General features: G+C 39.6%; 108 protein-coding genes, 6 tRNA genes and 1 pseudogene. 26 read left to right on the forward strand and 89 right to left on the reverse strand.

Translation table 11 applies throughout. The annotated features are described in order from the left end of the window. Nucleotides 1-74, forward strand: a tRNA-Arg gene (locus HMPREF9010_RS18815). A gap of 530 nt (nt 75-604) precedes the next feature. Here HMPREF9010_RS18815 and dapA read toward each other — a convergent pair. Together dapA and ligA are read right to left on the reverse strand one after the other, a co-directional pair. After that, nucleotides 605-1,498, reverse strand: a complete 894-nt coding sequence (dapA, locus tag HMPREF9010_RS18810; protein WP_004303039.1) for a 4-hydroxy-tetrahydrodipicolinate synthase — start codon at nt 1,496-1,498, stop codon at nt 605-607. Nucleotides 1,499-1,557: 59 nt separating this feature from the next. After that, on the reverse strand, nt 1,558-3,558 hold the full coding sequence (gene ligA, locus HMPREF9010_RS18805; protein ID WP_004303042.1) for an NAD-dependent DNA ligase LigA: 2,001 nt from the start codon (nt 3,556-3,558) through the stop codon (nt 1,558-1,560). A gap of 75 nt (nt 3,559-3,633) precedes the next feature. Here ligA and trmD point away from each other — a divergent pair, with 75 nt between their 5' ends. Next, nucleotides 3,634-4,311 carry a tRNA (guanosine(37)-N1)-methyltransferase TrmD gene (gene trmD / locus HMPREF9010_RS18800; RefSeq protein ID WP_004295953.1) on the forward strand — a complete coding sequence of 226 codons (678 nt, stop codon included), beginning with the start codon at nt 3,634-3,636 and terminating at the stop codon, nt 4,309-4,311. Between the two features lie 216 nt (nt 4,312-4,527). Here the strand turns inward: trmD and HMPREF9010_RS18795 are convergent, their stop codons facing one another. From HMPREF9010_RS18795 to HMPREF9010_RS18775, 5 genes are all read right to left on the reverse strand, one after another. Beyond that, nucleotides 4,528-5,439, reverse strand: a complete 912-nt coding sequence (locus tag HMPREF9010_RS18795; protein WP_008647551.1) for a dihydroorotate dehydrogenase — start codon at nt 5,437-5,439, stop codon at nt 4,528-4,530. After that, entirely contained in the window at nt 5,427-6,203 is a 777-nt protein-coding gene (locus HMPREF9010_RS18790) for a dihydroorotate dehydrogenase electron transfer subunit (protein WP_008647552.1), read from the reverse strand. The genes HMPREF9010_RS18795 and HMPREF9010_RS18790 overlap by 13 nt, the downstream gene beginning before the upstream one ends. A gap of 76 nt (nt 6,204-6,279) precedes the next feature. Next, the gene (locus tag HMPREF9010_RS18785) at nt 6,280-6,750 is read right to left on the reverse strand and encodes a helix-turn-helix domain-containing protein (RefSeq protein WP_008647553.1); all 471 of its coding nucleotides are present in this window, start codon (nt 6,748-6,750) and stop codon (nt 6,280-6,282) included. A gap of 1,210 nt (nt 6,751-7,960) precedes the next feature. Beyond that, the gene (gene holA, locus HMPREF9010_RS18780) at nt 7,961-8,980 is read right to left on the reverse strand and encodes a DNA polymerase III subunit delta (RefSeq protein WP_004303045.1); all 1,020 of its coding nucleotides are present in this window, start codon (nt 8,978-8,980) and stop codon (nt 7,961-7,963) included. A gap of 23 nt (nt 8,981-9,003) precedes the next feature. Beyond that, a complete protein-coding gene (locus HMPREF9010_RS18775) occupies nt 9,004-9,780 on the reverse strand; it encodes an AMP nucleosidase (RefSeq protein WP_004303046.1) in 777 nt (258 codons plus the stop codon). A gap of 63 nt (nt 9,781-9,843) precedes the next feature. Between HMPREF9010_RS18775 and HMPREF9010_RS18770 the strand changes: the two genes are divergently transcribed. Then, entirely contained in the window at nt 9,844-10,293 is a 450-nt protein-coding gene (locus tag HMPREF9010_RS18770) for a type I restriction enzyme HsdR N-terminal domain-containing protein (protein ID WP_008647554.1), read from the forward strand. Between the two features lie 172 nt (nt 10,294-10,465). On the opposite strand, the gene HMPREF9010_RS18765 is transcribed toward HMPREF9010_RS18770, so the two are convergent. From HMPREF9010_RS18765 to HMPREF9010_RS18745, 5 genes are all read right to left on the reverse strand, one after another. Then, entirely contained in the window at nt 10,466-13,615 is a 3,150-nt protein-coding gene (locus HMPREF9010_RS18765) for an efflux RND transporter permease subunit (RefSeq protein WP_008647555.1), read from the reverse strand. Between the two features lie 54 nt (nt 13,616-13,669). After that, entirely contained in the window at nt 13,670-14,803 is a 1,134-nt protein-coding gene (locus HMPREF9010_RS18760; protein ID WP_004310407.1) for an efflux RND transporter periplasmic adaptor subunit, read from the reverse strand. A gap of 33 nt (nt 14,804-14,836) precedes the next feature. Next, nucleotides 14,837-16,234 (reverse strand): efflux transporter outer membrane subunit, encoded by a 1,398-nt coding sequence (locus HMPREF9010_RS18755; protein ID WP_008647556.1) that lies wholly within the window; start codon nt 16,232-16,234, stop codon nt 14,837-14,839. A gap of 159 nt (nt 16,235-16,393) precedes the next feature. After that, complete coding sequence (locus tag HMPREF9010_RS18750) at nt 16,394-17,224, reverse strand: zinc ribbon domain-containing protein (protein ID WP_004295942.1); 831 nt, start codon at nt 17,222-17,224, stop codon at nt 16,394-16,396. Nucleotides 17,225-17,229: 5 nt separating this feature from the next. Continuing rightward, on the reverse strand, nt 17,230-18,324 hold the full coding sequence (locus tag HMPREF9010_RS18745; RefSeq protein ID WP_008647557.1) for a Nif3-like dinuclear metal center hexameric protein: 1,095 nt from the start codon (nt 18,322-18,324) through the stop codon (nt 17,230-17,232). A gap of 278 nt (nt 18,325-18,602) precedes the next feature. On the opposite strand from HMPREF9010_RS18745, the gene HMPREF9010_RS18740 reads away from it, so the two are divergent. Then, nucleotides 18,603-19,106, forward strand: coding sequence for an RNA polymerase sigma factor (locus tag HMPREF9010_RS18740; protein WP_004303051.1), 504 nt, complete (start codon nt 18,603-18,605; stop codon nt 19,104-19,106). 232 nt (nt 19,107-19,338) lie between these two features. Next, a pseudogene (locus tag HMPREF9010_RS18735) lies at nt 19,339-19,751 on the forward strand (DUF4891 domain-containing protein). A 19-nt stretch (nt 19,752-19,770) separates the two neighbouring features. Here the strand turns inward: HMPREF9010_RS18735 and HMPREF9010_RS18730 are convergent. From HMPREF9010_RS18730 to HMPREF9010_RS18715, 4 genes are read right to left on the reverse strand one after another with little or no spacing between them, the layout of a single operon-like run. After that, entirely contained in the window at nt 19,771-20,067 is a 297-nt protein-coding gene (locus HMPREF9010_RS18730; RefSeq protein WP_004308920.1) for a hypothetical protein, read from the reverse strand. Then, complete coding sequence (locus HMPREF9010_RS18725) at nt 20,064-20,858, reverse strand: ABC transporter permease (RefSeq protein WP_004308919.1); 795 nt, start codon at nt 20,856-20,858, stop codon at nt 20,064-20,066. Before HMPREF9010_RS18725 ends, HMPREF9010_RS18730 begins: the two co-directional genes overlap by 4 nt. A 47-nt stretch (nt 20,859-20,905) precedes the next feature. Further along, nucleotides 20,906-21,526: an ATP-binding cassette domain-containing protein gene (locus HMPREF9010_RS18720; RefSeq protein ID WP_004308918.1), complete on the reverse strand. Its 621-nt coding sequence runs from the start codon at nt 21,524-21,526 to the stop codon at nt 20,906-20,908. Between the two features lie 36 nt (nt 21,527-21,562). Beyond that, on the reverse strand, nt 21,563-23,119 hold the full coding sequence (locus tag HMPREF9010_RS18715) for an ATP-binding protein (protein WP_008647560.1): 1,557 nt from the start codon (nt 23,117-23,119) through the stop codon (nt 21,563-21,565). Nucleotides 23,120-23,299: 180 nt separating this feature from the next. Between HMPREF9010_RS18715 and HMPREF9010_RS18710 the strand changes: the two genes are divergently transcribed. From HMPREF9010_RS18710 to HMPREF9010_RS18700, 3 genes are all read left to right on the forward strand, one after another. After that, nucleotides 23,300-23,842, forward strand: a complete 543-nt coding sequence (locus HMPREF9010_RS18710) for a ferredoxin domain-containing protein (RefSeq protein ID WP_004303057.1) — start codon at nt 23,300-23,302, stop codon at nt 23,840-23,842. Nucleotides 23,843-23,925: 83 nt separating this feature from the next. After that, nucleotides 23,926-25,047, forward strand: a complete 1,122-nt coding sequence (locus HMPREF9010_RS18705; RefSeq protein WP_008647563.1) for an agmatine deiminase family protein — start codon at nt 23,926-23,928, stop codon at nt 25,045-25,047. A gap of 68 nt (nt 25,048-25,115) precedes the next feature. Then, complete coding sequence (locus HMPREF9010_RS18700; protein ID WP_008647565.1) at nt 25,116-26,000, forward strand: carbon-nitrogen hydrolase; 885 nt, start codon at nt 25,116-25,118, stop codon at nt 25,998-26,000. Between the two features lie 121 nt (nt 26,001-26,121). On the opposite strand, the gene HMPREF9010_RS18695 is transcribed toward HMPREF9010_RS18700, so the two are convergent. The 3 genes from HMPREF9010_RS18695 to HMPREF9010_RS18685 all read right to left on the reverse strand — a co-directional run bounded on the left by HMPREF9010_RS18695 (nt 26,122) and on the right by HMPREF9010_RS18685 (nt 29,405). Further along, nucleotides 26,122-26,511: a GtrA family protein gene (locus tag HMPREF9010_RS18695; protein ID WP_004295929.1), complete on the reverse strand. Its 390-nt coding sequence runs from the start codon at nt 26,509-26,511 to the stop codon at nt 26,122-26,124. After that, nucleotides 26,508-28,271, reverse strand: a complete 1,764-nt coding sequence (gene aspS, locus HMPREF9010_RS18690; protein WP_008647566.1) for an aspartate--tRNA ligase — start codon at nt 28,269-28,271, stop codon at nt 26,508-26,510. Before aspS ends, HMPREF9010_RS18695 begins: the two co-directional genes overlap by 4 nt. Nucleotides 28,272-28,379: 108 nt before the next feature. After that, complete coding sequence (locus HMPREF9010_RS18685) at nt 28,380-29,405, reverse strand: diacylglycerol/lipid kinase family protein (protein ID WP_004303062.1); 1,026 nt, start codon at nt 29,403-29,405, stop codon at nt 28,380-28,382. 220 nt (nt 29,406-29,625) lie between these two features. Between HMPREF9010_RS18685 and spt the strand changes: the two genes are divergently transcribed. Next, nucleotides 29,626-30,810, forward strand: coding sequence for a serine palmitoyltransferase (gene spt / locus HMPREF9010_RS18680; RefSeq protein ID WP_004311645.1), 1,185 nt, complete (start codon nt 29,626-29,628; stop codon nt 30,808-30,810). Nucleotides 30,811-30,986: 176 nt separating this feature from the next. Here spt and HMPREF9010_RS18675 read toward each other — a convergent pair whose 3' ends face one another. The 6 genes from HMPREF9010_RS18675 to HMPREF9010_RS18650 form a co-directional block, all read right to left on the reverse strand. After that, on the reverse strand, nt 30,987-33,329 hold the full coding sequence (locus tag HMPREF9010_RS18675) for an ABC transporter permease (RefSeq protein ID WP_008647568.1): 2,343 nt from the start codon (nt 33,327-33,329) through the stop codon (nt 30,987-30,989). Between the two features lie 27 nt (nt 33,330-33,356). After that, entirely contained in the window at nt 33,357-34,031 is a 675-nt protein-coding gene (locus HMPREF9010_RS18670) for an ABC transporter ATP-binding protein (protein ID WP_008647569.1), read from the reverse strand. Nucleotides 34,032-34,059: 28 nt separating this feature from the next. Next, on the reverse strand, nt 34,060-36,456 hold the full coding sequence (locus HMPREF9010_RS18665) for an ABC transporter permease (RefSeq protein WP_008647571.1): 2,397 nt from the start codon (nt 36,454-36,456) through the stop codon (nt 34,060-34,062). A gap of 12 nt (nt 36,457-36,468) precedes the next feature. After that, the gene (locus tag HMPREF9010_RS18660) at nt 36,469-38,847 is read right to left on the reverse strand and encodes an ABC transporter permease (RefSeq protein ID WP_008647573.1); all 2,379 of its coding nucleotides are present in this window, start codon (nt 38,845-38,847) and stop codon (nt 36,469-36,471) included. Between the two features lie 25 nt (nt 38,848-38,872). Continuing rightward, nucleotides 38,873-40,123, reverse strand: coding sequence for an efflux RND transporter periplasmic adaptor subunit (locus tag HMPREF9010_RS18655; RefSeq protein ID WP_008647578.1), 1,251 nt, complete (start codon nt 40,121-40,123; stop codon nt 38,873-38,875). Between the two features lie 75 nt (nt 40,124-40,198). Then, nucleotides 40,199-41,671 (reverse strand): TolC family protein, encoded by a 1,473-nt coding sequence (locus HMPREF9010_RS18650; protein ID WP_004318226.1) that lies wholly within the window; start codon nt 41,669-41,671, stop codon nt 40,199-40,201. Between the two features lie 191 nt (nt 41,672-41,862). On the opposite strand from HMPREF9010_RS18650, the gene HMPREF9010_RS18645 reads away from it, so the two are divergent. Both HMPREF9010_RS18645 and HMPREF9010_RS18640 read left to right on the forward strand, forming a co-directional pair. Beyond that, the gene (locus HMPREF9010_RS18645; protein ID WP_004318225.1) at nt 41,863-43,239 is read left to right on the forward strand and encodes a sigma-54-dependent transcriptional regulator; all 1,377 of its coding nucleotides are present in this window, start codon (nt 41,863-41,865) and stop codon (nt 43,237-43,239) included. Further along, nucleotides 43,236-44,507, forward strand: coding sequence for a sensor histidine kinase (locus HMPREF9010_RS18640; RefSeq protein ID WP_008647579.1), 1,272 nt, complete (start codon nt 43,236-43,238; stop codon nt 44,505-44,507). Before HMPREF9010_RS18645 ends, HMPREF9010_RS18640 begins: the two co-directional genes overlap by 4 nt. Nucleotides 44,508-44,570: 63 nt before the next feature. Here HMPREF9010_RS18640 and HMPREF9010_RS18635 read toward each other — a convergent pair whose 3' ends face one another. After that, the gene (locus tag HMPREF9010_RS18635; protein ID WP_004303066.1) at nt 44,571-44,765 is read right to left on the reverse strand and encodes a hypothetical protein; all 195 of its coding nucleotides are present in this window, start codon (nt 44,763-44,765) and stop codon (nt 44,571-44,573) included. Between the two features lie 712 nt (nt 44,766-45,477). On the opposite strand from HMPREF9010_RS18635, the gene HMPREF9010_RS18630 reads away from it, so the two are divergent. From HMPREF9010_RS18630 to HMPREF9010_RS18620, 3 genes are all read left to right on the forward strand, one after another. Beyond that, a tRNA-Pro gene (locus tag HMPREF9010_RS18630) sits at nt 45,478-45,552 on the forward strand. 37 nt (nt 45,553-45,589) lie between these two features. Beyond that, nucleotides 45,590-45,664 (forward strand) — tRNA-Pro (locus HMPREF9010_RS18625). 122 nt (nt 45,665-45,786) lie between these two features. Continuing rightward, nucleotides 45,787-46,998: a tyrosine-type recombinase/integrase gene (locus tag HMPREF9010_RS18620; RefSeq protein ID WP_008647583.1), complete on the forward strand. Its 1,212-nt coding sequence runs from the start codon at nt 45,787-45,789 to the stop codon at nt 46,996-46,998. 48 nt (nt 46,999-47,046) lie between these two features. Here HMPREF9010_RS18620 and HMPREF9010_RS18615 read toward each other — a convergent pair whose 3' ends face one another. The 19 genes from HMPREF9010_RS18615 to HMPREF9010_RS18520 all read right to left on the reverse strand — a co-directional run bounded on the left by HMPREF9010_RS18615 (nt 47,047) and on the right by HMPREF9010_RS18520 (nt 68,559). Beyond that, a complete protein-coding gene (locus tag HMPREF9010_RS18615) occupies nt 47,047-47,553 on the reverse strand; it encodes a hypothetical protein (protein WP_008647588.1) in 507 nt (168 codons plus the stop codon). Continuing rightward, the gene (locus tag HMPREF9010_RS18610) at nt 47,550-48,044 is read right to left on the reverse strand and encodes an N-acetylmuramoyl-L-alanine amidase (RefSeq protein ID WP_008647590.1); all 495 of its coding nucleotides are present in this window, start codon (nt 48,042-48,044) and stop codon (nt 47,550-47,552) included. Before HMPREF9010_RS18610 ends, HMPREF9010_RS18615 begins: the two co-directional genes overlap by 4 nt. Continuing rightward, the gene (locus HMPREF9010_RS18605; protein WP_004303222.1) at nt 48,041-48,427 is read right to left on the reverse strand and encodes a hypothetical protein; all 387 of its coding nucleotides are present in this window, start codon (nt 48,425-48,427) and stop codon (nt 48,041-48,043) included. Before HMPREF9010_RS18605 ends, HMPREF9010_RS18610 begins: the two co-directional genes overlap by 4 nt. 27 nt (nt 48,428-48,454) lie before the next feature. Beyond that, the gene (locus HMPREF9010_RS18600) at nt 48,455-50,821 is read right to left on the reverse strand and encodes a collagen-like protein (RefSeq protein ID WP_004303223.1); all 2,367 of its coding nucleotides are present in this window, start codon (nt 50,819-50,821) and stop codon (nt 48,455-48,457) included. A gap of 14 nt (nt 50,822-50,835) precedes the next feature. Beyond that, the gene (locus HMPREF9010_RS18595; protein ID WP_008647592.1) at nt 50,836-54,666 is read right to left on the reverse strand and encodes a hypothetical protein; all 3,831 of its coding nucleotides are present in this window, start codon (nt 54,664-54,666) and stop codon (nt 50,836-50,838) included. Further along, the gene (locus HMPREF9010_RS18590) at nt 54,659-55,345 is read right to left on the reverse strand and encodes a hypothetical protein (RefSeq protein WP_032852476.1); all 687 of its coding nucleotides are present in this window, start codon (nt 55,343-55,345) and stop codon (nt 54,659-54,661) included. Before HMPREF9010_RS18590 ends, HMPREF9010_RS18595 begins: the two co-directional genes overlap by 8 nt. Nucleotides 55,346-55,351: 6 nt before the next feature. Further along, nucleotides 55,352-55,624: a hypothetical protein gene (locus HMPREF9010_RS18585; RefSeq protein ID WP_008647594.1), complete on the reverse strand. Its 273-nt coding sequence runs from the start codon at nt 55,622-55,624 to the stop codon at nt 55,352-55,354. Between the two features lie 190 nt (nt 55,625-55,814). Further along, the gene (locus HMPREF9010_RS18580) at nt 55,815-59,918 is read right to left on the reverse strand and encodes a phage tail tape measure protein (protein WP_008647595.1); all 4,104 of its coding nucleotides are present in this window, start codon (nt 59,916-59,918) and stop codon (nt 55,815-55,817) included. 100 nt (nt 59,919-60,018) lie between these two features. Continuing rightward, nucleotides 60,019-61,884 carry a hypothetical protein gene (locus HMPREF9010_RS18575; protein WP_008647596.1) on the reverse strand — a complete coding sequence of 622 codons (1,866 nt, stop codon included), beginning with the start codon at nt 61,882-61,884 and terminating at the stop codon, nt 60,019-60,021. After that, a complete protein-coding gene (locus tag HMPREF9010_RS18570; RefSeq protein WP_008647597.1) occupies nt 61,877-62,326 on the reverse strand; it encodes a hypothetical protein in 450 nt (149 codons plus the stop codon). The genes HMPREF9010_RS18575 and HMPREF9010_RS18570 overlap by 8 nt, the downstream gene beginning before the upstream one ends. Nucleotides 62,327-62,328: 2 nt before the next feature. Next, nucleotides 62,329-63,318 carry a hypothetical protein gene (locus HMPREF9010_RS18565; protein WP_008647598.1) on the reverse strand — a complete coding sequence of 330 codons (990 nt, stop codon included), beginning with the start codon at nt 63,316-63,318 and terminating at the stop codon, nt 62,329-62,331. Continuing rightward, a complete protein-coding gene (locus HMPREF9010_RS18560; protein WP_008647599.1) occupies nt 63,315-64,235 on the reverse strand; it encodes a DUF6712 family protein in 921 nt (306 codons plus the stop codon). The genes HMPREF9010_RS18565 and HMPREF9010_RS18560 overlap by 4 nt, the downstream gene beginning before the upstream one ends. Before the next feature lie 10 nt (nt 64,236-64,245). Continuing rightward, the gene (locus tag HMPREF9010_RS18555) at nt 64,246-65,091 is read right to left on the reverse strand and encodes a hypothetical protein (RefSeq protein WP_008647600.1); all 846 of its coding nucleotides are present in this window, start codon (nt 65,089-65,091) and stop codon (nt 64,246-64,248) included. 2 nt (nt 65,092-65,093) lie between these two features. Beyond that, a complete protein-coding gene (locus HMPREF9010_RS18550) occupies nt 65,094-66,452 on the reverse strand; it encodes a hypothetical protein (protein WP_008647602.1) in 1,359 nt (452 codons plus the stop codon). Next, on the reverse strand, nt 66,445-66,888 hold the full coding sequence (locus tag HMPREF9010_RS18545; RefSeq protein ID WP_008647603.1) for a hypothetical protein: 444 nt from the start codon (nt 66,886-66,888) through the stop codon (nt 66,445-66,447). The genes HMPREF9010_RS18550 and HMPREF9010_RS18545 overlap by 8 nt, the downstream gene beginning before the upstream one ends. A gap of 132 nt (nt 66,889-67,020) precedes the next feature. Next, a complete protein-coding gene (locus HMPREF9010_RS18540; RefSeq protein WP_008647604.1) occupies nt 67,021-67,242 on the reverse strand; it encodes a hypothetical protein in 222 nt (73 codons plus the stop codon). A gap of 192 nt (nt 67,243-67,434) precedes the next feature. Next, nucleotides 67,435-67,644 carry a hypothetical protein gene (locus tag HMPREF9010_RS18530; RefSeq protein ID WP_008647606.1) on the reverse strand — a complete coding sequence of 70 codons (210 nt, stop codon included), beginning with the start codon at nt 67,642-67,644 and terminating at the stop codon, nt 67,435-67,437. Beyond that, nucleotides 67,641-67,847: a hypothetical protein gene (locus tag HMPREF9010_RS18525; protein WP_232284319.1), complete on the reverse strand. Its 207-nt coding sequence runs from the start codon at nt 67,845-67,847 to the stop codon at nt 67,641-67,643. The genes HMPREF9010_RS18530 and HMPREF9010_RS18525 overlap by 4 nt, the downstream gene beginning before the upstream one ends. Before the next feature lie 298 nt (nt 67,848-68,145). Further along, complete coding sequence (locus HMPREF9010_RS18520; protein WP_008647610.1) at nt 68,146-68,559, reverse strand: hypothetical protein; 414 nt, start codon at nt 68,557-68,559, stop codon at nt 68,146-68,148. A gap of 302 nt (nt 68,560-68,861) precedes the next feature. On the opposite strand from HMPREF9010_RS18520, the gene HMPREF9010_RS18515 reads away from it, so the two are divergent. Continuing rightward, the gene (locus HMPREF9010_RS18515) at nt 68,862-69,104 is read left to right on the forward strand and encodes a hypothetical protein (protein ID WP_008647612.1); all 243 of its coding nucleotides are present in this window, start codon (nt 68,862-68,864) and stop codon (nt 69,102-69,104) included. Between the two features lie 90 nt (nt 69,105-69,194). Here the strand turns inward: HMPREF9010_RS18515 and HMPREF9010_RS18510 are convergent, their stop codons facing one another. The 29 genes from HMPREF9010_RS18510 to HMPREF9010_RS0124115 all read right to left on the reverse strand — a co-directional run bounded on the left by HMPREF9010_RS18510 (nt 69,195) and on the right by HMPREF9010_RS0124115 (nt 90,108). Continuing rightward, nucleotides 69,195-69,590, reverse strand: a complete 396-nt coding sequence (locus HMPREF9010_RS18510) for a hypothetical protein (RefSeq protein WP_032852477.1) — start codon at nt 69,588-69,590, stop codon at nt 69,195-69,197. 291 nt (nt 69,591-69,881) lie between these two features. After that, complete coding sequence (locus HMPREF9010_RS18505) at nt 69,882-70,550, reverse strand: hypothetical protein (RefSeq protein WP_008647615.1); 669 nt, start codon at nt 70,548-70,550, stop codon at nt 69,882-69,884. Beyond that, complete coding sequence (locus tag HMPREF9010_RS18500) at nt 70,551-71,507, reverse strand: hypothetical protein (protein WP_032852478.1); 957 nt, start codon at nt 71,505-71,507, stop codon at nt 70,551-70,553. It lies immediately after the preceding gene. Between the two features lie 293 nt (nt 71,508-71,800). Then, nucleotides 71,801-72,841 carry a hypothetical protein gene (locus HMPREF9010_RS18495; RefSeq protein ID WP_008647619.1) on the reverse strand — a complete coding sequence of 347 codons (1,041 nt, stop codon included), beginning with the start codon at nt 72,839-72,841 and terminating at the stop codon, nt 71,801-71,803. A gap of 615 nt (nt 72,842-73,456) precedes the next feature. Beyond that, a complete protein-coding gene (locus tag HMPREF9010_RS18490) occupies nt 73,457-75,211 on the reverse strand; it encodes a hypothetical protein (RefSeq protein WP_008647621.1) in 1,755 nt (584 codons plus the stop codon). After that, the gene (locus HMPREF9010_RS18485; protein WP_008647622.1) at nt 75,177-75,800 is read right to left on the reverse strand and encodes a hypothetical protein; all 624 of its coding nucleotides are present in this window, start codon (nt 75,798-75,800) and stop codon (nt 75,177-75,179) included. The genes HMPREF9010_RS18490 and HMPREF9010_RS18485 overlap by 35 nt, the downstream gene beginning before the upstream one ends. After that, a complete protein-coding gene (locus tag HMPREF9010_RS18480) occupies nt 75,793-76,155 on the reverse strand; it encodes a hypothetical protein (protein WP_008647625.1) in 363 nt (120 codons plus the stop codon). Before HMPREF9010_RS18480 ends, HMPREF9010_RS18485 begins: the two co-directional genes overlap by 8 nt. Then, the gene (locus HMPREF9010_RS18475) at nt 76,127-76,687 is read right to left on the reverse strand and encodes a hypothetical protein (RefSeq protein ID WP_008647626.1); all 561 of its coding nucleotides are present in this window, start codon (nt 76,685-76,687) and stop codon (nt 76,127-76,129) included. Before HMPREF9010_RS18475 ends, HMPREF9010_RS18480 begins: the two co-directional genes overlap by 29 nt. After that, complete coding sequence (locus tag HMPREF9010_RS26465; RefSeq protein WP_232284320.1) at nt 76,684-77,367, reverse strand: hypothetical protein; 684 nt, start codon at nt 77,365-77,367, stop codon at nt 76,684-76,686. Before HMPREF9010_RS26465 ends, HMPREF9010_RS18475 begins: the two co-directional genes overlap by 4 nt. After that, nucleotides 77,364-78,239: a hypothetical protein gene (locus HMPREF9010_RS18465; protein ID WP_008647629.1), complete on the reverse strand. Its 876-nt coding sequence runs from the start codon at nt 78,237-78,239 to the stop codon at nt 77,364-77,366. The genes HMPREF9010_RS26465 and HMPREF9010_RS18465 overlap by 4 nt, the downstream gene beginning before the upstream one ends. Nucleotides 78,240-78,358: 119 nt before the next feature. Beyond that, nucleotides 78,359-78,946 (reverse strand): hypothetical protein, encoded by a 588-nt coding sequence (locus HMPREF9010_RS18460; protein WP_008647630.1) that lies wholly within the window; start codon nt 78,944-78,946, stop codon nt 78,359-78,361. A 21-nt stretch (nt 78,947-78,967) separates the two neighbouring features. After that, complete coding sequence (locus HMPREF9010_RS18455; protein WP_008647631.1) at nt 78,968-80,440, reverse strand: hypothetical protein; 1,473 nt, start codon at nt 80,438-80,440, stop codon at nt 78,968-78,970. 2 nt (nt 80,441-80,442) lie between these two features. Beyond that, the gene (locus tag HMPREF9010_RS18450; RefSeq protein WP_008647633.1) at nt 80,443-81,357 is read right to left on the reverse strand and encodes a S49 family peptidase; all 915 of its coding nucleotides are present in this window, start codon (nt 81,355-81,357) and stop codon (nt 80,443-80,445) included. Nucleotides 81,358-81,409: 52 nt separating this feature from the next. Continuing rightward, a complete protein-coding gene (locus tag HMPREF9010_RS18445; protein WP_008647637.1) occupies nt 81,410-81,826 on the reverse strand; it encodes a hypothetical protein in 417 nt (138 codons plus the stop codon). A gap of 104 nt (nt 81,827-81,930) precedes the next feature. Next, nucleotides 81,931-82,425 (reverse strand): hypothetical protein, encoded by a 495-nt coding sequence (locus HMPREF9010_RS18440; RefSeq protein WP_008647641.1) that lies wholly within the window; start codon nt 82,423-82,425, stop codon nt 81,931-81,933. Nucleotides 82,426-82,738: 313 nt separating this feature from the next. Continuing rightward, nucleotides 82,739-83,977 (reverse strand): VapE domain-containing protein, encoded by a 1,239-nt coding sequence (locus HMPREF9010_RS18435; protein ID WP_008647642.1) that lies wholly within the window; start codon nt 83,975-83,977, stop codon nt 82,739-82,741. Further along, entirely contained in the window at nt 83,970-84,680 is a 711-nt protein-coding gene (locus tag HMPREF9010_RS18430; protein ID WP_008647645.1) for a hypothetical protein, read from the reverse strand. Before HMPREF9010_RS18430 ends, HMPREF9010_RS18435 begins: the two co-directional genes overlap by 8 nt. Then, complete coding sequence (locus HMPREF9010_RS18425) at nt 84,664-85,122, reverse strand: hypothetical protein (RefSeq protein ID WP_008647646.1); 459 nt, start codon at nt 85,120-85,122, stop codon at nt 84,664-84,666. The genes HMPREF9010_RS18430 and HMPREF9010_RS18425 overlap by 17 nt, the downstream gene beginning before the upstream one ends. A gap of 200 nt (nt 85,123-85,322) precedes the next feature. Further along, nucleotides 85,323-85,502, reverse strand: coding sequence for a hypothetical protein (locus HMPREF9010_RS18420; RefSeq protein WP_008647647.1), 180 nt, complete (start codon nt 85,500-85,502; stop codon nt 85,323-85,325). A 2-nt stretch (nt 85,503-85,504) separates the two neighbouring features. Beyond that, nucleotides 85,505-85,732, reverse strand: coding sequence for a hypothetical protein (locus tag HMPREF9010_RS18415; protein WP_229107698.1), 228 nt, complete (start codon nt 85,730-85,732; stop codon nt 85,505-85,507). Between the two features lie 51 nt (nt 85,733-85,783). Next, complete coding sequence (locus tag HMPREF9010_RS18410; protein ID WP_008647650.1) at nt 85,784-86,005, reverse strand: hypothetical protein; 222 nt, start codon at nt 86,003-86,005, stop codon at nt 85,784-85,786. A 12-nt stretch (nt 86,006-86,017) separates the two neighbouring features. Next, nucleotides 86,018-86,230 carry a hypothetical protein gene (locus HMPREF9010_RS18405; RefSeq protein WP_008647651.1) on the reverse strand — a complete coding sequence of 71 codons (213 nt, stop codon included), beginning with the start codon at nt 86,228-86,230 and terminating at the stop codon, nt 86,018-86,020. 17 nt (nt 86,231-86,247) lie between these two features. After that, entirely contained in the window at nt 86,248-86,478 is a 231-nt protein-coding gene (locus HMPREF9010_RS18400; protein ID WP_008647652.1) for a hypothetical protein, read from the reverse strand. Between the two features lie 47 nt (nt 86,479-86,525). Next, a complete protein-coding gene (locus HMPREF9010_RS18395) occupies nt 86,526-86,696 on the reverse strand; it encodes a hypothetical protein (RefSeq protein WP_008647653.1) in 171 nt (56 codons plus the stop codon). A gap of 22 nt (nt 86,697-86,718) precedes the next feature. Next, entirely contained in the window at nt 86,719-88,401 is a 1,683-nt protein-coding gene (locus tag HMPREF9010_RS18390) for a DNA cytosine methyltransferase (RefSeq protein ID WP_229107699.1), read from the reverse strand. 149 nt (nt 88,402-88,550) lie between these two features. Further along, complete coding sequence (locus HMPREF9010_RS18385; protein WP_008647655.1) at nt 88,551-88,934, reverse strand: hypothetical protein; 384 nt, start codon at nt 88,932-88,934, stop codon at nt 88,551-88,553. A 2-nt stretch (nt 88,935-88,936) separates the two neighbouring features. Continuing rightward, the gene (locus tag HMPREF9010_RS18380; protein WP_008647656.1) at nt 88,937-89,269 is read right to left on the reverse strand and encodes a hypothetical protein; all 333 of its coding nucleotides are present in this window, start codon (nt 89,267-89,269) and stop codon (nt 88,937-88,939) included. A gap of 66 nt (nt 89,270-89,335) precedes the next feature. After that, nucleotides 89,336-89,896: a response regulator transcription factor gene (locus HMPREF9010_RS18375; protein WP_008647657.1), complete on the reverse strand. Its 561-nt coding sequence runs from the start codon at nt 89,894-89,896 to the stop codon at nt 89,336-89,338. After that, complete coding sequence (locus HMPREF9010_RS0124115; protein ID WP_032852479.1) at nt 89,893-90,108, reverse strand: hypothetical protein; 216 nt, start codon at nt 90,106-90,108, stop codon at nt 89,893-89,895. Before HMPREF9010_RS0124115 ends, HMPREF9010_RS18375 begins: the two co-directional genes overlap by 4 nt. Before the next feature lie 126 nt (nt 90,109-90,234). Here HMPREF9010_RS0124115 and HMPREF9010_RS26070 point away from each other — a divergent pair, with 126 nt between their 5' ends. From HMPREF9010_RS26070 to HMPREF9010_RS18365, 3 genes are all read left to right on the forward strand, one after another. Then, nucleotides 90,235-90,588 (forward strand): helix-turn-helix domain-containing protein, encoded by a 354-nt coding sequence (locus HMPREF9010_RS26070; RefSeq protein ID WP_032852607.1) that lies wholly within the window; start codon nt 90,235-90,237, stop codon nt 90,586-90,588. 8 nt (nt 90,589-90,596) lie between these two features. Then, a complete protein-coding gene (locus tag HMPREF9010_RS24960) occupies nt 90,597-91,481 on the forward strand; it encodes a hypothetical protein (protein WP_008647659.1) in 885 nt (294 codons plus the stop codon). Nucleotides 91,482-92,127: 646 nt separating this feature from the next. Beyond that, the gene (locus HMPREF9010_RS18365; RefSeq protein ID WP_004311658.1) at nt 92,128-92,637 is read left to right on the forward strand and encodes a hypothetical protein; all 510 of its coding nucleotides are present in this window, start codon (nt 92,128-92,130) and stop codon (nt 92,635-92,637) included. 282 nt (nt 92,638-92,919) lie between these two features. Here HMPREF9010_RS18365 and HMPREF9010_RS18360 read toward each other — a convergent pair whose 3' ends face one another. Continuing rightward, nucleotides 92,920-93,630, reverse strand: coding sequence for a tRNA1(Val) (adenine(37)-N6)-methyltransferase (locus tag HMPREF9010_RS18360; RefSeq protein WP_008647660.1), 711 nt, complete (start codon nt 93,628-93,630; stop codon nt 92,920-92,922). A gap of 215 nt (nt 93,631-93,845) precedes the next feature. On the opposite strand from HMPREF9010_RS18360, the gene lon reads away from it, so the two are divergent. Genes lon through HMPREF9010_RS18345 form a run of 3 tightly spaced genes read left to right on the forward strand, consistent with a single transcriptional unit; the run spans nt 93,846 to nt 98,539 of the window. After that, entirely contained in the window at nt 93,846-96,311 is a 2,466-nt protein-coding gene (gene lon / locus HMPREF9010_RS18355) for an endopeptidase La (protein ID WP_008647662.1), read from the forward strand. Beyond that, entirely contained in the window at nt 96,308-97,438 is a 1,131-nt protein-coding gene (tgt, locus tag HMPREF9010_RS18350) for a tRNA guanosine(34) transglycosylase Tgt (RefSeq protein WP_008647663.1), read from the forward strand. The genes lon and tgt overlap by 4 nt, the downstream gene beginning before the upstream one ends. A 3-nt stretch (nt 97,439-97,441) precedes the next feature. Continuing rightward, complete coding sequence (locus tag HMPREF9010_RS18345; protein ID WP_004311664.1) at nt 97,442-98,539, forward strand: LptF/LptG family permease; 1,098 nt, start codon at nt 97,442-97,444, stop codon at nt 98,537-98,539. A 232-nt stretch (nt 98,540-98,771) separates the two neighbouring features. On the opposite strand, the gene HMPREF9010_RS18340 is transcribed toward HMPREF9010_RS18345, so the two are convergent. Beyond that, on the reverse strand, nt 98,772-99,275 hold the full coding sequence (locus HMPREF9010_RS18340; protein ID WP_004295908.1) for a thioredoxin-like domain-containing protein: 504 nt from the start codon (nt 99,273-99,275) through the stop codon (nt 98,772-98,774). 267 nt (nt 99,276-99,542) lie between these two features. On the opposite strand from HMPREF9010_RS18340, the gene serB reads away from it, so the two are divergent. Then, nucleotides 99,543-100,772, forward strand: a complete 1,230-nt coding sequence (gene serB / locus HMPREF9010_RS18335; RefSeq protein WP_004311666.1) for a phosphoserine phosphatase SerB — start codon at nt 99,543-99,545, stop codon at nt 100,770-100,772. Nucleotides 100,773-100,818: 46 nt separating this feature from the next. Next, nucleotides 100,819-102,087 (forward strand): DEAD/DEAH box helicase, encoded by a 1,269-nt coding sequence (locus HMPREF9010_RS18330; protein WP_004295906.1) that lies wholly within the window; start codon nt 100,819-100,821, stop codon nt 102,085-102,087. 51 nt (nt 102,088-102,138) lie between these two features. Here HMPREF9010_RS18330 and HMPREF9010_RS18325 read toward each other — a convergent pair whose 3' ends face one another. From HMPREF9010_RS18325 to rfbC, 3 genes are read right to left on the reverse strand one after another with little or no spacing between them, the layout of a single operon-like run. After that, complete coding sequence (locus HMPREF9010_RS18325) at nt 102,139-102,936, reverse strand: DUF4738 domain-containing protein (protein WP_008647664.1); 798 nt, start codon at nt 102,934-102,936, stop codon at nt 102,139-102,141. 36 nt (nt 102,937-102,972) lie between these two features. Continuing rightward, nucleotides 102,973-104,286, reverse strand: coding sequence for a UDP-glucose dehydrogenase family protein (locus tag HMPREF9010_RS18320; RefSeq protein ID WP_008647671.1), 1,314 nt, complete (start codon nt 104,284-104,286; stop codon nt 102,973-102,975). Between the two features lie 26 nt (nt 104,287-104,312). Then, nucleotides 104,313-104,861, reverse strand: coding sequence for a dTDP-4-dehydrorhamnose 3,5-epimerase (gene rfbC / locus HMPREF9010_RS18315; protein ID WP_004315343.1), 549 nt, complete (start codon nt 104,859-104,861; stop codon nt 104,313-104,315). A gap of 90 nt (nt 104,862-104,951) precedes the next feature. Between rfbC and HMPREF9010_RS18310 the strand changes: the two genes are divergently transcribed. Then, nucleotides 104,952-106,037 (forward strand): SPOR domain-containing protein, encoded by a 1,086-nt coding sequence (locus HMPREF9010_RS18310; RefSeq protein ID WP_008647674.1) that lies wholly within the window; start codon nt 104,952-104,954, stop codon nt 106,035-106,037. Nucleotides 106,038-106,055: 18 nt separating this feature from the next. Beyond that, nucleotides 106,056-106,589 carry an FHA domain-containing protein gene (locus tag HMPREF9010_RS18305; protein WP_004295901.1) on the forward strand — a complete coding sequence of 178 codons (534 nt, stop codon included), beginning with the start codon at nt 106,056-106,058 and terminating at the stop codon, nt 106,587-106,589. Between the two features lie 75 nt (nt 106,590-106,664). Here the strand turns inward: HMPREF9010_RS18305 and HMPREF9010_RS18300 are convergent, their stop codons facing one another. After that, nucleotides 106,665-108,104, reverse strand: a complete 1,440-nt coding sequence (locus HMPREF9010_RS18300; RefSeq protein ID WP_004295900.1) for a tagaturonate reductase — start codon at nt 108,102-108,104, stop codon at nt 106,665-106,667. 26 nt (nt 108,105-108,130) lie between these two features. After that, nucleotides 108,131-109,198, reverse strand: a complete 1,068-nt coding sequence (locus HMPREF9010_RS18295) for a substrate-binding domain-containing protein (protein ID WP_004303151.1) — start codon at nt 109,196-109,198, stop codon at nt 108,131-108,133. Nucleotides 109,199-109,396: 198 nt separating this feature from the next. Between HMPREF9010_RS18295 and uxaC the strand changes: the two genes are divergently transcribed. After that, nucleotides 109,397-110,803, forward strand: coding sequence for a glucuronate isomerase (gene uxaC, locus HMPREF9010_RS18290; RefSeq protein ID WP_004295898.1), 1,407 nt, complete (start codon nt 109,397-109,399; stop codon nt 110,801-110,803). 356 nt (nt 110,804-111,159) lie between these two features. Here the strand turns inward: uxaC and HMPREF9010_RS26075 are convergent, their stop codons facing one another. From HMPREF9010_RS26075 to HMPREF9010_RS18260, 8 genes are all read right to left on the reverse strand, one after another. Then, a complete protein-coding gene (locus tag HMPREF9010_RS26075; RefSeq protein ID WP_008647680.1) occupies nt 111,160-111,501 on the reverse strand; it encodes a hypothetical protein in 342 nt (113 codons plus the stop codon). A 145-nt stretch (nt 111,502-111,646) separates the two neighbouring features. Then, nucleotides 111,647-112,171 (reverse strand): hypothetical protein, encoded by a 525-nt coding sequence (locus HMPREF9010_RS18280; protein WP_008647681.1) that lies wholly within the window; start codon nt 112,169-112,171, stop codon nt 111,647-111,649. 142 nt (nt 112,172-112,313) lie between these two features. After that, nucleotides 112,314-113,030, reverse strand: coding sequence for a DUF2829 domain-containing protein (locus tag HMPREF9010_RS26290; RefSeq protein WP_008647682.1), 717 nt, complete (start codon nt 113,028-113,030; stop codon nt 112,314-112,316). Beyond that, the gene (locus HMPREF9010_RS26080; protein WP_008647683.1) at nt 113,027-113,221 is read right to left on the reverse strand and encodes a hypothetical protein; all 195 of its coding nucleotides are present in this window, start codon (nt 113,219-113,221) and stop codon (nt 113,027-113,029) included. The genes HMPREF9010_RS26290 and HMPREF9010_RS26080 overlap by 4 nt, the downstream gene beginning before the upstream one ends. Before the next feature lie 287 nt (nt 113,222-113,508). Continuing rightward, nucleotides 113,509-114,054, reverse strand: a complete 546-nt coding sequence (locus tag HMPREF9010_RS24965; RefSeq protein WP_008647684.1) for an adenylyltransferase/cytidyltransferase family protein — start codon at nt 114,052-114,054, stop codon at nt 113,509-113,511. Between the two features lie 428 nt (nt 114,055-114,482). Then, a tRNA-Cys gene (locus HMPREF9010_RS18270) sits at nt 114,483-114,553 on the reverse strand. A gap of 83 nt (nt 114,554-114,636) precedes the next feature. Continuing rightward, nucleotides 114,637-114,708: transfer RNA gene (locus HMPREF9010_RS18265), tRNA-Asn, on the reverse strand. 213 nt (nt 114,709-114,921) lie between these two features. Then, nucleotides 114,922-114,993 (reverse strand) — tRNA-Glu (locus HMPREF9010_RS18260). Nucleotides 114,994-115,343 lie beyond the last annotated feature (350 nt).

A 115,343-nucleotide genomic window follows, 5' to 3' on the forward strand; every position in this document is an offset into this window, starting at 1 on the left:
GGTCGCGTAGCTCAACTGAATAGAGTAGCTGACTACGGATCAGCCGGTTACAGGTTTGAATCCTGTCGCGATCACAAAATCCTCTGCATTTGATGCGGAGGATTTTTATTTTCTCCCATTTCATCGAAGAAATTAGCTATAACTAAACTAAAAAGATTCAAAAGTCAGTCATTATAAACAAGCGATACATCCCCTCATATCTTTTATTTTCAATTCCCTCTTCACCTTCACCTTTCTTCCGGGCTCCCTATAAATAAGTCGTTTACGGGTGAAGGGCAACTCTTACACAGCCTTTTTCACCTGTTTGGAAATGAAATATGTCACAATGGCTATTAGAATTTCTTATCAAGCCCTCAAATAGCTATGCTTTAGATAGGCTAAAGCGTAGCTATCCGTTCCCTAAAGCTATGCTTTAGGAAGGTGAAAAACCTGTATCGAAAAACGTAATTAATAAGAAATATAACCCTTTCACAATAGACAGCGGCTGTCTTAAAATAAATCATTGGCTGGTTTAAAATAAATATCCCAATGACTGAATTCAATCATTGGGATATTTATTTTAAACACTTAGATGTTTATTATGAATTCCTCGCTGAAGAAGGCATCAACATTTAATATTCAACTCATTCAAAACCTTGCGTATTGCCTCAAATGTGGTAATGCGAGTAGGAACTAGTGGCAACCGAAGTTTATTCTCGATCATACCCATGGCATTCAACATTGATTTTACTCCTGCCGGATTTCCATCAACAAACAATAAATTGAATAATTCCGTGAATCGATGGTGAATGGTTAATGCATTGGCAAAGTCTCCTTGAAGCGCCAGGCGCGTCATACGGCTAAATTCACGAGGAAAAGCATTACCGATTACTGAAATCACACCAACGGCTCCCAATGTAATAAGCGGAAAGGTTATACCATCATCTCCGGAGATTACATTGAAATTTTCCGGTTTATTTTTAATAATATCATCCATTTGCGTAATATTGCCGGATGCTTCTTTAATAGCAACTACATTCTTAAAATCGCGGGCAATCCGCAAAGTAGTTTCAGCAGTCATATTTACCCCCGTACGTCCCGGAACATTATACAATACGATGGGGAGCTCCGTAGCTTCCGCAATCGCTTTATAATGCTGATAAATACCTTCTTGAGAAGGTTTATTATAATACGGCACAACAGACAATATGGCATCAACTCCTGTGAAATCATCATTTTTCAATGTTTCTACAATAGCACGAGTATTATTACCACCTACACCCAACAGAATAGGAATTCTTCCGTTAACGCGGTCAATTACCATCTTTTTTATAGTTTTCTTTTCTTCCTCGGTCAGAGTCGGTGTTTCAGCTGTAGTCCCCAGCACACACAAGAAATCCGCATTATTCTGTAATAGATAGTCCACCATACGCATCAACGCGTCATAGTCAACGCTCTCATCCTCTTTGAAAGGAGTAATCAGTGCTACCCCCATTCCTTTCAATTTAGTCTGTATCATGAGTTTTAATTATAATCTCTAATTTATTTAGCCGCAAAAGTACGAATATTTTTCTTATCTTACGATATAAGTTTCAGAAATTCGTCTTCGCTTAATATGGTTATTCCAAGTTTTTTTGCTTTTTCAAGCTTTGCAGGTCCCATATTGTCCCCAGCCAGTATAAAACTTGTTTTCGCAGAAATGCTTCCTACATTTTTCCCTCCGTTTTTCTCGATAAGCTCTTTATATTCGTCACGTGAATGATGAACAAACACACCGCTGATAACGATAGACTGGCCCGCTAACTTATCCGTATATCCGCTTAAATCTTCTTCGGTGCGATAAAGCTGCAGTCCGGCCTCTTTTAGCTTGGCAACTAACTCACGATTAGACTCATTCGCAAAATATGCAAGTATACTCTGGGCTATTTTTTCTCCGATTTCATCGATACTTACCAATTTTTCAAGATCTGCCTGTTGCAGATCATCTATATTCTCAAACGATTTTGCTATCTTTTTGGCCACAGTCTCACCAACAAAACGAATTCCCAAAGCAAAAATAACACGTTCGAAAGGAACGGTTTTACTTTGTGCAATCCCCGTTACAATGTTCTCCGCCGATTTTTCTCCCATACGATCCAAACCTTTGATATCATCAGCTGTGAGTTTATATAAGTCGGCCGTATTTCTAATTAACCCCAAGCGATAAAACATATCCACGGTTTCCGGTCCCAATCCATCAATATTCATAGCCTTTCGACTAATAAAATGCTCGATTTTGCCTTTGATTTGAGGAGGACACGCTGTTTCATTAGGGCAATAATGAGCGGCTTCCCCTTCATACCTGACTAATTTACTACCACATTCGGGACAATTGACGATGAATCGAACCTTCTCCCCAAGCATAAAACTACGTGCATCTTTATCTACTCCCGTAATCTTAGGAATAATTTCACCACCTTTTTCCACATAAACCATGTCTCCGATATGCAAATCAAGTCCTTCGATGATATCCGCATTATGTAAGGATGCACGTTTTACGACAGTTCCCGAAAGCTGTACAGGGTCCAGATTAGCTACCGGAGTGACTGCTCCGGTTCTTCCTACCTGATAGGTCACCTTATTCAATCGGGTCAATGCACGTTCTGCCTGGAATTTATAGGCAATAGCCCATCGAGGAGACTTAGCCGTAAAACCCAAATTTTTCTGTTGTCTCAAACTGTTCACCTTCAAAACAATCCCATCAGTGGCAACCGGTAGATTTTTACGTTCTACATCCCAATAGTTGATAAATTCAAAGACCTCCTCCAATGTCTGGCACTTACGCGTCAAATCAGAGATTTTAAAGCCCCATTTTGCCGCTTCCTGAAGATTTTCATAATGTCCGTCACAAGGCAGATTATCTCCCAATAAATAATATAAATAAGCATCCAGCTTGCGAGAAGCTACAATAGAAGAATTTTGCAACTTCAATGTACCGGACGCCGCATTTCTTGGATTGGCAAAAAGCGGTTCTTCACGTGCCTCTTTTTCCCGATTCAACTCTTCAAACACTTCCCATGGCATAAGAATTTCCCCACGTATCTCAAAAGAAGCGGGATAATTATCACCATGTAATACAAGCGGGATAGAACGGATTGTTTTCACATTATCCGTCACATCATCGCCTTTTTCTCCATCTCCACGGGTGACGGCACGAACCAACTTCCCATTTTCATAGGTCAACGAAATAGAAGTACCGTCATATTTCATTTCACAACAAATCTCGAAATCCTCATTTAGCGCTTTACGGACACGATCGTAGAAGTCCGTCACTTCCGCTTCCGAATATGTATTTGCCAATGACAGCATAGGATATTTATGAGCCACTTGCGTAAAATTCTTGTTCAAGTCGCTCCCCACGCGCATAGTGGGTGAATTTTCATCTTTATATTCCGGATGTGCTTGTTCCAGATCCTGAAGTTCACGCATCTTATCGTCAAACTCTTTATCCGAGATTTCAGGAGCATTCAACACATAATAATTATAATTATGCCGATGAAGTTCGGCACGCAATTCCTCTATTTTTTCTTTTATATCCATATTTCTTCGATTGTTTAAGGCAAAAATACATGTTTATCTTTGAATATTTGTACTTTTGCGAAAAATTAAAAGATTATGCGCATTGATATTATAACAGTTTTACCCGAAATGATTGAAGGTTTCTTCAATTGTTCTATCATGAAACGAGCTCAAGATAAAGGACTTGCAGAAATACACATTCACAATTTACGTGATTACACCGAAGATAAATATCGTCGTGTCGATGATTATCCTTTTGGAGGATTTGCCGGAATGGTGATGAAAATAGAACCTATCGAACGCTGCATCAATGCTCTAAAGGCAGAACGTGACTACGATGAAGTTATCTTCACGACCCCTGACGGAGAACAATTCAACCAACCGATGGCCAACACTCTCTCTCTGGCACAGAATCTCATTATTCTTTGCGGACACTTTAAAGGCATCGATTACCGTATTCGCGAACATCTGATTACTAAAGAAATCAGTATCGGCGATTATGTATTAACAGGAGGAGAACTAGCGGCAGCAGTGATGGCAGATGCTATCGTACGTATCATTCCCGGAGTCATTTCCGATGAACAATCCGCACTTTCCGATTCTTTCCAGGATAATTTGCTGGCAGCGCCTGTATATACACGACCTGCTGATTATAAAGGCTGGAAAGTTCCCGATATTCTATTATCCGGGCATGAAGCAAAGATCAAAGAGTGGGAACTGCAACAGTCCCTGGAACGCACCAGAAAACTTCGTCCCGACCTATTAGGAGAATAAAATAAAGTGTAAATAAAAACGACGGTGAGGATTTACGCAATCTTCACCGTCGTTTTTATTTTGTCTTCAATCTAAAGATTTTGCTCATAGACAATTCCTCTAAACACGAACTTCTTTTTCATCTGCTATTACCTGCCTGTTTATCCTTTCTTTATTTAAAAGAGAAATAGCATTTTTCTTGCAGACTTAATGCGAAGGGTTATTTTATGTTTTCAATTATACCTCAAGCGCACCAATTATTTCCTTTACAGACTTACATCCGTGTCTTTTCAGGTAATTATTTATACCATCTTCCACTTTAATAGTAACAGCAGGATCTATGAAATTTGCCGTACCAATTTGGATGGCCGTCGCACCTGCAAGCATGAATTCGACAGCATCCTTCCAGTCCATAATCCCCCCCAATCCAATGACAGGAATATTTACCGCCTTGGCAACTTGCCATACCATACGTAATGCGATAGGTTTTACGGCTGCTCCCGACATTCCGCCTGTTATAGTTGACAAAATAGGGCGTTTACGTTCCGCATCAATCGCCATACCCAGCAATGTGTTGATTAATGACACGCTATCCGCACCACTTTCTTCTGCTGCACGAGCTATTTCAGTGATGTCCGTAACGTTCGGGGAGAGTTTTACGATAAGTGTCTTTTTGTAAGCTGAACGCACTGCTTTTACTACTTCTGATGCCCCTTTTGCTGACACACCAAAAGCCATACCACCTTGCTTTACATTAGGGCAAGAGATGTTTAGTTCTATAGCAGGAATTTTGTCAAGTTCATTAATGATTTCAGCTGTTTTTACATAATCTTCGATGGCAGATCCCGAAACGTTTACAATCATATTCGTTTGGATGTCTTTTATACGGGGATATATATGCTCCACAAAGTAATCAACACCCTTATTTTGCAGTCCCACAGCGTTTAACATCCCAGAAGGAGTCTCTGCCATACGCGGATAAGGGTTTCCTTCACGTTTGTGAAGAGTAGTTCCTTTTACAATAATACCACCTATTCGCGCTATATCAATGAAGTCGGAGAACTCTTCACCATATCCAAATGTACCGGATGCCGTCATCACCGGGTTTTTCATTTGTAATTCACCAATGTTTACACTTAAATCTGCCATAGTAGTTTATTTATATTAAAAACAGGACCTTCTTTACATACACACAAATGACCTTCTGTCGTATTTTCCACACAACATAAGCATGCTCCGATACCACAAGCCATTGTATTTTCCAAAGATACTTCACATTCTATCTGATTACTTTTGGCATATTTTGCCACAGCCACCATCATCGGTTTAGGACCACAAGTGTAAATCTGCTCAAATCGTACCTTATTCAATATAGAATGTTGGGTAACATATCCTTTTTCTCCATGGCTACCATCTTCCGTAGTAGTATATACCTCTCCATATTTGGCAAACTCTTCCAGTTGCAACAGATCTTTATCGCTACGGGCACCTAACAGAAATGTAGGTTTATGACCTTTTTTAGCCAACTGCTCACCCAAATAAAGCATAGGGGCTGTTCCGACACCTCCACCAACTAATAAGAGCTTATCAGAAGCCTCCAGAGGCATTGTATATGCATTTCCCAGTGGAAGCACTACATTTATTGCTTCACCGGGATTAACCTCTGCCAAACGTCTTGTTCCATCACCAACCAGCTGGATCAGAAACCAGACCTCATTTCGCTGTTTATCTACAAAATTAATAGAAATGGGACGCCGTAAGAATGTAGTAGGCGAACCGTCCACCCGGAGTTCGGCAAACTGCCCAGGTAACATTTCGGGCAGTAATGACTGAGATGTCAATTTTAGCAATACATAGTTTGCATTCAATCTGATATTCTCGGTCACTGTCAGATCTAAAATAAATTTCTTCATGTATGGATATAAAAGTATAAATTCGTATTCCGGGTGCAAAGATACAGGAAATTGCTCAAACCACCGATTTTACTCTTCATTTTTCAGGTCGAAACGTCTCATAGGTGTTATCATCGAAAAATATTCTTATTTCCGTGATTTTCCTGGCAGGCTTTTCTATATACCTAATCTCTTGTTTTACAATCTCTTTGGGGGCATTTTCGGCATTTCTTAACGGCATTTCCTTGCGATTTTCCGGAAGAGTCGGCTCTTTGGACGAATTTACGGGATTCTCGTCGAATAAAGAAGGCAGATAATCGTGGTTAGAAGAAGAAAAGGAAGTTCCTTCTTCAGAGACCATCATTTCGCCCTTACCATAAAGCAACCATTCAAGATTTATATAGTCATACTTTTGATGAACCTTCATAACGACCTCTAAGCTGGGTTTATTCCGATCATTTAAAATATGAGAGAGAGTAGATTGTTGCACTCCAATTGTTTCAGCAAAAACTCTAGGAGGAACTTTTTCTCTTTCCATTATCATTCTGATTCTGTCTTTTATTTCCATACTACCTTCTTTTTATTACAATTGTATGTGTTATGTACCTATTTCACAAAAATACGCACTATCTCATCGATTATACAAAGGTAAATAATTAGATTCACAAAAGCAAATTACAAATATAAAAATATTAATATTACAAAAGTGTATTATATTATACAAATCGAATATTACGCTTGTATATAGAATAAAACGAGTTATTATAAACATATAGCTTTAGTTTAATTATATATCATAAAACACAGATATACAACCATATATATAACACAAATGAAACTCAAATAGAGACATTCACAAATATACATACCACATATAGAAGGCTCTTATAGCACTAATTGATATAATAAACTATATAATATTGATTTATAATAAGATAATAGATATAAAAGTATTTGTTAATGCCTGAAAAACTACATTTGTATATAGGGTATTATTTTTGTAAATGCATAAATATATTATTGTAAACACCATCTTTTGATTACATTTGGAATTCACTCACATAAGTATACGACACATTTGTAACCACATAAATACACAAAAGTAAATATTGATAGTTGCAAAAGCAATAAAAGGAAGGGATCAACTCATACTTTACCAATGTATATTGCTATTTTTTTCTAATCATCCTTTACAATCTTCTCTAAAAAGAGAATCCTTGCAATATTTCCGTACCGATCCCCACTTATTTATTTTTTTTCAATTCTAGGAAGCTCATTTTTAGCATAAAAAAAATGAAATACAAACACTTACCCCTATAATTCAGATTCTATTTTTCTATTAAACTAGAAAAAATAGGCTTATAGTAATCAAAAATACTCTGGATTATCAAAATGACACTAATGGATGATTTTAGAGAAAAGAAAAAATCTCCATTCTCACTATAAAACGATACCTTTAAAATCCAAAATGCTTTTTTGATAAACTCAAGAATAAGTAAACTTTTCTCGTTTAAAAATTAAAGCTCCTATTTAAAAGAAAAAGTTTCCTTGAAGATAGATCAATACAAAATTCTAAAAATATACTTTGTGTAGTTCGTTAAATGGGTAACTCTATAAAACTACAAAAGGAGTAAATCTATTTGTAAATAATCACTGGCATTGTGAAAGTCTTTTTTATAATGGAAGTAATTGCGGGAATACAAAAAAAGACATATACTTCCCGTTTCTATCTACGGTAAAAGTATATGTCTGATTATATAGGTAATTCTTAATCCTACTTAATGCAAAATTTTGAACACTAATTCACGAAGAATATCTCCATCTGTCATAGAACTATTTTGGACTCCTTTGGATTTTGCATCAGCATATCGTATTTCTCCAACAATCTGCATCGTCTTTACTCCGCTATATTTTCGCATTGCTGCCATATAATCCCGGGCCTGCCAAGGAGTTCTTAGTCCTAGCATATTTGCGATCCCTTGCTCTGATTTATCCGGCGCATAATAAGCCAACATTAGATTGGAGTAAAAGCTGAATAATAAAGACAGCGTCATTTGGATTGGGTTAGTTTTCGGATTTTCCTCAAAATATTTTATTATCTTATTTGCTTTTAATATATCCTTTTCCACTAAAGCACTGCGCAATTCAAAGTTATTATAATCTTTGCTTATGCCTATGTTTTTTTCTATCTGTTCAGGAGTTACGCGTTTTTGCCCGGCAGGTAAAGTGATAATCAACTTTTCAAGTTCTCCGGTCAGACGACTCAAATCTGAACCTACAAAATCAGCAAGCATAACAGTTGCTTTAGGTTCCATATCAACTCCTTTCCGTTTCATATATGAAGCTATAAAACCGGGAAGTTGTGCATCCTTTATTTTTTTAGATTCAAACAGTACACCAACTTTGTCCACCTCGGCAGCCAGCTTCTTTCTACGATCCAACGTTCCATGCTTATGGCATATCACTAAAATGGTGGAAAGCAAAGGCTTTTGAAGATAATACGACAACTCTTCCATATTACGTACCGCCTGCGCTTCCTTAACTACTACTACTTGGTGTTCCGACATCATGGGATAACGCTTTGCAGCATTTATAATCGTTGCCACATCCACATCAGCCCCATACACAACAGTCAGGTTGAATTCTTTTTCCGTCTCACTCAACACATTATCCGTTATGTAATCTGCAATCAAGTCGATATAATACGACTCTTCTCCCATCAGGTAATAGATAGGGCGATACTGCTTTGCTCTCAATTCCTTGAGGATGTCATCACAGGTCAGTTCTTGTTTTGCCATATATAATTTTCAGAAAGACCGGATTACCAGTCGAATTTCAAGTGTTTAACAGTTTTCTTTTCATCAATAATCATGCGCAAAGAAGCAATACCAATTTCAACATGCTCTTCTACATAATTTCTGGTAACCAAATTATCACTTCTATCTGTTTTTACTCCGTCGGGGGTCATTGGCTGATCGGACACTAATAATAATGCGCCGGTAGGAATATGATTGGCAAAGCCACAACTGAACAAAGTTGCAGTTTCCATATCAACTGCCATAGCCCGGGTCTTTTTCAGATATTCTTTGAATACATCATCATGTTCCCAGATACGGCGGTTGGTGGTATATACGGTACCAGTCCAATAGTCACGGCCTTTGTCACGGATGGATGAAGAAACGGCACGCTGCAACATAAATGCAGGTAATGCAGGAACTTCGGGAGGAAAATAATCGTTAGAAGTTCCCTCTCCACGGATAGCTGCAATAGGGAGAATCAAATCGCCAAGCTGATTTTTCTTGTCGATGCCACCACATTTTCCCAAAAACAAACAAGCCTTGGGTTGAATAGCTCCCAGCAAGTCCATGATGATGGCAGCGTTGGGACTTCCCATACCAAAGTTAATCATAGTGATGCCTTCGGCAGAAGCAGAAATCATATTTGCATCCCTTCCTAAGATGGGAACATTAAACTGATTTGCGAAAATCTCGACGTACTTGTTGAAGTTAGTCAACAGAATATACTCTCCAAAATCCTCCAGGTTACGTTTTGTGTAACGGGGCAGCCAATTAGCTACGATTTCTTCTTTTGTTTTCATAATTATCTATTAAATTTGTGCTCCCAATAATGGGAACCATTATTTAACTTACAAAAATAATAAATGTTATCGTTAAATCTACCAGTATTCGACACTAAAATAAACGTACGAAACGGAAAAAATGTAATTTTCGACGTAATTCGTAAACGATATGTCGCCCTTACCCCTGAAGAATGGGTACGGCAACACTTTGTTCACTTTCTTATTGCACACAAAGGATATCCGACTGCCCTTCTGGCCAATGAAGTAATGGTAAAGTTGAACGGTACTACCAAACGATGCGACACCGTACTTTATCGGAGAGATTTATCAGCCCGGATGATTGTGGAATATAAAGCACCACATATCGAAATCACACAGGCTGTTTTCGATCAGATCACCCGGTATAATATGGTATTGAAAGTAGATTATCTGATTGTCAGCAACGGAATGCAACATTATTGTTGCCAGATGGATTATGAGAATCAGAGTTATACGTTCCTCCAGGATATTCCAGATTACAAATCTTTATAAAAATGATCCGCTTCATTCGCCTTAAAAAACATACTTACCTGCAAGAATAAAATAGCGTCACTATCCGTTCAAGATAGTGACGCTATTTGCTTACTATGGTGACACCATCCCAAACAGATGGCGTCACTATACCAACTCCCCTTTCAGGTAGTCTTCAAACAGCCTTTTACTTCTATACGGCAACATCTTTCCCACTATCCTCATTTCCTTTCTTTTTGCTGAATCGCTCTTGCAATTTCTGCATGAATTCGTAGAAATTAGGAATATAAATGGTAGCCAATAAAGTGTTCATGGCCATACCAAATACTACAGCGGCACCCAATGCTATACGACTTTGTGCACCTGCACCGGTGGCGAATAACAAGGGCATCACTCCTAATACAAAAGCAAAAGAAGTCATCAGGATCGGACGCAAGCGGACATGCCCCGCTTCAAAGGCAGCTTCCCTAATTGAATTACCCTCGGCACGGAAATCACGGGCAAATTCCACAATCAAAATTCCGTTCTTTGCAGAAAGTGCAACCAACAGGATTATACCGATTTGCGTATAAATACTGACTGGAGTTCCCATAATCAGACAGCCAATCATGGCACCTAATAAGGCTACCGGCAATCCGATGACGGCTGCTACCGGGCTGGTCCAACTTTCATACTGTGCAGCAAGTACCAGGAAAGCAACAATTAACGCCATAATCAGAACAATGGTAGTCGTATTCCCAGCCTGGGTTTCCTGATAGGCAACGGAAGTCCATTCATACCCAAACTCATCTCCCAGCTGTTCCTTAAACAATGCTTCCACTTCTTGAATAGCCTGCCCGGTACTACTTCCCGGAGCAACATTGCAAGTCAGAGAAGCAGTCGAGTACATATTATAGCGGTTAATCTGGTCTTGGCCTAACTGTTCCTCCACTTTGGTGAAAGAAGAAAAAGGCACCATCTCTCCTGCCGAATTCGGCACGCTTAGCTTCAAGACATCATCAATTACCCGCTGTGCCTGATCGCGTGCCTCAATCTTCACCTGGTAAATACGGCCGAATTCAACAAAATCATTCACATAAGCCGCTCCCATATAATAGCCCAATGTAGAGAAAACATCGTTCAAGGCAATTCCCATGAACTGGACTTTGTCACGGTCGATATTCAAGAAATATTGCGGAACATTTGCCTGATACTGGCTGGATACAGATGCTAAAGCCGGTTTTGAATGATAAGAAGCAAGCAAGGCATTGATGGCCTGCTGCATTTCCGTCGGTCCCAGATTACGCCGGTCTTCCAACTGAAGCTGTAAACCACCGGATGCACCCAATCCCGGAATAGCCGGAGGAACCATGGCAAATACTTCCGCAGCCTGAATAGTCATATACGCTTCACCATTAAAACGGTTGACTATGGCAGCAGCCGTATGCTCCTTCCCTTTCCTCTCACTCCAGTTTTTCAGCACCACAAAATAAGTTGCCGAGTTACTCTGTTCGCCACCACCCATGATAGAAAAGCCGGAAATACCAATATAATTCTTTACTTCCGGATAAGAATCCAGAATACCATTTATCTTTTCTCCCACTGCTTGCGTACGCTCAAGGCTGGCGGCAGGCGGAAGTTGAACAACAGCAATAAAATATCCGTCATCCTCGTCCGGGATAAAAGTTGACGGCCAATGCATAAAGAGCAATAGAGCAATAACGGTCAAAGTGCCATAAGAAGCGAGAGCCATTCCCGGACGTTGAAGCAACCATTTGACAATTTTGTCATATACCCCTTGCGTCTTGTCATAAGCCTTATTGAAACCTTTGTATATAAAGAAGTTAGAAGGTTTACTCTTTTCAAGAAACAGTGCGCAAAGTGCAGGAGTCAATGTCAACGAATTGAAACCGCTCAATACGGTAGAAGCGGCAATAGTCAGCGCAAACTGCTTATACAGCTGACCTGAAATTCCACTAATCATCATTGTTGGAATGAACACGGCAAGCAATACGAGAACCACCCCGACAATCGGGCCCGTGATCTCTCCCATCGCTTTTGTCACGGCTTCACGAGGTGAGTACTGCCCGGTTTCCAATAACCTCGAAGCGTTCTCCACCACCACTATCGCATCATCCACCACAATAGCAACTGCCAAAATCAGTCCGAACAATGTTAATGTGTTGATAGAGAAACCAAATGCCGCCATTACGGCAAATGTACCGATCAGCGATACCGGGATAGTGATACAAGGAATAATCACTGCCCGCCAATTCTGCAGGAACAAGAAAATAACGAGTATCACCAGCAAAGTCGTTTCAAAAAAGGTGACCATCACTTCATCAATGGAAGCATGGATGACATCAGTCGTATCCAAAGTGACATTATAGGCCACTCCTGACGGGAAACTTTCTGCCAGTTCCTCCATCTTAGCTTTCACTCCTTTTGAAACATCCAGCGAATTGGAACCCGGTTGCTGGTAAATAGCAATAGCAGCCGTAGGTTTTCCATTCAATCGCGACACTACACTGTATGAAGCAGACCCCAAATCAATGCGCGCAATATCTTTCAGACGAAGCATCGCTCCGTCCTGCTCACGGCGAATAATAATATCTCCAAACTGTTCAGGAGAATTCAATCGTCCCTGAACATTCAAAGTATACTGAAAAGCATTATTATTATCCTGTCCGATAGGCTGACCGATATATCCGGCGGATACTTCCACATTCTGTGACTGGATCGATTGATAGACTTGCTGCGGTGAAATATTCCGTATACGCATAGCCTCCGGATCGAGCCAGATGCGCATCGAATAGTCCCCTGCTCCCATCACATTCACAGCACCCACTCCGGGCACACGTGTCAGCTGGTCCACTAAATTCAATTTGGCATAATTAGTCAGATACAGGCTGTTGTACACAGAGTCCTGCGAAGTCATTGTCAAAAACATCACAATGTTTGAAGATTGTTTCTGCACAGTGACCCCTTGCACCACCACCGGTTCCGGCAGCGATGATTGTGCGATACTTACCCTGTTTTGTACCTGCACAGTTGCCATATCGATATCCGTACCAACAGCGAATGTAATAGTCAGAGAATATGCTCCCGAAGATGAAGAATTGGAAGACATATAAAGCATGCCGTCTACACCATTCACCTGCTGTTCGATAGGAATACCCACTGTTTGAGCAACAGTTTCAGCATTTGCCCCGGGATAAACGGCAGAGACCTGCACCGTTGGCGGTGTGATCCCCGGAAATTGCGCCACAGGCAATATATTGAGTGTGACCAGACCGGCTACTACAATAAGCAGGGCAAGGACAGTAGCAAATATCGGTCGGTTGATAAAAAACTTAGAAAACATAATGTATAGGTTTAAAAGATTTCATTTGTTAATCAATCAGTTATCCAAAAGACCTTATTTCCCTCTTTTAGGGAGGGAATCAGGAAGTGGCTTTACTTTCATTCCGTCTCTGACTTTCATCAAAGCCTCCGTGACATACTGTTCCTGCGGGGAAAGTCCCCCCAATACCTGCCGTAAAGTGCCGTCGACCAACTGCCCTATTTCAATATGCCGGTAATGAACTATATTCGAATCATTTACAATATATAAGTATTTGCCTAACTGGTCGGTTCCGATAGAGCCCTCTTTCACCAACATGGCATTTTTAGCTTCTCCATAAGGTAAAGTTATGCTTACATATAATCCGCTCTTCAATATCCCTTTCGGGTTATCAAAATTGGCACGAACCATCAGTGTTCCTGTATTCACATCTACATTTGGTGAAAGATAATCGAGCGTAGCCGGATAACTTTCAGTTCCCCCCTTTCCCAGTTGAACCATTATTTTTTTAGGAAGATCAGTCGGTAACTGCTGGGTATCCATCGTCATTGCCAACCATTGATTATCAGCAACATTAAAGTAAGCATACATCTGATTATCTTTATAAATAGTAGCCAATGTGACTGGTTGCAACGAACCGCCTACATAACTTCCTATATCTACAGTCGCCTTACTGATGGTGCCGTCAAACGGTGCACGGACATAACAATATCCCAAGTTTGTACGGGCGGTGCTCAAAGCTGCTTCCGCGTTGCTGACAGCTGCAACACCCTCTTTCACAGAAGATTCAGCCTGAAGTACCTGTATCTGACTGACCGCATCACTCTTTACAGCCTCTTTCATACGGCTATAATTATTACGAGCATATTCCAATTGCGCTTGGGCAGTTTTCAGTTCTGCTTCTGCTTGCTCCACCTGATCTTTATATAAGGTTGGTTCAATGACAAACAACAGTTGCCCCTGTTTCACCCGTCCACCTGCGACATAAGAGGTAGACTGCAAGGTTCCGTTCACCCTGGCTACAAGATTCACCGTCTTTTCTGTTGTCAGATAACCCGGATAATCTTTCGTCAAAGTAATATCCTCCACTATGGGTTTGGTCACACTAATTTCCGGAGTTGGCATACCTCCCATCGCTCCTGTACTTTTCTTCTCCTTGCAACCCGTCAATATAGGCAGTGCAAGAAAGATATACATCAGTTTTTTCATATCTGTTAGGTTATATATTTTATAGATTGATTTTTATTCTCTCCAACCACCCCCTAAAGCCTTGTAGAGGGCTATCAGTTGCAAAAGCGAACTACCTTGTGCCTGTACCAGCTGATTCTCATAAGATAACAGAGAACGTTGTGCATCAAGTACGTTTTGGAAAGGCGAAAGTCCCTGTTTATAAAGTTCCAGTGAAAGTTTCAATGTCTCAATTCCTTGATTGCGTACTTCCCGCAGGGCTACAATCTGTTTGATTGAATTCCGGTAGGAATTCATAGCATTGTCCGTTTCCTGTACGGCAGTTAAAACCGTCTGATTAAACTGGTTGATCGCTTCATCCAGTTGCGCTTTTGCCAGCCGGGTTACATTCACCAGCTGTCCTCCATTGAAAATAGTCCAGTTCAATGACGGAGCAATTTCATAAGTCATACTTTTACTTTTGGTGAGATCCTTCAGGTCACGGGCGGCATATCCAAATGAACCTTTCAAGAAAACTTTCGGCAACCAATCCGCTTTCGAAGCTCCAAGCAATGCTGCCTGCGCATTTACGCTCAATTCCGCACTTCGTACATCAGGCCGTCGCAGTAATAAATCGACAGGCATTCCCACTCCGATAGGTTCCATATAATCGGGCAATGTACCACTAGATTCAAGAACAGGACGAATGTCCTGGGGATACATTCCCAATAAGACAGCCAATGTTGTGATATACTGATTGATACCCGCTTCCAACTGGGGAATGGAGGCTTTTGTGCTATATAATACAGACTTGGCCTGTGCCACATCGAGTTTAGCAACCAGCCCGGTGTTATAGCGTACTTCCGTGATTTTCAGGACTTCTTCCTGCGAAGCACTGTTTTTCTTCACCACTTCAAGCTCTTGTTGCAACTCCCTTAGATTGATATAAGCCGAGGCTACTTCTGCAGCTAATGAGACCATGACTCCAGTGTATTCTTCCTTGCTGGCGGCAAAATTCTCTTTCTGCGCTTTTACCCGTTTCCGGATACTGCCGAAAATATCAAGCTCCCAGCTCATGCTTAGCGAAGCATCATAATAATGATCGGTTGTTTGGGGCAGTGAACTTGTATTTCCACTGGTTTCCTGACGGGTCCATCCTGCATTCAATCCGATGGAAGGAAAAAAGTTACTGCGTTCTATCCAAAGATTGGCACGAGCGGCAGCTATACGGTTGATTGCCATGGCAACGGAGTAATTACGATCTACTGCCAGAGCTATCAAAGAGTCCAGTTTGGTGTCTTGGAATGACTTCCACCAATGGTCATCTACCGGAAGTATCTGTTGAAACACTTCCCCGCTCTCTTCCCAATCTTGAGGAAGCGGAGCTTTCAAATAACGGTTTGCGGTCTGTCCAACCGCGGTCACAGTTGAAAGAAACATAAGGAGCGATGTGCCCCACACTCGTATATTCATATCAGTTCAGGTTTTTATGAAATGAAAAGATAACAACTAAAGGGTAAGTTTGTTTATCGATTCCTTTTATACGAGCACTTGTTAAAACAAAAAAGCCCAGCATTGCTGCAGGGCTTATTATATATCAAAAAAGTAACTTTACTTACTTCACTGCTCTTCTTATTCAGCAGTTTTTCTTCTGATAGCTCTTTTGGTAGTAGCTACCGGAGCTTCTTCCACCTTGTGTTCGATTTGTACGCCAGCCAATTCCGGGTCAATCATAATACGTCCGCAATATTCACAAACGATTACTTTCTTACGAGAACGGATATCCAGTTGTCTCTGGGGCGGAATCTTGTTAAAGCAACCACCACAAGCGTCACGCTGTACGTATACAATACCCAATCCGTTGCGAGAGTTCTTACGGATACGTTTGAAAGACTGCAACAGACGCGGTTCGATCTTAGTTTCCAAATCTTTAGCTTTGTCTCTCAATTTCTCTTCTTCCTGTTTGGTTTCAGAGATAATTTCGTCCAGTTCGCTCTTCTTCTGCTCAAGGTCTTTCAGTCTTTCGTTAAGAATCTGATCGTTCTTCGTTACTTCAGCCTCTTTTTCTTCTTTATCAGCAGAATATTCCTTAATTCTCTTTTCGCAAAGTTCGATTTCCAATGTCTGGAATTCGATTTCTTTCGTCAAGAAATCATATTCACGGTTATTGCGAACATTGTCTTGTTGTGACTTATATTTTTCTACTGAAGCCTTTGCTGTTTCAATTTCTACTCTCTTGCCGGCAATAGCAGATTTCAGTTCATCCACTTCAGCTTTGATCTTGTCGATACGGGTACTCAAACCAGCAATTTCATCTTCAAGGTCTTGCACTTCCAACGGAAGTTCACCTCTCAATGTCTTGATTTCATCAATCTTAGACAACATCGTTTGCAGTTGGAACAGTGTCTTCAGTTTCTGTTCTACCGTCAACTCATTCGGATCTTTTTTTGCTTCTCTAGCCATTTTACTTATAAATATTTTATGGGATTCGTATTTATTTTACTCAATTGGAGTGCAAAATTAGGAAATAAATCCCGGATTATGGAATAAAAAATTTCTTTTGTATATTGTTCGCTTTCGTAATGACCAATCTCTGCCATCAGAATATCACCCTCGTGGCCGAAATAATCATGATATTTGATTTCTCCCGTAATAAAGACATCCGCACCCGTCCGAATTGCCTGTGGAAGCAGGAAAGCTCCGGCACCACCACATAAGGCAACCTTCTGTATTTCTCTCCCCGTCAGTTTGTTATGACGTACACAACCCACTTCAAAGATTTTCTTGATGCGTTTCAGAAACTCGAGTTCCGTTTCCGATTCATCCAATTCACCTACAATTCCCGAACCTGCCTGCAACCAGTCATTCTGCAACGGATACAAGTCAAATGCCGGTTCCTCATAAGGATGTACAGACAATAAAGCCTTTATAACTTCCGCTTTTTTATATATAGGAAGAATGGTTTCAATCCTCACTTCATTTTCATGATGCAGTTCACCGATTGTTCCACAGAAAGGATGCGTTCCCTCTTTTGCCCGGAAGGTTCCCTCTCCTTTCAGATTGTAACTGCATGAATCATAGTTACCTATATTTCCGCATCCGGCTGCAAACAACACTTCGCGCACACTATCGGCTTGTGCATCCGGCACGAAAGTCACCAGCTTAATCAGACAGTTCTCTTTCGGTTCGAGCACTTTCAGATTCTTCAACCCTATTTTCTCTGCTATCTTATAATTAACTCCACCTTGTGCATTATCAAGATTAGTATGTGCTGAATAGATCACAATATCATTCTTTATTGCTTTCAGTATGCAGCGTTCCACGTAATCTTTGCCCGTGATAGATTTATAGCCCTTGAAAATGAGCGGATGGTGCGATATAACGAGATTGTACCCCAGCGCGATAGCTTCATCCAACACAGCTTCGGTAACGTCAAGACACAACAAAGCCCCTGTTGCTTCCGCTTCTGTCAATCCGATTTGCAGGCCGGCATTATCAAATCCGTCTTGCAATGGCAGAGGCGCGAATCGTTCAAGGGCGCTTACTATTTCCTTAATTTTCATTATTGGTAGAAAATTTGGTTGCAAAGATAATAAATAAAATAGGAATTAACATACTAAGTGATCGTTTTTTAGAGAATTTATCGTTATCCATTTTTTGAGATCCCCGTAAAAGATATAAAATACCACCCAGAAACTATCAAAAAGGACCTAAAAACTATCTGTTGATAGAAATTCCCCTAAATTACGTCTGATTCTCCCCTACCAAGGTCGACAAAATATCTTAAACTTGCATCATCAAAATTTTTACAACGAATACTCACATTTTAAAAACAACACATATGAAAAGTTTAAGCTTCAGAAAAGATTTGGTAGGAGTTCAGGAAGAATTACTACGTTTCGCATACAAACTGACAACAGACCGCGAAGAAGCAAACGATTTGCTGCAGGAAACCTCATTGAAAGCATTAGATAATGAAGATAAATATACACCCGATACAAATTTCAAAGGATGGATGTACACCATCATGCGCAATATCTTTATCAATAATTATCGTAAGGTAGTTCGCGACCAGACATTTGTTGACAAGACCGATAACCTTTATCATCTTAATTTGCCGCAAGATGCAGGGTTTGAAAGTACTGAAAGGACATACGACCTGAAAGAGATGCACCGTGTAGTCAATGCTCTTCCGAAAGAATACAGGGTTCCGTTCGCCATGCACGTTTCCGGATTCAAATACCGTGAAATTGCAGAAAAACTGAATCTTCCGTTAGGTACCGTAAAAAGTCGGATCTTCTTTACCCGTCAGAAATTACAGGAAGAACTAAAAGACTTCCGCTAAACCATAACTATATCCATATAAATTTTAGATTAAACAGTTAATTTCATTTTTCAGTTTTATCAATAGGCAAAAGGCAAAAAGAGTTTATATTCTTTTTGCCTTTTGCCTGTTTTCATCGGATAAATTCGGATAAAAACCGGTTCCGGAATAAAAACTAATTATAAATTTTCGCCTAAAGCTTCCGTTATTTATTGAAATTCTGTACTTTTACTTCATCTAAATAATGAATACGATGAAAACAAATTTGACTTTACTGCTCCTGCTAGTTATGATGGTTTCTTGCCAGCCCAAGAAAAGTGATAGTATCGAAATGTCCGTAGCCGAGGCTGCAAAGATTGACAATATCGAAGATTGTGCGGCAGATACGGTCAAAGCTACCGCTATCTTCTGGATTGATAAAGTAGAAACCAAACACTGCAAAGAGTACGGTTTTCGCACAATCAAAGCTAGGGTGCTCATTCGCGAAGACGGGAAGGTTGATTTGCTGTCTTCGTCAAGAAACAATCGCCTGATGTAGAGAAGTATATACGCCATCACCTCTCTAAATTTCAAGTAACGGAAAAGATGTTTGAAGGCGGTTATGTGCAACCCGGAGAACAATTCGTGCAGCTTCGCTGCTTATGGGGAATGTTGAAAGGCAAATAATAAACACGCTAATAACCGGTTAGCTTTTGCTTTTCATTTGCACCTTATTTATCATTTGTACCTTGTTTTTCAGTGCATACCGTTCGTCTACGACTCTGTCCGTAGGGAAGAAAGTGAAAATAAGCCGCCACTCTCCTTCCTTATAGATAAATTTACGTCCACTGGCTCCACGAAGAATTGCTTCGTATTTTTCCTGCAGGAAAGCCTCGATATGTTCCGGCATTTCTGTGCCGGATGCTGAAAACTCCACTGTTATAAAGAAGTGTGGAATAGCTATTTCAGCTACTTTATGGAATATCTGGTCAATAACAGTCATTTTCTGGGTTCTTTTGTTACCTCCAGCAGTTTTCCGTATGCATCAAAAGATCGACGCGAAGCCAATGAAATAGTAATCATTAGCGATAGCATAGATGCTGTGAAAGTAATCACCATAATCATCATCTGATACTTGATAGCGACATTCGGGCTGCTTCCTCCCAGAATTTGTCCGATCATCGTGCCCGGAAGAGCCACCAATCCCATCACGGCAATGTTCGCAATCAGGGGACTAAACGATTTAATGATGGCCTGCCGGATAAATGGAGCCTGCGCTTCCTGCCTTGTTGCTCCGTTTCCCAATAAATACCGATATAGTTGCTGTTCACGTTTCAATCCACTATAATAAGTATTCAAAGCTATTACATTGCTCGACAGCATATTACCCATCAGAATTCCAAATATTGGAATAAAGTATTGGGCGCTAAATATATTATCCAGTTGGAGAACAATACCGATAAAATAGATGCCTACCAATACAACACTACAAAGAAATCCTACCGTAATAGGGATTAATAAAACACTACGTTTCAACTGAGTACGTACCAATGCGGTCTGCCCGGCCACGAATACCATAATTATCACCCAAAGAAAATTAATCCAGGGATTGTTCCATAAAAAGAGATATTTCAGATACATGCCGATAAAGAACAGCTGGATAATCATCCGTAATGTACCAATCACGGCAGGTTTCAGCAATCCCGTTTTAAATTTCCAAAGGTAAAAAAACGGAATGGCAAGCAATAGTAGCCCTATAAAGAGATTATAATATGATATATCAATCGTTCCCACAATATATTCTTAACAATTCTATCCGATTTGCGTTACAGTTCAATTAATTACAGTTCTATTAAATAATGACAGCCCGAAGCAAAGTCCTTATCATGTGATACGGCTAACACAGCCGTTCCTCTTTCCGCCTGTCGCCGGAAAAAAGACAGGACTTTACCGGTTGATCCGGCATCCAAAGCAGAAGTCGGTTCATCTATGATAATGAGAGGTTTGTTGAGCATTGCAGCCACAGCCAACATAATACGTTGGCGTTGACCACCCGATACTTCATTCACCCTCTTTGTATATAATTCGTGTTCCAGCCCCAATTCATCGAAACAAGTGAAAAGTCTTTCTTCCGAAAAAGGAACAGAACGATTCACTTTCAGTCCGAACGGGAGAGCCACCATCTCTTTGACCCATTCAAAAGGTAGTGCCAATTCTTGAGGAATCCATGCAATCTGTCTGCGGACACTATCGATAGTCGATATATCAAGCAATGTTTCCCCTACCTGTATAGATCCTTCTTTCAAAGGCACAAACCCCATTACCGCATTCAGCAACGAAGTCTTTCCACAACCGGATTGACCGACAATGCAAGCCGTTTCTCCCCTTTCCAACTTCATACTGAAACCGGAGAAAAGCACTTCCGTACCAAAAGCAATACAGGCATTATTAATATGTAACATCTATTTGTTCTCTTGAAAATCCTGCCAAAATTATATTTATTGAAGTTCCGCCACCCACTTCTCAATGTTTCGTGTTTCAGCACTAAAATTCACTCCAATCTTAAAAAGTGTTCGCCCATCACTTTCGAAAGGTTTAGCATAATGCTTTTCATTGATCTGCTGCAAGGCTTCTTCAGCCGTACCCTCCAGCTTGAATTCCATGACATAGATAAATTTATCAGTCTGCAAAACAAGATCGATACGGCTCTGGCTCGTGTGATATTCCGCTTTTACATAAAAACCGACTAATTTGAACACGATAAAGAGAACATTCTGATAATGCAATTCCAAATCGCGAACCAATTCATAAGGAGTATCTGCAAAGAAACTCTGAAGACGACGGAAAAAAGAATCATAATCTCCCGAACGGACTTCGCGGACAAACTTCTGAATCTCAAAAGATGATTCTACGGCATTTATATTGGCATAAAAAGGCATGAGATATTTCACAAAACCTTCCTCCACTTCACGATTGGGAAATCCCAGGCGATAAGTTTCAAATTCACGATCGTAGCCTTTTATGGTAAGATAACCGCTCTGATAAATCACAGGGATAGGATTGTCGGAAGTTGAATCAATACTATTCAGTACGTCGGCACTAGTTTCTTCATGAGCCATCCGGTGAAGATCGTAATGATGTTTTTTTAGTAATTCGACCAGATAAGTAGGTGTGCCCGTTTCAAACCAGTAGTTGCCAAACACATTGTATTTAAGGGTGTTAAGTACACTGAACGGATTATACATACCTATAGAATCATGAGTGAAATGATAACCATCATATCTTTCACGCATTTCTGTGCAAATTTCATCATACGTCAAACCTTGCGCATCGGCAAATTCATGCAATTCAGTTTCAAAGTTCTCATGCAACTCACGATCACTGATTCCGCAGATTTCTATATACTGCTGACGCATAGAAATATCCTCCAGATTATTCAGATCGCTGAATACACTTACTTTTCCGAATTTTGTAACTCCCGTAAGCATACCAAATTTAATGCAGCCATCCTTGCTTTTTAAAGCTCCATAGAAAGCCTTCAATGTATCACGAAAACTCTTCTGGAGTTCATCATTACCAATCGCCTGTAACATAGGCTTATCGTATTCATCCACAAGAATAACGACACTCTGGCCCTCTTTCTCACAAGCACGCTGAATAATACCCTCGAAACGCATAGCTAGAGAAGTTTCTGCAGATTCCGCTCCATAGATTTTTTCCCATTCCACCAATGTGCGATTCAGCTTATTTTCAAGTCTTTCCGGTCTATCGTATTTTTCTGTATTGAGGTCAATATGCAGGATCGGATATTTAAACCAGTCTTTTTCCAGTTTCTCTATCGCCAATCCTTCGAAAAGTTTTTTCTTCCCTTGAAAATAGGCTTCCAAAGTAGACAGTAACAAACTTTTCCCAAAACGACGTGGACGACTAAGAAAATAATAACTGCCAGTTTTCACCATTTGATATATCCAAGCAGTCTTATCTATATAGCAATAACCTCCTTTACGGATTTTCTCGAAGTTCTGTATGCCGATAGGATAAATTTTATTACTCATATACTCATAACTTTATAAGTTGACAGATACAAAGATAGCCTTTTCCACCCAATAACACAAAGTCCGATACGAAAGTTTTTTCATATCAGACTCAAATGATAGCCCCTATTTATTTCATCATCTAGTGTAATTTTGCCAATTTTCATTTATCTTTGCCTTACTAATTAATTCAAGAAAGTTATGATACTGAACGAAAGAGACGCTCGTCACGAGCATATATTGCAGGTAGCACGTCAGATGATGACGGCTGCGCGCACTGCTCCGAAAGGAAAAGGAATCGATATTATTGAAGTGGCCCTCATCACTGATGAAGAGATTAAACAATTATCGGACACTATGATAGCTATGGTAGAAGAACACGGAATGAAATTCTTCCTTCGTGATGCCGACAACATCCTAAGTGCCGAATGTGTTGTACTGATAGGAACACGCGAGCAGACACAGGGCTTGAACTGCGGCCATTGCGGATTTGCCACCTGTGCCGGACGTACTGATGGAGTTCCCTGCGCATTGAACAGCATAGATGTAGGTATCGCAATAGGTTCCGCGTGCGCCACGGCAGCCGATTTACGCGTAGACACACGCGTCATGTTCTCCGCCGGATTGGCAGCACAACGCCTGAACTGGCTGAAAGACTGCAAGATGGTAATGGCGATCCCCGTAAGCGCATCCTCCAAGAATCCGTTCTTTGACCGGAAACCGAAGCAGGAAAACAATGCATAACAGTCACATCGATGCAGAAAACAAACTGACTTTAGATGCAGACAATAAACTGATTTTATAAATAACTAAATATATATAGTCTAATGGGAATCATGGTTGGACTCCCCAGCCCAAGCGGCTCGGAGAAAGATTTGCAGTTGAACTTCGGCAAAAACATGACCGTACAGGTAGAAATGAGAGCACCTCATTTGCCTGCCGAATGGCACATGCAGAGCGGTATACAGTTAACATGGCCACATGCCGGTACAGATTGGGCCTACATGCTGGCGGAAGTGCAAGAGTGTTTTATCAATATTGCCAGAGAAATAGCGAAGCGTGAATTATTATTGATCGTCACTCCCGAACCGGAAGAAGTGAAAAAGCAGATAGCTGCTACTGTCAATATGGATAACGTCCGCTTTCTGGAATGTGCCACCAATGACACATGGGCCCGCGACCACGGAGCCATAACAATGATAGATACCGGCACCCCTTCCCTGCTCGACTTCACCTTCAACGGCTGGGGACTGAAATTTGCTTCCGAACTGGATAATCAAATTACCAAACATGCCGTAGAAGCCGGAGCCTTGAAAGGCCAGTATATAGACCACCTCGACTTCGTACTCGAAGGAGGTTCTATCGAAAGCGACGGAATGGGTACATTGCTTACCACTTCCGAATGTCTGCTTTCTCCCCAACGAAACGGACGACTGAACCAGGTAGAGATAGAAGAATACCTGAAATCAACCTTCCACCTGCAAAAGGTGCTTTGGTTAGACCACGGTTATCTGGCCGGTGATGATACCGACAGCCATATCGACACTTTGGCACGCTTCTGTTCTACCGACACCATCGCTTACGTGAAATGCGAAAACAAAGAAGACGAACATTACGAAGCACTGCTCGCAATGGAAGAACAGCTGAAAACATTCCGCACCTTAGCAGGAGAACCCTATCACCTATTGGCCTTACCCATGGCAGACAAGATAGAAGAAGACGGCGAACGCCTGCCTGCAACTTACGCCAATTTCCTGATTATGAACGACGTTATTCTTTACCCGACATACAATCAGCCGGCGAATGACAAAAAAGCAGGAGAAGTATTGCAGCAAGCCTTTCCAAACCATCAAATAATTGGAATAGACTGCCGTGCCCTGATTAAACAGCACGGTTCCCTACACTGTGTCACCATGCAATATCCGCTGGGCGTTATAAAGGAGTCATAAAAGAATTACAAAGGAGCCTATAAAGGAATTATAAAATAATGAATGAATCAACCCACTAATTATTCATCATGAGAAAGATAAAAGTCGGAATCATCCAACAATCCAATACCGCAGATATTAAAGCCAATCTAATGAACCTCGCAAAGAGTATCGAGGCTTGTGCCGCTCACGGCGCACAACTGATTGTGCTCCAGGAGTTACACAATTCACTTTATTTTTGCCAGACAGAAAACACTAACCTGTTTGATCTTGCCGAACCGATTCCCGGGCCTTCCACAGGCTTTTATTCCGAGTTGGCAGCAGCTAATAAAGTAGTCCTTGTCACCTCTCTTTTTGAGAAACGTGCTCCCGGACTTTATCATAATACCGCTGTCGTATTCGACCGCGACGGAAGCATTGCAGGAAAATACCGGAAAATGCATATTCCCGATGATCCGGCTTACTACGAAAAGTTCTATTTCACTCCGGGAGACATTGGTTTTGAACCGATTCAAACTTCTTTAGGAAAACTGGGCGTATTAGTATGCTGGGATCAATGGTATCCGGAAGCTGCCCGCCTGATGGCACTAAAAGGTGCGGAACTTTTAATTTATCCTACCGCCATTGGCTGGGAAAGCAGCGACACGGACGATGAAAAAGCCCGCCAACTCAATGCCTGGATTATTTCACAGCGCGCTCATGCCGTTGCCAATGGACTTCCTGTTATCTCCGTCAACCGTGTAGGGCACGAGCCTGATCCTTCCGGACAGACAAATGGTATCTTATTCTGGGGAAACAGTTTTGTAGCAGGACCACAAGGGGAATTTCTGGCACAAGCCGGAAACGATCACCCGGAAAACATAGTAGTGGAAATAGATATGGAACGTTCGGAAAACGTTCGCCGTTGGTGGCCTTTCCTTCGTGATCGTCGGATTGACGAATATGATGGACTTACCAAACGCTTTCTGGATTAAAGGCTTACCCACATACCTTCATTGCAGGAGGTTTATCTAATAAAGAAAAAAGAAGGGCACAGAGTTCAAACCTAAATTTAGAATTCTGTGCCCTTTCAATATATCATCATAAATAACTATCTCATTGAAACGTTATTTTTTTGTTGGCTAGGAAATTAGCCCCTCCATAAATAAACAATCCCAGGAATTGAGCCAGATATTCATTCACGTCCAATCCTTCTACCAATAAGACAAGAAATAAGAACTGTGCGGTGTAAGCCACGGCAAAAGCAGAACAAAAGAGCAGTATCTGTTTCCAGATACTATTCTTTTTATTTTCTACGGGGAATATCCAGTATTTGCACCAGATAAAGTTATGGATTTGAGCTATCAGATACGCTGTTATATTAGCCACCATATAGTCACCATCGAATGACATTTCTTTCATCATTAACCATACAACCAACGCCATAATTAAGGCGTTCATTGTACCGATGACTATAAAACGGAATATGCGTACAGATTCTTTCACTCGCCCTCTTTCAGATCAACGATCAAATTCAGTTCATCAAGTTGAGTCTGGTCGATTGCAGACGGTGCATCCAGCATCACATCACGTCCGGAATTGTTTTTCGGGAACGCAATACAGTCGCGGATAGAATCCAAACCAGCGAACAAAGATACCCAACGGTCGAGTCCGTATGCCAAACCACCGTGAGGAGGTGCACCATACTTAAAGGCATTCATCAGGAAGCCAAACTGCGCCTGTGCCTTTTCCGGAGTGAATCCAAGAATCTCGAACATCTTCGCCTGTAATTTCGCATCGTGGATACGGATAGATCCGCCACCAACTTCCACACCGTTCACTACCATATCATAAGCATCTGCACGTACAGCTGCCGGATCAGTATCCAACATCGGAATATCTTCCTCTTTCGGATGAGTAAACGGATGATGCATAGCCATCAGACGACCTTCCTCCTCGCTCCATTCGAACATCGGGAAGTCGATCACCCAAAGACAAACAAACTTATTCTTATCACGCAACCCCAGTTGAGCGCCCATTTCCAGACGAAGCTCACAAAGTTGTTTACGTGTTTTCATCACATCGTCGCCGGACAAGATCAGAATCAAGTCACCCGGTTTAGCACCGAATGCCTCTTTCATTTGCTGCAGCACTTCCTGCGTATAGAATTTATCCACGCTCGATTTTACAGTTCCGTCCGCTTCTACACGGGCATACACCATACCTTTTGCACCAATCTGCGGTTTCTTTACGAAGTCCGTCAGTGCATCCAGTTGCTTACGAGTATAAGTTGCAGCACCTTCGGCACAGATACCACCCACATAAGCAGCATTATCGAATACAGAGAATCCGTGACCTTTCATGATATCCATCAGTTCCACGAATTTCATGCCGAAACGCAAGTCCGGTTTGTCACTACCATAATATTTCATGGCATCCGCCCAAGACATACGCTGGAACGGTTCAGCCAGTTCCACGCCACGCAGTGTTTTGAACAAATGTTTAGCCATTCCTTCGAAAGTAGTAATAATATCTTCCTGCTCAACGAAGCTCATTTCGCAGTCAATCTGCGTAAATTCCGGCTGACGGTCGGCACGCAAGTCCTCATCACGGAAACATTTTGCAATCTGGAAGTAACGGTCGAAACCGGAAACCATCAACAACTGCTTCAATGTCTGCGGAGATTGCGGAAGTGCGTAGAACTGTCCCGGATTCATACGTGACGGTACTACGAAGTCGCGTGCACCTTCAGGAGTAGAACCGATCAAAACGGGCGTTTCCACCTCGATGAAGCCCAGGCTATCCAGATATTTGCGAACTTCAATCGTCATTCTATGACGCAATTCCAGATTAGAGCGGACAGCGTTACGACGCAAATCCAGGTAACGATATTTCATGCGGATATCATCACCACCATCCGTATTATCCTCAATAGTGAACGGAGGAGTCATAGCCGTATTTAGTACGTTCAGTTCGGAAACGATGATTTCAATGTCTCCGGTAGGAATGTTTGCATTCTTGCTGAAACGTTCATTAACCGTTCCTGTCACTTGAATGACGAACTCACGTCCCAGTTTATTAGCACGTTCACAGAGTTCAGCATTAATTTCTTCGTTAAAGACCAACTGGGTAATTCCGTAACGGTCGCGGAGGTCGATAAAAGTCATTCCTCCCATTTTACGGCTGCGCTGTACCCATCCAGACAGCGTAACTTGCTTGTTTACATCAGAGATTCTTAGTTCTCCACATGTGTGCGTTCTGAACATATATTTTTTATTTAAACGATTATCACTCGCGTTTCTATTTTGATTGAACCAAAACTGCGCAAAAGTACGCAATAATTTGTAATTCGTTGTCAGTAATCCGTTATTTTATCAGACTTTCTTTGTCAGCTTTTTCAATATTTTCTTGTTTCTGTCTGTTATATTGTCGACGATGGCTTCATTCATCAATTTGATACCATTCATATATTCCTGCGCTCTTTGGAGCACATTGGCAGCATCCTTTTCCGACGCTTGCGGCACCACTACGCGCAATCCCCTTTGAATCAACTCAATGTTCACATTGGCGTCCGTTTCCATGGGGTCGCCGTCAAAGTGCACTACTCCCGGAGTAGTGCGACGGATGCACAACTGCTTGCAACGGAAAGTCTTGATACGGCTATTCTGATCGATTGTCTTATTGAATAACTGGAAAGCCAATGAAGGGACATCCAATACGGTGAACGGTTCGAGAATGGTTACATCCAGCAAGCCATCCGTCAGCGTAGCTTGCGGGGCGATATAAGCATTGTTTCCATATTGCGAAGCGTTTCCGCAGGCAATCAGGAAAGCCTTATACTTGGAAACTCCGTTTTCCGTTTCCAGTTCATACGTTTCCGGTTCATATTTAAGACTCTCTTGCAGGGTTTTTTCCAGATAAGTCAACACCCCGCGTTTACCGGCATGCGCAAACTTCAGACTAACAAAAGCATCGAATCCCACTCCGCAAGTGCAGAAAAAATCCGTCCCGTTAATCTTACCATAATCTATTACGTCCATGCAACCTTCGTTCAGCACTTCCAGCGCCCTCTTCGGTTCCATCGGTATATGCAGATGCCTCGCCAGTCCATTACCCGATCCGCAGGGAATAATTCCCAGTGCGGTATCAGTATGCACCAACGAACGAGCTATTTCATTGATTGTCCCGTCCCCACCGATAGCCACTACTATATCAGTCTTCTCTTCGGCAGCTTTAGCAGCTATTTCTACTGCATGACCGGCTCTCTCCGTATTCACTACTTCCCAAGAGTATCTCGCCTTGTCTATTTTTTCGTCCAGCAAGTTAAGAATCAATTCTTTACTTTGTGTTCCCGAAATAGGATTGACGACGAATTTTATTTTTTTCATTCTTTCGTTCATGCTATTCTTGTCGATTGTAGACGACAAAAGTAATATAAATATCTTAAATTTTAATCTATTAGAGGTTTCTAATCACATGAGGGCAACTTTTTTCTCTTAAAAAGAACAGATAAAAGCAAATTTTGTTATCTTTGCCCCCTGTTTTTAAACACTTGTTAAGATAAAAGGATGTAAGATCGTCAGCGAACGATCTGAGTATGAGTATAATAAATTATAATTCATGGGATTATTACAAGAGAAGTTAGCTAAGTACGACCTGCCACAAAAGTTTATGGCACAGGGCGTTTACCCATATTTCCGTGAGATAGAAGGAAAGCAGGGTACAGAGGTAGAAATGGGCGGACACGAAGTGTTGATGTTCGGTTCCAATGCATACACTGGCCTTACGGGAGATGAAAGAGTGATTGAAGCAGGTATTAAAGCCATGCATAAATATGGTTCCGGATGCGCAGGCTCGCGCTTCTTGAATGGTACACTTGACCTGCACGTTCAGTTGGAAAAAGAACTGGCTGCCTTTGTAGGCAAAGATGAAGCACTCTGCTTCTCAACCGGTTTTACGGTGAATTCGGGAGTTATTCCTGCTTTGACAGATCGCAATGATTATATCATTTGCGACGACCGCGACCACGCATCTATCGTAGATGGCCGTCGCCTCTCCTTCTCTCAACAACTGAAATATAAGCATAACGATATGGCGGATCTGGAAAAGCAACTTCAAAAGTGCAACCCGGATTCAGTGAAGCTCATCATAGTAGACGGTGTGTTCTCTATGGAAGGCGACCTGGCAAACTTGCCCGAAATCGTACGCTTGAAACATAAATACAACGCTACTATCATGGTAGACGAAGCTCATGGCTTGGGTGTATTTGGAAAACAAGGACGTGGTGTTTGCGACCATTTCGGTCTGACTCACGAAGTTGACTTGATTATGGGTACTTTCAGCAAATCATTGGCTTCTATCGGTGGATTCATTGCTGCTGATTCTTCTATCATCAACTGGTTACGCCACAACGCACGTACTTATATATTTAGTGCGTCCAACACTCCTGCTGCTACTGCATCTGCTCTTGAAGCCCTCCACATCATCCAAAATGAACCGGAAAGGCTTGAAGCTTTGTGGGAGGCTACCAACTATGCATTGAAACGTTTCCGTGAAGCAGGATTTGAAATCGGTGCAACAGAATCACCTATCATTCCTCTTTATGTACGTGACACGGAAAAAACATTCATGGTCACTAAATTGGCTTTCGACGAGGGTGTATTTATCAATCCGGTTATTCCTCCGGCATGTGCACCGCAAGACACTTTGGTACGTGTGGCATTGATGGCTACCCATACAAAAGATCAAATTGACCGCGCTGTAGAAAAGCTGGTTAAGGCATTTAAAGCATTGGATATTTTATAATCTACGTAAAATAGATTACCCATATCAAGTAAATAAAATAAAAGTCTGACACAAATAGATATGCCGGACTTTTATTTTATCTCCCCCCCCAAAAAAACAGGAAATCGAACTATAAACGGAGCCTCTGTTTTTTCCCTCTTTATCCGAAATCCAGCTACTCCTCAACATGCCTTATTTTATTCACTCTTAAGTACTTCCGCCGGATTCTGTCGGGCAGCTTTCCATATGCGCCAGATGATGCAGAATAGAATAATAATCGCCATTACAGCGAAAATCCCTACATATACCCAACCGTTAATCGCAGTTTGTCTCACATACGTTTCAATCCATTGCCTCATAACCACATATCCCATTGGAAAGGCTATGACAGCAGCAATAATCAGCAATAGGAAGTATTCACGGAAAAACATCTGCAAGATATGACGAATTTGCGCCCCGTTCACTTTACGTATGGCAATCTCCTTTTGACGTTGCTCACACGATAGAGTGACCAATGAAAAGATTCCGAATACGGAGATGAGTACACAGACCAATGACACGAAGCTCAATAGCTTCATCAGTGCATCTTCGGAACGAAGATATTTACCATATTCCTCCTCCTCGCTAAACAACCGTAAGTAAGCATTGGGAAATTCTTCTTTGTGGAGTTTTTCTATAGCTTCACGACATTCATTCCAAGTCCCCTCTTTGAATTTAAAAAGGATACTGGCACGATTCAGGAGATACTCTTGTGCTTCGGGACGCTGGAACGCAATAAGTCCCGGTTTGCTGGTAGGAGAACGATAACTAAAATTCTTCACCACTCCGACAACTTTGTATGCAATATCCTGACGACCGTTGATGTTATTGCCGAAAGTCTTTCCCAAAGCATGTTTCCATCCGAATTTCAGGCACGTACTTTCATCAACCACAACTTCATTCTGCAGGCTCTTTTCAGATATAAATTCACCTTCCAGTAATTTTAAATCATAAAACTTAAAGAATTCCTCCTTTGCCGGCATTATGCCAACAAGCAGTGTTTTTTCTGTCACTTTGGGTAGCCCATCCCAATTGGTTATTTCTACATACATCATCGGACCGACTGGAATAATTGGAAAGTACACAGGAGGTAAAGTTTCGGTTACCATAGGCAAAGCTTTTATTTTCTCCACCCATTGATTAATGTCTCCATTCCACAATGCCACATTAGCCACACGATGACGTTCCATACCTAAATCCGTATTTTTCAGGAAATATAGTTGCTTCATGATGACAACTGTGCAGAAGATAAAGGCAAGGCTGACAATCAACTGTACGATAATACCTATTCTGCGAAATAAGTACGGACGGGCAGTAGCAACACCTCCTTTGATTGTTTCCTGCAATGTTCGACGACGAAAATAGGATAATGGCATCAGTGCAAACAGAAACGACAGGATGATTACTGCCAGAAGATATACTAAGATTTCTCCATAATATGAGCTGGCTTCTATCTGCGTAAAATTCAAAAACTGGGACATACTCATCTCCACCAGCAGCAATCCGCCGATCAGAGCAATACATAAAAGCAGCAATAATTCAATGGCAAACTGTACAGACAAAGCTTTATTGCTTGCTCCATTCACCTTACGAAGTGCCATTTCACGGTTACGCATACAAAGCCGGCTGATAAAAAGCGTCAGATAATTGAATAACGAACAAATAATCACCAGTCCGCCCGCCAAGGAGAAATAGAATATATAACTGAAAGAGATAACAACATCTGCTTTATCTACATAATCCGAATAGCGCAAAGCTGACATCCGGGTAATCAACAAATCGGAAAGTTCGCTCTCTTTCTCAATATCGTTGATGCAAACAGTGCTCATTTTTGTTCGGAATGCGTCTATATCTGTTCTTTCACGTACACGAATAAATAGCTGCTCATTCGAACTTCCCCACCGAGGAGAATGTCTTGCCGGAGCCAGTATATTATATGGAATATTGGAATGGTTAGACCATCCACTCACAATTGCTCCTATTTTACATACGCGTCTGCCTACTTCCACCTCTTTCCCCAATGCATCCTCTTCTTTGCTGAAGAGCCGCTTCGCAAATTCTTTAGTGATAGCAACTTCCTGACCATCACATTTCAGGAAGTTGACAGTACCTTTCAATAATTGTATATCAAAGAAGTTCATGAAAACAGAATCTGCGGCAATCATTCCGATCTCCTGCTCAGTATCTTCCATACGGAATTTTACATGATGTGCGGTAAAAGCGGTTACAGCTTCTATCTCCGGCATTTTGTCTTGCAAATATTTCATTAAAGGATATGGAGTAAATTTGCTTGTACCGGGTTCATTGGCGTAATGCGCACGCACCAGATAAATGCGTTCGGCACCCTCATGGAAGTTATCATACGTCATTTCATAACGTATCCATAAAGCAGACAGCGCAAAACAGGTAAAACCGACTGCTAATCCGATAATACTAACAAGACTTTGTGTCTTATACTTCATCAGATTGCGAAAGGCTACTTTCAGATAGTGTTTTATCATGATATACTTTTTATTGATGGCTTGTGCTTACATACTAACCTCGGTCACCACCTGTCCGTCAAACAAGTTTATGACACGGTCGGCATAACCGGCATCGTGTTGTGAGTGGGTCACCATGACAATGGTGGTTCCCTCTTTATTCAGTTCGCTCAATAGCCCCATCACTTCTTTACCGTTTTTGGAGTCCAGGTTACCGGTTGGCTCATCGGCCAGAATCAGTTTAGGGTTGGCCACGACGGCACGGGCAATGGCAACGCGTTGCTGCTGACCACCGGAAAGTTGTTGCGGAAAGTGTTTGCTACGATGAGTAATGGCCATTCTCTCCATAGCTGACTCTACCCTCTTTTTCCGTTCGGCAGCGGAAATACCCATATAAAGCAAAGGAAGTTCGATATTTTCGTATACGTTCAACTCGTCTATCAGGTTAAAGCTCTGAAAAACGAAACCTATCACGCCTTTGCGAAGACTGGTACGTTGCGACTCGGTATACCGGGAGACTTCTGTTCCATTCAGATAATACTCTCCTCCTGTCGGGTTATCAAGTAGCCCCAGAATGTTGAGCAATGTTGACTTACCACAGCCGGAGGGACCCATGATGGCTACAAATTCACCTTGTTTCACTTCGATACTGACGTTATTCAACGCCCAAGTTTCTACTTCTTCCGTTTTGAAAATCTTCTGTAAGTCAATGGTCTTAATCATAACTGTATTGTTTTTAGAATTATTATTTTTATTCGTTTTTGATTACTTCTGCGAGATTGAGACGTGCAATCCTCAGTATTTTAAAGATTATGGTAATTACTGTCAATAAGGTTACTCCCCCAAATATGCTTCCCCAATATAATATTCCATCATTAAAAAATACGGTGTACATTTGTTTCCACAGTTGCAATACCACGTAAATGAGCGGAAAGGTGATGGCGGCAGTCACCATCAGCAAAATCAGGTACAAACGTGCAAACAGCCAGATGATGGAACGTATTCCGGCTCCGTTCACTTTGCGAATGGCAACCTCTTTCTGGCGGCGTTCTGTATCGAGCGTAATGCTGGAATACACTCCCAACAGGGTAATGATGATGCTTACAATTGCAAAAAACGAGATGATATCTTTCAGAATATATTCCACTGCCTGCACTTCGTACAAATCATCCTGAAATGTACGTACTTGGGAAGAAATATTCTCCGGCAGCACTTCACGACGGATGGTTTCCATCCATTTCATGACTTCTTTTTGCTGTTCAGGGTAACATTTCACATAGCAGTGACCTATGTATTCGGAAGAATCATAAAGTGTGAAAGCATATCCGCCATTATGGTTATGTACATCTGTTTGAAAGGGGGCACATACTCCACAAACGGTGAAATCAGTGGTCTGGTCGTAAAGGTTCATTCCGATAATATCTTTCTTTTGTTTCTTCTGCCAGACTCCATCCATTACGAGATCCTTTTTTGTCCGGATCGTCCTGCCCTCCATTATCGGAATATTCATAAAGGTGAAGAAATTCAATGGTACACACATTACATTGATATCAATCCAAGAGTTGTCATTTCCTTTCTCCGTCATTAACAAGTTTCCGGATACCCCGTGAGTATAAGATATATCAGATAACAAAATGTCTTTCACACCGGCATGCTGCCTGAAACGTTCTACCATTTCCTGTTTTTCTTTGTTTTCCAGAAATGGATAGTCCAGCGGGATACTTAGAATCGCTTCTTTATCTTCCTGACTTAACGTATGAAATAAAGTTTCAGTCACCTTTCCTGATTGCAAAAACAGGCTGACAGTCAGCGCTACGAATATCCAGCAAATAAAGAACTGGACGCCGAGCATAAAGTTACGTCCCCACTGTTTCCCGCGACGTTTTTGACCTCCATAGATACCTGTCTGTATGGAAGACCTGCGAATACGGACGGATACCAGCAGACAGACTGCCACGCAAAGCAATGCAAGAAAAACAATGTATTGCAGAATATGCTTTAATAGTGTTTCAGGAGGGAAAGTCATTGTGAGGCCTGGCAAAGAGAAATCCATTCTATCTCCAATTAGTTCGATACCCCATATCACCAAAAATGAGGATGTAAATACAATCATCAGTGACTGTGTTAATAACAGGCAGAACAGTCGTTTCCAGTCAGAACCAAGCATTTTCATTATGGCGTATTCCTTAGTGCGATTCAGGAAAGAGCCGATGAGAAAATGAAAGAAATTAATCAATCCGACCAACAATATCAATATGCCGACAATTCCGGTGACCCATCCCAGAATATAAATACCTTTCTCCTGCGACCGATCTCCTATATAACGGGCAACAACGGTATAAGTCTCGTTATATAGACTATAAGTATAGTCGCGCTTGGAAAATTGTTTTTCCAAACCGGTAATGCCAACCTGCGGAGATAACAAAACGTATGTCCGGGCTCCCGTTATATCGCGACGTTTCGGACTCTGAAAAAGTCCCTCACTGTCGTTGATAACCAATGCGTCGGTATGACACATAAAATTAAAATCATTGTTCAGTGGAAGATCTTCCATCACTGCTTGGATTGTGTACACAATACCTCCTGTCTTTGGTGTACTGTCCGGAGAAGTATAAAGCCGTCTTGTAAGAGTCAGGTGTTTGCCAATGGCAGTCTCCACCTGACCAAATATCTTTATGGCAGTGGACCGGCTTATAATAACCGCGTTGGGCATCCGGCTTGCTGTCCGCCAGTTACCAACTACCATTTGCGGAGTAAAGACTTTATTGTATAGGGTATCGACTTCTATAATTTCAAGATCGTATGGCAATGATTTATCCGGAGACAGTTCAACCTGAAAAGAGCGTTCACGGGGATATGCCATACAAGAGATCGCTTCCACTTCACCCATAGCCCAAGTACGGAGTTCTTCGGATAATGCTACTTGTGTGCCGGAAAAATAGTCACCAGTCTGTTCATTATAGAGATTTAACTCGGCTATGCGGGAATAATTGTCAAAGCAATGATTGGTAGATTCTACAAAACGACTGCAATACATACATATACTAAAACACAGTAGTCCTACTGCCAATCCGATGGTGGAAATTATATTCTGTGCCTTGTACTTCCACAAGTTTCTAAATGCTACTTTGAAATAGTGTTTTATCATAATATCTTAGATTCATTCAGTTTTTATAATTTTAGCAGGATCAATATGCGCAATCTTGTTTATTTGCCAGAATAGAGTCCCTAAAGAAATACCACCAACCAATAACAAAGCTATCAAAAAGATTCCTATACCTATAGGAGCTTTCACTACAAAATCCTTTGTGTATTCATATATCAGATACCAGGATAATGGAAGAGCTACTGCAAAAGCCCCACCTAATATGACAAGATACTTGCGTCCTAGTAAAAGATATAAATCTTTCAGTGATGCTCCATTCACTTTGCGAATTGCAACCTCATGGGAACGCTGCCTAATGTCAAATAATGAAATACCAAACAAGCCAAGACAAACTATTACAATAGCTATACAAGCGAAAAGAGCATAAACAGAAGCTATCTGGCGATCATTTTTATAAAGTTCAGCCACATCGTCCTTCAACAAAGAATATTTAAAATCCTCTGTACCATACACTTTCTTTTGAATACTTTTCAAATAGTCAATAACTGCCTGTTCTTTGCCGGAGTGGCAATATATCTGATATAAATCACCGTCTAATTGACTACCAACCATAAAGACCATCGGATGGACACCTGTACTAATATGTCCGTCATAATAATCGTCTATTACAGCAACAATAGGTTGAGCCGGAAAATCCGGGACGTTTCTTTTCATCATTTCATCAACCAGCATAGCTCCCTCACATTGCGTATATCCTAAGGCTTTCAATGCCGCACGATTTACAACGGCCACTCTATTTCTTGAGTCTTCATCCATTTCCGGCAGACTTCCATCCACAAACGCAAGATTGAAAACTTTAAAGAAATCAGGAGTAACATAAGATTGCAACAACGCAACTGTTTCTCCTTTTACACTTTGAAAGTTTGTAGAATAATAGTCTCCCAAAATAGATGAATGTCCCGTCGTCCAATACTGAATATCCGGACAACTCTTCATGAGTTGGTCTATTTCAGTAATCCTCTCTTGCCGTTGTTTGATAGTCTCCATAGTGTAAACTGCGAAATCTCGTGATTCATATATCAAGTTTGCTTGAATTACAGACTCTACACGAAAACCAGGATCGGTATGTAACATAAAATTCAGTTGCTTGCTGAAATAGATTGATAATACCACTAACAGGAAAGTAATCATATATTGCAGAAAAAGAAAGATCATACGTGAACGAACCGAATGGTTATCTGTACCTACCTTCCGGATTGAAACAGCCAACAAAGAACGTTGGCACTGCACAAACGCATAAATAGATACTAACAGAGGCAAAAACAACAAAATAGAGAATGATAATATCCCATCAAATGCAGTATACATCAGCTGACTGCCAAACATGGATGATACAGGAATATTTGTCACCTCTACAATGAGCCAGGCTACTATCATGGAAGCAGCGATCAATAAAAAGTTTTCTATGAATATTTGCTTAAACAACGCTTTTCTATCAGCTCCAAAAACTTTCCGCAAGCTATACACCTTACCTCGTTTCACCATCAATACCAGATAAAGATTGATGAAATTCATCACACCTGCAAGTAATATCAACAGGCAAATTCCTCCTAAAATAAATAGTTGGGAACGGTTTCCGCTAACTAGCATATCTGGTCCGGATCGACCAATTAAAGCCCGATCCCAATACATATCACTTATAGGAACTAGAGAGAAAGTGTATTTCCGACTATCCCCGCTACGAGCATCCTGATTGATAAACCGGGGATAACTCCCGGCCTTATTGGCTTTCATTACTTCCGTTTCTGAAGTGAAACGGATAAAATCCAAAGGCATACGCTCCCATAATGATGATAGTTTTGAAGAGAGGACCAAGTCAAAATTAAACATCCGCTTATTAATTGGTTCCTCTAATATGCCTGTCACCCTAATCTCCTTTCCATTCGAATAAGTGAGAATCTTGCCAATAGGATTTTCTTTGCCGAAAAGTTTTTTAGCAAAACCCTCCATAAACAAAACTGACGCCGGATCTTCCAAGGACACTGAACCTTGTAACACACGGTAAGGGAAAAGTTCAAAATAAGCACTATCTGCTGCCATAGCTTGAACAGGAATACGATTTGACTGATAGGTCAAATAATCATTTTCGAGCAACACGATGCGTGAACGCGTCACTATGCCACTATTATCAATGTAAACACTATCCCGGCTCCCTATTTCAGCCACACTTAATACCCGATTTCCTTCAAACGTTGTCTGTACACCATACACTTGATTACGATCAATGCAATGTGTGTCTACTGTAAGCTCACGATGAATATAACGAAGCAAAATAATGCAACAAGCTAAACTAAAGGCTAACCCGAGCAAATTAATAATAGTATATGATTTTGTACGCAACAAAAAGCGTATCGCATAGTACAATGTTTTCATGTTTTATCTATTTGTTATTTTTCATTCATTTCAAGATCAATTCTTCCGCATCGCCAAAGGTATCATATCCGGTGGTAATAACCCAATCTCCCGGCTGTAAACCTTCTACTATTTCATATTGTTGCGGATTCTGTCGACCAATATTCAATGGCACGCGAACTGCTTTTGTCTTTGATGCATTTACTTTATAAATCCATTGTCCGCCTGTAAACTGATAGAAGTTGCCTCGCGGAATAATGAGCGCTTGCTCCGGCTGTCCCAATTCAATCTGTACCCGGAAGCTCTTGCCGACTCTTACATTATCGGGCATATCTCCGGTAAAAATAAGATCAATATCAAACATACGATCTTTCACTTCGGGAACCACTTTTGTTATTTTCAGCGGATATTTGTTTCCTTGATAGTTCACGGTAGCCGGTAGTCCGGTGGTGATCCGGTCGATATAATATTCGCTAAGTGAAGTATGGATTTTGTATTGATCGAGCACTTTTATTTCAGCAATGCTTTCACCGGAGGAAACCTGCTGCCCCGGAGTGACCTTTACGAAACTAAGCTGACCTTTCAGTGGAGCTGTGACCACCAAGCTATTCAGTCGTTCGCGAGTACGTTCGTACTTTTTCCGTTCCCGCTCCCGGTCGTTACGAATCAATTCCTTACGTATCATCGTGACAGCAGAATCATGTCGCAAGCTCTCTTGTTGCAGGGCTGCGTTTTTCTGTTTGTAACAATATTCATCTTCAGCTACCTGCAACTGCGCCTTACTCTTCACTCCCATCTGAAATTCTTCGCGGTCGAGAGCGATGCTTTTTTTCAGGCGTTCCAATTCGTAGCCATTTGTCAGGGCTTGCTGTTTCAAGTTCAGACTTTTTTGTTCCATTTCAATCTCCTGCTCCTGATAGGTAATCATTTGCTTTTCCCATTCGTCACGCTGGTCTTCAATATTGCGGAGCAAATCGGGATTGGAAAGAATAAGAATGGTGTCTCCCTGCTGAAGCAAACTTCCCTCTTCACCGACAATCCTTTCCACGCTTCCAGTTTCACGAGTATTGATCTTGATGGTCAGTATAGGCTGAATGAGCCCTTCCACATCTACATATTCCATGAAATCAGACTCTTTCACTTCTGCAATCTGTATATTTTCGGCATCTATCCGTAGTTTTCTGGGACCTAAAGACAAAGTAATCACATAAATCAAAAAGGCGGCAAATAAAAGCCCTCCTATCAGATAGTATCTGTAACGAATGTACCACGGTTTCTTTTCTAATTTTATATCCATGAGATTATCTGGTGTTTTACAAGTTTCTATTAATTAGGGTTCCATCACTATTCTTTACTGACTTTTCGTTGTTCTCTATTCAATCAGAAGATGGTAGTCTTCTGTCAGTATCGTATTTCGCTCAAAATCATATAGTGTCATGCTACGGAGTGTATAATATAAACTCCAATAATTATATAAAGCCGAAATATAGTTACGGCGGGCACTATCTTTCTCTGAAATGGAAGCATTCAAGTCAAGAATGGTAGATTTACCTAATAGATAGAGTTTGCGGGCCACTTCACTTCTTCGTTGGGCTGTCTCATCCGTGCGGGCAGCGATCCGGACACGTTGCGTTTGCAGATTGAATTGTTTGACGAGTTTACGAACGTTCAGTTCAAAGTCCGTCCGGCTCTGTTCGACTTGTGTGTAAACCAGATCACGATTGGAACGGGCTACTCGCACCTGTCCTTTTCCACGTCCCCAGTCTAGGATAGGAAGAGAAATGCCGATACTTACGTATTGCTGGTCCAACAAATTTCGATAAGCGTCGGGCAGTTTGTCAGCAGTCTGCGTCAATCCGAAACGGAGATAGATATCTGCTTTCAGGCCGGCATTGGCGCGGGCTTTCGCCACAGCACTCTCACTTTCCAGTTTCCGCCTTTCCATCGTCTGTATATCCGGACTGTTTTCGTAAGCCAGTGCCAGTGCTTCATTCAGGTTCACACTGAAATCCGGAATTTGAGGACTGACAAGGACACGTAATTCCCGATCTTCGTGAATACCAAGATAGGAACGGAGTTCCTGCATACAATTATCCATTTCAATAAGGGCATTCATGCGGTTTGTCTCTTCCGTCAAACGGTTAAGTTCCAGTTGCAGCATTTCATTTTCTGTGATGGTACCTATGTTATAGCGGCCTTGCGCATAACGGTAAAGTGTATCGGCATTGGCGTAATTAAAGGAAGCAATATCGTAATCGCTCTGGGCGGTGGCCAAGGCAAAGAATTTATTAATCGCATTGGCTGATACGAGTTCAAGCGTCTCTACGTAGCTTTTCTTTGCCTCCTGATAGCGCACGGGCTCTATCCGTCTATCCCATTTCAAACTATTGTAGCCAAAAAGAGACTGGCGATAACCGATCATTATGGGGGAAGTCTGCCATGAGTATTTATGTTCGCTGAACAGATCCATGCGTTGAGCGGAGGTTTCGAGAAAGAAAGAGCCACCGGTCCAGGATAAGTTCTGTGAAAGATTCAGGGTTAAATCTGTATTCAATAGATTTTGTTCGACAAACTTTACCGAACCGTCTCCCATCGTTATCTTGTTAATGGCACGGTTCAGATTCGGATCGGATGTCAGGCTTAAAGACGGCAGATAATTGGCACGATAATATTTATAGTTCCAATACGCAGAACGGAAACTGTGGCGTGCCGTCTGTGCATCGGGAGATTCCATACGGGCAATCTCTATGACTTGCTTCAATGACAGCTCTGTGGTTTGATCTTGAGCGGTCAATAGTTCTGTCAACAATAGTCCGAGAGATATGAAGATTAATTTCAGATTCATTCGTTGGTTATATTTGTTATTTATCATTCAAAAGATGTGCCATTCAGATAAACAGTTATCATTCAATAATATAGTAATATTCCTTTCATTCATTCAGTGTGCATATACGCACAAAATTAGTGCGCAATCGCACACACAACACATGAGATTTATCCATATCTTTGCTCCCGGAGTTTAAATGGATAGAAGATATGGAAGAAGTCAACAAATTAGGAAAGATACTCATAGTAGATGATAACGAGGACGTGCTCTTTGCCCTCAACCTCCTACTGGAACCGTATACGGAGAAAATAAAGGTGGCTACTACCCCCGATCGGATCGAGCATTTCATGACCACCTTTCATCCCGATCTTATCTTATTGGACATGAATTTCAGCCGGGATGCCATCAGCGGACAAGAGGGATTTGAAAGTCTGAAGCAGATATTGCAGCTTGACCCACAAGCTATTGTTATTTTTATGACTGCCTATGCGGATACGGACAAGGCCGTCCGGGCCATCAAAGCCGGTGCTACCGATTTTATTCCCAAGCCTTGGGAAAAGGATAAATTGCTGGCTACGCTTACTTCGGGTATGCGACTGCGTCAGTCACAGCAGGAAGTCAACATGCTGAAAGAGCAAGTAGAAATTCTTAGCGGGCAAAATGCTTCGGAAAATGATATTATTGGAGAGTCACCGGCCATGCAGGAAGTGTTTGCCACGATAAATAAACTAAGTAATACGGATGCCAATATACTGATTCTCGGAGAAAACGGTACGGGAAAGGATGTGATTGCCCGACTATTATATCGTTGTTCTCCACGATACGGCAAACCTTTTGTCACGATTGACCTGGGAAGTATACCCGAACAATTGTTTGAGAGTGAACTGTTCGGTTTCGAAAAAGGCGCTTTCACCGATGCCAAGAAATCAAAAGCGGGACGAATGGAAGTGGCGACCAACGGGACTTTGTTTTTGGATGAAATTGGCAATCTTTCACTTCCTATGCAGTCTAAATTACTGACTGCTATCGAAAAAAGGCAAATCAGTCGTTTGGGAAGTACGCAAACCATTCCCATCGACGTCCGTTTAATATGTGCCACCAATGCTGATATCCGTCAGATGGTGGAAGACGGGAATTTCCGTCAGGACTTATTATATCGTATCAACACGATTGAAATACATATACCTCCACTCCGTGAACGCGGCAATGACATCATCCTGCTTGCCGAACACTTTCTGAACCATTATGCCCGCAAATATAAAAAAGAAATGCACGGACTGACACGGGAAGCCAAAAACAAACTGCTGAAATATGCATGGCCTGGAAATGTGAGAGAACTTCAACATACGATAGAACGTGCTGTAATCTTGGGAGACGGCTCCATGCTAAAACCTGAAAACTTCCTTTTTCATGCGACACCTAAACAGAAAAAGGACGAAGAAATGGTACTGAATCTCGAACAACTGGAACGGCAGGCCATTGAGAAAGCGCTCCGGATCAGCGACGGAAACATCTCCCGTGCTGCCGAATATTTAGGGATTACCCGTTTTGCATTGTATCGCAAACTTGAAAAATTAGGCTTATGAAACGATTTGAGTTCAAAGTAGCATTGCACATCTTAATTATTTTTCTGCTTTCTATCGGCAGTTGTCTGCTGTATCAAAGACAGTTATGGTTCAGCACTACCGTCTGTATTCTCTTTTTGATAGGTGCCGGTATGCATCTCTACCGAATACAGTTCAAGCAAATCACCTTGTTACGACGATTGACGGATGGACTTCGCTACAACGATATGACGCAGAATCTTCATCCGCCTTTCAAAAATAAGATGATGGATGAGTGGGCACAGGAGCTTTCTAATGCATTGAAGGACTTTCGGGGAAAGTTATTGGCAGAGGAAGTCAAGTATCAGTATTACGAGAGTTTATTAAATAAAGTAGATACTGTCGTACTCGTAACCGATGCTTCCGGGCACATTGAATGGATGAATCAGGCTGCAGTGGCCCATCTGGGGCAAATATCACAACTACCGGACGTACTTCAGGAGGCTTCTATCAGCAATGATATGTCCATGATCCGCATCGAGCAGAATGGTATCGTTCTGGAAATGGCTATTTCCTGCACCACATTTGCTACACAGGGGAAGAAACAGCGGTTAATCAGTCTGAAGAATATTCATTCTGTACTGGAACGTAATGAAATGGAGGCCTGGCAAAAGCTGATTCGTGTATTAACACACGAAATCATGAACTCCATCACTCCTATTATTTCTCTTTCGGAAACGTTAAGTGAAAGGGGAATCCCCGAATCACTCGGAGAAAAGGAGTATTCTGCTATGTTGCAAGCTATGCAGACTATTCACAGAAGAAGTAAGGGATTACTAGGATTTGTGGAGAATTACCGGCGACTGACACGAATTCCGATACCTGTCCGTACTAAAGTATCTGTTGCAGAATTGTTTATGGACTTAAAGAAATTATTCCCGGAAGAGTATATTCATTTCGAAATGCCTGCATCTGATTTATTTTTATATGTAGACCGGGCACAGATAGAGCAAGTGCTTATCAACTTGTTAAAAAACGCCCGCGAAACATGCGAGCGAAAAATAGATAAAGAGATACAGATAAAGTTTTTCTCTAAAGACAACCCGACATTAACAATATCTGATAATGGCGAGGGAATTCTAACAGATGTTTTGGACAAGATTTTCGTTCCTTTCTTCACCACCAAAACATCCGGTTCGGGCATCGGATTGAGCCTGTGCAAACAGATCATGACTTTGCATGACGGAAGTATTAACGTAAAATCAGAAATAGGGAAAGGAAGCTGTTTTATTCTTACTTTCCCTAAATGAGAACCACCGAAAGCCTCCCGAATCCTTTAATACGATGATTAGTCTGGGTAGTAGAGGAATTACTTATCCTCTACTACCCAGACTATTTGTATCGGGATTTAATTCCTTAACAGCCTCTTTGACCGCTTTATTAGTTGGCTTGCGATATGCTTCCGCTTGTTGAACGGGGACAATCTCATTCACCATTCTTTCATATCCTTTTTGCTCTAACAAGTGCACTTCTTTTTCACCTGTTTCTTTTTGTTTTCTTGTTTTCATAAGGCTTTTCATTTTAAAATTCTTATTTATAAAACAGAAAACATCGAAAGATAGTTCATACTCACAGATAATTTATGTACGGGGCAACCACCCCCAATATACCATTATGAGCTTGTTCACTCCGGTACAGTTATGAGCAATTTAATATTCTTTCTCTATAATAGGCACAATTCTTCCATCCCCTTCACTCTTCCTCTGTATCACCGATTAACAGGGAGTTTTCAGGTGAAGAGCCGTTCTTTCACCTTCTTTTCATCGTGAACAAAATCAAATAGCCGCTTACCCTGATTACATCATTGAGCAAGATTAGTCAAGCTATTTCGTTATTAGTTTCAACCCCATTTGAAACTAAAAGTTTCACGCCTTGAAACAAAGTGTTTCTCACCGAGAAACGAAGTGTTTCAAGGATTGAAACTATTTTTGAAACCTAATCGCTTACAGGTGAAGAGGTGGTGAAGTTGTTGCCCTTCACCCGCAAACTCCCTATTCATCGAAGAGACAGAGAAAAGGTGAAAGAGGAGATGAAAAGATGAATTACGATGTCCGATGATACTTCTAATCTCTGACAAGAAAAAAAAGTGAGACCGCAAAGTGATGAGATTCAAGGTATTGAGAAATAATAGGTAAAAAACATTCGTTTAGCTATTGTTAATTAAAAAATACTCCCTATCTTTGCACCGCTTTTGAAAAGAACAACCCTTCAAAAAAGTAGCGGGGTGTAGCGCAGTCCGGTTAGCGCACCTGCTTTGGGAGCAGGGGGTCGTGGGTTCGAATCCCGCTACCCCGACTACAAAAAGACAGAAAGGGTTATTATAAAAGCACTTCGGGATGTAGCGCAGTCCGGTTAGCGCACCTGCTTTGGGAGCAGGGGGTCCCAGGTTCGAATCCTGGTATCCCGACAAAATTAAAAGAATATCAATTAGTTACATACAAAAATATATTCTTTTTAAGTCGATCTTCAAACTGTCTATAATTGTCTTTTAGTTGGTAAATCGTCAATATACAATTAAAAGTAATTATTATGGCAAAACAAAAGTCTATTGTCATCCTACCGCGGCTAAAAGATTGTGGTGGCGATTTGAGTAAAACATGGTTCGTAGAGTATTCATGTCGTAATCCTCAAACAGAAGAAATGAAACGTTTCCGGGTCTATAATGGTTTTGCAAAATTAAAGACCAAAGAAGAACGTTACGCATTCGCAGAAAAAATCATAAATGAGATTAAGGAAAAGTTCACTAAGGGAGAAATTCCATTCTTAGGAAAAGAAGTCAGCTATAACGATGAACTATTATATCAGAACATAGCTAAACGATGGGGTAATGAAAGAAAAGGTTTTGTTGGTATACGCACATACCTCTCTGATTTCTTAGCAATAAAAAAAGTAGAAGTAATCCCCCACTCTTTTCAGACTTATAAATCCAAACTACGCATATTCTGTGAATGGGTGGAACAAACTGGTTTAGATAAGCAAAGTATTTGTTTTTTCGAACAGAGTTCAATATGCGAATTTCTATGCTATATTGTAGAAAAGCATGGTGTAAGCCAAAGAACAGTAAAAAAGTATGCTCAAATATTACATGGTTTCTTCGATTATTTACTAAAAGTAAAAAGAATTATAGATACTAATCCCGTACATGACATACCCAATATGGGAACCATTAAGGATGAAGCAGCCAAACCAATTCCTGACCGAGAACGTCAGCTACTATCAATGTACATAAAAGAACATGATCCTCAATTATGGTTGGTGTGTCAAATGGAATATTATTGTGCAATCCGTCCAAACGAATGCAGACAACTACAAATCGGAGATATAGACTTTGACAATCACATTATAACAGTCCCCAAAGATATCAGTAAGAATCGACAGACAGAATCGGTAAACATTCCACGCCAACTATATGATTATATATATAAGATATTGAACCTTGATATGCATCCCAAAGATTTTTATATATTCTCTCACAATGGTGTTCCTGGCAAAACTATGTTAGGAAAGAATAATTTTAGATTTAGATTTGATAAAATACGTGATCGTCTCAATATTTCACCTCAATACAAATTATACAGTTTCAAACATACAGGAGGGGTAAAACTTGTAAATGAAGGTATTGATACTTGGGAACTTCAACGTCACTTTCGTCATAAATCTATTGATACTACAGAGCGATATATTAGAAGAAACTTTGCTGTAAAAAGCGATAAAATAAGAAATGATTTTCCCGACATCTAACATACAACCTACAACCGGAAAGAGGCAGCTCCATGCCGCCTCTTTTTATTATTTATTTCGACCATATACCACCCATATAACAACAATCATTAGAGTGATAACAAGGTACACTTTATTTTTATGCAAATCCCACCAAGAAAGTTCAATTATTTTTTTTCTCTGACTCAATATAGCATTAACCTTACCATTCAATGAATCTAATCTATTAGAGAACTGTTGCAGGGTAATAGACAATGTTTCATAAACTTCAGTCCGTTCTTGTTCCTGCTTGGAAGCGGTGGTAGTACTTTCTTTGACCGGGTATTGCTTTCCTGTTGAATCTGGAGCAGACAAGTAAACTGTCGTATTTTCAATTTTTAGATCACTCAGCCTTTCAGTAGTAATTTTGGTCTGTCTATTCACGTCCATCTTTAGAGACTCAATCATGTTTCTCTGGTATTGGAATTCTCCGGAATAGTCCACCTGCTTCTCCGTCTCCATATTCCGGGAAGCCTTGCAGGAACTTAACCATATTGCTGACATCAGCAATATGATAATGTATATTATTCGCTTCATGGCCGAATCACTGTATTGCGAAGAAAATTAGAAAACTCGGAGCGCACATCGAAGCAGGGGCATGCTTTGATAAATTCAGCAGGTTCAACTTCCCCACTGCCGTCCAGGTCAGGCGAAGTATCTCGATGTCCGAGAAGTTCGATTATAGGATACTCCTTGCAAAGCTTTGCAACTAATTCCCGCAAACTGGCTTTTTGAGCCGTAGTCCGTGTATCTGCAGGCTTACCGTTTGCATCCAGTCCACCGATATAACAGATTCCAATACTGTGCTTATTATACGATGTAGTAGAAAACCCCTTCGTGTTGCAGTGCGCCCCGTCTATGGATAGTGGTCGTCCATTCTCCACCATTCCGTCCAAGTCAATGACGAAGTTATAACCAATCTGATTGAATCCCCGATCCCTGTGCATCCGGTTAATGTCTTTAGCACGTAAATCTTGTCCGGCACGTGTGGCCGAGCAATGAATAATAATCGAATCAATAGTTTTCATTTCTTTTCCTCCTTATCTTTAGTTATTGTAACTCTACGTGGTGGAATACGACGACTACAGTCATTATCAGGTCGATCACAACGATTATGTTCAGCATCCTTCAACTGTAGTTCCAACTCGTGACATTTATGTATCCAAATTAATTTATCATTCTGCTCATTACGTAATTCAACATAGATAGCATCTATTTTCGTGTCACGCTGTGCAATACGATCCTCTAGCCAATCCACTTGTTTACGTTCATTCTCATCTTCCATAGAGTCAGCAGAAGCATCCTCTTTCCTTGCATCAGTCTTCCGGTTAACATAGAAGTTTACCATCCATTTGATTGCCTCAAATCCTCCCAAAGCACCAAGTATTGTTAGCCAGTCGTTTAGTTCCATATTATCTCTTACTTAAAAATCCATTGATTATATTGGATTGAGTTCTTCAGCAGTAAAGTCACTATAATTTTGAAGATACCATGACATAGAACCTGATGAAGAAACGCATCTTAATATTGCTTCTTTACCTGCTAAACGTAGCGAATATAATGTAGGACCAGTAGATAAATTTTTATCATAATAATTATAACCCGGAAACCGAATAGGAAGTCCATATTGAATTGTAATATATACAGCTTCGTGCACTTTGTGCAATCCGTTTTCCCTTGTAAATAGTCTAACTTCTGAACCATTAAGACCTTCTGTGGGAGAAGGGATAATTATTGTACTTATTGGTTCTATTGTATTGTTGCGGTATCCTATATAAGCATATCGATGTTTTTCTAGATCAAGCACATAAGTAGTTGATGGTTCAATATACATCGACGTGTAAGGTGTTTGCAATGCTCCACTTATACTTATGTTACCAATAGAATCCCATTTTAAATTTCCAGAGGCCAAATGCCCACTGCCATCTTGGTTTAATATTATTTTATCATTTGCTATTTTTATTTGTCCAGTGAATAAGTACTCCTTCAAAATTGGATCAAGTGCAAATACTATCTCATTATCCACAAGAGCAAATATACCTGTACGCTTCTCGCCAGTTATCTTATCGGTCAAACATTCCTTTCCTTGCACAATTCCAGTCAATTTTCCATCAGCGGATTTTGTACCCGAAAACATCTTGGGAGTAACAATATACTCTTCCCCTAATTCCGTTGCATAACCGTTCCACTTTTCTATCCATGGAAGAAGGTTTGCATCCTTACCCGGCTCCCCCTTCACTCGTATAGGATCACCCCATTCACCTGAATCCCCACTTTCTGATACTTTTTGAGAAATCCAAACAACAGATGCGGTTGAATTCGTATGCCAGCCATCTTTTGTCCCATCACCAACAGGGCGATCTGGTTCCTCTTTACTATCATTATATGTTATGTAAACTCTCATCCCATCTCTGCCGTCCGCACCGGATTCACCTTTCGCACCATCCACCCCGTCATTACCATCTGCGACCATTAATGCCCATGCCGTACCATTATAGATATAAACTCGACCGTTATCCGTATCACGATACACCCAATTCTTTTGAGGATTAGCGGGAGGAATTGAAGAATCTCCCTTCCAAACAATATCAAGACCATCCTTACCATCTTCACCGTTAACTCCGTCCAGACCGTTCTTACCATCCGAACCGTCAACAGTCATAACATACCAAGAATTATCCTGATAAACATAGCACTTCTTATCTGTTGTATTACGATAATACCAACCGTTTTTAGGATTATCAGGATGAGAAGAATATTCTCCTTTATACACCAAGCTAGCCCCATCCTTACCATTTACGCCGTCCGCACCGTCTATTCCATTGTATCCATCCTTCCCGTCTTGTCCATTTTTACCGTCGGCACCGTCTTTTCCCGGTTCGCCTTTCAAGTTTTCTTTTGCATCATCAGACAGATTATCCCAGGTGAGAACAACATCCTTCATAGTACATACGCACTTTTGATTTGATTCGTCCCATATCCACTCAATTGCTCCGCCGGCAATATGACCAGATTTGTCAGGTTTAAATAAGGCCGAACCGCAACCCAGCTCCGCAGTACCATCCGGATATATACAGTAAGCAATATTCCCCTTACTATCGACTCCCTTTATCATGCCATTCACACAGTAGAAGCCTTTCAATCCTCCACTTCCGGGTATGTCACCACCAACACGAACCTTAACCTTTCCTTCCCAATTCTTACTGTCAAGATCGAACATCACGTCAATGGCTGGTTGTCCTGTTTCGTCGGCATGCATATAGATGGCAGACTGGCGAGCTTTATTCTGTGAATTACCGAACTGGACCAGTTCATCACCTGCAGCGGGAACATTGAGAACATTACCGGATTCATCTTTATCAAATTCAGATAAAGGCACGTGTAAGGTTTTTGTTTCCACCTCAACCGATGATACTTCGACATGATAAAGTTTTGTCTTATCTCCTACGAATGTCTGACAGCGCACGAAGTCATGCGCAACAATGCTCACATCTTCATCCTCCAACTCGATAAGGTATTCTGTATCATCGCCAGAGATTTGAGCTGACTTTACTTTCCCGTGTCCTTGACTTATTGTTTGTGCACCGATTATCGCTCTAACTTTTGAGATCAACATTTCAAAAACAAGCATAGTCTCACGGACTACGATTGTATCAATCTCAAGTTTCCATTTACCTTTAACATACTCCCAAATTTTCCAACCATAGCCCGAAAAACCGGATAGAAAGGATTCTACGATCTTCTCACCCATCTTTATTCCGGATGAGATAAAGCCGACAATTGCTGAACTGGATAATCCTGCCATATTATAATTATTTATTAAGACAACTTAGTGAGTTCAATTAAATTTATGCCGGGCCTATAGTTTTGAATTGGTGAACCTTCCTGCCATGCCGCAAAATCGATATCTCCTTTGCTAGAAACGGTAAACTCAAATTCATTGTTATACTGGTTATTTCCTTTACCCGTGAAACCTACTGTTCCGACATTTGCCTTTGCCAACTGTGTTTCCCCGGCGAATACGCCATAATAAGAATTGACTCTGTATTTCTCCTCCAACAAGAAATTATTAGCAGGAGAATAAAGGATCCTCGCCTTATATTTTCCCGATGGAAGATTCAAAGAAAATCGTAACTTTCTGCTACCATCTGCAATATTATTCATGCATGCCTGACACATCTTAAACGTATCTGCGGGATATATCCCATCATCACTCGCTGTGGTATTAGTATTATAGTTATTAGTATTATTATCAGCAAAGACAGCATTGGCCATATATTTCCCCGAATTATAGTTTATATACCACGGCAATAAATTGCCTTGATTATCCTTTAGCTGTTTAGCTTCATATCCTTGATAAATAGCCATTGTGGATTGGTTTATAGTATCCCCGTTAACAACAGAATAATCTACATTATTATTGGTTGTGCCATTAAAAGCTATCAATGCTTTGACCGGAGACTCTGTCAGGCTGATAGAATCATTAACAACTCCTGACTCTGACAACGCATTTTTAACTTGTGCATACAAAGTCTTATTGCCTATTGCGGAGAACTTATAAGTAATACCATCCTTCCACTCCAACCAAGTAGCAGCTGTCACCCCTGCCGAAGTTTCAGCGAGTCTGTAATGTGTCGGAGTCCCCTGACTGATTTCAAATGAGACAGGCACAGTATAGCCGGCAAAAGATTCTTTTCCATCCGCCAGCGTTATTCCTCCTAACACAACAGGCTGTACCACCAAAATCGAATCAGATTTGATTGAAGATTCCGTAGTCTCATTTCCGACTTGTGCATATACTGTCAAATTACCATCTGCGATTCCCGACTGATATTGAACTGTTGAACCACCCCACACAATCCAGTCTGCACAGTCGGACAAATCCGCCTGCTTGCCGATCTTGTATTTAGTAATGGTATTCAGCGTCTCAAACTTAACCGATACAATACCGGAGTCCGTACTGGCATCACCATTGTTGATAGTAATACTGTTCAACCGTGCCGTAACAGTATCTATCAACTCGATGGCGGCTGATCTGGATACCGTTTCAGTAGTGGTATTTTTTAGTTTGGCATACAATATTTTGTTTCCATACGCTGCTGATAATTGCACCATTGGATTTTCCGAAAATTCCACCCATGATGCACCTGCAAATGATGAACTTTCAGAAATCATATAATGAGTCGGGTATCCGGCATAACCAAATGCCACATTCACATTCCTTTGTATCGTAGAGGCGGCCCCGTCATTAATAGTGATGCTGTTAAGGGTCAGTGTCGGCTCAAGCAAGGTTATTCCGTCGGATAACGTTCCGGTTTCCCCGTATACGTTCTTCAACTTGACATAAACCGTTTTCGCGTTGAATCCTTCTGATAATTTAAATGTCGGGGTCGCGGTATATTCCACCCATGACGCTCCGGCAAATCCGGCATTCTCACTGGCCATGTAGTGAGACGGCGCCTGTCCGCTGTAGGTAATGTTTAGTGTTACATTCCGGTCTTGAGTGAAATCCTGTCCGGAATTAATAGTAAACGATTCGAGTACAGGTGGAGAAACCCATTTATTGATTCTCACCAGATAAGGTTCTTTCAATCCCGGTTTCAACATCTGAACAAAATAACAAGCGTCATCATACGCATACTCCGCATTATAATCTGCCTCAAATGATTCCACATACTTGTTCACCCGTTCCATCAACAACGAATTGAAGTCGAGGTTGACCAGCAGCTTGCCGTCATTCATAGCGAATGATGTTCCATACACATTGTCACCGGATGTTACAGACACTCCCTCCAAAGAAGAAATTCCTGATATAAGCACGGACAAATCCCTGAAAAAGAAATTAGCCCCTTTAGGCACATACATCTTATAATGAACTCCTGTATCCGTTACAGTTTTTACCGATAAAGTGTTTTCCCTCATATACCAGTATTCAAAGAACTCCTCCAATGTCGGGAACCAGAGGGAGTCAGTCCCGATGTCCCCGTAAAGCTCGTGTATCTTCCTTATCAATACGGCTTCCCAGTGTGAACTGCGGTGGGCTGAACCGATAAGCCAGTATATAGTGTTCCTGTCCGTTGCGGTATTGAATCCGGAGAGAATGTCCAACAAGTCCTGTGCGTACTGCGGATTGTCATTATCCGCAGTCATGTCATTCCCATAGGCGAACAGGCGTTCTACAGTCACGTCCTCTTTGCCCAATGAAAAGTCCGGTTTGAAAGGATACACCTTCCTGATGCTCGAATCTCCTGACTGGGCAGTGATCATCTGTACAGTGTCATTGCCACGGCAGAAACGGATATACTTATGATCCCCGTTCGGTTCGACCATCAGTTTGGGCACGCGTCCGACATATTCCCTGAACAACGCCACGGTATCCGACATGCACTTGTCAAACTCCTCCTGCGTGTTTACCGTATCAATGTCATAGCCAATCAGGTCATGGTAGGCGCACATGAACCCGAAATCGAAATAGAATTTGAATTCCTTCTCGGATGTCCATGGCCAGTGCATCCCTACATCTTGCCCGATATATTGGTCTTTCAGTTTATCTCCCCACGCTGACACGGTCGTAGCATACCGGTGTTTCACGCCCGCCCCGTCCGTGCATTGGGCAAAATGTTCCGGATAATAGCCGCCTGAAACATACCGGTCTAATTCGGGATTTCCCTGCATACCTAAATGGTAACTTAAAACACGTCCGTCTGCAAGGTTAAACTCCTTCGCAATCAGCCGTTTATTTATAGCAGAAAATATATACTGGTAGATGGAATAGCTATCGTCCGTGACATAGCTAAACACCATCTTCTTGTTATACTTCAAAGGTGGAATTTCCAATGAAACGGACTCCTTGTCTACTGTGTCCGGCAACTCGACGTCAAACTCAACCACGTCGCCGGAGAACTTGCAATATTGCAAATGAACTACTGCATTTATATTTCCTGTTTCTGACAGTGTACTTTTACAACGTATCTCAATACATGATTGCAGGCTCTCATTTATAAAACAACGAAGAATTTCGAAGTTAAACTGAAAAAAGTCTTTTGTAAGGCCAACCCCGGTGGAAGCTACAAATGATTCAACATTCATATAAGCTCCATAACCTAGTAATTCATCAGATACCACATAAACTTTCGTTTCTCCGGCAGTCTTTGGTAAGTTGGATAAAGATACTGATCTTTCATAAATATCCATCACTTCTCCATTCATATTATATTGACCGGCCAATTGTTCGGTACCGGAAATAACAAGAGGTTTTACCACTTTGTCGTTTAAATCCGAACTTAACTGATTATATAACGAACTCTGAATCTTCGATATTTCATCCGGAAACCGCTTATCCATATTAGCTACTGCAGCATCTGCCCGTGCTGCGCCATCCAGTGCCGGTTGTTTCAGAGATTGAAGCCATTCTTCTTCGCTTCCGGAAAAGCCATTATCAACAGCCTGCTGATACGCGCCTTTTCCTTGAGACGAAAGTTCATACCAATATATCCCGTCATCTGTTGGGACTACACCTGTTGAATCTTGTAAAGCTAAATATTTGGCATTTTTATAACGCCAAATATCGTTATATTCAACTTCTGTCTTATCGTTCCAGTCTCCTTTTGGAGCGATGGATATCTTGCCTAAATCTATATCATTAGCCATTTTGCTGCAATATTAGATGTCCATTAGTAACTTTGAATTGATTCTCATAATTATTTGTTGGTACACTTAAAATCAAGTGTCCGGTATGTACATTGATACCCATTGTTGGATAAACAATCACACCGTCTTTACCCTTCATTTTATCCATTCCGATCGTTTCCCAAACGATTCCGCCTTTCTGCTTTACAAGTACTACGTCTTTTGTATCAATAGCATCTGCTGTATCAGATACATTGTCCAATCCGCCTAAAGTGCCAGTTATCCCGTCGTTTACAGGTAACTCTAGTAATGCAGTAGATAATAAGTCTTCATCTCCAAGTTCTGTGATAGAATCCTCACCTAACTCTGATAATGAATCGGATATTTGAGATTGTAATTCTAATAATGTTTTATCAGAGCGTACAACCAAACCGTTGTTGGCTTGTATTAGCTCCTCTGCGACTAACCCTTTCAAGAACGTTATGATTCCTGCAGCCCGATCATTCTCTGTTTTGCTTAGTTTCTTTTCCAGCTCCTGCGCTATCAAATCGAACAATTCATCGACTGTCGTGAACTTACCTTCCAACTCCTGAAAGTTTACTCCAATCTTAGCAAAATTTCTTTGCAATTTGAGCCGTACATCACGTCCGGTATCATTCGCTCCGTTCCACGGGACTATATTTTCATAATTATTATCCATCACGCACTATGTAAGTTCTAATTCATTTCCATCAAATTCTAACAATAGAATTTGCCAGCACATTCCATATTCAAGAGTATCTGTATCTATAAAATTCAGCATATAGTCAGCAAAGCGATTTGTTTCTAAAGTGCTTTGTTTACGAAGTCGGGCATGCTCAACCTTGACTATACCCTGGCTTTTATTACGTTCATAACTATAACTCATAAAAGCAAATGAGAAAACTTCTCCCCGTTCGCTTTTCTCTTTCATTCGACGAATTGCTTCATATATTTCCATACTACAAAAGTACCTTCCAGATAAGCCTTAAAAAAGGACAATAAAAACCCCAAGTCCTCACGGATTTTGGGGCTAGTTTCATTTAGTTTTAACTTTAAACTTGTGACAGGAAAGCGTCTCCCGACGCAAATACTCCTCTATAACAAACACATTGCAAATATACTCTCCTTTCTTGCCTTAAAAAAGGACACTAACCACGACTCACATTCCTTTCCATTCTCTCTAATTTTTTAATTCCATCACGAATAGCTCGCGAATCAACAATTAAATCTTTCTCAAGAATAGATTGAAGCAAATCATTGTTCGTATTCAAAAGAACGAATAGTTTACGCAACGTCTCTTCGTCCATGATATGACCGCTAACAGTATATCGGGAAGAAGAAGATACTGAATCATCAGAATAACCACCACTATATTTACCACTTTTAGTACGTACCTGCTCTAAAATTTGTGTAGTGTTCAACATTCGGATTGTTCCATTCTTTTGCGCAACATTGAAAACATCAAGAAATTGGCGCACATGAGGATTCTCTACTCCCTCATGATTGGTCACGAATTCATTTTTATGAACGGGAATAACTCCGGCAACATCATCCGGATTTCCTGTTTTAGTATATCCTTCAACATATTCATCAGAATAACCACCGGACTTCAAGCCCTTCGCTTCATCCCGTTGCTGTTTGGCTACAGCTATCTGTGCCGCACCACTAGCTACAGCTGCCGCAGCTGCAATGGCACCAAGAGCCGGACCAACAATAGGAATACCGGCCATTGCCTTATATGCTTCCATTGCAGCAACAGCAGTACTTGCAGTAATTTGTAAAACCGATACGGCAAATTGTTTGTCTGCATATTTCCTCTTTACCTGATTTAGGGCCTCTTCTTTCTCTTCTTCTAACTTAGTTGTATCCTTCCCGGCTTTCTTGGCGGCTTTTATTTCCTTGTCATATTTATGAGTTATTTTGTTCATTTCTGCATCTTGGAATCCCTGAACAGCAGAAGAAGCACTACTCATTATACTACTCACAGCATTAAAATACTGTTCACTTCCTTCTATCTTTTTCTGAATATATTCATTATTGATTTTATTTTTTGCTATTTCGTATTCTTCCTCTGAAAGCAGCCCTTTTTTATGTTCCTCCTCTAGAGCTTTCAGTTTTAAATCTCTGATATCCTCGGCAGCGTCCAACTCATATTTTTGTATAACAATAGCCCTATCCTTTGCTCCTTTTTCCTCAATTTTTCTCTTCGATTCTTCATATACAGCCGTAAGAAGAGTAATATCCAACCCATTCTTTCGAGCTAGTTCTAGTTGAGATTGATAAAAGGTTTCCAACGCTGCCAATTGTTGATCTGCAGAAGCCAAACCGTTCATCTTATTGAACTGGCTACTGAAGTTCTGAATTTGATTAGCACTATCACGAATGATCTTAATACGCTTATCACTAATTTGTTGTTCAAGATTGAGAATGTTATCCCCTGCCTCCTTTAAGGCTTTGGCTTTGACCTCTCCATTTTGGAACTCAAGTTCAGCAACATCGTTTTTATAATCTTTTGCAATTTCGAGTCTGGAATATAAAGAGGTAATCTCAATAGCTAAAAGGCGATTTTTATAATCTTTTTCTGTCAGCTCACCACTATCATTGAGTTTAGACTGTTCAAGCAGAAGATTTTTCTCTCCGGCATTAACAGTATTCAGCCTCCTGTCCCGATATTCTTTAATTAAGTTGAGACGAGTTTCTTCTGACTTTTTTAGAGTATTGTAAATTGCGCTTTGTGCCTCACTTTCCAATTTACCCAATTCAGCCAGATGTTTCTTATCTTTTTCACTTGACTGATACTTTTTGATGATCGCCAACCTTTCAACCTGAAATTCCAGTTCTTTTTGAAGAGCATCCAACTGATATTCATTCTCCGTTCTGGCTAACGCATCAGAACTCTTTTGTAGCAATAATAATTCTTCTTTGTATGCGTTTTCTGCATTTTGCAAACGAGTAGTCCAAGGCTTTTTGTCTTCGTCATCCGGTGGAGGTGGAACTCCTTTTGTATTCTTTTCTACCTCTATTTTTATCAATTTCTTACGAGATTCTTCCATGTGCGCATTTAGTAGAGCCACCTCGTTATCAATAGCTCTCACTTGATTAACACCTTTATTTATATATCTATCCAAAACATTGTCAGCCCATGAATCTGTCATTAAACCTAGAGACTGCTTAAATCCATTCAACATATTAGCAGCGCCAGCCTCAATATCCTCTAAAAAACCATTATCTGGACCATTTTTTAATATATCATTTTTTTGGTCATTCAATTCAGATACTTTCTGCTGAGTTTGTTTTATCTCCTCTAATATAAGTAAACTATCAATATAGGCATTTACAGCAGCAGTAGCTTGCTCCGTATTTATTTTCTCAAGAGTAAGACTACCCAAATATTCAGGAGATAGTTCATTTAATCTTTTTATAGCAGCCTCCCTCTCCTCTTTACTTCTTTTCTCATCCCTAGCTATATTTAAGAAATCCTTAACTGATGCAGCTTCTTGATTTACAATAGAAACAGATCGTCTACGAATATCTTGAAGATTTCTTTCCAAACGTTCACTCTCACTTAACTGTTTATTAGTATCAATAAGTAAACCTATGAGGGATGCACCTATTGTTAGGAGTAATCCCCATGGGTGTGCCTTTGCAACACTATATAAAGTTTTTAGCCCCGTGACAATTTTACCAGTCCAAAGTACTTTAGCTTTATCTGCAATAACTGAAGCATTGACAGCAATAGTATATCCTGCAATGGAAGTTGTTGCAAATATAATGGCATTTTTATATTCACTAAATATGGATACTATTTTAACTAATCCTTTAACTGTAAGACTACCGGTACTCACCATGTATTTCATAACTGGAAGTAACCGTTCTCCAAGTTCGATCCGGATTTCCTTAAAATGTTTCTTAGCTTTATCCAGCTCTGCCTGAACCGTCGTATTTTGTACATTATACTCATTCGTAATACTGGTACCATCAATGAAAGCCTGATTAGCAGTCTCCTGTTCTTTACGGACTTTCTCAATATTGCTAGCTAATGCGCTGATAACTCCTGCCGCTTCAGCACCACTCAACTTCATTTCCTTTAAAACAGGTGCCATTTTATCCATGCCACCTAATTTCCCCAAACTAGCAAGGAACTGAAGAACAGCTTCATTAGCATCCGTCTCCATCAGCGTAGTAAATTGCTTAACGTCCATTTGGGCTATCTTGGCATACTTTGCAGGCTCCTGATATAATTTTAAGATCAATCCTTGTAAAGCGGTACTAGCCATTTCGCTACGAAGCATATTTTGATCGAGTGCCGAAGCAAAGCCCATGACATCAGTAATTGAAAGTTTTGCCTGTTTTGCAACTCCTCCCATGCGCGCACTGAATTCCACCAAATAAGGTTCAGCAGCACTAGAATTTTGTGCAACTTCGTTCACCGCACTACCGATAGCTAACATATTTTCTTTCATTGAACGTTCGCTATCACCAAACATATCTGCCAACTTACCAATATTCTTGATAGCATCCTGTCCCAGGTCCTCCCCAAGTGCAACATCAATCATATTAGCAGCTTCTACAAACTCCAAAACATCGTTTTTCGCTGTAATCCCAAGCCGTCCGGCATCTCCAGCAAGTTCATTTAAACGTTCACGCGCGGTACGGGTATCCATCTTCTTAAACTCTTCATTTAAACCGGATACCTGTTCACTCGTCATACCAGTATATTTGCGTACCTGGCTTTCCGCTTCCTGCATCTGTGCAAACTCATCCACACATTTACGGGCGGTTAAGGTTATTCCGGTCAATGAAGCAATTACACTCGCACCGATAGCTGCATATTTATTAAATCCATCAGTCAATTTTGATAAAGAGAACTTAGTAGAATCCGCTGTGCCTTTTAGCTCTTTCATTCTTTGGTTAACTGCGTCCAGTTGTGCTTTATACTGAGTGTATAGTGGACTATCACCCGGCAAATTCCGTAGAATGGCATTCAGTTCTTTTTGCCTGTTTTGGAGTTCCTTCACACTCAAACTTCCGATACCTATCTTTTCAAAGAGTTTATCATACTCGGTCTGTAGTGCTTTAACGACTTCCTTTTGTGCTTTATACTCTGCACTATTCTCTCCAAATTTCTTTTTCAGAGAATTCAAAGTTTTATTGGCTGAACGCATTTGCTCTTCCAGCTCAATCATTTTTTGCCTTGCACTATCCTGTTGAATAACAATTTCCAGTTGTACTCTGTCTATCTTTAAACTCATAGTTTCCCAACTAATTAATTAATACACAAAAGTACCCTCCAAAGAAGCCTTAAAAAAGGACACAAAAAAGGCCCGCACTTGTATTTGCGAGCCTTATATTCTAGCCATCCAACCATCGTCCACTGTCCAGCCATGTACCGCCATCTCTCCATTTCCCATCTGTCAGAATCCACCGTTTTTCTGCTTCTACATCACTAATCCGGATCGGATAGAATGTGCCTTGCCATGCTCCAGACCTTCCATCAGCATTGATAACATCCTCTATCTCTTTACAGACATAACGTTTGTTCCGGATTTCAAATATATTCCGCGTATCATAAACGTTAACATCATAACTCTTTATCTTGATGCCGTGCTTATAATCAATATCGTACATACGTGAATAGAGCATTTTATCTAAATATGCTAAGCGCAAATTACCTGTATATGGGGTGTCCTCACAGTTAAAAGAATGAGGGTAATCAATCGTGAAAACTTTAGGGTTAAAATCCTTATCATCTTTGCGCTTTACATAAAGAGTCATCGGTGACATTCCTTTGTAGTATGATACATAAATCTTTTGTTGATTCTTCTCTTTTTCCGTAGGGATGTTTTCTCCGCTTTGTATTAACTCATAAATGCCATTACTTTCATCACTGGTACCAATCTTGCTTCCAGATATTTTTGGAACTGTTACAAGTGATCGTTCAGAGTCGGGCATAAATACCGGCTCCATACCACTCTCATAAGTGATCCGTTCTATACCATAGTTCGTCATATCGGAAGGCATAATGTTTAATTTGATTTCATTTTCACTCTGCTCCCGAAGAACATCACCAAACATATTTACTTCATCTGTGTGCCATCCCCTATTCGAATCATCAGGCACCGTAATGTAGTACCGGCAACTATCATGCGTATAAAACAGATAGTTTTTAACAGCCTGGTATCCGGATGAGCTAATACTTTCTACAAATTGAGTGAATTCCAGTACTGTATCAAAATCCTTTCGGGTCGCAGAAGAAAGAATATTTTTATCTATGTGCTGTGGCTTGTAATATTCACTGTCTGTCGATTCTATCAACACATTACTTTGAGAAGGGTCTTTGTCGTTCTCCCCCTCTTCTGTTTCGTATTCATCTACAACTTGCTGAACATGGCAAACCTGTGCATTTTTAAAATATTCTGCCCTGAACAGTATAGAAACTTCCTTCTTTCTATTATTGACAAGAAAACACAAATTAAAAAAACTCTCAAATTCCGTGATGAGTTCATTTATAGTCCATCCGGGAAACATTTTTGCATATTGGTTGGGATGCCCATTTTGTGGCAAATAGAGCAAATTCCACTCCGAATCTTCCAGCTGATTAGTCAAAACTGTATATCCAAGCGCTTTCATTAACTTTCTAATATAAGCGCAAAGATACGGTTGCAGATAAATATCCACTCCTGTTTCTCTCAAATAGTTGGCAGATATAGTTGGCTTTGAAGTAGTAACAACAGTTACAGCTACCCTCCATCCATTAATCACACCCTTGTCTGTCATTACAGGAGGTATGCAATAATCCACGTCCGGATATATGCGTTTTACCAAGTTATTGATAATGCCTGTTGGTATTTCATCTTCTCCCATATCCAACGATGATACAAGCAAATCGTTTCCAATGAAAGAATTCAATTCGGAGTTTCCCGAAGCTATTTGTATAGATACTGTTGAATCTGTCCATCCCGTTATAATTTCCGTACCATTGCAATACACCCGGTTATCAGCAACCAATACAGCCTGTCTCTTGGTCTTTAGTTCGGAGATAGAATTCAATCTGTTCAGATGTGCATATAAGTCTGCATTAATTGAATTACTAAGCTGAAGAGTAATATCATACGTATACTCCCCATTTTTTGTAAAAAACGGATTCTCACGTTTTACAGAAGTGCTAAAGTCGGCAGGAAGTACCACCGAAGTCCCATCAATATATAATTCAGTCATAGTCTGCTATCGTTAATCCCAAACTCAATCCATTGAATCCTCCAAACATAGAATATTCCCATTCCGTCCGCATTTTACTTCCTACAGAAAGATAATTGCAGTACTCATCTTGCCGAATTATTTCTTTCAATACACACATAATTCGCTGCAACTTGGCATAATGGAGTAATTCTTCCTCATCAGTCTTACTACCGGAAGCAATCTTTTCACAAATAAAGAAGATTACCTGATTATCCTCCTGCCAGTTATCTTTGTTTTTAGAATCTCCTTCCGCATCCGGATAATTAGCACACAGAAACACGCCTGTTTTATCTTTGAGTTTCTTGACCATGTGTTCCTCTTTAACTGCCAGGAAACAACAATCAATCTTATCTTCGCTCTTCCGATTAACTTTAACCTGAAGTTCCACCATTAGTTCTCTGAACCGGATGATATCTATCATAATTAAATTAAGTTATTATGTTCAACATCTGCCATTTTAAATGTAAATTCTATAGCTTTCAGTATGCTACGGTTAAAGCTACGTTCATAATTCTGTTTTGTCACAATAATAGGGAACCAACTATCTTCATACCAGATATCAACTTCTTGTGCATTTAGCAAATTATGCCATAACTTATAATCACTTTGCAAGAAAATAACCCCACTGCTAACGGTGTATTCATCTTTTGGCTTTACTCCAAATTTACGATCCACACCAAACATCTTTGCCGTATCACTTTCGTCATTGCCCTTCATAGTCATACTACCTACAGTAGTCATCGTTTCCGGCATATCATATACATTCTTATATCGGAAACGTTGAACCTCTTCATATCTCGTCTGATCTACTAAAAACTTAAAAACGTCACTTCCTTTCACCAATTCATAACTACGGATCATTTCATTTATATCTGGAAGAATATTCCCAACCCTTTCCATACTTACATCCAAAGTTACAGGCATTTTTTCCCCTTTATGTACATATAGTTGTTCCGGATAAACCGCTCCGGATAAAGTACGGACATTCAATAACACTTTATCACCATCTGTAAATACGCTACTTGCATACTCCATTGCACCATTACGTGTCACTTTCTCCCGAACCTCACTCAACCATCCCGGAGCCGATGCCTCTTTTTTTGTCTGCAGCCGGCTAAACATCACATAACTTTGTGAATCTTGTAGTCCATTGATAAAGAAAGTAAAGGTACCAGCAGCATTTGTCTGCCAACTTGCTTCTCCAGCACACCATACTCCCCATAAAGCCAACTCACAGAATTTGCCCAGTTTTCGCACTCTTACCTGATAGTTGGCATCCGGAACATATTCCTCTTCCAAAACCGTTTTACCTCCATACTGCACAGAGAAAGTTATGGTAGAATCCGTATCTATAATATAATCCTGCATCGTAGCACAGAACTCTTCTGCTCTAGGTCTTTGAATCACATTCATAATCTCATGTATTTGTTATCTTTATCATTCTCTGGTAACAGATTATAGGTGACCGCTCCACCGTCTCTTGCCTTCTTCATCTCATCAATCCAAACCATAGCATCATCATTCATCCATTCGGATAATAACTTGATATCCTCAATAGATGCAGGATCGCTCTCCATTGCACCACTTGCAGACACATATCCCCTGATTACTCCTGCTGGAATAATTTTCAGTTGCATACGTCTTAGGGCAATACTCATTCCCAATAATGTAACAGCTTTGCAAGCTGCAAAATGCGCTTCATTATCTTCATTCATAGTCAAAAGCGTATCCCATCCGTTTCCATACGCCTTCTTCACATGAAGTAATTGTGCCTCCTTGATGAATGGCAACAATAACATAAAAGTACGCTCGCTCTTGTCAATAGGAAAATAGGTGTCAAAATCCGCTCCACTGCGTATCAGTAATAGCTGAGACATTTTATAAGCCCGACTCTCTTTCCATTCCTTAATTTCGGAAGTATTGAGATAACGTATCAAAGCGTCTACCGCTTTATAATAATCTTCCATATGCCGGACATCATCCCTATCTAATTGCCATTCCCAAGGGAGCTTTTCACTGTTATCTGTAGCGATTTTGAATTTACGCCCATCATCTTCATGACTTAGATCATTTTTTTGGTACATACGTAATGTAGCCAACAAAGCGATAGGCCGTTGTACTTTCTTTATAAGGTCTTGATCTGCATCCTCTTTTGTCTCTTTATACCAGCCTTCCACTTTTTTGTATAGTTCAACACCAATCAATGCGGAAATTTCCTCTGTTGCCAACTCAATATCAGTTATGATTTTATTGAAATCATTATTTGCATAATAATTCCCAGTCAGTTCCCGTAGTTCCCTACTACCATTATCATCCTTATTGAATATCATACTATATCATTTATTTGTTACGCTTTAATAAAGCATCTGCTTTGTATTTATCATCCAGCAACTTCATCATTACGCGGAGTAATAATGTATCATCCGCTTTTTCTATATTTCCAAAAATTCCGGATTCTGCTACGGAAAACAGAATTCCACTCATTCCCAGACTTTGCTCCTTGGGCGTGTTCGCGTCCTGTGTTTCTTTGGTAAAGATGGATTCGAATGAAATCTCTATTCCATCAATAATAAATGTGCCTGTAAGCAAATAGTGACAGAAGAAAGCAAACCATGCATATACTCCCCACTGAACCTGCTTCGGCATCATCCTAATCCTGTTTGAATAGAAATTTATTCGCTCCTGCTTAAATTCTTCCCTGTATTTACCGTCAAAATCAGACTTTCCTATTTTTGCTCCTGGACAACGATAAAGAATACCGCATAAGGCTTGCAATAAAGAAGGGTCTTGTGTATCATTGTAGCCATTCATCATCATAACCGCATTACGGAATTCCCCAAATGTCAAATCACTGCCATGAGAAAGCGGACCTTTATATTGCTTCCATTCAGGTAACAGATTCTTTGTGCTTGAAAAGATAAGTTCAACCTCTTTCCCTTCTTTACTTTCACTCCACATCCATCCCAGCGTCAACGCCAATTCATCAATCAAAATATAATAATCAATGCTACTCTTTCTCCGGATGCCACGATTGGAAAGAACAAAACGGCACCACTCTCGTTTCACGTCCATTAAAGTTATTTTAGGGCGTTCAATTAATTTCTGACGCAAGCGGAGCAAGTATAACCACTCTGCAGGAAGAACTTCCTCCCAACAATCCGGAAAATCTATCTGTTTGTTATTCATAATTACACCTGATTTGTTGCCCGTTTATCTGACGTTACATTATCCTCTTTATTGATAACCTTGCGATACATACCAACAAAAAGACCTTTCTTATGTGGAAAGTTTATTCGGATTGCATCATTCAGAGCCTCCAACGCTATTTCCTCCGGGATTTGTGTATCAGCCCCATAGAAAATCTTTAATGCGTATAGCATTTGGCTGCCACTGTCACCTTTGCCGTCGATGATGATGTTGGATAACGCAGGATTCAATCCAAAGCCGCTTGTAGTAGAGCTATCAGCTATCCTTGATATTTCCGCCTGTGCTGCGATGTATTTATCTACGTTCATTTCGATTGGCTCGATTTTCCATGATTGCAGGTTTCCGTCCTGATCCACAAAGTCCACACAAGTGAAGAATTTACCTGCATTCTTTTTACCGGCCATGACATCTGCAATCCTCTTGGTAAGTTCATCTCGCAAACGGTCTATTTCTTCGTATATCTGTGCTTCTCTCCATTCTTCGTGCATGGCACGTATCATTTCTTCTTTCTGCCTCCAATACTCTTCCGGCTCATGAACAATGTATGCAGATGCAATCATATTCTCATTTAGATATTGGATTATTTCCGGAAGGGTATTAGCATCCAATAGCCAGGGAATCGAACCATGAAAACTGGAAATTGCATACATATTGCGCCCGAAACTACGCATACTATGATATTTCACAGCGGTTTCCGTAGCTGAAGGATTCCATTTATCGAAGATGCTATACAACATCATCCTCTTACTGGTATAACTGTCAAAGTCCCCAATAAGAAACTGTTTCACATCTTCCAATCTCCGGCTGTCATTCTCCGGCCATACCATCCGGCAATCTGTACTGTGAAGGGCTTCCAAACGGGTTATCCACGGTTTACCGATCCGGATTGATTTGGCTGCATAGTATTTCACAAATACTCCTTTCATGTGATTGTACTCTACAAAAGCATTACGAATATAACTCCGATAATCCCATGTATCAAGCCATTCCTGTATCTCATTATCTATCAACCACTCTTGCACACGTTCATTGTTGACTACATTCACCCGATAAAGCATCGGACCTTGACCATACATCAAACCTGTTTTGCGATCCAAAATGCCCGGTCCCAGATTATTCTTTTCAAGAATGTCACGTACTGTCTTCGGAAGATTATTATCAATTCCCCAGGGAACAACGCGAACTCCGGCTATTGTCACCGGATCACCATCCCAGTTGGAGGAAGAACCATTAAAAAAACTACTTAGTTCATTGTTACCTAAACTCATATTGATGGCATAGGTACCTACTCCAGCATCAACAAACCGGAAGCCTCCAATTTTCTCCTTTATTTCAGCCATTATAATTCAATTTTCTATTTTCCAATATCCCTTTTAAGCGGGCAATTTCCGCATCACTCAAGCCATACATAACTCTCGAAATCAATCGGTTCAGCCCTCCATACATATTTTTTGCATACCATCTCGTATTTTTCTTCACCGGATTCCGGTTTGCTTTCATTCCCCAAACCGTCCGGTTTGTATCAACTTGATGCCGATTCTTCTTATTTCCCGCAATTTCAAAAGCACGACCATAAGAAAAGAAACTAACCTTTAATCCCGGATTCTCTCCGTCATGGAAAGTTTTATAATCTATGCTATCATGCAAAGCATCCGTCTGCATGAGCTCTCTTGTCTCTATAGCTTCAGTAAGTATATCACAAAGCCATTCTCCGTGCTGTGACAGTTCCTCCTCAATAAAAAGGGTCTTTAATTCCTTGCTTTCGTTACTTTCCATTATTACACTAACTATATTGCAAAATTACATACGAGAAAGACCTTAAAAAAGGACACAAAAAAGCCCCGACTGCACTCACAATCGGGGCTTTTTTATTATTTCAAACCTTAGATTTGCTCAAATCTTATTTTATCATTTAGCAGGAATCAAATTTCTTTCTATATATACTTCCTCATTTAAATCTCCATTTTTCAGAGATTTACCATCTTTGCTACTATATTTCAGTTTTTTATCTCCATATTTAATCACATCAGGCGTCATGCCTGTCTCTGATTTAATTTCATCAATGACTAAAAATAATTCGCGTAGGTCTTTTAGACCTGAAAGGAAATAATGTATCTCACTGTCTTTCATCTGAATCTCTTTTCTCGTTTACAACTATTCTTTGGTCATTCAAAGCTAAATCCAATTGATTACGAAGTTCTATTAGTTCTTCCCTAGCACAAGTGCATATATATTTAGAATATAAAGCAATAGTATATTCTTCCATGCACTTTATACCACCTGAATAACTACAGCTTTTTATAATTTTAAATATCGGATTACTCATAGTTTAACTCCTTTCTCTCCATTAGATTGGAGTGCATTTTGCAAACAAGCTATTAATTCAACAACCTCTTCACCTGTCAATTCACACAATTCATAGCTACCTAGATAACTGATATTATAGTTATATTCTCCAGATTCAGTATCAGTATGTTTACGTTCACTTGTCACGAAGATGTTTTTATTAGTTATAGATTTATCCCGTTTCATAATGTACCTCCTTTCATCATTGAGGCATTGATACGTATATTCACACGGCTATTACCCACGATGAAATTCATTTCACCGTTTTCGTCTTTACTCGTCCAGACTTTATCATGTCCGGAAGTAATCAAATCACTAATTTTGTTGAAAAATTCTTGGACTTTCTTTGCCTCTACGCATTTGGTGAGGACTTTTTTTTCTTTTTTCATATCACTGTATTGTTTGACATTTCGGCAATTATAGAACACAAGAACGGCCGCCATTTCCCGTGTCGTCAAACAATACAGTGATAATCGCCGAGGCAATAACAATGTTTGGGAAAGGCAGCCGCCTATTTCGTATGTATCATTTTCCAAAGACTAGGAAAACGTTGTATAAGGACATAAAAAAGGCCCACCAAATATCATGAGCATTATACGATGCACATCGACGATTAAAAAAAATCGTATTGTTTGACTCTGCAAATATGAGGATAAAATTTGAAAGTGCAAAAGAAAAGTGGCATTTTTAAATGTAATCAATATTTAGTTTATTCAATTCTTCTAGGAAGAAGCATGTTGAAGCTTTATTGACTACAAATTGCCTTCTATTATCAAATAACAGAAATTTATCAGAACTACCCTCTAACGATGTTATTAGTAATGGCGTATGTCTTAATACATCTATATTCACATTTTTGCAGTCCATTTGCATGGAGTTTATCAATACTATCCTATCTTTGTGTTTTTCTATGGCTTCGTGGCAAATTACATATTCACCACCTTCCATATTGTTTATAACTCTATATCCATTTAAATATTCTTGAATCATATAAATATTACCTTCATCATGAGAACGACCAATAACCAATCTTCCTCGACGGGCATCAACAACTTTTCCTTCTTTACAAAGTTGTTCAAATTCTTTTTTCGAAATAAACATCGTAAATTCGACGAATTAAATACTGCACTAAAAAATGAAGAAAATGAAATCCCGTCTTTAATACATGGTGGATATACACACTCATCACCTGTGCAAAAAAAAATAGAGCCTGCATTTCACAGCGGGCATGCTGCTACTCTACAAGCTCTATTAATCGCGATTATAAAAATATTCTAAATATAATGTAACCCGTATGCCCCCGTTTCACATCATATAATCATGCAGTTATACTGTACAAATATGCGGATAATATCTGAAAGTGCAAAAGAAAAATATTATTTTTGTGGAAAACATCAAGCTATATGTTCGAAATAGAGTTAGCTACTTATCACAAGAATTTAGAACGCCTTCGCGAAGAAAATCCTTTGGGTGGTTATGTCGTAATCAAAGAAGATGAGATTTTAGACGTATGGATAAACGATCTTGATGCTCTCAAAGAGGGCGTTAAAGCGTTTGGACGCATTCAATTTATGATTAAAGACATCAATGAGAAGCCTATAAACATTAGCGCATTTGGTAGTGCCAGTAGTAAAATGAATCTATGAAAAGCTAATATCTTTAATTTATGATAATATGATAAGTCCGGCTATTTACTAATAAAAAAATAAAGCGGAGAAAAACTCCGCTTTAACTTATCATTTCTTATGCTTTTTATCATACTCCTCTTTCGTAATGAGCCCTTCTTTCAATTGTTCATCAGAAGTGACCTTTTTCGATAATAACCAATGGTATGTATTTTGATTACTAGCTGTTACAACATAAGCTTGTTCAAACTCCCATCCGCGCTTTCCCATATAGTTCATAGCATCTACCATAGAGTTAAACTCTAATTTTTCACCCTCATCATCAACTAAATATTGCTTGGCATCACCAGACCAATATTTAGTTTTTTGCCCGAAATCGACAGTTACAATAACTTTAGTACTCATAAACTTACCCATACCGAGTAATTCACAAAACACTTTGTATGACTCTTGAGCCATTACATTGACGCTGACAAACATCAGCATTAGAAAAATAATCTTCTTCATTTCATTAAATATTTAGTAAAAATGTGTGTGCGTGCTATACAAAAAAACACCTCCTCATATTGTGCATTGACTGGAATCATCCAAGACCCAATATATAGATTACACAATATGAGGAGGTGAATCATTTGTTTGTGCTCAACACACAAATATCAGTATAATATTTAATAATACCAAAATATAATAACAAAATATGCGCTTTAAAGAATAAAAAAGGGCTTCCAACCCGTGGAAGCCCTTTTACTTGTCAAAGTTTTGCCTCATGCCAATGAAGCAAAATATCTTAAATAGCCCTTATAATGTATCTTTAACCTCATCATTATCTTCTTTTCCATCTTTCGAGTTATCATTCTCTTTCTTTTTAGGAGCTCCGTAATCTTCTTCAGGACTAGTTAGTAGATCAATCTCTTTATCAAACAATTTAAAGATTCTTTTAGTAACCATTAAAATATTCATAACTAAGTGAGCAACTCCTCCATAAAAAAGTATTCCTATAGGAAAAAGATAAATGAAATGAACTGTTATCTTAAATAAAAATATAGTATTACATATTGGTGACTCAAAAAATGTTTGGTAAACAACACAGTCATCTCCAATCGTTAAGTTCATTAGTAATGACAATACTAACAAAAAAAGAGATACTGGAATTAAATAGCAGATGTTATAAAATGTTTCTTTAATTAGAGGTATTCTTTCTTTATTATGACGAGTTTTGATTTTATTCATTACGAATGAAATCATTGTTGCTAACAAACTTATAAATATTGGAATAAAGATAGACAAAAATAAAGTAAGGATGCCTAATATGGCCTTTGTATCGTTATAGAATAAGAGACTACACAGAATCCCCAACAACAGTGGTAATCCTATAAATACCCATTTATTATTAGGATCAGCTTTCAGAATTTCTTTTTCTTTCTGAAGGATCTCTCTAATATTTATAAATGTAAATGTCTTTTTCATCTATTCAAATACTTTGAAATCAGGATTATCTTCTATAAACTTTTTTGTTGCTTTTTTTATTGATTCATAATCTGAGAAGCCTTTAGTATTTCCATTGACATCTAAGTCATAGTACGGATGAATGATGTTTTTCTCCTCGTCATTCAAATACAAAGTTCTTGTCTTTCCTCCTCCAATTGTGGATGACACCTTTTGAGTTGAGTCTTCAAATATAGCGTTTAATTCCGGAGAATCAAATAAATATTTTCCAGAATTAACCATTTCACGAATTTTTTTCTCTTTTACTTCACTCATATTCTTCTTGAATTTCATAGTTAATTCAAGAGTGAAGTCTTCAGAGTCTAAACCGCCAAAGTAGCGTTCAGAAGCATCTGTTGGTATAGAGTTAGCGGACAGAGATAACGAATTATATTTTCCTTCACGAAGTTTCTTTAAATATGCCCCTAACACAACACTACCTCTATCAATTATATAAAGATCTCCTGCTCCGAAATGAAAGTTAAGAAATGATATTAAAATACTTCTTATCAAAGGAAATATGCCATTGTTATCTATTCTTTCTAATATGACTAAAGCTTTATCTCCCTTTCTTGGAATCTGAATATAATAGAAAAAAGGTTTCAAGATGGCTTTACTTTTACCTAAGAAAATCTTTTTAGTCTCATCTTTAGGATCGTCCTTGTCTACAGCTTCATATTCTTTACCATAATAGCCAGTTTCTATTATCCCACAAATATAACGTTTTAGATCACTATGATCATGACCTTCTGGCGGAACTCTTACAGTCATCTTTTCAGCAGGGAGATCCCCTGTTACATTTTTATCAATATATTTAATGAATCCGGTTTCACTATCAGATAATAATTTATAAATATCAGGAGAATCAGCAAATGACCAAGGTTCTTTCTCTCTTTTTTTTCTAATTGTAATTGTATAAGCTTCAATAGTAGTTTTCATAATCATTAGAAATGGCGAATCCCTTATCAAGATGCGCCCAAAGGTCTAGTATTAACCTTAATCCGATTTTACGGATTACATCTTGAAAAGGGATCCATGTGTTTGTCATTAATGACGTTTTTATACTAAATTCTTGGGGCGACACAAAAGTGCTGAAAAAAACTTATATATCAAAGAAAAAGCAGAGTTTTTTACTTTGCTTTTTATAATATTATGTGACAATAAGAGTTCACTCCTGATTTTCAAATAGATTTGCCATGTTCGAAGATTGTTATATACTCTATAGAATATAGCTATTTTGTTACAACTAATCTTTTCCAAACCAAAATAATACTCACAAATAGCTCAACAATCCAAGCTAAAATTGCACCCGCTAATAAAGATGCATAATTTTGAAATCGACTTATTTTATTAGCTTTTTCTATATCTTGTAAATAAATATAAACCCCTTGATTCTCTATAATCTCTTCCAGTTTTTTTCGCCCTTTGTAGCTTATACATCTTGAATTTTTCGATGATGGTTCCGGGAAAATATCCAATACAAGAGTTTTTCCTTGATTTAAAATTATAGAAATCTGAAAATCGTCAGAATAGCCATAAAAATCATTTTTCTCATAATCTGGCATAAATAATTGATATAAAGTATATGGATTATCATTAGGAGAGTACATATCTTCACCCCCAAATTTAAAATGCTGGAAATTAAAATCAGAACATAACCCTTTGTTTTTATAATAATACCTTTCAATTCTATTAGTAATTACCTTTTTATTATCTTTTACATTGGACTGATACAAATAATTGCTTTGGCATTCATTTTTTGTGTCTTCATAAAACTTATTATATGACTCATCCAGTTTTACATTACTTATATTTGAAATAGTTAAATTTGTGAATCCATATATCATAATAGAATCAATATCTGTACTATTTTTACGACAAAAATAGTTGCAATTAAGCGAACTTTTAGGAAATAATTTATCATTCAGAGAGTTCCTTTCATTAAATATTAGCGAATCATTTCTTTCTTTGAAATCTAAAAAATTATTCATCAACTCATAATATAATATTGCACTTTTCTCACGCAAATCACAATGGATATACATTTTATTAAATAATAAAGATTGCGTTTTATTATATACTATACTAGTCTCACGAAACTCCGGATATTGCTTATTGAAAGCATAGAATAATAAAACAATCATCAAAATAAACAATATCAAAATTAGCCATAATCTAACCTTTACCGTCGTTAAAAAAAAGGGTAATTTAGACTTTGCTAGCCAAAAAACTAATTTTTTCTTGTTCCAATGCATATTTATTTTGTACCACATAGTTCTACATATTTATTAAATAACAAATATATGATTTTATTTATAGCAGACCTTTTAAAATGGAAAAAATTTGCATTTAAGAACCTTAGTTTTATCATGATATTATTTTATACATTGATTTACTTCAATTTTGATTTAAGTATCCTTATCATTCGAATTATTTCAATAACGTGTGTTACCTAGTCTATTGATATATAATAGGTTATAGATATAATGGATATAGATATACATTATATATGATTATATTTTAGTTATCTTCCAAAATACCTTTTTTTGATTTTGCAGTTAAATACGGTTGTTTTTCTTCCAAATTGGGGAGATATTTACATCAGAAAAAACATTTCCAATCATTAATTAACTGATTTTCAACCATAAAACTATTTGCGGTTTCTAAAAAACCGCAAATGAAACGAAGTTCTGCCCGACACGCGCCGCCCCCTTTTTGCGGTCGCACCCCCCTTTTGGGGCGGGAAATGTGACAAAATCTTTACAATCCCACCATTATCGCATTTTCCTCAAAGAAAATGCCACCTATCTGCCTGCCCTGGCAGGTGTGCATGAAAAAGCCTCGCTATCTTTACAGACTGCGAGGCTACCACTCGAATAAAAAACGAACTACATCCTAGACGCAACAGACAGATTGCGTCCCGTCTTCCATATCCGTATCCATTCCTTACGTAACATAAGATATTTCAGTGCATCCGTAAGATTAGTCGATTCTTTAGGCAATCGGTTTGTAGGCAACTTATCGCCTGTCTTTAATTTGACTATCTCTGAACCACCATCAGAACGAGTAACAGACTTTGTTCCTGTTATTTCCATCTCACTTTTGAGGTTGGAACAATTATATTGGTCAAATTGAATAGTAAATAATCCCCGTTCTAAGTTACCGCTCAATAAATCCATGAAAAAGCGGTATTCTAAATTACTGCCTATGTTACCTTGTCCGAGGCTCATCAACTGCACTTGCCATCCTGTTCTTGTACCATCAGCATAAAATTCTATATTCTTCTTTATTTGAGTAGCCATATCCGCCTTGACTTTATGATAATTATTCATCGAACGATCATAATAGAGTTTCAATATCTTCCGTCTATGCGGTTTAAAATATTCCAAGAAATTATCAGCCAGTTCTCTGGCTGTATTAGGTGGCAATGTATAGAGTTCTTTTAATACCTTGTACTTTTTCTTATCCTGTTGTCCCAGCACCATAGACAGCATATTACCAGAATCCATACCGGCCTCTAACGGACGATTCATATCCAAATGCCTAAGCACCGTGCAATCTTCCTTCCAGCCCAACGGTTTCGTTTCAATAATTTCATTGATAAATCCATCAGCATAAAAATGCCGGATAGCCAAATTACAGTAAAACATTTGCCCGGCTTCCAATTTGGGGATAATCGAAAGAATATTGCACAGAATTCCTTCAAGTCCCTCGGAAAATTCATCACTAAACCAATCCAGCCCTAAAACGTCTGCATTGACATAAGAGGATGAAATGAAGAAAAACGATGTACGTGAACGTGTCTTGATCCATCGTTCTTCCCACCGCTTCATATTGCGTCCTGCGAGTTCCAGCGCCCGTTGCAGTTTATTAAGACTTGGAGCTAATGATTTATCAAAGCGATATTTCTTCAACACTTCATTATATTCCTGTAAGGTAGCTACATACGTCTTTTTCGTCTCGTTATAAACAAATCCCGCCTGAAGCATTAACAGAATCTTATCTTTATCGTTCTGTTTAGCCAGTTTCAGAATCCAGTCATATTCGCCAATATGGTTAGGATTAGGCATATCGGTAGTAAGGGTACGACTACGGTACCAAACATTCATTCCATACTTCACCCTGAAACCTCGTACAGCTTTCAACAGATTCGTAAATTTCTCCTCCGGGAAATACTTGACTTCATCACCGAACACTCCAACATACGAACGTCCTGCACCGATAGACGGTCTGTCTAAAGAGATGAATGTGAAATTAAATCCGGTATAGAAGACCATAGTGTTACGCCAGTCCGTACATACATTGTACATTCTTTCCTGCCATTCTTTAGGCGGCTCCTGGTTAATCACATAGTGAATGCCTATTTCCCACCCTAACAGGGAAAGTCCATCTATAAGCGAAGGAATGACATTCTTATGCAAATCTGAATACGTATCAGCTACCCATGCGAACGGCGCTCCCTGACAATCTTGTGCAACTTCTTGTACTCGTTCTGATAATACTTGCACTGTTTTAGCACTGGCGCGTCCGGCAATCCAATAAAGTGCCCAAGGCATCATTATTGATATGAGTTGGGCCATCCAATTTGCGTATCGCTGTTCTACTTCATCAGTCGATGTCTTTAGTTTTTGTTTCCTGGTCATCGAGCATTTCAATTATGTCCACATCAATCACTTGCGCATCCCTCTTTAAACGAACTTTCTCCCGCTCCGGAATATCAGGAATAGAATCAATCTGTTCAGCAAGCAATTGCCTGTTAACCTGTGGCATTCCTACAGCCTGCGTATCAAGCATATAAATTTTTATGGGCTTTTCGTTTACTTCCTTCCGTTTCTGCGGATCAGGCTTATCCAATTGTTTGATTTTAGCAGCCTGTATCATCAAGTTTCCATATACTTCCATATCCTTAGAAGAATGTGCATTCATTAATACAACCTGTGCCGCTTTCTGCAGATTATCATACATCATATTTCGGTGAGCGTTATTTTCTACCGAATCATTCGCAAAAAACAGGTTTATAGCCTCATTATACATTTCCCTGGCCCTAGCCCTCTTTACCTGAAAAGGGTCATGCATAAGGAAAGATATTGCATTATCCTTACCATACTTCCGCTGTATGCCAATCAGGGCGTACAGCGCATTATAATAATCCATCTCATCATCCGTTAGTTCCATTGTACAACCGGATGCCAAGTAATCCTGTAACCTGTCAAAATAAGAAGTTTCAAACATTCTCTATATCTCCGAAAAAAACTTGGTTAATCGCATTCTTAAAACCGACTTCACGACGTAGTTTATCAAGCCGCTGTGCCTGAGTTACATTGTCACCAACTTCAGCACTGGCCGTCATTGATAATCCTTCCTTAGCCTGTTGTATCAACTGTCCGCGTTCATAATGGTATTTCAGTGGAGAACCTACCAAATTGAAGTACCACTCAAAATCATTCAAAGGAATATTATAAAACATCGCTATTTGCTTAGGAGTATATCCTATAGCTGCCAGCTTTTCATATTCATCAAAGTTAATCCTGTCATACCATACCGGATTTTCTCTCCACTTAACCAATTCGTCCGCAACGAAACTCATAGACTTCCTTACTTTTTAAAAATACATATTGTTCTTCCATCGCATTCTCGCCATAGTTTCCACTTCCTTCCACAACAAAAAAGCCTTTAGGTGTATCCAAACAAGTAATCTTCTTATGACTCCACGCAAAAGACAATTCAATAACTCCATCTTGATGGAGTGCCATCAACCTTTCAAAAATCTTAGGCATACGAAACTTTATTGTTTCGGAAATATGCAAATGAATACTTCCAATGGCCCCTTTGTCCTTCCATCGGAGCAATGCATTTATTATGCGTTCATTGGTTGAATAAGTTGCTATATACAGGTGTTCCAAATATCCGGTATGTTTGAGCAAGTAAACAATAAAAGTAAATGCTGTAAAACTCTTCCGTGTCTCAATGAAAAAGACTTCATTCTCTTTTGGAAGCCTGCCACACAGTTCCTTGAGATTATTCAATTTATATGTGTGGAGCATTTCAAACCGCTTCGAATACATCTTTGATTCGCGCAATTCTTCACGCAGTTCGTTCAAGTCAAAATAATAACTCATTCAAGTAGACGGTTCACCTCCTCCAGTTCAACCCTGTAACCAACCAATCTCTCCTGGCGTTCAATATCCAAATGCGGCTTATCTCCTTTATTCAATTCATTTGTAACCCGCCAAATATTGTTTTCGATCTGTCTTTGGCGCTTTACAAGTTCTTTTATCGGTAGTCCCAGTAGTTCTTTTCTCCTTTTAAACTCATTAAAAATCGGATGCTTACCTAACAGCACCTTGTTCTGTTGATAATAATTTAATTCTTCCCATATCATCCGATTTTCAATATAATTATCTATCAATTGCTTACTGACAGAAGCACATTGGTTCAAGTCGGTGCAATCACGAAGTTGAGCATGCAGCTCTATGTATGTATGGTATCGTGAGAATTTTCGAGAAGCAAGAGCCTCCAATTCCACCGGACATGATTTATTCTTTAGAAAAGAGAACTCCTCACGAAAAGATTTGGGTTTGCGACTGAATGTGATCTCCGTTTCTTTCCAATTTGTTGTAAAGTCCTGATTAACTCCGTATTTCTTGCAAAGAAATGCAACCATCATTCTTTTGTTTCCTGAAGGATTAGAACGAACAAGACGCAATGTCAATGAGGATACGCCCGATTGTTCCATCAGGCGTATTCCTTCTTGAGCATTTGCCCCATTCTTCAACCAGGCTATTACGATTTCCTTCACTCTTCAAAATCGGATTTATCGGGAAACATGTCAAGCAAATATTTCATCAGGAAATCTGAATATCCACTTTCTGAATTGTTCAGAAACATTTTCTTTGATACCAGTTCCTCAAACTTCTTAGAATCCGGCTGTTTGGATATGATGGATAATGCAATATTATCACTTTGCCAGTTCAGTTCGATAGAGGAAATTTGTTCGGTACTCCAAAGAGTATTAAAATAGACAGATGAAATCAGATAGCCACCTGCATTCAGTTCCGGGAACCTTTCAAACATATCCACAAGTTTCTGCTTTTCGTAAACAACAGGGGTATGTGTACCAAAGTCTAATTTAGGAAAATTTGACAGTAGATCAACTGTACGAAGCATATTCTCCTTATAAATCCCTTTATAAAGTTCCGGTCGTAAGAACCCTTTGTTTTTAGGAACCTCAAAGTGCGCCAACATCACCGGAGCAACTAGATAAATATCATCATTAGACCAGATGAATTTTTCAGTAACCTCATCAGCAGCTATGGCCAATTTCAATTTTTCCACCACATCAACCTGTGGATTATCAGACACACAGTCATGCTCAATGACCGTAACTTCATCACTCATCCATTCTTCCCGGTCACCAATAACCACAATGTTAACGCCAAAACGCAAGAATTTATGTAAAGAACGTAATGCCATTCTTAGCTCGTCTCCTTGTGCTTTCTCTTTGACATAAGGGATTGCGACTGTTACATGATCCGTAGCGATGAAATTCTCTTTAGAGGCCGGCTCCTCGTTTGATTTGTCCTCAACTTTAAGTGTGGGGTTTTCATCAGAAGTCTGTTCTACTTCCAACTTAACTTCTACTTTTTCTTCTTTTTCCTTTTTCGTTCTCATGTTCTTGATTTTTTTGATACACAAAAGTATCATTATCCCAATACAGGCAAAAGGACACAAAAAGAGGTGCCATATCCCGTAGAATATGCACCTCTTTCCAATACAACCAATAAACTTAATTATAGACCACCTTTAGATGAACCTGATGTGACACTCAATCCCAATACTGCGTTGATTTCATCATCGTCAGTAGCCGGAATAAGACTTTTGGCAATATGTCCAATTGTAGCCCCACGTAAAGAACTTGCCAAGTTAATGGTGTTTTTATCACCCTCTTTGTTATCCTGTGAATCTGCTTTTGTGAGTTTCAGGGGAGTACAGGGAGTACCCGCCACCTTTGCATCTTCACCAGAGCATCCGAAGACAATAGCTCCTAAATCCTCATTAATATTGTTGTTCACAAATTCGTCATGTTCAACTTCCGTTCCCGGATGCTCATAATCTACGTGATGAATAAAACCACGTGCATCGTCTTCTCCTTCACTCGTATGATAGATATTGATAGAGGAATCCGTTGCATAAACTGCAATAGGTTTCTTACCTTCCATCAGAGCAAATTCCTTGATGCGCACTCCTTTTTCATCACGTGTGTACGTCTTTACATCCTTCCAACGAAAATAGACAATATACGCTTTCTTTCCTTTCGGACGTCCTGCATTCGATGACTTCTTTGGAACCGAAGCAAACTGATATACTAATTCTGCCATAATTTTACCTCCTTTCATTGATTAAAGTCCACCAGCTTCAGATGCGGACGCTCCTGATTCTGTAGGCGGAATATATGCGAAAATAGCTTCTGCAATCCAAAAGCCGGTAGCTTCCCACCATTCCGCAAAGATTTTCACTTTATAGTTCTCTCCCTGCATCCAAATTTTTGTAGCCTGTGGGTCTTTACTACGTAGATGCTTGAAGTTCTCTTTGGGAGTAATAAAGAATACTCCGGTACCGCGCATACCTTCAAGTGGAGCAAATGTGAATTTTGAAAAATCAACTTTCACTTTTTCTCCATCTTCATTCTTCAACCAGGGGTATTTCTTCCGGTATGCTTTTCCGTAACGTGTTACAATATCCGGGTCGGCATGAATAAACATCTGTTTATTCTTGTACAAAGGTTTAACCTCTTCAACTGCCTTGTCGATCTGATCCACCAACTGTTCATCTGATAGTTTCACACCATTAAGCAGCCAAGTAATAGCCTTATTTCCGGCTTCCTTCAATGCTTTAAGCTGAGTTACATAGCCATCCATAACTTCGTTAGCATCCGTAGCGTTGTCACCGTCTTTCTCTGCTGTAGATTCAACGAACTTACCCGTAGCCAAAGCAACTTCCCGTTCTTCATCCAGCTTAGGGAATACAAGTTGATTCAGGATATACTTAACAACCGGCATATCTTCCGGCTTCAAGTTTTCATCATACAGATATCCAATAATATCCTCCATCACATCGGATGGTACGATGGCAACATTAATTTTACACTTGAAGTTCTTAATGGTAAGCGGAGTGAACTTTGATTTTCCTTTGGGTGTCCAGTGCGGTGTGAACTGTTGCAAAACAGAATCAATGGCCGCCTGTTGTGCACGGACCTCCACTTTGTCAGTTGCGATAGTTGACATATACTGTGTAGATTCGGTTTTACCCATCAAACTACGAAGTATTTCCAGGCGCTCACTATTTACATACTTACCAAACTCATTCTGCAATTCAGTAGTTTCGATAGTTGTATTGCCTGAATAAGAAGCACCCGGTTTACCATAATAAATAGCATCCACATATTTATTATGCGCCAAGCTCATATCAGCTTTAAATCCCTTTCCCATATTCTCCGCATTTGCTCCTGTTACAACCTTACCCGCATCGGCTGTTTCTTCTTTTTCCAATTTAGCAATCTTGGCTTCAGCTTTGGCCTTCTCCTCTTCCAATTTAGAAATGCGCTCACGGGCTTTTTCCAGCTCTTTCGCATTTTTTTCCTTGTCAGCTTCCATTTCGACAAGAAGCCCCTCTGTCACTGCGCTCTCTGCAGTTTTTCCTTCCTTTTCGAATTCGGAAAGATCTTTTTTGAACTCTTCCACGAACTTCTTTCCGTATTTCTCTTCCAGTTTCGTCTCTTGTTCCTTGCTCATAGAAGACTTTCCATCTTTGTCTTTAGCAAAAGCAGAGATTCCCAGATACCCAAATACGGCAGCAACTACTTTTTCAAACATAATTATGCACTTTTTGAATTAATATATTCATTTACATACGCATCTCTGCGCAACTCTCTCACTCTTCCCAGGGCAAAATCCCTAGTACCGACTGAATCAATCAAGCCATTTTCTTTGGCATCGTTCGCATAGAACATACGCCCGGCAATGATCCCTTCTGTTTCGAGGTTAAGTTTACTACCTCTTTTATTTTTAACTGCCTCTTGGAACCCTCTTGCAAGTGGGTCAAGTTCTTCTGTTTTGATTGCATCATATTTTCCCTCCTTCGCCGCTTCAAACGGGCCATTTTTATAAGATGATAAATTACTATAGATGGTATGCACCTTAACTCCAACGTTCTCATAATATTTGGCATAGTCAGGAAAGCTCATCATCACACCGATAGAGCCAAATTCAGAAGAGATTGTATTAGATGCAATAATTTCGTCGCAGTAACAGGCCACATAATAGGCTGCAGATGCACACAGATCGCAATATGCAACCACGCATTTCTTTTTCTTCTGTGCATATTGAATCGCATCAACAAGCGGAGCGATAGCATCAACGCTACCGCCACCGGAATCTATGTCAAGCAAAATACCAGAAATTTTGGGAGAATCCGCTGCCTGATTTACCATCTCTGCCACTTCAGTAGTTCCATAGCTACAGTATGAACCATATTTCAACATAGAACCTTGAAGCCCTATGATAGCCACACTGTCCTGTGGTGCATCTGAAAAATCATGTCCTGTTTTCATCTCTGTTTCAGACATTGCACACACAACTATAGGGGATTTATCCGACAGCTTGGTTATATCCTCATTCTCGACTCCTCTTTCCAAAAGAAGATTAACCAGGATTTGGTTAGCTTCCACATCCCGGAACGAGATAAACCATTTACCTCTCAGAACAGCACTATATAAAGAAGAAAAAGCCATGTAATTTTATACTTTATTTGTTTGATACAAAATTACAATGACTTAGCACCTATTAAAAGGACTTTAGGAACTTTGAAAACTCGGCACTAGAACGTTTTAATGATAGAGTGATGGCTACAGGGGAACCGCTTCTCTCAATAGAGAGCTGTACCGGGTTTTTATCTGTTCCAACCACTTTCCTCTCACCATTAGAGTAATCAATACGAAGTAGCCCATATCCACTACATTGTTCCCTAATAAGTGCTTCATGCGCTTCACTTGAATCTGTACAAGTAGCGCTTAATTCTTGTTGTATCAATTCTCCCGATGCAGACCTCGTTTCTTTCAGTTCACATTTGGATATATTAAAATCTATCCAATTGCCGGAAACGGAGATGGAACTAACACCCAAACAATCATCAATATCCGCATCGTCTATTGAAAGATAGAACATTGCGCTGATTTGTGCTCTTTTATCATCTAAATTCATAGCTTATATATCTAATAATGAATAATTTGCTTAAAAGTATAAGTATAAAAAAGATAAAAAACACCTTTTTACTTATAGATTAATCGTAAAAAAAGCACAATCACCTAAAAAAGAGACAGTTGTATTTCCTTATTTACCTCTTTTATCATCTTTTTCCGATTTCGATAGTCATACTTCTTTACCGCATCATAGTTTATAGCGTTATTTTTAATGTTATATGCCATTAAAAACGCTTTTATAATCTTATCCTGCTTGAATCCCTTCTCATACCCCGCAACGAAATATTCGCGAATACGAAGACGGAAAGATGCTTCAATGTAATCCTGCAACATCCTTTGTTTCCATTCTGGAATATACAGAAAGTTTTCATTTAAAATGAAATGATTCCATTCCTGTGTTGGCAAATATAATGTAATTGGATTCTCTTTCAAAGGAAGACGTGGCGGGCGGTCTTTTATTGTCACCATTGATTGAATCATTTTTCCGAGATCATTAGTGGTTGCCACCATTACCCCACCTTCTTTTCTACACCCAAACTCATGATATAAGTAATCATGTAAATAAGGTGCCAGTTCTATTGTTACACTTGTTTTTTCCATATTACTTGTTTTTTTAAATAATTTCCCATACTAGCTTACAACCTACAACTAACAATCAAAGCATTGTATATAAGCACATTACATATAGCCTACCGGTTGTAACCACTTATATGGTTGTAAGTGGTTGTAAGTAGGTTGTAAGTGAATATCAAACTACACACTTACAACCTTTTCACATCTGATTATCAACATATTAAAACGCATATATTATAAAGGTTGTAAGGTTGTAACCACATTTTCAATTATTTTTCTCTTAAATAGTTTTTTATATATTAGACCTTATGATCTAATATACATATATACAAATATCTGATTAATAGAGTTGTACTACCTTATATCCATAACGCGTACCCATTCCCGGCAATTTCTTACCTATACGTTCATATCCTAACTGGCGCAATGCTTGCCCGATAGTAATATCGTCAATGCGGGTCATTGAGCTAGTTATCTTTCGTGCAGCTTTCAGTTCCCGAACGATATCCATCGGCATGCGGAACAAAGACTCTTCATCTTCTTCCGGCTTCCGGTACCATTCCTTCACCAATTTATATGCGGTGGATTCAATCACATACTTTGCGTTATATTCTTGGAAATCATCATAATCTTTTCGATTAAAGGTATAATCAAAAGTTCCATTATACAAGGTCATAGCTTCCGCCCAAAGTTGATCGACATCCACGGCTTCTCTGTAATCCCCGATCTCGTCAATTTCAATAGCAGCTATTCTACGGAGAAGACCGGAATCCGAGTTAAATAGAAACCCTCCCATCTCCTGTGTCTTATTACTCGTGAAAGCACAGGAAGCAATACGTTGCATCTTTGTGGTGAAACTTTCTCCTGGCAACTTGATATCCACCATGAGCCGGCTCATATTATTTTTAAAACTGTTCTCTGTTGACTTAGTTATTCCAACAAACTCATCAAAGTTGATAATAAACCGGGAAACAAAGCACTCTGTCATTCTGAATATACGTTCGTCTTTATCCGAAACAACGTAATACTCTTCCAAACATCGTGGTACCAGAAATTCAATCAGTGTCGTCTTGCCTATTCCGCCTTGAGCATTAACAAATCCAATTGCTACATCATTCTGCCTCTTACCATATACTTGTGCAACTACAGCTACCAACCACTTTTTTATTAGGTATTTCATCCGGTTTTGATAAAATTCCGTATCATCTTTATCTTTAAAGTCGTGTGCCCGGAGAAAGCTGCAATACAAATCTATTTGGCTGACACCGTTCCATTTGTTTTGTAAACCATCAAAATACTCTGTAACCGGATTATATGCTGTCATCTGATTAGGAGAAGTCAATATAGCCTTTAATAACGACTTGCTACAGGCCAAACCATCATCAATCATATGCATATAGATATCATTTTCTGTGATTGATGTAGTGTATTCACGTTCCTTACTCTCAATATACGATTTTGAGTGGTCGAATATATTAATCTTAATTTCATAGTTCATATCCAACCACTCCTTTACCGCTTGTACTTTTCCAGCAGCTTTGGCAGCCGAAGAAGTTTTTGCCAATTCTCTCTTAGCCATTATTTCCCCATCTTAATCGGCGGTTTTCTCCTGGGAGTTCCACCACATTAAACATTTCGTCCATTCTCGTTCGGATGAAATTACCATACCTTTGCGCAGTAACCTTTCCTTTTACATCTCTTGCAGCTTCAAGTGTATCAAGAGTAAAGTTCGAAGTAGCATAAGTCCTACCGCCATATTCATACCTGATAGCAAACAGGTCTATAACCGGCTTGACTACATTTCCATAGTCTTTCATCTCCAAATTTTCACGTCCCAACTCATCAATAAACAAAGGTCTTTCTCTTAGGCCAGTAATTCCACCTTCAGATTGAAGTAATTCTATCAGTTGCTTTGCATGAATAGTTTCAGTTATCTTACGAGTGAGATAATCCTGTACAGACAAATAGGAGTACATCAATAAGGATTTGCCGCATCCGACTTTTCCCATCAAATATATGCCTTTATGTACATTCCACTTGCAATTCCCCACATCTCCGGTCAGATAATAATATAACTGACGAATTATGTCCTTATTGTACTGGTCAACAATGAATGTTGACTTAATACCTCTTTGCATCATTATAGCTTCTGCCTTTGCTTTCAATAGCGTCCAAAACTCGATGTCAGAAATATGAGAATAATGAAAAGCCCATAGCTCCCGATCCAGTTCTTGCTGCTTTTGTTTGCAGGTATTAATGAAGTCACTAAAAGTCGCTGTCATGGGTTATTTCTTTAGGTGGGTTAGTATAGCTATTATCAGTCACTTTAAAAAACTTAGGATAACTACCAGCCATAGCGAAGTTCAAATATCTAATTGCTATATCCGGGCTTCCTTCACTTATTTCATCAAGATAGTCCAAAACCTTCTGTTCTTCTCTGCTTTTATAGGTCTTACCAAACGTTTCAAGACGGTATTCTTTCCAATATTGCCAAGTCTGCAGAAACTCTTCTTCTTCGAATGGTAGTTTGATTTCAATCGGCTCTATGGGATTCTGCATTAATTCGTCAAACTTCATTGCCTGCTCCTTCAGTTTATCCCATTCTTTGATAAACTTTGCTATTTTTTGTTGTGCAATAGCAGGAATACCGCCATCAATATAAGCATTAAACTCATTAGTGGCACATTCAAACTGTTTCCATAATATATTCCAAACTTTCTGCATATCTTCAGCTATTTAAGTCATTCTAAAAAAGACCGGGGATTTCACCCGGTCCCAATGAACAAACCCAAACTGGGGCTGATACCCAACAGCTCTCCTTAAAGCTGGCATATTAAAGTTAGTTATTCATAATTGACTCCTGACGGAGCATTTTTTACACAAATACTTGAAGGTTTATAAAGAACTTGCAAGTTCATTCAGTTTTAGCCATTTTCTTCAATATCTTTCTGAATTTCATTATATTCCTTAATGGCTTCGTTTAGAGCTTTAATAGGCGTCATCCCTTTATAGGCATTCCACAAAGCAGAGGTTATAATTTCGATTTCTGCATTTCTTTCTTTGATTGCATTCAGCACCCCTTCTATTACATATTGTTCCAACATTATTATTTAGTATTATTCAGCCAATCCAAAGCATTTTGCAAGTTTTCGGTATAATCTGCATTATATACATATGAAACTTCATCACCTCTTACATATTCACGGTCATTGTCAGTTTCTCCTAATATAAACTCCATATTTGAGGTTCCTAATCGATGTACACCTATACAATAGGTTGTTCCTACACGTTTCTTGCTCTTTTTAATTGCTAAAAGAAAAATTCTTTGTTCCATATCTATCCCTTTATTAATCAATTATTTCAAATGTAACTTTCACTTTTCTAATTAAAACGGAAGGTCATCACCCAGCGCCGGACGACAATCTCTAACCGTAAACTTGTTTACTTCAAAAGACTTGATAGAGCAAAGAACATAAGCCTTTCTATTCGAAGATTCAGCTAATCGTTTAGCCTCTGTCTCTGCACTTGTCAAATCGCTGTGTTTATACGCCGGGGTATGTTCACCCTCTACATATACCATAAAGAAAAAATCTTCTTTCTCATTCATATTTATTTGGTTTTACGTTAATTGCTTTACCTTAACCTCTTTGAGAACATAAAGAGGACTTTCTTTACTACATTCAGCCAGTATTTCTTGTATCAATCTTCCGTGTGACCTCTCCAAAGAAATAGGCGAGAATGTTCCATCAGAATTTTTCTGAAATAACAGGATTGCGCCATCTTTCAGATTTTCAAATGCAGTGTTCAGGGGTGAAACATCTATCTTACTCATATCTATTCTGATTTGAATTATTTTTCTTCTGATAATTTCTTTCCGCAAAACGGGCAAAAAGGATAAGCAATAGATATAGTACTCTCCGTTTTATTAAATGTACCATCCTTTTTCTTTTTCCGGTAAGTTGCTTCTATTACTGGCTTCTTTTCAAAAGACGGCATGGCGTACATATAATTTAAAGATGCTTCCGGGTCATCGGTCTTTTCTTTCAAATTCGCTTCTACTTTATCAAAACAGTCACACATATTCCATTACGTTTGCCTATACAGCATTAGGTTCAAGTTTATTCTTGTTAAATTCTATATTTGTCGAATAACTTTTTAAGTTCTTCCTCAAATTCAGCCTCTTGTTCTCTGGATATATAAATCAGAGTTTTGTCATTAACCTTGATTTTTGCTTCATATTCGTCTATTTCTTCCAAAACGAATTCAACACCAATGTTTTCATAAATTGTTCTTGCCATTTTTACTCCTTTCTGATTTGAATTAATAAAAAGTCTCAATGCCTCTTTCAAGTAACAACTCCATTACTGGTGGCGTTACTGCATTTCCGAGCTGTTTGACCTTATCTTTTCCAGTTCCACATATGACATAATCCGATTCGAAAGCCATAGCTGCCTGAACTTCGTGAGGAAATAGCATTCTATAAGTACACTCGTTTATATCAATGTTTTTAGGAGTAGACAAAACAAGTGCTACGCGGTCTTTTGTTGGAATAGTTCCAACTGGATCGAATATTCCGGATGCTTGATTATTTCCATAATAATAAGAAAGAAATGCATTCACAGCTTCGGTGGATGCTATTCCGTGCGTAATCATGGATGTTTGGGTACTTAATGCCTGGTTGATATCCCTGGCATTCGATTGGCCTCGATTTTCAACGATAAACGGAACTCTTAAAAGTGCATGAGAATCCACAGTAGTCATTGTTCCAAGAACTTGATCGATGGGTATTGGTGCATTCTTCGGATTGAAATTACCGCCGTAGTTCTTTATTATCATTGGGATACCGACGAAACCGTGATGGTTATCTCCGGAAAGTACCGTCGAAACGTGTTCATTTAACGGTCGGCACTTACCATTTTTATTATGTTCATCAATCAACATAGGCACTCCGACAACACCATAATTATGTTGCGTAGTCATTGTATACTCAGGTGATGTTATCGGCACTATATCACCACCGTATGAACCTTTGGTGACTAGTGCTGCAACTTGTCTGGTGGTCTGGGTGTAGATGGGATCAGATATGCCAGATGCACGGTTTAGTACGCTGGAATTATCTGTATAAATAACAAAACTTGAATCAGAACATTTATTTAATCCCCATTCGATACGCTTCATTGTGTTGTCAGCTAGTGGCTTCTTTCTATCTCCAATTCTCTCTCCGGGCTTCGACCAGTCAATAACATTGAATGCCGAATAATAATATGGTTCAACTTCATTTGTACAGCGTGGACAACGATAGATATATTGTTGTCGGTATTTCCCAAACTTCTTTTTGGAATTCTTCCAGCTCTGTATAGATTCAACTTCTTTCCCACAAGATTTACAATAAGCTTTAGGGCAGAAATTCAAATCCGGAGCCATGTTTCCTTTCCTCCAAAATATAACATACATTCTATCTCTGCTTTGAGGAGTAGGCAATGCATGCATTGAATTTAGATAAACACATTTATGCTCATACCCTAAATTGTGCATTGCGTGCAACCAAGCATCCCACATTACCCATTGCCGTGCTTCAACTACATTCTCAACTATGATAAGGTTATATTTATGATATTCTGCAAAACGAGGAACATCCCACATTGTTGCCCGTGATCGTTCCGCTGCCGGGTCAATTGTTAGATCACCAAATAATGTATTAGTTTGCTGATACTTCCTTTTCACACCTTTTGCAAGAGAATGATTTGTACATTCAGGAGAAGTTATTAATATATCGGTACTTTGATAACGTCGTGGGTCAACAGCTTGTATATCGGCACAATCATGGTCAGCTTCCGGAAAGTTAGTATTGTGGGTTTCTACGGCCAGCTTCCAATGATTCATTGCCAACTTTACTTCTAAGCCGCCACCCATTTTTCGGGATAACTTGCGTGCGCCTTGCGATGATCCGCCGGCACCACAGAATTGATCTGTAACGGTTAAGTAACTATTCTTTATGCTCATTTCTAAGTTGCTTGATTTATTTAAATAATCTTTCTTGTAAATCGTATCCGAACTTCTTTATTTCTCGTTCTCGTAGAAGGCTTCGCTCTTCTTCCATTCCTGGTAAAACAACGACTTTTACTTCATCATTGATTTGGTATCCGTTTTTCCTAAGCCGATACCGGAGATTGTTTAACTTCCTCTGTCTTTTCTTTTCCATCAAAATCCAATTTTTGTTCTCCTTCCCATTTTAATAGGATATAGTAAAAATCAGCTTGCATTACATCAGGCACTTTATTCATGTACATTCGCTTCATCATATTTACGAATGCTCCCGGTTCATACCCCGTATCAAGGAAACTTATAAATTCATTCACCCGATAAAGCTTCATTATACGCATGCCTTTAATCGTTGCAGTTCCAATGTATTGTCCTTTCAACTCAATACGATACGTTTTGTTAATCTGATACTTGGCAGTAGCAAGACGAAAAGTCGTGAAGCATTTACATTTTAATTTTCCGTTCCAACCATCTGAGAATCTAATCACATCCATCTTTATTCTCCTTTCCCCTGATGAATGTTATTTGTTGGCATAGCCTGCTCTACAAATTGGAATAAAAACTGTGGAATATCCTCAATAATCTGAGTTAAACTATTCTCTTCAATTAGCTTGATAGTTACTGTACTCATAGATTCATCTATTGATGATACATTTTTCACCTCTACATAAGAGAGATTATTTAGTGCATCAATAAAAGGAAGATACCTCATTACATCAAAAGCAGCTACGCAATTCAATACATTATTAGAGGTAGGCTTCGGAATCCAAAATACATCTTCGTTATTCCGGTTCTGAAGAGTTACAAAAGGTTTGTTCTTTGCATCCATAATAATAAGTTTATTAGTTAGTAAATCGTCGTTCGAAGCCGGGAATCGAACCCGGAAAATGCTAAATTATTGTAGATTATTAGCATGCCAGTAAGAAATCATCTCTCCTACGTTCCTTGCTCCGATTTTAGCTTTGATATTTTCACGATGTCGGTTAACAGTCAAAATAGATATTGATAATTCAGAAGCTATATCTTCTGCTGTCAGATGGTTAGCTATTAATCGAAAGACTTCTATTTCTCTTTCAGAAAGTTTAGTAGAAAGCTTAGGTTTACAGATAACACCTTCAAAGATGCATTCTCCTCTTAATGGACATTTAACCTCTTCAAATTGAAGTCTGCCCAAGTAATCAATATCATATTTGTTTTGGTCATATTCTCCGAAATTACAACGAGCAAACCGATGCGCTACCTTATACTCATAAAATGATTTGTTTCTATTACTTTTTGAATATAATTCCATCAAGGCCGCATGAGCATTAGGATATCTGTCGCGAATGATGGCAAGCAACCAAGCTACTATCTCATAATCAGTTTCTTCAAAAAGACGAGCGGCTTTACCTTCTTCTTTCAACATAACATCCCCTTCAGGAGTATTATAAAATTCTATATTAACAAACTGTTTCATACCTTATCATTAATAGATTCGTTTAAAAGACGTCTAAGTAAATTTACCTCAAGAGGTTTAAATGAATTTCCTGACATTTTATTGTAAAAAGATGGTAGAGATACACCACTTTGGCGAAGAAATTCATCTCGTAGCTCTATCTTCTTCTCTCGTGATAAGAGATCATAATGGTTTTTAAATACCATTTTGGGCTGTTTTTCTCCCTTTCTCATAGTTGTTATCATTTTTATTATTAAATTTATAACGCAAAGGTATTATTTTAAAACCACAAGGTATAACAAATCGTCCATTATTTTATAATGGTATTATTATTTATACTTTTTCTAAACAAGAAATTTATGCTTAAAGGACATATAATAAACGAATTAATAGATGAAAGGCGAGTAAAAAAGGTCGATTTATACACCTATGCTGGTATTACAAAGTCTACGTTAGATAATATTATCAAAGGTATTAATGATCCCAAATGTACAACTATTGAAAAAATTGCAGATTTTTTCAAGATGCCTATTGACTTTTTCTTCAATAGAGAAATAGATATATCCAATTTAAACATCGGACATCAAGTAAAAGGCAACGGTAACAATGTTTCTGGTGATATAACCCTAAGTGAATATCAAAAAGAAATAGCTCATTTAAAAGAGCTTTTGGCTGAAAAAGAAAGAACAATTCAAATTCTAATGAATAAATAAGAAAAACGATGATTGTCAAAGCATTAAAAGAAGAAATTAAAAAAGTTCAAGAAACTGAAACTTGTTTTATCATCACCCCCATTGGAGATGACACTAGTATAATACGTAGAAAAACAGATGGCCTGATAAATAATGTAATAAGACCCGTATGTGAGAAATTAAATTTCAAGGCAATTCCTGCACACGAAATAGACAAGAGTGGTTCAATTACTAATCAAGTAATTAAATTAATACTTGACTCTAAATTAGTAATAGCAAATTTAACAGGACTTAACCCTAATGTTATGTATGAACTTGCTATAAGACACGCTGTGGGACTTCCTATTTTATGTTTAGCAGAAAAATCTACGGAATTACCTTTTGACATAACTACAGAACGTACTATATTTTACTGTGATGACATGTTTGGAGCAATAGAATTAAAGTCTGAACTGGAAAAAAAGATTAAAGCTACTTTGAATGATACAGAGATTGATAATCCTATTTATAGAGTTGCGAAAGAAAAATCTATTATAAAAAATATAGAACGCCTCGAAGATAAAGAGGAAAAGAATTCATTACTATATATTATTAACAAACTTGATAATATTGAGAAAAGAATCCCCGTATTAAAAACAGACCTATCTATCCCAAAGAGAATAGTAGATATAAAACTTATATTTGATAAATCTATAAAATCCCAATATGAGGATATAGAAACGAAAATTTATGAAATAATACCTACTTGTCTTGTGGCGAGACAAACTATTGATAAAGAAAATGAGATATTCATATATAATTTAGCTCCATTAGATGATATAGAGAATGTAATTTCTAATTTAAAAAATAGACTAGAGTATACATTGAATCTGACTATTATTGAATATGAAATCTTTAGAATGCACCTTCAATAATAAAATATAGACATTAATAGACGATTATCAACCGATTGACAATTATAGACTAAAAATATCAGCATAGGAAGGGTATAGAACATATGGAGTGACTTTCCCGCTACCCCGACGAAGAAAATCAAGTCAAGATTCACAAAATAAAGCCAGTACAATTAGTATTGGCTTTTTTATTATATATAGGATAAGTGTAATTATCCCCGTTTGGGGGCAAATAAAAAGGGCAATTCTTTGAACTATCTTTGAACAGGTTTCTAGCATTATCCTCATTTTCTTATTTAATTTAGAGTAAAAATCTATTTTGTTAACTTTACTACCCTTTTATTTTGGCGTTATCAATGTTTTGCGTTAACTTTATAGCGGAAATACAAACATTGTTTATAGAGAAAACGATAACAAACAAAATACTTAAACACATGAAGAAAACTCTGCTGATGCTCGTTGTTATTTTCATTTCACTATATTCGCATTCACAAAGTCCCTTTCTGAATTTTTAGAATTCCAGAAGAATCAAATAAGCGTATCATTGGATATTCTTCAAGTAATAAAATAAATGTTTTTTTGAATATAAAATATCAATCTTGTAATACTCTAATACAGTATTACAAACAGGATTCTAATAAATTGATTGTGTAACAAAAATAACGATATGATGAAAAAGTTTTTTTATTTGAGTGCGATACTAGCCATAGTTTTGGTTTCATGTAATTCAGAAAAGGAGTATATAGCAAAACTCTCTAATACCGCTTCTATGATTGAGAAAGAAGCTGATTTAAGTGAAGCAATAGCTCTTCATTATTGTGATACTTGGAGAAAAGTAATTTACGATCATGAATACAATGGAGAATATTGCACTGATTTCAATGAAGCCTTAGCGAAGCATCAAGAGTTTATTATCACAACAGATACCTATAAGAGACTAAAACAAAAGAAAGATTCAATCGAGGCTATAATGCCACAACTAAATGATTATCCTTCAAGTTGTAAAGATGCTTATAATGAGTTAGTATCAATATATGCAGATGCAGATGAATTATTCAGATTCGCAGATGAGCCTAGGGGTTCTTTATCTACATACTCAACAAAAACGACAGACCTTTATCAAAAGATAGAAAAGTCACTGAAAGAATTTAAAATAAAGCATATACAAAACAAATAATTTAAAAGAGTAGTATAGTTATTGTAGCAGCTTATTGAATTTAAGACTATCAAAAGACAAAATAATAATTTCACTTCAAGAGCAACTTCAGAAAGTACTGCTAGAAAATAGTGTTCAAAAGCTAGAAATTACTCTTTTGAATTATGAGTTAGAAAGGAATAGAACGAAGATCTCAAAATAGCGTTTTTGAACTAGCTTTGAAATAGTGACGGTATATGACAGCGATACCGTCACTATCGCAAGCATATACCGTCACTATCTTTACCGGATAGCGTCACCCTTTTACATGTTCAAATAATAATCCCGGGTTAGCGTCATATATTCCTCACTATATTGATGACGAGCCAGTTCTGTCAATAGTTCTTCTACAATGCACTCTTGATTGGAAAAAGAAAAAGTAATCAAAACACGTTTCGGAATACCGCCGGGTTTAGTGATTACATTCAGTTGACGGACTGCATATAATTTCTTTATAGAAGCTATCTTTTTTACCCGTTCAGCTACATCTGCCGGAATCACCACTGTAAAAAATCCGTTTTCTGTCAATAATCCGCTTACTCCTTCCAACAAATCGTCATAAGTCAATGAATCATTGTGTCGGGCAGCAGCCCTCTGCCGATCCGGACACTCCAGCGAATCGATAAAATAAGGAGGATTAGAAACAATTACGTCGAATTTATCCGAAGACCTGTATTTCCTAAAATCAGCCTGCACCACCTCTACCCGCTCCTTCCAGGGCGAACGAATAACATTTTCCCTGGCTTGCCCGACAGCCGCTTCATCTATTTCCAACGCTACAATATTTGTATCCGGCAAACTGCGTTGCGCCAACATTAAAGCTACCAACCCTGTTCCCGTCCCAATATCCAAAATCCGGTGCGCACTTTCAACGGAAGTCCAAGCTCCCAGAAGCACCCCATCCGTACCGACTTTCATGGCACATTTATCATGCCATACCGTAAATTGCTTAAATTGAAAATAAGGATTCGACATTTTATCCGTTTATCTTAAAGCCGTTTTATACTATTATTTTATTGCAAATCGCCAAAAATAAATAATAATTATGGAATACTCCCTTTACAAGCCGATATTTTGGCATTGTTTTTGTGTTTTTATTCTGCGCAGTGCTTTATTATTAGAGAGAATCAATTAACTTTGCAAACGATTTATGCATATCAATATGACATAAACTAAATTAAAACGAAAAAATGAAAGAAAGATATTTATTGGAAGATGGAGGCGATAACAACTTCTCGCTAATCACAGACTATGATGGGAACGATGAACAAGCATTTGATGTAAATGTGAAATCTGGTGAAATTCTTCCGGTACTCCCCTTACGTAATATGGTATTGTTTCCTGGAGTATTCCTGCCGATCACGGTAGGCCGTAAGTCTTCTCTGAAACTCGTACGAGATGCTGACAAGAAACATAAAGATATTGCAGTAGTATGCCAGAGATCGGCACATACAGAAGATCCGAAACTGGAAGATTTACACAATATCGGTACCATAGGACGAATTGTGCGGATATTGGAAATGCCGGATCAGACAACAACAGTCATTCTTCAGGGAATGAAACGTTTAAGTCTGACTAGCATCATCGAAACTCATCCGTACCTGAAAGGTGAAATAGAACTTTTGGAGGAAGATGTCCCCGGCAAAGATGATAAAGAGTTTCAAGCCCTGGTGGAAACTTGCAAGGACTTGACAATGAGATACATCAAATCATCAGATGTGATGCATCAGGATTCGTCGTTTGCTATTAAAAATATCAACAACTCAATGTTCCTGGTCAATTTCATCTGCTCAAACCTGCCGTTCAAGAAAGATGAGAAGATGGACTTGTTGAGCATCAACTCATTGCGTGAACGCACTTATCACTTACTGGAAATTCTGAACCGCGAAGTGCAACTGGCAGAAATCAAGGCATCCATCCAAATGCGTGCCCGCGAAGATATCGACCAGCAGCAACGCGAATACTTCCTGCAACAGCAGATCAAAACCATCCAGGATGAACTGGGTGGTGGCGGTCAGGAGCAGGAAATAGAGGAAATGCGCCAGAAGGCAGAAAGAATGCGCTGGAATTTAGAAGTCAGAGACACGTTCATGAAAGAACTTGCCAAACTGGAACGCACTCATCCGCAATCTCCGGATTACAGCGTACAGCTCAACTATCTGCAAACGATGCTCAATCTCCCATGGGGTACTTATACAACTGACAATCTGAACCTTAAAAACGCAGAAAAGACGTTGAACAAAGACCATTACGGACTGGAGAAAGTAAAAGAGCGTATTTTGGAACACTTAGCCGTATTAAAGCTGAAAGGTGATATGAAATCACCGATTATCTGCTTGTATGGCCCTCCGGGAGTAGGTAAAACATCTCTTGGAAAATCCATCGCATCTGCGCTCAAACGGAAATATGTACGTATGTCTTTAGGTGGTGTGCATGACGAAGCAGAGATTCGCGGTCACCGTAAGACTTATATCGGTGCTATGCCCGGACGAATTATCAAGAGCTTAATAAAAGCCGGTGCGTCCAATCCTGTCTTCATCCTGGATGAAATAGACAAAGTCAGCGCCGACCGTCAGGGAGACCCTTCTTCTGCATTGCTGGAAGTGCTCGACCCGGAACAGAACACATCTTTCCATGATAACTTCCTGGATGTAGACTATGATCTCTCCAAGGTATTGTTTATTGCAACAGCCAATAACCTGAATACAATCCCCGGTCCATTGCTCGACCGTATGGAATTGATTGAAGTAAGCGGATACATCACAGAAGAAAAAGTAGAGATTGCCCGCAAGCATCTGCTGCCCAAAGAGCTGGAAGCCAACGGACTCAAAAAGACAGATATTAAACTTCCCAAAGATACACTGGAAGCCATAATCGAGTCATATACCCGTGAAAGCGGTGTTCGTGAGCTGGAAAAGAAGATCGGTAAGATTCTTCGCAAATCGGCCCGCCAATATGCTACGGACGGTTATTTTGCCAAGGCGGAAATCAAACCGACAGATTTGTATGATTTCCTTGGAGCACCGGAATATACACGCGACAAGTATCAGGGAAATGATTACGCAGGTGTAGTCACCGGATTGGCATGGACAGCTGTCGGGGGCGAAATCTTATTTGTAGAAACCAGTTTGAGCCGTGGCAAGGGCGGACGTCTCACACTGACAGGTAACCTGGGAGATGTGATGAAAGAATCTGCCATGCTGGCACTTGAATATATCAAGGCGCACGCTTCTGTTCTTAGTCTGGATGAAGAGATTTTTGACAACTGGAATATCCATATCCACGTTCCTGAAGGGGCTATTCCGAAAGATGGTCCGTCAGCAGGTATCACGATGGCCACTTCACTGGCTTCTGCCCTGACTCAAAGAAAAGTGAAAGCCAACATTGCCATGACGGGAGAAATCACTCTTCGCGGCAAAGTGCTTCCTGTGGGTGGCATCAAGGAGAAGATATTGGCAGCCAAACGTGCCGGAATCAAGGAAATCATCATGAGTGCCGAGAACAAAAAGAACATAGATGAAATTCAATATATTTATTTGAAAGGACTGACTTTCCACTATGTAAACGATATAAAAGAGGTATTCGCTATTGCATTGACTAACGAGAAAGTAGCGGATCCTATTGATTTATCTGTTAAGAAACCCAGCCAGGAATGACATTTGAGTTACAATATACAGACACTAAAAGTAATGCCCGTACCGGTCTGATAACAACAGACCACGGGCAGATACAAACACCTATCTTCATGCCGGTGGGCACACTGGGCACTGTGAAGGGAGTACATCTGACCGAATTGAAAGAAGATATCCAGGCACAGATTATTCTGGGTAATACCTATCACCTCTATTTGCGTCCGGGACTGGATGTGATCGAGAAAGCAGGCGGGCTGCACCGTTTCAACGGTTTCGACCGCCCCATGCTGACTGACAGCGGTGGTTTTCAGGTATTTTCATTAGCCGGAATCAGAAAGCTGCGTGAAGAAGGAGCCGAATTTCGTTCGCATATCGACGGAAGCAAGCACATCTTCACTCCGGAGAAGGTGATGGACATAGAACGTACCATCGGTGCGGATATTATGATGGCTTTTGACGAATGTCCTCCGGGCGACTCGGATTACGAGTATGCCAAAAAGTCATTAGGATTAACCCACAGATGGCTCGACCGTTGTATACAACGTTTTAACGAGACAGAACCTAAATACGGTTATAATCAGTCTCTCTTCCCCATCGTGCAGGGATGTGTTTATCCCGACCTGCGCAAGCAATCTGCAGAGTTTGTAGCGTCCAAAGGTGCTGACGGGAATGCCATCGGTGGTTTGGCGGTAGGCGAACCGGTAGACAAGATGTACGAAATGATCGAGATTGTCAATGAAATACTCCCCAAAGACAAACCCCGTTACCTTATGGGTGTCGGAACTCCTGTCAACATTCTTGAAGGAATAGAACGCGGCGTGGATATGTTCGACTGCGTTATGCCTACAAGAAACGGACGAAATGGCATGTTGTTCACCAAAGATGGCATTATCAATATGCGGAACAAGAAATGGGAAACGGACTTCTCTCCTATCGAAGCCGACGGAGCCTCTTGCGTGGATACATTATACAGCAAGGCTTATTTGCGCCATCTTTTCCATGCGCAAGAGCTACTGGCTATGCAAATTGCCTCCATACATAATCTGGCATTCTATCTGTGGCTGGCAGGGGAAGCAAGAAAGCACATTATCGCTGGAGATTTCTCGACTTGGAAGCCGATGATGGTCAAAAGAGTATCAACTAGATTATAAGAAATGAAAAGCAATCGATTTATAAAACGGCTGGACTGGTATATCATCAAGAAGTTCTTGGGGACATACGTATTTGCTATTGCACTAATCATTTCTATTGCAGTGGTATTTGACTTCAACGAAAAGATGGACAAACTAATGGAGCATGAAGCTCCATGGGATAAAATAATCTTTGAATACTACATGAACTTTATCCCCTATTTCTCCAATCTGTTCAGTCCGTTGTTCGTATTCATTGCTGTTATTTTCTTTACCTCCAAACTGGCAGAAAACTCCGAAATTATTGCGATGTTCTCCACCGGTATGAGCTTTAAGAGGATGATGCGCCCTTACATGATTTCTGCCGCTATCATCGCCCTCGTCACTTTCACACTAAGTTCGTATGTGATTCCGAAAGGAAGTGTTACGCGTCTGAATTTTGAAGACCGGTATATCAAACCAAAGAAACAAAACTCGGTAAGCAATGTGCAGCTGGAAGTGGATAGCGGAGTGATTGCATATATCGACAACTATAACAACGCAATGAAAACCGGTAACCGCTTTTCATTGGACAAATTTGTGGATAAAAAGCTGGTTTCACATTTGACTGCACGACGGATTACCTACGATACCACCACCGTTCATAAATGGACGATCCACGATTATATGGTACGCGAACTGGATGGTTTAAAGGAAAAGATCACTAAGGGAGACCGGATAGACTCTATCATCAACATGGAACCTTCCGACTTTCTTATCATGAAAAACCAGCAGGAAATGCTGACCAGTCCCGAATTAAGCGATTATATCGTCAAACAGAAACGAAGAGGATTTGCCAACATCAAGGAGTTTGAGATTGAATATCACAAACGAATCGCTATGTCGTTCGCCTCTTTCATCCTTACCATCATCGGTGTATCGCTTTCGTCCCGAAAAACGAAAGGCGGTATGGGGCTTCATCTGGGTATCGGATTAGGATTAAGTTTCTCTTATATCCTGTTCCAGACGATTACTTCCACCTTTGCCGTGAACGGAAATGTGCCACCTGCCGTTGCAGTCTGGATTCCTAATATCCTTTATGCGGGTATCGCATTCTTCTTGTACCAGAAGGCACCTAAATAAAAGGTAGGCAAGCCTTCTGCAGTCTTCACGGATTCTATCCATAGATTGCCCCAAGGTTTTGGATGCACCGGATAAACGAAGAGTATAAAAGTAGAAGTTCCGCCTACACTTGCATTAGCAAGAGTAGGCGGAACTTTTTTGTTGTATCCATTTCCTCTTTTGTCTATTCTCCATTGTTTTCACCTGACGGTGATTTGGAAAATCCCTCTTTCTCCTTACATTCTTAAAATCGTTAACCGACTTCTTTTACATAAGCAGAAAGATCTGCAGCAGAGATGTTTTTGGCTATAATTACACCATTTCCATCCAATAAATAGTTAGTAAATCCCCGGTTTAAACGGTACTTCTTAAATAAACCGGAATCCTCGCCTTCTGTTTCCACGAAACAAGTGGGCGTAACTATTTGATCCTTACGAACGGTTTCCTTAAATATTGACTGATATTCGTCAAATGAAATAGAAACCATTTCCACATTATGAGAAGAACGAAGCGCATTGCTCAAACTTACATTTTGCATCCGGGACTGCGCGTCATAACTTGCCCAAAAACTTAGCAACACATATTTACCTTTCAAATTTCCCAATTTAAAGGCGGGTTGCCCGTTTGACGTAGATTCGATTTTAAAATCAGGGGCTACGTCACCCTCACTCAAACCTCCGGTAGGTTTGTCTTTCTCAACGAAAGCGGTCAAGGAACAAATCAGTAATACAACAAAAATCCATTTTACATGCTTCATGTAATTCGGTTTTAGTTAATACTATCCGGGACTGTCCTTAAACAGTGGTTTCTTCCCGAAACATTGTCTTTTCAGGCATCAGGCGAAGAGGAATCCGCTGATTATCAGAGCCTTTATTTTTGAAACCGGGTGCAAAGGTAAGTAAATATTAAATTAACTTCCAAGCAAATAAGCAAAAATATCACTTTTTGGGTATAACTTTTTATGTTATTTAGCATAAAAACGAACTTTTTTCTCTACTTTTGCAGAGTTAAAGTCTATTTTTTTATGCAACCATCAAATACTGAATTGATTCTGATTCGAGTTACCGGCGAAGATCGCCCGGGACTGACTGCTTCCGTGACCGAAATCCTTGCCAAATATGATGCCACGATTCTTGATATCGGCCAGGCAGATATTCATAATACATTATCGCTGGGTATCCTGTTCAAGAGTGAAGAAAGACATTCCGGATTCATTATGAAGGAACTGTTGTTCAAGGCTTCTTCTCTGGGAGTAACCATCCGGTTTGAACCTATCACCACCGAGCAATATGAAAACTGGGTAGGTATGCAAGGGAAAAACCGTTATATCCTGACGGTTCTGGGACGCAAGCTTTCCGCCCGACAGATTTCTGCCGCTACAAGCATATTAGCCGAGCAGGGCATGAATATTGATGCTATCAAACGTCTGACAGGTCGTATCCCGTTGGATGAATGTCAGGCAGATACACGTACCAGGGCTTGCATCGAATTTTCAGTGAGAGGTACTCCGAAAGATCGCATTGCGATGCAGGAGAAGCTGATGAAGTTGGCCAGCGAACTGGAAATGGATTTTTCTTTCCAACAGGATAATATGTACCGTCGTATGCGCCGTCTGATCTGTTTTGATATGGACTCTACATTAATCGAAACAGAGGTGATTGACGAACTGGCTATCCGTGCCGGTGTAGGCGACGAAGTAAAGGCCATCACAGAAAGCGCCATGCGTGGAGAAATAGACTTTACAGAGAGCTTTACCCGCCGTGTAGCACTATTGAAAGGGCTGGACGAATCGGTCATGCAGGAAATAGCCGAGAGCCTGCCTATCACGGAGGGCGTAGAACGGCTGATGTATGTATTGAAGAAGTACGGTTACAAAATCGCCATCCTTTCGGGAGGATTCACTTATTTCGGCCAATACCTGCAAAAGAAATACGGTATAGATTACGTCTATGCCAACGAACTGGAAATCATCGACGGCAAACTGACCGGACGTTACCTGGGAGATGTAGTAGACGGAAAACGGAAAGCCGAACTGCTCCGCCTCATTGCACAAGTGGAAAAGGTGGATATTGCACAGACCATCGCCGTAGGAGACGGAGCTAACGACCTCCCTATGCTAGGGGTTGCCGGACTGGGAATTGCTTTCCACGCAAAGCCTAAAGTGGTGGCAAATGCCAAGCAATCGATCAACACCATCGGGCTGGATGGAGTGCTCTATTTCCTCGGATTCAAAGATTCTTACTTGAATATGTAATTAGACCAAAAAATAGATTATCTTTGCTGACAAATTAAATAAAAGAATGAAGTTTTCCGAACTACAATTAAATGCAAATGTGCTTGAGGCGCTTGATGCCATGCGATTTGACGAATGTACGCCTATACAGGAGCAGGCAATTCCAATCATACTTGAGGGTAAAGATTTGATCGCAGTAGCACAGACAGGAACAGGTAAAACGGCCGCGTTTCTACTGCCTGTATTGAATAAATTATCTGAAGGTAAACATCCGGAAGATGCGATTAATTGTGTCATCATGTCTCCTACCCGGGAATTGGCCCAACAGATCGACCAGCAAATGGAAGGGTTTTCCTATTTCATGCCGGTATCGAGTGTTGCCGTATACGGTGGAAATGATGGAATATTGTTCGAACAACAGAAAAAAGGACTCACTTTAGGAGCTGATGTTGTTATTGCTACTCCCGGACGTCTGATCGCCCATTTAAGCCTTGGATATGTAGATCTTTCCAAGGTTTCTTATTTTATTCTGGATGAAGCGGACCGGATGCTCGACATGGGATTCTATGAAGATATCATGCAAATTGCGAAATATCTGCCGAAGGAACGACAGACAATCATGTTTTCTGCAACAATGCCTGCAAAGATTCAGCAATTGGCAAACACAATCTTAAATAATCCGTCAGAGATAAAGCTCGCAGTTTCCAAACCTGCAGAAAAGATTATTCAGGCAGCATACGTTTGCTACGAAAATCAAAAGCTGGGAATCATACGCAGTCTTTTTATGGATGAAGTTCCGGAACGTGTGATTGTCTTTGCATCTTCTAAAATCAAGGTCAAGGAAGTAGCCAAGGCTTTGAAATCCATGAAACTGAACGTAGGGGAAATGCATTCGGATCTGGAACAGGCTCAACGGGAAACTGTTATGCATGAGTTTAAAGCCGGACGAATCAATATATTGGTAGCTACGGACATCGTTGCACGTGGTATAGATATCGATGATATCCGCCTGGTTATCAACTTCGACGTGCCTCACGACAGCGAAGACTATGTACACCGTATCGGACGTACAGCACGTGCCAACAATGATGGTGTAGCACTTACGTTCATCAGCGAGAAAGAACAAAGTAACTTCAAAAGTATTGAGAACTTCCTGGAAAAAGAGATTTATAAAATTCCTATTCCCGAAGAATTGGGAGAAGCTCCGGAATACAAGCCACGTTCTTTTAGCAAGGGCAAGGGTGGCAACTACAAAAGAAAAGATTTCCGGGGAAAAAGGAATAATAATAACGGAGGAAAGAGAAATAACCGTCCGTCTCCCCCCAGACAAAATTAAAGCAAGGCTTTTTTAATCCGGCACTATACGATCTGAATGTATGGTGCTTTTTTATTTGGATGAAGTGATAGTCAAATCTCCTTTAAAACTTACTTCCATATTTACAATGCTATATATGGAAGTTTCCGGAATGGCCAGGACAGCTTGATAATGAAAACCGTTCCGGTCTACTTTCATAAACTTTGTATCTGACAGGATGGATTGCTCCAGAAAATCGACAGGAAGTACTTTGTCAAACATCTGTTTGGTAACATCGCTGGCAAACAGGCTCTTTTTACCTTCATACACACAAATGTGCATCACATTATCATAGTATACATTATCCATGCTAATCCCGTCTTCGGAATAAGTCGTCTTGATGACTCTCATTTTAGAAGGATTAATATATACGTATGCGCGATAACGAGTGCCATTATAGCTCACTACACTATCGCGTTTGGTTACTTCCGTATATGCCGGAATTACTAATTCCTGACGGACAAAATAGATTGAATCATTGGCATCTTCGGATTTATGCAACTTAATCACATCATCCGTTATGGAATGAAACCAGAATATATGTTCTGCCTGCTTATCAATCTTGTAATAAGTAGTATCATTTCCATAAGTATAAAGAGTATCCCGTATTATTTTAAATGCAATGGGAGTACTTTGTACATCTGCATAGTAGATAGTATCTCCTTCTACACGCATCAACGGGCTCTCCGTTTCATCGTCCAGCCAAATTCCCTGCAGTAGCCCTTTTGCACTAAGATCCTCTTTCTCTTGTTGAAGAGAATGGGGACTCTTATTGCCGCTACATGCCGCGAAAAAGATTGCCATTAACGATACAGCCACATTTTTCATCATCTATTTTAGTTTTTATATAAAGATACTCTTATTTTTTTATTTACCAATACAGTGATAAATAAATCCGAGTTCTTCCATCTCTTTTTTATCATATATATTACGTCCGTCCAACACAATCTGCCGGGACATCGTTTTCTTGATAACGGCCCATGAAGGCAGACGGAATTCTTTCCATTCGGTAACCAGCATCAACACATCAGCATCCAGTACGGCATCATACATATCGCAAGCATAATAGATAGTATCACCAATCCTGCGCTTACATTCTTGCACGGCAGCCGGATCGTATGCGCGTACTTTACAACCTGCTTTCAGCAATTTATCGATCAGGACTAATGCCGGAGCCTCACGCATATCATCCGTTTCCGGTTTAAATGCCAATCCCCACAAAGCAACAGTCTTACCCTGCAAATCACCATTAAACTGTTTCATTAACTTTTCGAACAAGACACTTTTTTGGTTCTCATTCACTTCTTCCACAGCCGTAAGTACCCGCATGGTATAACCATTCTGTTCTGCTGTTTTAATCAATGCCTTCACATCTTTGGGGAAGCAGGAACCACCATATCCGATACCCGGGTACAGAAACTTACGTCCGATACGAGTATCCGAACCGATCCCACTACGCACCATATTCACATCCGCACCAACAATCTCGCACAAGTTTGCAATATCATTCATAAAGCTTATACGGGTTGCCAGCATCGAATTTGCCGCATATTTAGTCATTTCCGCAGACGGAATATCCATGAAAATCACACGGAAATTATTCAATAAGAATGGTTTATATAGTTTGGACATCAATTTCTCCGCACGTGCCGACTCCACTCCCACTACCACGCGGTCCGGGCTCATAAAGTCACTGATAGCATTTCCTTCTTTAAGGAATTCCGGATTAGAAGCCACATCAAAATCAACCGTCACGCCTCTCTTATCCAGTTCTTCCTGAATAACCGCACGAACCTTACTGGCAGTGCCTACCGGAACGGTACTTTTGGTAACTACCAATTTATACTGTTTCATATTGCGACCAATGGTACGGGCCACCTCCAATACGTATTTCAAATCAGCGCTGCCATCTTCATCCGGAGGAGTTCCAACCGCACTGAATATAACTTCCACTTCATCCAGACAACTTTCCAATGAGGTAGTAAACTTCAATCGCTTTGCTTTCATATTACGGAGCACCATCTCTTCCAATCCATTCTCATAAATCGGCATATTCCCCTTTTGCAAAGATTCGATTTTCTCCTTATTCGTGTCTACGCACGTTACATTCACGCCAATTTCGGCAAAGCATGTACCTGATACCAGCCCCACATACCCTGTTCCCACGATTGCAATTTTCATACTTAATCTATTGTTTGTTTAGAAATTCATTCAAAATAAGCGGCATCTTTAAAGGCAGTTCCCTCTCTGTCTTTCGCCGATAATACCATTTGCGAATCTGCCAACGGCCAGTCGATCCCCAACGTTTCATCATTATACAAAATAGAAGCTTCTGCCTGCGGAGCATACTTGTTATCTACCTTATACGTAAAAACGGCTTCTTCGCTCAAGACTGCAAAGCCATGAGCAAAACCACGGGGAATGAAAAATTGTCTCTTGTTTTCCTCACTAAGCAACACGCAGACGTGCTTTCCAAACGTAGGCGATGATTTACGCAAATCAACGGCAACGTCCAGCACTTTTCCTTTAAGAACACGAACCAGTTTCGCCTGACTGTATTCTCCTTTCTGATAGTGCAATCCACGCAATACACCAAAAGATGATTTCGACTCGTTGTCCTGTATAAAATCTACGGGACCAATATTGGCATCAAACTCTTCTTTCTTATAGGCTTCCATAAAATAGCCCCGTTCATCGGAGAAAACTTTAGGCTCTATCAGCCATACTCCGTCTATTTCCGTCTGTATATAGTTCATTATTGATAGTGATAAATAAAACGATGCAAAAGTAGTGAATTTTTCGAAGTTTTCTGGGATATATTCAATTTATCTCTTAATTTTGCAGACATGATTGAATTGGCACAACATATAGAGACTTTACTACTGGAAAACGACTGCGTCATTGTTCCGGGATTTGGTGGTTTTGTAGCGCATTATTCGCCCGCAACCCGCGTAAAGGAAGAAAATATATTTTTACCTCCTACCCGTACAATCGGTTTTAATCCTCAATTAAAACTGAATGACGGCGTACTGGTGCAATCTTATATGTCAGCATACGACACAAGTTTTGCTGACGCCAGCCGTATAGTAGAAAAAGAAGTAAACGAATTTATCGGTCTCCTTCATGAGGAAGGGAAAGCCCATCTGGATAATATAGGCGAGATTCATTATAACATTTATGGCAACTACGAGTTCGTTCCTTATGATTATAAGATAACAACTCCTTCATTATATGGTCTCGACTCTTTTGAAATACATGAACTTTCGGCTCTGCAGCAGAAAGAAAAAGTATTGGTACCGACTTATCAGGAAAAGGAAAAGAAGACTTTTGAAATTAGTATCAACCGCGCGTATCTCCGCAATGCTGCAGCAATGATTGCTGCCATCGTACTGTTCTTTGCCTTTTCAACTCCGGTAGAGAATACTGACGTTCAAAAGAACAATTATGCACAGTTATTGCCCAGCGAGCTTTTTGAGCAAATAGAAAAGCAATCGGTTGCAGTAACTCCTGTTTATGTTAAGAACGATGCTGCGCAACAAGCAAAGAAGCTTTCTGCTTCTTCTGCTTCAACCAAAACTTCATCTGCTAAAAAGCATACAACGGATAAAGCCAAGACTTCCAAACCGATCGCAGTAAGAGAAGTGAAAGTGGTAAAACAGGAAACAGCGACTCCTGCTCCTGCGGTGAAATCTCAAGAAAGTGCAAATCATCCTTTTCATATCATTGTGGCAGGAGGAATCAGCCTGAAAGATGCAGAAGTTATTGCGAACCAATTAAAATCAAAAGGATTTGCAGATGCAAAAGCTCTGAACACTGATGGTAAAGTACGTGTCAGTATCAGTTCATTTAACAACCGTGATGAAGCAACCAAGCAATTACTTGAGCTAAGAAAAAACGAAACTTATAAGAATGCCTGGTTACTGGCTAAATAAAAATCCCTTTTAAAAAGCATGAAACGAGTTCTTTGTCCTAAATGTGAGAATTATCTTTATTTTGATGAAACCAAGTATAGTGAAGGCCAATCACTGGTATTTGAATGCGAACATTGTGGCAAGCAATTCAGTATCCGGTTAGGAAAAAGTAAAGTTAAGGCTCTTAGAAAGGAAGAAAACCTGGAAGAAGAAGCTGAATCTCATAAAGAAGAGTTCGGATATATCACTGTAATCGAAAATGTATTTGGTTTTAAACAGTTACTTCCCTTGCAGGAAGGTGACAATGTCATAGGCCGCCGTTGCGTAGGAACAAACATTAATACTCCCATTGAAAGCGGTGATATGAGCATGGATCGACGCCATTGCATCATTAATATAAAGCGTAATAAGCAAGGAAAGCTAGTCTACACATTACGAGATGCTCCTAGTCTCACAGGTACTTTCCTTATGAATGAAATTCTGGGAGATAAAGACCGTGTACGCATTGAAGATGGCGCTATTGTAACAATTGGAGCTACTACATTTATTTTGCATACGGCTGAACAAGAATAATAAATAATCTGATAATAAAAAATAGCGCCACTGTTCTCTGAACAAGTGGCGCTATTTTTTTATTTAGTCTTCTAATTACAGAATACCTTTAACGGTCTCAAGCATTCCTTTTTCCTGGATAGAATCCAAATCAGCTTTTACGGCTTCTGTCAATCCCGGAATCTTATTCAAATCTTCTCCCCAGATAAAATCTGCAGCCAGAACACCTTCGGCAACTTTCTTTGTGCAACCTGTTGCCCAAAGTTCTTTCAGCAGGTTCATGATTTCAGGAGCATCATTCGGAACAATTTCAGCACCATCAGCACGTACACCACCTTTATAATAAGTAATGATAGCAGCTAATCCAAGCACCAGTCCTTTAGGAAGTTCACCTTTACGTTCCAGATAAGTCTTCAATCCCGGCAAATCACGAGTTTCGTATTTAGGGAAAGAATTCAGCATGATACTGGTTACTGCATGATCCACGAACGGATTGTTGAAGCGTTCCAATACATCATTTGCAAATTTCTCCAACTCATCCTTCGGCAAGTTCAAAGTTTCCATCAGTTCGTCAAACATTACCTTGTGGATATATTTACCAATCACTTCGTGCTGGCAAGCATCACGCACAATATTCACTCCCGAGAGATAAGCAACCGGAGAAAGAACTGTATGCGGGCCATTCAACAAAGTAACCTTACGTTCGTGATAAGGAGCTTCTGACGGTACAAACAATACATTCAAGCCTGCCTTGTCAGCCGGGAACTCTTTTGCAACTTCCTGCGGAGCTTCAATAACCCACAAATGGAAAACTTCAGCCTGAACAACCAGATTATCATCATATTGCAGTTTTTCTTTGATAGCAGCAATATCCTTGCGCGGGAATCCCGGAACAATACGGTCTACCAATGTTGCATATACACCACAAGCTTCTTCAAACCAAGTTTTAAACTCATTCCCCAGGTTCCACAATTCAATATATTGATAAATTGTTTCTTTCAACTTATGACCATTCAGGAAAATAAGCTCACAAGGGAAAATAATCAAACCTTTTGTCTTATCACCATTGAATGTTTTAAAACGATGATAGAGTAATTGAGTCAGCTTACCCGGATAAGATGAAGCAGGAGCATCCTCAAGTTTACAAGCCGGATCAAAAGCAATACCAGCCTCTGTAGTGTTTGAAATAACAAAACGCATTTCAGGTTGCTCTGCCAACTTCATAAACTCGTCATTTTGAGTATATGGGTTTAAAGCGCGGCTGATTACATCAATCATTGTCAAGCTGTTAACAGCCTCTCCTTTATCCAATCCTTGAAGGTTTACATGATAAAGATCATCCTGTGCATTCAGCATATCGACCATACCTTTATCAATCGGTTGAACCACTACTACACTGCTGTTGAAATCAGCTTTCTGGTTCATGTTATAAATAATCCAATCTACAAATGCACGCAAAAAGTTACCTTCGCCAAATTGGATAATACGCTCCGGACGTTGTGTTTTAGGAGCAGTTTCTTTGTTTAATGCTTTCATGTTAGTTGTAATTTATAAAGTTGATATTATACAAATTCAAAATAAAAATCAATGTTTTCCTTTATCAGGATATCAATAGGCATGTATTTTACAGGTTCAACAGACTTCTTAAACACGACATGGTCGCACAACGCCTTCACCCCACAATATCCTTGCAAACCCGGACGTTGCCCGATTAAATAATGCACATCACCGGATTTTAATAAATCTACGTTTGCTTTCAGAAGGTCATATCCTATCAGTCCTTTCATGCTACGTCCCGCATGACGAAGATACTCTCCCAACTGATACACTCTGGAATTAAATACAACTCCCAGTAAAGCCTTCGGATGCGCCTGAAAAAACTCATCCAATGTCTGTTGGTTACTTTCCTGATCGGATTTATTAAGTACTACCTCATGGATTACCAAGTTATTATATTCTTCGGCAATGTAACTCATAAAACCATCCAAACGGCGTTGCATCTGTATTTCAGCCGGATTATCTTTATTGTTACTTAAAAACAAAACCAACTCCTGGCCTTCTCCTGCCGAATAATTGCGCATCAATATTTTCGCTGCGATATATCCGCTCTTATATGAATCCTGCCCGATATACGTCAACGCTTTCGCTTCTTCCATATTGAAATCGACAAAAGCATAAGCAATCTTATTTTCCTGTAAATAGGCTGTCAGCGCCAGTGTCTCTTCCCGAAAATTCGGAGAAATCAATACCGCATCCACATTCTTTTCTTTTATAGAAAGGCAGGCTTCCTGATAACTCTTCTCATCCCCATGGTGATAGCACAAATAATCTATACTCACATTAAAAGGACGTAATTCTTGCCGGGCACGCTCAATCCCCCCTACTACCGAATGCCAATAATCATGCTCTATATAATAAGGTATCAAACAGAGGAAAGAATATTTCTTTTTAGCGGCCAAACCGATAGCAAACACATTGGGCTGATAATGAATCTCATCCAACACCTTTTGTACTTTGGCTTTGCTTTTGGGAGACACGTCACCGCGATTGTGCAACACCCTGTCAACCGTTCCGGCGGAAACACCGGCCATACGGGCAATGTCTTTAATGGTATAGTTCTGGTCCTCCATAGTGCTAAAACTTAAATATTATAAATAATCGCTGCAAATATACGAATTATTTTGTTACTCCAAGTAAATTTTCTATTTTTGTGTTCGATAACGGTTAATAAAACTAAAACAAGATTTACGCCTATTAGCTTTAAAATCAATACTATATAGGTATAAATATAGAAAGTAATAATTTTATATACTTAAAACACAGTAATAATGAAGAACTTCATGGACGAAAACTTCTTGCTGCAAACAGAAACTGCGCAAAAGTTGTATCACGAGCATGCGGCTAAAATGCCGATCATCGACTATCACTGTCACCTTATCCCTCAAATGGTAGCTGACGACTACAAGTTTAAATCACTGACTGAAATCTGGTTGGGCGGTGACCACTACAAATGGCGTGCAATGCGTACAAACGGTGTAGACGAACGTTTCTGTACGGGAAAAGATACCACAGACTGGGAAAAATTTGAAAAATGGGCGGAAACAGTACCTTACACTTTCCGCAACCCATTGTACCACTGGACTCACCTTGAACTGAAAACGGCATTTGGTATCAATAAAATATTGAATCCACAAACCGCACGTGAAATTTACGATGAATGTAATGAGAAACTGTCTCAACCCGAATATTCAGCTCGTGGAATGATGCGTCGTTATCATGTAGAAGCCGTTTGCACAACGGATGATCCTATCGATTCATTGGAATATCATATCAAAACACGCGAAAGCGGATTTGAAATCAAGATGTTACCAACATGGCGTCCTGATAAGGCTATGGCTGTAGAAGTCCCTGCAGATTTCCGCAGTTATGTAGAAAAACTGGCAGAGGTAAGTGGTGTTATCATCTCCAACTTTGATGATATGATCGCTGCTTTGCGCAAACGTCATGACTTCTTCGCAGAACAAGGCTGCCGTCTGTCTGACCATGGTATTGAAGAATTCTACGCAGAAGATTATACAGATGCTGAAATCAAAGCTATTTTTAATAAAGTATATGGTGGCGCAGAATTGACCAAGGAAGAAATTCTGAAATTCAAATCGGCAATGCTTGTGATCTTCGGTGAAATGGACTGGGAAAAAGGATGGACTCAACAATTCCATTACGGCGCTATTCGTAACAATAACACGAAGATGTTTAAATTACTGGGTGCTGATACAGGTTTCGATTCTATCGGTGAATTTACAACCGCCAAAGCAATGGCTAAATTCCTTGATCGCCTGAACACTAATGGCAAATTGACTAAAACAATCCTCTACAACTTGAACCCATGCGCCAACGAAGTGATTGCAACAATGCTGGGTAACTTCCAGGATGGTTCTATCCCGGGAAAAATCCAATTTGGTTCCGGATGGTGGTTCCTCGATCAAAAGGATGGTATGGAAAAACAAATGAATGCTTTGTCAGTACTTGGTCTTTTGAGCCGCTTCGTAGGTATGTTGACCGACTCTCGTTCATTCCTATCCTACCCGCGTCATGAATATTTCCGCCGTACATTGTGTAATCTGGTAGGACGTGACGTAGAAAACGGAGAAATTCCGGTATCTGAAATGGAGCGTGTAAACCAAATGATTGAAGATATCAGCTACAACAATGCCAAGAACTTCTTCAAGTTCTAATAGATAGTAGTTACACTATAAAAAAATACCGCTACCAAAGTCGAATATAGCTTTGAGTAGCGGTATTTTTTATTCCTATAGCTGAACTGTAACAACAAAGACTCTTAACAAAAAAGGAGAACCTTTTAAGTTCTCCTTTTAATAATCTTTGTACACCCTCAGGGGGTAAAATTGATGTTGATAGTCAGATAATTATACATTTGGTATCATTTTAGTATCACATCCCAATATTTCAATTCATCTACATTACCAACCATAGGTTAATAAATGTAGGATAGACTCACTTGTTTTATGTTTCAAAGATACAAAAGTTTTTAGACTATATAGATTTAATTAGAGATTTTATTTTCGCTCTTCTAAGTATTTTCATCGGTCATACTATTTTGAATAACATCTGATATTTGTTGGAGGGAGTCAACAGATAACTGAAAAAGGTCTACTGACTTTATCTCGGTTATAAGTTGTTTCTTTCTTATCATTTCAAAATATTGCTTTTCCAAACTTTCAGTAAGTACTGAAATGTAACTACTACCCCATGTATCTGCCGGTATCTGACGACCATTTTGCTTTCTAAACTTTTCGGTTCCACAAATGATAGTAGTTGAGGTAACACGGTCTACTTTGAGTATTTTTGAATAATAACGAGAAGTATAATACACTTTATCTCCCGCTTCTATCTCATCCAGTGATTTTTTCATTTTCTGTTTTCTTATTATAAATGATTCGTAATGTTTACAAGGTTTCTTTCTGGCTGTAATTCGTCTTTTTAAGACTTTACAATACATATAGAAATTCGTACTTTACACTCGCTACAATGCCTATCATCATCTTCTTTCATGTCTTTTATTTCAGATATTCTTTATTAAAAAGATGATTTTTAATGAGCCATTCTATCATAGACACACAGCATTCAATTGGAGTATCCTCGATATGTGTTCCAACCAAACAATCTGCTGTATATCTCCGAATTGACAGATTATACCCCAAAGCATGTTTTATCAGTTCTGGATGATGTGCTTCAAATCCTGGTTTAGGATCTGGAACTTCATTAGGCAGCATTTCCAACAGTCTCGATAAGCTCCATGCTGGAATATCCCTACCCCATATTTCATCAAACGCTTCTTCTCCGGTCATAGACGTTCCATTCGGATACTTATGAAAAGGCAATTCTAACTTTGCTATTCTTTGAGGTGTCCAAAATTTGCCTCTCAATGTTGGTGGAGTTGTTTTTAATTCCCATTCCAATGCAGGTACTTTACTTTTGGTATAATGATATACCATATCAGCCGTTTCAGGTTTTACTCCTAAAGCTATCAATCGTTCTGATTGTTCTTTATTTGTAGATATTGGTGATGTAAATTTTTTCATTTTGTTCTATAATTATCTAATTAAAACCTCAATCCAATCCCCAACAAGCATAACGCTTATAATGGGAAATGTGGATTGAGGCTTGGACATAATAAAAGTTGTTGTTTTATGAATATACACTTAGTTGATTAAAAGGACCAAGTTACTGAACGATTTCCCAGTCTTCAGCAAACACATCGCTGATTGACGGAACCCAACTGTCAGCATGTCCGGTATTCTCGTTGTAAATAAGGCACTGGCTTGTATAGTCAATGAAACCCTTGCCTTTTAAAATAAGGTCTTTTGCCGATTGAGGAAGTGACTGCATCTTCGGAACAATATCGCTTTCGATGTGTGCCGGGACTTGCTTGATGACCCACAGCCCCTTTCCATTCCAACCTTTTCTACGAATAGCAAGACCAAATTTCAACGCTTCGATTGCAACTCCGAAAGACATCCTATTAAACGGAGCGTTAGGAGCACCGTCAAGACATCCAATACGACATTCAAGTGTTTTCACGTAATTACCCATCACTACTTGCTGTAAGCGTAACAAGAATTTTTGGTAGTTGTCTGTTACCACTTCATCCATCTTTCCAGAATCAATGAAAACAACAAGTTTATCCAACCTGTCATACAAGTCTTTCATTTCAATATGCAAACGATCAAGAAAGGTGTCTGCACACTTATACGATTTCTCAAACGGTTTGGCAGGCGACCAACTTTCGTAACCATCTTCGTATTTAACACGATAACCTTGCTCGGTTTCTTCATGTTTTTCAATATCCTTACCATAGGGATTTCTACCTGTTTCTTGAACGAAGTCGCCCAATGTCATAGGCTCGGCTTCAATCTGTTTTGTTCCAATATACTTTTTCATAATTGAATTATTATATTAACTGTAATACTTTGACAAACCGTTTTATTATTCAACATTTTTATTTTTACGCGGTCAATACCTACATCTGTGATTTGTACGCATGACTCTTGCTCAAATTCAGCAACTTTAGCTGCAATATCTCTTTCAAGAATAGCTTTCATTTTCCTGATTTCTTCTATTGATTTACTCATTGATTAACTTCATTTAAGTTTAACTTTCTAAGAGTTGTCAGTTGTCCAGGATTACTTGCACAGATTCTATTTCCTTTCATCATTAGTTGATCTTCAATTACTCTTAATAGTATTTGCGAAAAAATACTATTTGTGATGTTATGAACGAAAACAAAAATGTTAAGGCTATACAGTAATTAGGAAGCCCAAGCCAACTAACAAATTCGGTGAGTGCACAAGATATTGCCCATATACATAGAGCAATGATAGTTCCTTTTAATTCAATATAGAGTTTATCCATAATTATTTTACTTAAACACATTTAGAAATGCCTTAATTGTCTGGCGCATATCATACACGCACTGTGGAACAATGTCCTTTTCTGGAAGGCTATCAGCAAGTATCATATCACGCACCATAGTTGCTGACACGCCATCTTCACAAGTGTTTCTGGCAAGTAAAGATAGAGACACGTTATTCCTTAAAAGGAATCCTGGAAACCAAGATGTGATGGTCTCAAATCCATCAGAGTAATAGATTGTGAAATCAGATTGGTTGATGTTGCTAACAATAAACGAATAAAGATAAAAACCCCAATCATGGCTGTTGTCAGATTCATCAGAAAGGTCAGCAAGCTCAACAATCTTCGTTTTTTCGTGAAGAGAATGGTCTTTAATCGCCTTTTCAACAAGTTGTTTTCGGATAGTCCAAGGTATCGGATTCCGTTTTGAGAGTTTATCTATTGAGCCAATAATAACTAAAACTTGCTCATTCTCGTCACAAGCCTTCTTTATCAGCTGTAGGTGTCCATTGTGTATAGGCTGGAACCGAGCCAATATTACTCCAGTTTTCATAATTACTATTTTTATCGAAAATAATTAGTTACTACTTCCATTTCCGGACACTTTAAGTTGATTGTTCACAACTCTATTAGGATAATTTGTTGAGGAAGTAGGGAGAGTCGAAGACCCAGCCACTTTATAGCAGGACATTAACAGTGTGTTACTTTCATTTACCCATACTTCCTTTACAAATGACAGCCTTTTGAGCAAAATATTTACCTTTGCAAGCAATATGACTAAACCTACGGGTAAATCGAATCATTTTAGCCAAGAGCGAAGAGACAATATAGTTGCAATCTGTGTTGTCCTTCAGACAGTTATAGCTGTCATATCTCTTTTGATTCAACTTTGCGAATAGCCGCTGTCATTTTGATTTCACAACCATATTAGCCCTATGGTTGTCATCTTTGGGGAGTAATTTCAACTCCCCATTTTTTATGAGGCCCATGCAGGAATCGAACCTGCGATCATGGTTTTGCAGACCATTGCCTTACCACTTGGCTAATGAACCAGATAGCTGGAAGTTTCACAACTTCACAGCTTCGCGGAAAGAAAAATAAGCTAATCCAATAACAATCTTTTTAACCTTAAATGCGCTCTTAGATGGATTTGAACCACCGACCTGATGATTAACAGTCATCTGCTCTACCACTAAGCTATAAGAGCAAATGATGTCTTTATCTCCCTAACCGACCCATCCCCTTTCGGCGATGGTGGAGGAATCGAACACTCCCATAAAGACATCTAACATACCGATTCTACCAACAGCTCGGTATCACACTCCCGGACCAACGATTCCGGACAGGGCTTAGTTTACTTGTATATTGACTTGTCTCAACATAACCTGCATGTTCGTTCCCTTGTACTTCGGGCTTGTTGTACTCGGTAATGGAGTCGAACCATTCTTTTCTGCTCGAAAGGCAGATGTCCTTTCCGATAGACGAACCGAGCAAACAGCCGGATTTTTCACCGGCTTTTGGCCAAAAAGTTTTAACTTTGCAGCCATAATGGAAATTTATTTGCTGTTGCTTGTCCTCCTTGTACGGGAAATTCGCGCCCTCGTAAAGGAAATCAAAAGACGATAAGCCGTCCGTAGGACGTAAAAACAACAATTGAGCTTTCTTGCCATTTGGAATGTGAAATACGATCGGTTCACAGGCATTCAAGCATTTTACATAATTTCCATCCAGAGGAATAAAGGGGTGCAAAACATTTTTCCAAGATGTTTCTTAACAACCCATGCAGCCATCCCAGCGAAACCAAAGTTGGAAACTACATGGATCGCACCCCTCCTCTTTCCA

Source organism: Bacteroides sp. 3_1_23 (assembly GCF_000162555.1).
GTDB classification, from domain to species: Bacteria; Bacteroidota; Bacteroidia; order Bacteroidales; family Bacteroidaceae; genus Bacteroides; species Bacteroides ovatus.

Bases quoted from the DNA above. Each gene is read 5' to 3' on its own strand.
- HMPREF9010_RS18700 (WP_008647565.1), top strand. From the start codon at position 25,116: ATGAGAAAGATAAAAGTCGGAATCATCCAACAATCCAATACCGCAGAT.
- HMPREF9010_RS18360 (WP_008647660.1), bottom strand. From the start codon at position 93,630: ATGTCGAATCCTTATTTTCAATTTAAGCAATTTACGGTATGGCATGAT.
- serB (WP_004311666.1), top strand. From the start codon at position 99,543: ATGCAACCATCAAATACTGAATTGATTCTGATTCGAGTTACCGGCGAA.
- HMPREF9010_RS26070 (WP_032852607.1), top strand. From the start codon at position 90,235: ATGCTTAAAGGACATATAATAAACGAATTAATAGATGAAAGGCGAGTA.
- HMPREF9010_RS18755 (WP_008647556.1), bottom strand. From the start codon at position 16,234: ATGAATATACGAGTGTGGGGCACATCGCTCCTTATGTTTCTTTCAACT.
- HMPREF9010_RS26075 (WP_008647680.1), bottom strand. From the start codon at position 111,501: ATGAAAAAATCACTGGATGAGATAGAAGCGGGAGATAAAGTGTATTAT.
- HMPREF9010_RS18440 (WP_008647641.1), bottom strand. From the start codon at position 82,425: ATGGAAAAAACAAGTGTAACAATAGAACTGGCACCTTATTTACATGAT.
- HMPREF9010_RS18795 (WP_008647551.1), bottom strand. From the start codon at position 5,439: ATGGCAGATTTAAGTGTAAACATTGGTGAATTACAAATGAAAAACCCG.
- HMPREF9010_RS18390 (WP_229107699.1), bottom strand. From the start codon at position 88,401: ATGAGCATAAAGAATAGTTACTTAACCGTTACAGATCAATTCTGTGGT.
- HMPREF9010_RS18720 (WP_004308918.1), bottom strand. From the start codon at position 21,526: ATGTTACATATTAATAATGCCTGTATTGCTTTTGGTACGGAAGTGCTT.
- HMPREF9010_RS24960 (WP_008647659.1), top strand. From the start codon at position 90,597: ATGATTGTCAAAGCATTAAAAGAAGAAATTAAAAAAGTTCAAGAAACT.
- HMPREF9010_RS18455 (WP_008647631.1), bottom strand. From the start codon at position 80,440: ATGTTTGAAAAAGTAGTTGCTGCCGTATTTGGGTATCTGGGAATCTCT.
- HMPREF9010_RS18590 (WP_032852476.1), bottom strand. From the start codon at position 55,345: ATGGATAATAATTATGAAAATATAGTCCCGTGGAACGGAGCGAATGAT.
- lon (WP_008647662.1), top strand. From the start codon at position 93,846: ATGAAAGAAAGATATTTATTGGAAGATGGAGGCGATAACAACTTCTCG.
- HMPREF9010_RS18385 (WP_008647655.1), bottom strand. From the start codon at position 88,934: ATGGATGTGATTAGATTCTCAGATGGTTGGAACGGAAAATTAAAATGT.
- HMPREF9010_RS18660 (WP_008647573.1), bottom strand. From the start codon at position 38,847: ATGAAAACATTGTACTATGCGATACGCTTTTTGTTGCGTACAAAATCA.
- HMPREF9010_RS18495 (WP_008647619.1), bottom strand. From the start codon at position 72,841: ATGTGGTACAAAATAAATATGCATTGGAACAAGAAAAAATTAGTTTTT.
- HMPREF9010_RS18760 (WP_004310407.1), bottom strand. From the start codon at position 14,803: ATGAAAAAACTGATGTATATCTTTCTTGCACTGCCTATATTGACGGGT.
- HMPREF9010_RS18410 (WP_008647650.1), bottom strand. From the start codon at position 86,005: ATGAATGAGAAAGAAGATTTTTTCTTTATGGTATATGTAGAGGGTGAA.
- HMPREF9010_RS18670 (WP_008647569.1), bottom strand. From the start codon at position 34,031: ATGATTAAGACCATTGACTTACAGAAGATTTTCAAAACGGAAGAAGTA.
- HMPREF9010_RS18675 (WP_008647568.1), bottom strand. From the start codon at position 33,329: ATGATAAAACACTATCTGAAAGTAGCCTTTCGCAATCTGATGAAGTAT.
- HMPREF9010_RS18585 (WP_008647594.1), bottom strand. From the start codon at position 55,624: ATGGAAATATATGAAGCAATTCGTCGAATGAAAGAGAAAAGCGAACGG.
- HMPREF9010_RS0124115 (WP_032852479.1), bottom strand. From the start codon at position 90,108: ATGAGAAAGGGAGAAAAACAGCCCAAAATGGTATTTAAAAACCATTAT.
- HMPREF9010_RS18400 (WP_008647652.1), bottom strand. From the start codon at position 86,478: ATGTGTGACTGTTTTGATAAAGTAGAAGCGAATTTGAAAGAAAAGACC.
- HMPREF9010_RS18420 (WP_008647647.1), bottom strand. From the start codon at position 85,502: ATGTTGGAACAATATGTAATAGAAGGGGTGCTGAATGCAATCAAAGAA.
- HMPREF9010_RS18375 (WP_008647657.1), bottom strand. From the start codon at position 89,896: ATGAAACAGTTTGTTAATATAGAATTTTATAATACTCCTGAAGGGGAT.
- HMPREF9010_RS18560 (WP_008647599.1), bottom strand. From the start codon at position 64,235: ATGATATTCAATAAGGATGATAATGGTAGTAGGGAACTACGGGAACTG.
- HMPREF9010_RS18500 (WP_032852478.1), bottom strand. From the start codon at position 71,507: ATGAAAACTACTATTGAAGCTTATACAATTACAATTAGAAAAAAAAGA.
- HMPREF9010_RS18610 (WP_008647590.1), bottom strand. From the start codon at position 48,044: ATGAAAACTATTGATTCGATTATTATTCATTGCTCGGCCACACGTGCC.
- HMPREF9010_RS18520 (WP_008647610.1), bottom strand. From the start codon at position 68,559: ATGTTTATTTCGAAAAAAGAATTTGAACAACTTTGTAAAGAAGGAAAA.
- HMPREF9010_RS18565 (WP_008647598.1), bottom strand. From the start codon at position 63,318: ATGAATGTGATTCAAAGACCTAGAGCAGAAGAGTTCTGTGCTACGATG.
- HMPREF9010_RS18600 (WP_004303223.1), bottom strand. From the start codon at position 50,821: ATGGCAGGATTATCCAGTTCAGCAATTGTCGGCTTTATCTCATCCGGA.
- HMPREF9010_RS18550 (WP_008647602.1), bottom strand. From the start codon at position 66,452: ATGGCTGAAATAAAGGAGAAAATTGGAGGCTTCCGGTTTGTTGATGCT.
- HMPREF9010_RS18345 (WP_004311664.1), top strand. From the start codon at position 97,442: ATGAAAAGCAATCGATTTATAAAACGGCTGGACTGGTATATCATCAAG.
- HMPREF9010_RS26290 (WP_008647682.1), bottom strand. From the start codon at position 113,030: ATGAAAAAGTATATTGGAACAAAACAGATTGAAGCCGAGCCTATGACA.
- HMPREF9010_RS18460 (WP_008647630.1), bottom strand. From the start codon at position 78,946: ATGGCAGAATTAGTATATCAGTTTGCTTCGGTTCCAAAGAAGTCATCG.
- HMPREF9010_RS18340 (WP_004295908.1), bottom strand. From the start codon at position 99,275: ATGAAGCATGTAAAATGGATTTTTGTTGTATTACTGATTTGTTCCTTG.
- HMPREF9010_RS18320 (WP_008647671.1), bottom strand. From the start codon at position 104,286: ATGAAAATTGCAATCGTGGGAACAGGGTATGTGGGGCTGGTATCAGGT.
- HMPREF9010_RS18365 (WP_004311658.1), top strand. From the start codon at position 92,128: ATGATGAAAAAGTTTTTTTATTTGAGTGCGATACTAGCCATAGTTTTG.
- HMPREF9010_RS18775 (WP_004303046.1), bottom strand. From the start codon at position 9,780: ATGAAAACAAAAGAAGAAATCGTAGCTAATTGGCTGCCCCGTTACACA.
- HMPREF9010_RS18540 (WP_008647604.1), bottom strand. From the start codon at position 67,242: ATGAAAGACAGTGAGATACATTATTTCCTTTCAGGTCTAAAAGACCTA.
- HMPREF9010_RS18665 (WP_008647571.1), bottom strand. From the start codon at position 36,456: ATGATAAAACACTATTTCAAAGTAGCATTTAGAAACTTGTGGAAGTAC.
- HMPREF9010_RS18330 (WP_004295906.1), top strand. From the start codon at position 100,819: ATGAAGTTTTCCGAACTACAATTAAATGCAAATGTGCTTGAGGCGCTT.
- HMPREF9010_RS18425 (WP_008647646.1), bottom strand. From the start codon at position 85,122: ATGCAGAAAGTTTGGAATATATTATGGAAACAGTTTGAATGTGCCACT.
- HMPREF9010_RS18530 (WP_008647606.1), bottom strand. From the start codon at position 67,644: ATGAAACGGGATAAATCTATAACTAATAAAAACATCTTCGTGACAAGT.
- HMPREF9010_RS18705 (WP_008647563.1), top strand. From the start codon at position 23,926: ATGGGAATCATGGTTGGACTCCCCAGCCCAAGCGGCTCGGAGAAAGAT.
- HMPREF9010_RS18575 (WP_008647596.1), bottom strand. From the start codon at position 61,884: ATGACTGAATTATATATTGATGGGACTTCGGTGGTACTTCCTGCCGAC.
- holA (WP_004303045.1), bottom strand. From the start codon at position 8,980: ATGGCAAAACAAGAACTGACCTGTGATGACATCCTCAAGGAATTGAGA.
- ligA (WP_004303042.1), bottom strand. From the start codon at position 3,558: ATGGATATAAAAGAAAAAATAGAGGAATTGCGTGCCGAACTTCATCGG.
- HMPREF9010_RS18650 (WP_004318226.1), bottom strand. From the start codon at position 41,671: ATGAATCTGAAATTAATCTTCATATCTCTCGGACTATTGTTGACAGAA.
- HMPREF9010_RS18435 (WP_008647642.1), bottom strand. From the start codon at position 83,977: ATGGCTAAGAGAGAATTGGCAAAAACTTCTTCGGCTGCCAAAGCTGCT.
- HMPREF9010_RS18380 (WP_008647656.1), bottom strand. From the start codon at position 89,269: ATGGATGCAAAGAACAAACCTTTTGTAACTCTTCAGAACCGGAATAAC.
- HMPREF9010_RS18790 (WP_008647552.1), bottom strand. From the start codon at position 6,203: ATGAAGAAATTTATTTTAGATCTGACAGTGACCGAGAATATCAGATTG.
- HMPREF9010_RS18655 (WP_008647578.1), bottom strand. From the start codon at position 40,123: ATGGATATAAAATTAGAAAAGAAACCGTGGTACATTCGTTACAGATAC.
- HMPREF9010_RS18770 (WP_008647554.1), top strand. From the start codon at position 9,844: ATGTTATCGTTAAATCTACCAGTATTCGACACTAAAATAAACGTACGA.
- HMPREF9010_RS18490 (WP_008647621.1), bottom strand. From the start codon at position 75,211: ATGACCAGGAAACAAAAACTAAAGACATCGACTGATGAAGTAGAACAG.
- HMPREF9010_RS18555 (WP_008647600.1), bottom strand. From the start codon at position 65,091: ATGAATAACAAACAGATAGATTTTCCGGATTGTTGGGAGGAAGTTCTT.
- HMPREF9010_RS18710 (WP_004303057.1), top strand. From the start codon at position 23,300: ATGATACTGAACGAAAGAGACGCTCGTCACGAGCATATATTGCAGGTA.
- HMPREF9010_RS18595 (WP_008647592.1), bottom strand. From the start codon at position 54,666: ATGGCTAATGATATAGATTTAGGCAAGATATCCATCGCTCCAAAAGGA.
- HMPREF9010_RS18570 (WP_008647597.1), bottom strand. From the start codon at position 62,326: ATGATAGATATCATCCGGTTCAGAGAACTAATGGTGGAACTTCAGGTT.
- tgt (WP_008647663.1), top strand. From the start codon at position 96,308: ATGACATTTGAGTTACAATATACAGACACTAAAAGTAATGCCCGTACC.
- HMPREF9010_RS18480 (WP_008647625.1), bottom strand. From the start codon at position 76,155: ATGAGTTTCGTTGCGGACGAATTGGTTAAGTGGAGAGAAAATCCGGTA.
- HMPREF9010_RS18295 (WP_004303151.1), bottom strand. From the start codon at position 109,198: ATGGAGGACCAGAACTATACCATTAAAGACATTGCCCGTATGGCCGGT.
- HMPREF9010_RS18310 (WP_008647674.1), top strand. From the start codon at position 104,952: ATGATTGAATTGGCACAACATATAGAGACTTTACTACTGGAAAACGAC.
- HMPREF9010_RS18645 (WP_004318225.1), top strand. From the start codon at position 41,863: ATGGAAGAAGTCAACAAATTAGGAAAGATACTCATAGTAGATGATAAC.
- HMPREF9010_RS18640 (WP_008647579.1), top strand. From the start codon at position 43,236: ATGAAACGATTTGAGTTCAAAGTAGCATTGCACATCTTAATTATTTTT.
- HMPREF9010_RS18730 (WP_004308920.1), bottom strand. From the start codon at position 20,067: ATGACTGTTATTGACCAGATATTCCATAAAGTAGCTGAAATAGCTATT.
- HMPREF9010_RS18405 (WP_008647651.1), bottom strand. From the start codon at position 86,230: ATGAGTAAGATAGATGTTTCACCCCTGAACACTGCATTTGAAAATCTG.
- HMPREF9010_RS18450 (WP_008647633.1), bottom strand. From the start codon at position 81,357: ATGGCTTTTTCTTCTTTATATAGTGCTGTTCTGAGAGGTAAATGGTTT.
- HMPREF9010_RS18545 (WP_008647603.1), bottom strand. From the start codon at position 66,888: ATGGAAAGTAACGAAAGCAAGGAATTAAAGACCCTTTTTATTGAGGAG.
- HMPREF9010_RS18280 (WP_008647681.1), bottom strand. From the start codon at position 112,171: ATGAAAAAATTTACATCACCAATATCTACAAATAAAGAACAATCAGAA.
- HMPREF9010_RS24965 (WP_008647684.1), bottom strand. From the start codon at position 114,054: ATGAAAACTGGAGTAATATTGGCTCGGTTCCAGCCTATACACAATGGA.
- aspS (WP_008647566.1), bottom strand. From the start codon at position 28,271: ATGTTCAGAACGCACACATGTGGAGAACTAAGAATCTCTGATGTAAAC.
- HMPREF9010_RS18785 (WP_008647553.1), bottom strand. From the start codon at position 6,750: ATGGAAATAAAAGACAGAATCAGAATGATAATGGAAAGAGAAAAAGTT.
- HMPREF9010_RS18505 (WP_008647615.1), bottom strand. From the start codon at position 70,550: ATGAAAAAGACATTTACATTTATAAATATTAGAGAGATCCTTCAGAAA.
- HMPREF9010_RS18715 (WP_008647560.1), bottom strand. From the start codon at position 23,119: ATGAGTAATAAAATTTATCCTATCGGCATACAGAACTTCGAGAAAATC.
- HMPREF9010_RS18445 (WP_008647637.1), bottom strand. From the start codon at position 81,826: ATGAATTTAGATGATAAAAGAGCACAAATCAGCGCAATGTTCTATCTT.
- HMPREF9010_RS18300 (WP_004295900.1), bottom strand. From the start codon at position 108,104: ATGAAAGCATTAAACAAAGAAACTGCTCCTAAAACACAACGTCCGGAG.
- HMPREF9010_RS18525 (WP_232284319.1), bottom strand. From the start codon at position 67,847: ATGAAAAAAGAAAAAAAAGTCCTCACCAAATGCGTAGAGGCAAAGAAA.
- HMPREF9010_RS18635 (WP_004303066.1), bottom strand. From the start codon at position 44,765: ATGAAAACAAGAAAACAAAAAGAAACAGGTGAAAAAGAAGTGCACTTG.
- trmD (WP_004295953.1), top strand. From the start codon at position 3,634: ATGCGCATTGATATTATAACAGTTTTACCCGAAATGATTGAAGGTTTC.
- rfbC (WP_004315343.1), bottom strand. From the start codon at position 104,861: ATGAACTATATACAGACGGAAATAGACGGAGTATGGCTGATAGAGCCT.
- HMPREF9010_RS18430 (WP_008647645.1), bottom strand. From the start codon at position 84,680: ATGACAGCGACTTTTAGTGACTTCATTAATACCTGCAAACAAAAGCAG.
- HMPREF9010_RS18465 (WP_008647629.1), bottom strand. From the start codon at position 78,239: ATGAGAACGAAAAAGGAAAAAGAAGAAAAAGTAGAAGTTAAGTTGGAA.
- HMPREF9010_RS18415 (WP_229107698.1), bottom strand. From the start codon at position 85,732: ATGGAACAAAGAATTTTTCTTTTAGCAATTAAAAAGAGCAAGAAACGT.
- HMPREF9010_RS26080 (WP_008647683.1), bottom strand. From the start codon at position 113,221: ATGAGTAAATCAATAGAAGAAATCAGGAAAATGAAAGCTATTCTTGAA.
- HMPREF9010_RS18685 (WP_004303062.1), bottom strand. From the start codon at position 29,405: ATGAACGAAAGAATGAAAAAAATAAAATTCGTCGTCAATCCTATTTCG.
- HMPREF9010_RS18395 (WP_008647653.1), bottom strand. From the start codon at position 86,696: ATGGCAAGAACAATTTATGAAAACATTGGTGTTGAATTCGTTTTGGAA.
- HMPREF9010_RS18325 (WP_008647664.1), bottom strand. From the start codon at position 102,936: ATGATGAAAAATGTGGCTGTATCGTTAATGGCAATCTTTTTCGCGGCA.
- HMPREF9010_RS18305 (WP_004295901.1), top strand. From the start codon at position 106,056: ATGAAACGAGTTCTTTGTCCTAAATGTGAGAATTATCTTTATTTTGAT.
- HMPREF9010_RS18615 (WP_008647588.1), bottom strand. From the start codon at position 47,553: ATGAAGCGAATAATATACATTATCATATTGCTGATGTCAGCAATATGG.
- HMPREF9010_RS18475 (WP_008647626.1), bottom strand. From the start codon at position 76,687: ATGAGTTATTATTTTGACTTGAACGAACTGCGTGAAGAATTGCGCGAA.
- HMPREF9010_RS18745 (WP_008647557.1), bottom strand. From the start codon at position 18,324: ATGAAAATTAAGGAAATAGTAAGCGCCCTTGAACGATTCGCGCCTCTG.
- spt (WP_004311645.1), top strand. From the start codon at position 29,626: ATGGGATTATTACAAGAGAAGTTAGCTAAGTACGACCTGCCACAAAAG.
- HMPREF9010_RS18750 (WP_004295942.1), bottom strand. From the start codon at position 17,224: ATGGCTAGAGAAGCAAAAAAAGATCCGAATGAGTTGACGGTAGAACAG.
- HMPREF9010_RS18765 (WP_008647555.1), bottom strand. From the start codon at position 13,615: ATGTTTTCTAAGTTTTTTATCAACCGACCGATATTTGCTACTGTCCTT.
- HMPREF9010_RS18580 (WP_008647595.1), bottom strand. From the start codon at position 59,918: ATGAGTTTAAAGATAGACAGAGTACAACTGGAAATTGTTATTCAACAG.
- HMPREF9010_RS18510 (WP_032852477.1), bottom strand. From the start codon at position 69,590: ATGAAGAAGATTATTTTTCTAATGCTGATGTTTGTCAGCGTCAATGTA.
- dapA (WP_004303039.1), bottom strand. From the start codon at position 1,498: ATGATACAGACTAAATTGAAAGGAATGGGGGTAGCACTGATTACTCCT.
- HMPREF9010_RS18515 (WP_008647612.1), top strand. From the start codon at position 68,862: ATGTTCGAAATAGAGTTAGCTACTTATCACAAGAATTTAGAACGCCTT.
- HMPREF9010_RS18620 (WP_008647583.1), top strand. From the start codon at position 45,787: ATGGCAAAACAAAAGTCTATTGTCATCCTACCGCGGCTAAAAGATTGT.
- HMPREF9010_RS18740 (WP_004303051.1), top strand. From the start codon at position 18,603: ATGAAAAGTTTAAGCTTCAGAAAAGATTTGGTAGGAGTTCAGGAAGAA.
- HMPREF9010_RS18485 (WP_008647622.1), bottom strand. From the start codon at position 75,800: ATGTTTGAAACTTCTTATTTTGACAGGTTACAGGATTACTTGGCATCC.
- HMPREF9010_RS18605 (WP_004303222.1), bottom strand. From the start codon at position 48,427: ATGGAACTAAACGACTGGCTAACAATACTTGGTGCTTTGGGAGGATTT.
- uxaC (WP_004295898.1), top strand. From the start codon at position 109,397: ATGAAGAACTTCATGGACGAAAACTTCTTGCTGCAAACAGAAACTGCG.